The 114696-nt window shown below is 65.8% G+C and carries 107 protein-coding genes and 1 pseudogene (2 of these 108 running past the window's edge); 50 read left to right on the top strand and 58 right to left on the bottom strand.

Features of this window, described 5'->3' with window-relative positions; translation table 11 throughout:
• The 7 genes from B9Y70_RS01365 to B9Y70_RS01335 all read right to left on the bottom strand — a co-directional run.
• On the bottom strand, window positions 1-804 hold the 5' portion of the coding sequence (locus tag B9Y70_RS01365) for a PhoH family protein (RefSeq protein ID WP_085548449.1). 162 nt of this gene lie to the left of the window's left edge; only the first 804 of its 966 coding nucleotides appear in the window; it begins with the start codon at window positions 802-804; its stop codon lies off the left edge, out of view.
• Between the two features lie 43 nt (window positions 805-847).
• Window positions 848-1564, bottom strand: a complete 717-nt coding sequence (locus B9Y70_RS01360) for a 16S rRNA (uracil(1498)-N(3))-methyltransferase (protein ID WP_085548448.1) — start codon at window positions 1562-1564, stop codon at window positions 848-850.
• On the bottom strand, window positions 1561-2700 hold the full coding sequence (gene dnaJ / locus B9Y70_RS01355; RefSeq protein ID WP_085548447.1) for a molecular chaperone DnaJ: 1140 nt from the start codon (window positions 2698-2700) through the stop codon (window positions 1561-1563). Before dnaJ ends, B9Y70_RS01360 begins: the two co-directional genes overlap by 4 nt.
• A gap of 45 nt (window positions 2701-2745) precedes the next feature.
• Complete coding sequence (gene hrcA, locus B9Y70_RS01350; protein WP_085548446.1) at window positions 2746-3759, bottom strand: heat-inducible transcriptional repressor HrcA; 1014 nt, start codon at window positions 3757-3759, stop codon at window positions 2746-2748.
• A 39-nt stretch (window positions 3760-3798) separates the two neighbouring features.
• Window positions 3799-4911 (bottom strand): radical SAM family heme chaperone HemW, encoded by a 1113-nt coding sequence (hemW, locus tag B9Y70_RS01345; RefSeq protein ID WP_085548445.1) that lies wholly within the window; start codon window positions 4909-4911, stop codon window positions 3799-3801.
• Window positions 4912-4921: 10 nt separating this feature from the next.
• Window positions 4922-5566: a hypothetical protein gene (locus tag B9Y70_RS01340; RefSeq protein ID WP_085548444.1), complete on the bottom strand. Its 645-nt coding sequence runs from the start codon at window positions 5564-5566 to the stop codon at window positions 4922-4924.
• Window positions 5567-5716: 150 nt separating this feature from the next.
• Window positions 5717-7546, bottom strand: coding sequence for an AMP-dependent synthetase/ligase (locus tag B9Y70_RS01335; RefSeq protein ID WP_240309082.1), 1830 nt, complete (start codon window positions 7544-7546; stop codon window positions 5717-5719).
• A gap of 127 nt (window positions 7547-7673) precedes the next feature.
• Here B9Y70_RS01335 and malQ point away from each other — a divergent pair, with 127 nt between their 5' ends.
• Window positions 7674-9809 carry a 4-alpha-glucanotransferase gene (gene malQ, locus B9Y70_RS01330; RefSeq protein ID WP_085548805.1) on the top strand — a complete coding sequence of 712 codons (2136 nt, stop codon included), beginning with the start codon at window positions 7674-7676 and terminating at the stop codon, window positions 9807-9809.
• A 17-nt stretch (window positions 9810-9826) separates the two neighbouring features.
• Here malQ and B9Y70_RS12845 read toward each other — a convergent pair whose 3' ends face one another.
• The 3 genes from B9Y70_RS12845 to B9Y70_RS01325 are packed head-to-tail and all read right to left on the bottom strand — an operon-like array spanning window position 9827 to window position 12185.
• The gene (locus B9Y70_RS12845; RefSeq protein WP_143337460.1) at window positions 9827-9967 is read right to left on the bottom strand and encodes a hypothetical protein; all 141 of its coding nucleotides are present in this window, start codon (window positions 9965-9967) and stop codon (window positions 9827-9829) included.
• Window positions 9968-9987: 20 nt separating this feature from the next.
• On the bottom strand, window positions 9988-10161 hold the full coding sequence (locus B9Y70_RS12840) for a hypothetical protein (protein ID WP_162841643.1): 174 nt from the start codon (window positions 10159-10161) through the stop codon (window positions 9988-9990).
• Window positions 10162-10172: 11 nt separating this feature from the next.
• Entirely contained in the window at window positions 10173-12185 is a 2013-nt protein-coding gene (locus tag B9Y70_RS01325; protein ID WP_085548443.1) for a M3 family metallopeptidase, read from the bottom strand.
• Window positions 12186-12213: 28 nt separating this feature from the next.
• On the opposite strand from B9Y70_RS01325, the gene B9Y70_RS01320 reads away from it, so the two are divergent.
• Both B9Y70_RS01320 and B9Y70_RS01315 read left to right on the top strand, forming a co-directional pair.
• Window positions 12214-13509 (top strand): carboxylesterase family protein, encoded by a 1296-nt coding sequence (locus B9Y70_RS01320; protein WP_085548442.1) that lies wholly within the window; start codon window positions 12214-12216, stop codon window positions 13507-13509.
• Window positions 13509-14696: a hypothetical protein gene (locus B9Y70_RS01315; protein ID WP_143337459.1), complete on the top strand. Its 1188-nt coding sequence runs from the start codon at window positions 13509-13511 to the stop codon at window positions 14694-14696. Before B9Y70_RS01320 ends, B9Y70_RS01315 begins: the two co-directional genes overlap by 1 nt.
• Here the strand turns inward: B9Y70_RS01315 and idi are convergent.
• The 4 genes from idi to B9Y70_RS01290 form a co-directional block, all read right to left on the bottom strand.
• Window positions 14685-15239 (bottom strand): isopentenyl-diphosphate Delta-isomerase, encoded by a 555-nt coding sequence (idi, locus tag B9Y70_RS01310; RefSeq protein WP_085548440.1) that lies wholly within the window; start codon window positions 15237-15239, stop codon window positions 14685-14687. The genes B9Y70_RS01315 and idi overlap by 12 nt on opposite strands.
• A 52-nt stretch (window positions 15240-15291) precedes the next feature.
• The gene (locus B9Y70_RS12575) at window positions 15292-16761 is read right to left on the bottom strand and encodes a TrbL/VirB6 family protein (protein ID WP_159449762.1); all 1470 of its coding nucleotides are present in this window, start codon (window positions 16759-16761) and stop codon (window positions 15292-15294) included.
• A 178-nt stretch (window positions 16762-16939) separates the two neighbouring features.
• Window positions 16940-17551 (bottom strand): DUF3558 family protein, encoded by a 612-nt coding sequence (locus B9Y70_RS01295; protein ID WP_143337457.1) that lies wholly within the window; start codon window positions 17549-17551, stop codon window positions 16940-16942.
• A 112-nt stretch (window positions 17552-17663) separates the two neighbouring features.
• Window positions 17664-18182: a hypothetical protein gene (locus tag B9Y70_RS01290; protein ID WP_085548436.1), complete on the bottom strand. Its 519-nt coding sequence runs from the start codon at window positions 18180-18182 to the stop codon at window positions 17664-17666.
• 125 nt (window positions 18183-18307) lie between these two features.
• Between B9Y70_RS01290 and B9Y70_RS01285 the strand changes: the two genes are divergently transcribed.
• The 6 genes from B9Y70_RS01285 (at window position 18308) to B9Y70_RS01260 (ending at window position 26704) form a co-directional block, all read left to right on the top strand.
• On the top strand, window positions 18308-20176 hold the full coding sequence (locus B9Y70_RS01285; protein WP_085548435.1) for an ABC transporter ATP-binding protein: 1869 nt from the start codon (window positions 18308-18310) through the stop codon (window positions 20174-20176).
• A 10-nt stretch (window positions 20177-20186) separates the two neighbouring features.
• Window positions 20187-21308, top strand: a complete 1122-nt coding sequence (locus B9Y70_RS01280) for a MalY/PatB family protein (protein ID WP_085548434.1) — start codon at window positions 20187-20189, stop codon at window positions 21306-21308.
• A gap of 85 nt (window positions 21309-21393) precedes the next feature.
• Complete coding sequence (treS, locus tag B9Y70_RS01275) at window positions 21394-23172, top strand: maltose alpha-D-glucosyltransferase (RefSeq protein ID WP_085548433.1); 1779 nt, start codon at window positions 21394-21396, stop codon at window positions 23170-23172.
• 2 nt (window positions 23173-23174) lie between these two features.
• Window positions 23175-24233, top strand: a complete 1059-nt coding sequence (locus tag B9Y70_RS01270; protein WP_085548432.1) for a hypothetical protein — start codon at window positions 23175-23177, stop codon at window positions 24231-24233.
• A 68-nt stretch (window positions 24234-24301) separates the two neighbouring features.
• Window positions 24302-25606: a branched-chain amino acid transport system II carrier protein gene (brnQ, locus tag B9Y70_RS01265; RefSeq protein WP_085548431.1), complete on the top strand. Its 1305-nt coding sequence runs from the start codon at window positions 24302-24304 to the stop codon at window positions 25604-25606.
• Window positions 25607-25720: 114 nt separating this feature from the next.
• On the top strand, window positions 25721-26704 hold the full coding sequence (locus B9Y70_RS01260; protein ID WP_085548430.1) for an LLM class flavin-dependent oxidoreductase: 984 nt from the start codon (window positions 25721-25723) through the stop codon (window positions 26702-26704).
• A gap of 18 nt (window positions 26705-26722) precedes the next feature.
• Here B9Y70_RS01260 and B9Y70_RS01255 read toward each other — a convergent pair whose 3' ends face one another.
• Genes B9Y70_RS01255 through B9Y70_RS01245 form a run of 3 tightly spaced genes read right to left on the bottom strand, consistent with a single transcriptional unit; the run spans window position 26723 to window position 29943 of the window.
• Window positions 26723-28501 (bottom strand): BCCT family transporter, encoded by a 1779-nt coding sequence (locus tag B9Y70_RS01255; protein ID WP_085548429.1) that lies wholly within the window; start codon window positions 28499-28501, stop codon window positions 26723-26725.
• Window positions 28502-28520: 19 nt separating this feature from the next.
• A complete protein-coding gene (locus B9Y70_RS01250; RefSeq protein ID WP_143337456.1) occupies window positions 28521-29021 on the bottom strand; it encodes a hypothetical protein in 501 nt (166 codons plus the stop codon).
• 13 nt (window positions 29022-29034) lie between these two features.
• Window positions 29035-29943, bottom strand: a complete 909-nt coding sequence (locus B9Y70_RS01245) for an AEC family transporter (RefSeq protein WP_085548427.1) — start codon at window positions 29941-29943, stop codon at window positions 29035-29037.
• A 132-nt stretch (window positions 29944-30075) separates the two neighbouring features.
• Between B9Y70_RS01245 and B9Y70_RS01240 the strand changes: the two genes are divergently transcribed.
• Entirely contained in the window at window positions 30076-30819 is a 744-nt protein-coding gene (locus B9Y70_RS01240; protein WP_085548426.1) for a GntR family transcriptional regulator, read from the top strand.
• Here B9Y70_RS01240 and B9Y70_RS01235 read toward each other — a convergent pair.
• Window positions 30803-31540, bottom strand: coding sequence for a zinc-binding dehydrogenase (locus tag B9Y70_RS01235; RefSeq protein WP_240309081.1), 738 nt, complete (start codon window positions 31538-31540; stop codon window positions 30803-30805). The genes B9Y70_RS01240 and B9Y70_RS01235 overlap by 17 nt on opposite strands.
• Here B9Y70_RS01235 and B9Y70_RS01230 point away from each other — a divergent pair.
• The 6 genes from B9Y70_RS01230 to B9Y70_RS01205 all read left to right on the top strand — a co-directional run bounded on the left by B9Y70_RS01230 (window position 31460) and on the right by B9Y70_RS01205 (window position 37868).
• Window positions 31460-31825: a UTRA domain-containing protein gene (locus B9Y70_RS01230; protein WP_085548804.1), complete on the top strand. Its 366-nt coding sequence runs from the start codon at window positions 31460-31462 to the stop codon at window positions 31823-31825. The two genes, B9Y70_RS01235 and B9Y70_RS01230, sit on opposite strands and share 81 nt — an antisense overlap.
• A gap of 20 nt (window positions 31826-31845) precedes the next feature.
• Window positions 31846-33339, top strand: coding sequence for an ABC transporter substrate-binding protein (locus B9Y70_RS01225; protein WP_085548424.1), 1494 nt, complete (start codon window positions 31846-31848; stop codon window positions 33337-33339).
• A complete protein-coding gene (locus tag B9Y70_RS01220; RefSeq protein WP_085548423.1) occupies window positions 33336-34253 on the top strand; it encodes an ABC transporter permease in 918 nt (305 codons plus the stop codon). Before B9Y70_RS01225 ends, B9Y70_RS01220 begins: the two co-directional genes overlap by 4 nt.
• On the top strand, window positions 34250-35065 hold the full coding sequence (locus B9Y70_RS01215; protein WP_085548422.1) for an ABC transporter permease: 816 nt from the start codon (window positions 34250-34252) through the stop codon (window positions 35063-35065). The genes B9Y70_RS01220 and B9Y70_RS01215 overlap by 4 nt, the downstream gene beginning before the upstream one ends.
• A complete protein-coding gene (locus B9Y70_RS01210; protein WP_085548421.1) occupies window positions 35062-36483 on the top strand; it encodes a dipeptide ABC transporter ATP-binding protein in 1422 nt (473 codons plus the stop codon). Before B9Y70_RS01215 ends, B9Y70_RS01210 begins: the two co-directional genes overlap by 4 nt.
• A gap of 74 nt (window positions 36484-36557) precedes the next feature.
• The gene (locus B9Y70_RS01205; RefSeq protein ID WP_085548420.1) at window positions 36558-37868 is read left to right on the top strand and encodes an HNH endonuclease signature motif containing protein; all 1311 of its coding nucleotides are present in this window, start codon (window positions 36558-36560) and stop codon (window positions 37866-37868) included.
• On the opposite strand, the gene thpR is transcribed toward B9Y70_RS01205, so the two are convergent.
• From thpR to B9Y70_RS01190, 3 genes are read right to left on the bottom strand one after another with little or no spacing between them, the layout of a single operon-like run.
• Complete coding sequence (gene thpR / locus B9Y70_RS01200; RefSeq protein WP_085548419.1) at window positions 37865-38392, bottom strand: RNA 2',3'-cyclic phosphodiesterase; 528 nt, start codon at window positions 38390-38392, stop codon at window positions 37865-37867. The genes B9Y70_RS01205 and thpR overlap by 4 nt on opposite strands.
• A 3-nt stretch (window positions 38393-38395) precedes the next feature.
• Entirely contained in the window at window positions 38396-38869 is a 474-nt protein-coding gene (locus B9Y70_RS01195) for a hypothetical protein (protein ID WP_085548418.1), read from the bottom strand.
• Window positions 38870-38872: 3 nt separating this feature from the next.
• Window positions 38873-39751, bottom strand: coding sequence for an ADP-ribosylglycohydrolase family protein (locus B9Y70_RS01190; protein ID WP_085548417.1), 879 nt, complete (start codon window positions 39749-39751; stop codon window positions 38873-38875).
• A 135-nt stretch (window positions 39752-39886) separates the two neighbouring features.
• Here B9Y70_RS01190 and B9Y70_RS01185 point away from each other — a divergent pair, with 135 nt between their 5' ends.
• From B9Y70_RS01185 to rbsD, 6 genes are read left to right on the top strand one after another with little or no spacing between them, the layout of a single operon-like run.
• Window positions 39887-40888, top strand: a complete 1002-nt coding sequence (locus tag B9Y70_RS01185) for a LacI family DNA-binding transcriptional regulator (protein ID WP_085548416.1) — start codon at window positions 39887-39889, stop codon at window positions 40886-40888.
• Window positions 40881-42413, top strand: a complete 1533-nt coding sequence (locus B9Y70_RS01180) for a sugar ABC transporter ATP-binding protein (protein ID WP_085548415.1) — start codon at window positions 40881-40883, stop codon at window positions 42411-42413. The genes B9Y70_RS01185 and B9Y70_RS01180 overlap by 8 nt, the downstream gene beginning before the upstream one ends.
• Complete coding sequence (locus B9Y70_RS01175) at window positions 42410-43366, top strand: ABC transporter permease (protein WP_085548414.1); 957 nt, start codon at window positions 42410-42412, stop codon at window positions 43364-43366. The genes B9Y70_RS01180 and B9Y70_RS01175 overlap by 4 nt, the downstream gene beginning before the upstream one ends.
• A gap of 23 nt (window positions 43367-43389) precedes the next feature.
• Window positions 43390-44313 (top strand): D-ribose ABC transporter substrate-binding protein, encoded by a 924-nt coding sequence (locus B9Y70_RS01170; protein WP_085548413.1) that lies wholly within the window; start codon window positions 43390-43392, stop codon window positions 44311-44313.
• 8 nt (window positions 44314-44321) lie between these two features.
• Entirely contained in the window at window positions 44322-45230 is a 909-nt protein-coding gene (locus B9Y70_RS01165) for a ribokinase (protein WP_085548803.1), read from the top strand.
• Complete coding sequence (gene rbsD, locus B9Y70_RS01160; RefSeq protein ID WP_085548412.1) at window positions 45223-45597, top strand: D-ribose pyranase; 375 nt, start codon at window positions 45223-45225, stop codon at window positions 45595-45597. The genes B9Y70_RS01165 and rbsD overlap by 8 nt, the downstream gene beginning before the upstream one ends.
• Window positions 45598-45640: 43 nt before the next feature.
• Here rbsD and B9Y70_RS12710 read toward each other — a convergent pair whose 3' ends face one another.
• The 3 genes from B9Y70_RS12710 to B9Y70_RS01150 form a co-directional block, all read right to left on the bottom strand.
• Entirely contained in the window at window positions 45641-45784 is a 144-nt protein-coding gene (locus B9Y70_RS12710; RefSeq protein WP_159449761.1) for a hypothetical protein, read from the bottom strand.
• A 41-nt stretch (window positions 45785-45825) separates the two neighbouring features.
• Entirely contained in the window at window positions 45826-46818 is a 993-nt protein-coding gene (locus B9Y70_RS01155; protein ID WP_143337454.1) for a bile acid:sodium symporter family protein, read from the bottom strand.
• Window positions 46819-46913: 95 nt separating this feature from the next.
• A complete protein-coding gene (locus B9Y70_RS01150; RefSeq protein ID WP_085548411.1) occupies window positions 46914-48116 on the bottom strand; it encodes an alpha/beta fold hydrolase in 1203 nt (400 codons plus the stop codon).
• A 19-nt stretch (window positions 48117-48135) separates the two neighbouring features.
• Here B9Y70_RS01150 and B9Y70_RS01145 point away from each other — a divergent pair, with 19 nt between their 5' ends.
• The gene (locus tag B9Y70_RS01145; RefSeq protein ID WP_085548410.1) at window positions 48136-48879 is read left to right on the top strand and encodes an aldose epimerase family protein; all 744 of its coding nucleotides are present in this window, start codon (window positions 48136-48138) and stop codon (window positions 48877-48879) included.
• Here B9Y70_RS01145 and B9Y70_RS01140 read toward each other — a convergent pair.
• Window positions 48866-50209: a YeeE/YedE thiosulfate transporter family protein gene (locus tag B9Y70_RS01140; RefSeq protein ID WP_085548409.1), complete on the bottom strand. Its 1344-nt coding sequence runs from the start codon at window positions 50207-50209 to the stop codon at window positions 48866-48868. The two genes, B9Y70_RS01145 and B9Y70_RS01140, sit on opposite strands and share 14 nt — an antisense overlap.
• 116 nt (window positions 50210-50325) lie before the next feature.
• On the opposite strand from B9Y70_RS01140, the gene B9Y70_RS01135 reads away from it, so the two are divergent.
• A complete protein-coding gene (locus B9Y70_RS01135; protein WP_085548408.1) occupies window positions 50326-51966 on the top strand; it encodes an FUSC family protein in 1641 nt (546 codons plus the stop codon).
• Here B9Y70_RS01135 and B9Y70_RS01130 read toward each other — a convergent pair.
• Genes B9Y70_RS01130 through B9Y70_RS01120 form a run of 3 tightly spaced genes read right to left on the bottom strand, consistent with a single transcriptional unit; the run spans window position 51959 to window position 55164 of the window.
• Complete coding sequence (locus tag B9Y70_RS01130; protein WP_338025213.1) at window positions 51959-52531, bottom strand: metallophosphoesterase family protein; 573 nt, start codon at window positions 52529-52531, stop codon at window positions 51959-51961. The two genes, B9Y70_RS01135 and B9Y70_RS01130, sit on opposite strands and share 8 nt — an antisense overlap.
• The gene (locus B9Y70_RS01125; protein ID WP_085548407.1) at window positions 52528-53166 is read right to left on the bottom strand and encodes a DsbA family oxidoreductase; all 639 of its coding nucleotides are present in this window, start codon (window positions 53164-53166) and stop codon (window positions 52528-52530) included. The genes B9Y70_RS01130 and B9Y70_RS01125 overlap by 4 nt, the downstream gene beginning before the upstream one ends.
• Before the next feature lie 9 nt (window positions 53167-53175).
• Window positions 53176-55164 carry a catalase gene (locus tag B9Y70_RS01120; protein WP_085548800.1) on the bottom strand — a complete coding sequence of 663 codons (1989 nt, stop codon included), beginning with the start codon at window positions 55162-55164 and terminating at the stop codon, window positions 53176-53178.
• 224 nt (window positions 55165-55388) lie between these two features.
• Between B9Y70_RS01120 and B9Y70_RS01115 the strand changes: the two genes are divergently transcribed.
• The 6 genes from B9Y70_RS01115 to B9Y70_RS01090 all read left to right on the top strand — a co-directional run bounded on the left by B9Y70_RS01115 (window position 55389) and on the right by B9Y70_RS01090 (window position 61751).
• The gene (locus tag B9Y70_RS01115) at window positions 55389-55874 is read left to right on the top strand and encodes a pyridoxamine 5'-phosphate oxidase family protein (protein ID WP_085548406.1); all 486 of its coding nucleotides are present in this window, start codon (window positions 55389-55391) and stop codon (window positions 55872-55874) included.
• A gap of 75 nt (window positions 55875-55949) precedes the next feature.
• Window positions 55950-57803, top strand: a complete 1854-nt coding sequence (locus tag B9Y70_RS01110; RefSeq protein WP_240309080.1) for a BCCT family transporter — start codon at window positions 55950-55952, stop codon at window positions 57801-57803.
• 84 nt (window positions 57804-57887) lie between these two features.
• On the top strand, window positions 57888-58838 hold the full coding sequence (locus B9Y70_RS01105; RefSeq protein WP_085548405.1) for a hypothetical protein: 951 nt from the start codon (window positions 57888-57890) through the stop codon (window positions 58836-58838).
• Between the two features lie 31 nt (window positions 58839-58869).
• Complete coding sequence (locus tag B9Y70_RS01100; RefSeq protein WP_085548404.1) at window positions 58870-59574, top strand: YoaK family protein; 705 nt, start codon at window positions 58870-58872, stop codon at window positions 59572-59574.
• Window positions 59575-59613: 39 nt separating this feature from the next.
• Window positions 59614-60783 carry an alpha/beta hydrolase gene (locus B9Y70_RS01095; protein ID WP_085548403.1) on the top strand — a complete coding sequence of 390 codons (1170 nt, stop codon included), beginning with the start codon at window positions 59614-59616 and terminating at the stop codon, window positions 60781-60783.
• 8 nt (window positions 60784-60791) lie between these two features.
• Window positions 60792-61751: an alpha/beta hydrolase gene (locus B9Y70_RS01090; RefSeq protein ID WP_240309079.1), complete on the top strand. Its 960-nt coding sequence runs from the start codon at window positions 60792-60794 to the stop codon at window positions 61749-61751.
• A 120-nt stretch (window positions 61752-61871) separates the two neighbouring features.
• Here the strand turns inward: B9Y70_RS01090 and B9Y70_RS01085 are convergent, their stop codons facing one another.
• On the bottom strand, window positions 61872-62801 hold the full coding sequence (locus B9Y70_RS01085) for an AraC family transcriptional regulator (RefSeq protein ID WP_275886728.1): 930 nt from the start codon (window positions 62799-62801) through the stop codon (window positions 61872-61874).
• A 138-nt stretch (window positions 62802-62939) separates the two neighbouring features.
• Here B9Y70_RS01085 and B9Y70_RS01080 point away from each other — a divergent pair, with 138 nt between their 5' ends.
• Both B9Y70_RS01080 and B9Y70_RS01075 read left to right on the top strand, forming a co-directional pair.
• On the top strand, window positions 62940-63503 hold the full coding sequence (locus tag B9Y70_RS01080) for a flavin reductase family protein (RefSeq protein WP_085548400.1): 564 nt from the start codon (window positions 62940-62942) through the stop codon (window positions 63501-63503).
• A 22-nt stretch (window positions 63504-63525) separates the two neighbouring features.
• Window positions 63526-65115, top strand: coding sequence for a 4-hydroxyphenylacetate 3-hydroxylase family protein (locus B9Y70_RS01075; protein WP_085548399.1), 1590 nt, complete (start codon window positions 63526-63528; stop codon window positions 65113-65115).
• Window positions 65116-65239: 124 nt separating this feature from the next.
• Here B9Y70_RS01075 and B9Y70_RS01070 read toward each other — a convergent pair whose 3' ends face one another.
• The 3 genes from B9Y70_RS01070 to lepA form a co-directional block, all read right to left on the bottom strand.
• Window positions 65240-66031, bottom strand: a complete 792-nt coding sequence (locus B9Y70_RS01070) for a pentapeptide repeat-containing protein (protein WP_159449759.1) — start codon at window positions 66029-66031, stop codon at window positions 65240-65242.
• The gene (locus B9Y70_RS12570; RefSeq protein WP_143337451.1) at window positions 65955-66407 is read right to left on the bottom strand and encodes a hypothetical protein; all 453 of its coding nucleotides are present in this window, start codon (window positions 66405-66407) and stop codon (window positions 65955-65957) included. Before B9Y70_RS12570 ends, B9Y70_RS01070 begins: the two co-directional genes overlap by 77 nt.
• Window positions 66408-66472: 65 nt before the next feature.
• The gene (gene lepA, locus B9Y70_RS01065; RefSeq protein ID WP_085548397.1) at window positions 66473-68320 is read right to left on the bottom strand and encodes a translation elongation factor 4; all 1848 of its coding nucleotides are present in this window, start codon (window positions 68318-68320) and stop codon (window positions 66473-66475) included.
• Between the two features lie 131 nt (window positions 68321-68451).
• On the opposite strand from lepA, the gene B9Y70_RS01060 reads away from it, so the two are divergent.
• On the top strand, window positions 68452-69045 hold the full coding sequence (locus B9Y70_RS01060; RefSeq protein WP_085548396.1) for a type II toxin-antitoxin system PemK/MazF family toxin: 594 nt from the start codon (window positions 68452-68454) through the stop codon (window positions 69043-69045).
• 197 nt (window positions 69046-69242) lie between these two features.
• Window positions 69243-69506: a 30S ribosomal protein S20 gene (rpsT, locus tag B9Y70_RS01055; RefSeq protein WP_085548395.1), complete on the top strand. Its 264-nt coding sequence runs from the start codon at window positions 69243-69245 to the stop codon at window positions 69504-69506.
• A gap of 56 nt (window positions 69507-69562) precedes the next feature.
• Here the strand turns inward: rpsT and B9Y70_RS01050 are convergent, their stop codons facing one another.
• The 5 genes from B9Y70_RS01050 to B9Y70_RS01030 are packed head-to-tail and all read right to left on the bottom strand — an operon-like array spanning window position 69563 to window position 72729.
• The gene (locus tag B9Y70_RS01050) at window positions 69563-70210 is read right to left on the bottom strand and encodes a LysE family translocator (protein ID WP_085548394.1); all 648 of its coding nucleotides are present in this window, start codon (window positions 70208-70210) and stop codon (window positions 69563-69565) included.
• Entirely contained in the window at window positions 70207-70596 is a 390-nt protein-coding gene (locus tag B9Y70_RS01045; RefSeq protein WP_085548393.1) for an ankyrin repeat domain-containing protein, read from the bottom strand. Before B9Y70_RS01045 ends, B9Y70_RS01050 begins: the two co-directional genes overlap by 4 nt.
• 9 nt (window positions 70597-70605) lie before the next feature.
• The gene (holA, locus tag B9Y70_RS01040; protein ID WP_085548392.1) at window positions 70606-71550 is read right to left on the bottom strand and encodes a DNA polymerase III subunit delta; all 945 of its coding nucleotides are present in this window, start codon (window positions 71548-71550) and stop codon (window positions 70606-70608) included.
• Window positions 71547-71732 (bottom strand): hypothetical protein, encoded by a 186-nt coding sequence (locus B9Y70_RS01035; protein WP_143337449.1) that lies wholly within the window; start codon window positions 71730-71732, stop codon window positions 71547-71549. The genes holA and B9Y70_RS01035 overlap by 4 nt, the downstream gene beginning before the upstream one ends.
• A 10-nt stretch (window positions 71733-71742) precedes the next feature.
• Window positions 71743-72729 (bottom strand): ComEC/Rec2 family competence protein, encoded by a 987-nt coding sequence (locus B9Y70_RS01030; protein WP_240309078.1) that lies wholly within the window; start codon window positions 72727-72729, stop codon window positions 71743-71745.
• Window positions 72730-72781: 52 nt separating this feature from the next.
• Between B9Y70_RS01030 and B9Y70_RS01025 the strand changes: the two genes are divergently transcribed.
• From B9Y70_RS01025 to B9Y70_RS12560, 4 genes are all read left to right on the top strand, one after another.
• A complete protein-coding gene (locus B9Y70_RS01025; RefSeq protein WP_159449758.1) occupies window positions 72782-74272 on the top strand; it encodes a recombinase family protein in 1491 nt (496 codons plus the stop codon).
• Window positions 74273-74906: 634 nt separating this feature from the next.
• Window positions 74907-75215, top strand: coding sequence for a helix-turn-helix domain-containing protein (locus B9Y70_RS13195; RefSeq protein ID WP_420838418.1), 309 nt, complete (start codon window positions 74907-74909; stop codon window positions 75213-75215).
• Window positions 75212-77770 carry a hypothetical protein gene (locus tag B9Y70_RS12565; RefSeq protein WP_143337446.1) on the top strand — a complete coding sequence of 853 codons (2559 nt, stop codon included), beginning with the start codon at window positions 75212-75214 and terminating at the stop codon, window positions 77768-77770. The genes B9Y70_RS13195 and B9Y70_RS12565 overlap by 4 nt, the downstream gene beginning before the upstream one ends.
• A complete protein-coding gene (locus B9Y70_RS12560) occupies window positions 77757-78239 on the top strand; it encodes a 3'-5' exonuclease family protein (RefSeq protein WP_143337444.1) in 483 nt (160 codons plus the stop codon). Before B9Y70_RS12565 ends, B9Y70_RS12560 begins: the two co-directional genes overlap by 14 nt.
• A gap of 54 nt (window positions 78240-78293) precedes the next feature.
• Here B9Y70_RS12560 and B9Y70_RS01020 read toward each other — a convergent pair whose 3' ends face one another.
• Complete coding sequence (locus tag B9Y70_RS01020; RefSeq protein WP_085548389.1) at window positions 78294-79532, bottom strand: IS256 family transposase; 1239 nt, start codon at window positions 79530-79532, stop codon at window positions 78294-78296.
• 169 nt (window positions 79533-79701) lie between these two features.
• Here B9Y70_RS01020 and B9Y70_RS01015 point away from each other — a divergent pair, with 169 nt between their 5' ends.
• The 4 genes from B9Y70_RS01015 (at window position 79702) to B9Y70_RS12700 (ending at window position 84159) form a co-directional block, all read left to right on the top strand.
• Window positions 79702-81045 carry a DNA polymerase gene (locus tag B9Y70_RS01015; RefSeq protein ID WP_143337442.1) on the top strand — a complete coding sequence of 448 codons (1344 nt, stop codon included), beginning with the start codon at window positions 79702-79704 and terminating at the stop codon, window positions 81043-81045.
• A gap of 97 nt (window positions 81046-81142) precedes the next feature.
• Window positions 81143-81496 carry a hypothetical protein gene (locus B9Y70_RS12705; protein WP_159449757.1) on the top strand — a complete coding sequence of 118 codons (354 nt, stop codon included), beginning with the start codon at window positions 81143-81145 and terminating at the stop codon, window positions 81494-81496.
• 293 nt (window positions 81497-81789) lie between these two features.
• On the top strand, window positions 81790-82107 hold the full coding sequence (mobC, locus tag B9Y70_RS13190) for a plasmid mobilization relaxosome protein MobC (RefSeq protein WP_085548386.1): 318 nt from the start codon (window positions 81790-81792) through the stop codon (window positions 82105-82107).
• 897 nt (window positions 82108-83004) lie between these two features.
• Entirely contained in the window at window positions 83005-84159 is a 1155-nt protein-coding gene (locus B9Y70_RS12700) for a hypothetical protein (RefSeq protein WP_159449756.1), read from the top strand.
• Window positions 84160-84201: 42 nt separating this feature from the next.
• On the opposite strand, the gene B9Y70_RS00995 is transcribed toward B9Y70_RS12700, so the two are convergent.
• Window positions 84202-84723: a hypothetical protein gene (locus B9Y70_RS00995; protein WP_085548384.1), complete on the bottom strand. Its 522-nt coding sequence runs from the start codon at window positions 84721-84723 to the stop codon at window positions 84202-84204.
• A gap of 91 nt (window positions 84724-84814) precedes the next feature.
• Entirely contained in the window at window positions 84815-85834 is a 1020-nt protein-coding gene (locus tag B9Y70_RS00990) for a PDDEXK family nuclease (RefSeq protein ID WP_085548383.1), read from the bottom strand.
• Between the two features lie 192 nt (window positions 85835-86026).
• On the opposite strand from B9Y70_RS00990, the gene B9Y70_RS00985 reads away from it, so the two are divergent.
• Window positions 86027-87466: an IS1380 family transposase gene (locus tag B9Y70_RS00985; protein ID WP_275886727.1), complete on the top strand. Its 1440-nt coding sequence runs from the start codon at window positions 86027-86029 to the stop codon at window positions 87464-87466.
• Between the two features lie 638 nt (window positions 87467-88104).
• On the opposite strand, the pseudogene B9Y70_RS00980 reads toward B9Y70_RS00985, so the two are convergent.
• Window positions 88105-88501 (bottom strand): annotated as a pseudogene (locus B9Y70_RS00980) (transposase); the annotation flags it as partial.
• Window positions 88502-88576: 75 nt separating this feature from the next.
• On the opposite strand from B9Y70_RS00980, the gene B9Y70_RS00975 reads away from it, so the two are divergent.
• From B9Y70_RS00975 to B9Y70_RS00960, 4 genes are all read left to right on the top strand, one after another.
• Complete coding sequence (locus B9Y70_RS00975) at window positions 88577-89458, top strand: LysR family transcriptional regulator (RefSeq protein WP_085548382.1); 882 nt, start codon at window positions 88577-88579, stop codon at window positions 89456-89458.
• Window positions 89455-90339: a serine hydrolase gene (locus tag B9Y70_RS00970; RefSeq protein WP_085548381.1), complete on the top strand. Its 885-nt coding sequence runs from the start codon at window positions 89455-89457 to the stop codon at window positions 90337-90339. The genes B9Y70_RS00975 and B9Y70_RS00970 overlap by 4 nt, the downstream gene beginning before the upstream one ends.
• A gap of 111 nt (window positions 90340-90450) precedes the next feature.
• Window positions 90451-92223, top strand: coding sequence for a penicillin-binding transpeptidase domain-containing protein (locus B9Y70_RS00965; protein WP_085548380.1), 1773 nt, complete (start codon window positions 90451-90453; stop codon window positions 92221-92223).
• A gap of 312 nt (window positions 92224-92535) precedes the next feature.
• Window positions 92536-93987 (top strand): IS1380 family transposase, encoded by a 1452-nt coding sequence (locus tag B9Y70_RS00960; protein WP_240309077.1) that lies wholly within the window; start codon window positions 92536-92538, stop codon window positions 93985-93987.
• A 197-nt stretch (window positions 93988-94184) separates the two neighbouring features.
• Here B9Y70_RS00960 and sul1 read toward each other — a convergent pair whose 3' ends face one another.
• From sul1 to aadA1, 3 genes are all read right to left on the bottom strand, one after another.
• Entirely contained in the window at window positions 94185-95024 is an 840-nt protein-coding gene (gene sul1, locus B9Y70_RS00955) for a sulfonamide-resistant dihydropteroate synthase Sul1 (RefSeq protein WP_000259031.1), read from the bottom strand.
• Window positions 95018-95365 (bottom strand): quaternary ammonium compound efflux SMR transporter QacE delta 1, encoded by a 348-nt coding sequence (locus B9Y70_RS00950; protein ID WP_000679427.1) that lies wholly within the window; start codon window positions 95363-95365, stop codon window positions 95018-95020. Before B9Y70_RS00950 ends, sul1 begins: the two co-directional genes overlap by 7 nt.
• Window positions 95366-95528: 163 nt before the next feature.
• Entirely contained in the window at window positions 95529-96320 is a 792-nt protein-coding gene (aadA1, locus tag B9Y70_RS00945) for an ANT(3'')-Ia family aminoglycoside nucleotidyltransferase AadA1 (protein WP_001206317.1), read from the bottom strand.
• A 145-nt stretch (window positions 96321-96465) separates the two neighbouring features.
• Between aadA1 and intI1 the strand changes: the two genes are divergently transcribed.
• Window positions 96466-97479: a class 1 integron integrase IntI1 gene (gene intI1, locus B9Y70_RS00940; protein ID WP_062939554.1), complete on the top strand. Its 1014-nt coding sequence runs from the start codon at window positions 96466-96468 to the stop codon at window positions 97477-97479.
• A gap of 175 nt (window positions 97480-97654) precedes the next feature.
• Here intI1 and B9Y70_RS00930 read toward each other — a convergent pair whose 3' ends face one another.
• Window positions 97655-98419 carry an IS6-like element IS6100 family transposase gene (locus B9Y70_RS00930; RefSeq protein WP_001389365.1) on the bottom strand — a complete coding sequence of 255 codons (765 nt, stop codon included), beginning with the start codon at window positions 98417-98419 and terminating at the stop codon, window positions 97655-97657.
• A gap of 335 nt (window positions 98420-98754) precedes the next feature.
• On the bottom strand, window positions 98755-99255 hold the full coding sequence (locus B9Y70_RS00920; protein ID WP_000376623.1) for a GNAT family N-acetyltransferase: 501 nt from the start codon (window positions 99253-99255) through the stop codon (window positions 98755-98757).
• Window positions 99256-99483: 228 nt separating this feature from the next.
• Here B9Y70_RS00920 and B9Y70_RS00915 point away from each other — a divergent pair, with 228 nt between their 5' ends.
• The gene (locus B9Y70_RS00915) at window positions 99484-100923 is read left to right on the top strand and encodes an IS1380 family transposase (protein ID WP_275886727.1); all 1440 of its coding nucleotides are present in this window, start codon (window positions 99484-99486) and stop codon (window positions 100921-100923) included.
• 679 nt (window positions 100924-101602) lie between these two features.
• On the opposite strand, the gene B9Y70_RS00910 is transcribed toward B9Y70_RS00915, so the two are convergent.
• The 4 genes from B9Y70_RS00910 to B9Y70_RS00895 are packed head-to-tail and all read right to left on the bottom strand — an operon-like array spanning window position 101603 to window position 109187.
• Window positions 101603-102172 (bottom strand): recombinase family protein, encoded by a 570-nt coding sequence (locus tag B9Y70_RS00910; protein WP_085548377.1) that lies wholly within the window; start codon window positions 102170-102172, stop codon window positions 101603-101605.
• On the bottom strand, window positions 102173-105367 hold the full coding sequence (locus tag B9Y70_RS00905) for a type I restriction endonuclease subunit R (protein WP_085548376.1): 3195 nt from the start codon (window positions 105365-105367) through the stop codon (window positions 102173-102175).
• 12 nt (window positions 105368-105379) lie between these two features.
• Window positions 105380-106606 carry a restriction endonuclease subunit S gene (locus tag B9Y70_RS00900; protein WP_085548375.1) on the bottom strand — a complete coding sequence of 409 codons (1227 nt, stop codon included), beginning with the start codon at window positions 106604-106606 and terminating at the stop codon, window positions 105380-105382.
• The gene (locus tag B9Y70_RS00895) at window positions 106599-109187 is read right to left on the bottom strand and encodes a type I restriction-modification system subunit M (RefSeq protein WP_085548374.1); all 2589 of its coding nucleotides are present in this window, start codon (window positions 109185-109187) and stop codon (window positions 106599-106601) included. Before B9Y70_RS00895 ends, B9Y70_RS00900 begins: the two co-directional genes overlap by 8 nt.
• Before the next feature lie 344 nt (window positions 109188-109531).
• On the opposite strand from B9Y70_RS00895, the gene B9Y70_RS00890 reads away from it, so the two are divergent.
• Window positions 109532-109747, top strand: coding sequence for a hypothetical protein (locus tag B9Y70_RS00890; protein WP_085548373.1), 216 nt, complete (start codon window positions 109532-109534; stop codon window positions 109745-109747).
• A 356-nt stretch (window positions 109748-110103) separates the two neighbouring features.
• Here the strand turns inward: B9Y70_RS00890 and B9Y70_RS00885 are convergent, their stop codons facing one another.
• From B9Y70_RS00885 to B9Y70_RS00850, 8 genes are all read right to left on the bottom strand, one after another.
• Entirely contained in the window at window positions 110104-110346 is a 243-nt protein-coding gene (locus tag B9Y70_RS00885; protein WP_085548372.1) for a hypothetical protein, read from the bottom strand.
• 87 nt (window positions 110347-110433) lie between these two features.
• Complete coding sequence (locus B9Y70_RS00880; protein ID WP_085548371.1) at window positions 110434-111093, bottom strand: hypothetical protein; 660 nt, start codon at window positions 111091-111093, stop codon at window positions 110434-110436.
• Entirely contained in the window at window positions 111090-111716 is a 627-nt protein-coding gene (locus B9Y70_RS00875) for a ComEA family DNA-binding protein (RefSeq protein WP_085548370.1), read from the bottom strand. The genes B9Y70_RS00880 and B9Y70_RS00875 overlap by 4 nt, the downstream gene beginning before the upstream one ends.
• Before the next feature lie 79 nt (window positions 111717-111795).
• Window positions 111796-112611 carry a DegV family protein gene (locus B9Y70_RS00870; protein ID WP_085548369.1) on the bottom strand — a complete coding sequence of 272 codons (816 nt, stop codon included), beginning with the start codon at window positions 112609-112611 and terminating at the stop codon, window positions 111796-111798.
• On the bottom strand, window positions 112612-113331 hold the full coding sequence (locus tag B9Y70_RS00865; protein WP_085548368.1) for a histidine phosphatase family protein: 720 nt from the start codon (window positions 113329-113331) through the stop codon (window positions 112612-112614). It lies immediately after the preceding gene.
• A 4-nt stretch (window positions 113332-113335) separates the two neighbouring features.
• Entirely contained in the window at window positions 113336-113812 is a 477-nt protein-coding gene (gene rsfS / locus B9Y70_RS00860) for a ribosome silencing factor (RefSeq protein ID WP_085548367.1), read from the bottom strand.
• Window positions 113813-113924: 112 nt separating this feature from the next.
• Window positions 113925-114512 carry a nicotinate-nucleotide adenylyltransferase gene (gene nadD / locus B9Y70_RS00855; RefSeq protein ID WP_085548366.1) on the bottom strand — a complete coding sequence of 196 codons (588 nt, stop codon included), beginning with the start codon at window positions 114510-114512 and terminating at the stop codon, window positions 113925-113927.
• Window positions 114509-114696 carry the final stretch of a hypothetical protein gene (locus B9Y70_RS00850; protein WP_143337434.1) on the bottom strand. Its footprint extends 739 nt past the window's final position, so the window shows 188 of its 927 coding nt (coding positions 740-927); its start codon lies off the right edge, out of view — the gene reads right to left on this strand; it ends in the stop codon at window positions 114509-114511. The genes nadD and B9Y70_RS00850 overlap by 4 nt, the downstream gene beginning before the upstream one ends.

The raw sequence follows: 114696 nt of genomic DNA, 5'->3' as shown, positions 1-114696 counted from the left end.
GTCGACCTGGGTGATGTCGCCGGTGACGATCATCTTGGAGCCGAATCCCAGGCGGGTGAGGAACATCTTCATCTGCGCCGGGGTGGTGTTCTGGGCCTCGTCGAGGATGACGAAGGCGTCGTTGAGGGTGCGGCCACGCATGTAGGCCAGCGGCGCGACCTCGATGACGCCGGCGTCCATGAGCTTGGGGATCATCTCCGGGTCGAGCATGTCGCGCAGCGCGTCGTAGAGCGGGCGCAGGTAGGGGTCGATCTTGTCGCTCAGGGTGCCGGGCAGGAAACCCAGCTTCTCACCGGCCTCGACGGCGGGGCGGGTGAGGATGATGCGGGTTACCTGCTTAGACTGCAGCGCCTGGACCGCCTTGGCCACCGCCAGGTAGGTCTTGCCGGAGCCGGCGGGGCCGACTCCGAAGACGATGGTGTGCTCGTCGATCGCGTCGACGTACTCCTTCTGCCCCAGCGTCTTCGGGCGGATGGTCCGGCCGCGGCGGGAGACGATGTCGCTGGCCAGCACCTCGGTGACGGACTGCGGGGCCTCGACGGTGACGATGGACACCGCGTGCTTGACCGCGTCCGGGGAGATGACGTGCCCGCGGCGGGCGATGGACTCGAGCTCCTCGAAGACCTTCACGGCGCGGGCGACCTCGTGGTCGGGGCCGGTGACGGTGACCAGGTGGCCGCGGGCGTGGAAGTCCGCGTCGATCTGATTGTCCAGGACCCGCAGGTTCTCGTCGTTGATGCCGAGCACCGACTGGGTGTACACCGAGTCGAGCTCCACCTTCCTCGTGATGACCTGTGCTGCCACTACCTCTGCGCGCCTGCTTCCTTGTCGAATGTTAGGGGGAACTCTACCAGCGGTCCGTGAGCACGCCGATGGCCGACAGGGCCACCATCGCGGCGCTCGCCGTCCGCAGGACCTCGGGCCCGAGCTTCACGGTTGTCGCCCCGAGCCGGGCCAACTCGTCGGCGCCGATGCCGCCCTCGGGTCCGACGATGAGGACCAGCTCATCGACGTCGAGGTCGATCTCGCGCAGCGGCGTCGCCGACTCCTCGTGGAGCACCAGCGCCGTCCGCCCCGCGATGAACTCCGCCACCTGCCCGGTGGTCAGCGGCTCGTGGATCTCCGGGATGCGTGTGCGGCGGGACTGCTTCGCGGCCGCGGCGGCCGCCGCCTCCCACTTCGCCACGCCCTTCGCGGCCTTCGGCCCGGTCCACTTCGCCACGCAGCGCTCCGCCTGCCACGGCACGATGGCGTCGGCCCCGGCCTGCGTCGCCAGGTCGACGGCCAATTCCGAGCGCTCCGCCTTCGGCAGGGCCTGCACGACGGTCACCCGCGGGCGCGGCTGCTTGTCGACGCCCCATTCCTCCACCTCACCCGTCAACTCGTCCTTACCGCGCGTGGCGGTGACGGTGACGGTGGCGTGGGTGCCGTGGCCGTCGATGAGCAGGATCTGCTCGCCGGCGACGATGCGCTTGACGGACACCGCGTGGCGGCCCTCCGGGCCCGACAGGGTGACGGGGCCGCCGCCGAAGGGGCCCGGGTGGACGAAGACCGGCAGGCTCATCGGTTGCGGAACTTGCCCTTGAGACGGGAGAAGAACCCGGAGTCCTCCTCGCCCTCCCGGTTGACGGAGGCCGACTCCAAGCGGTGGTCGCGGATCTGCTCGAGGAGCTCGCGGGTGCGGTCGTCGATCTCGGTGGGCACGACCACCTGGACGTGTGCCAGGAGGTCACCACGGCCCTCGGTGCGCAGACGCGGCATGCCCTGGCCGGACAGGTGCAGCTGCTCGAGCGGCTGGGTGCCGGCCGGGATGTCGATGGTCAGCTCCTTGCCCGCCAGGTCCTCCACCGTGACCGCGGTGCCCAGGGCGGCGTCGACGGCCGGGACCTGGACGGTGAGGTGCAGATTGTCGCCCTCGCGCTGGAAAACGGGGTGCGGACGGGTGGAGATCTCCACGTAGAGGTCGCCGGCAGGACCGCCGCCGTGGCCGACCTCGCCCTGCCCGGCCATGCGGATGCGCATGCCGTTGGAGATGCCGGCGGGGACGTTGACCACGAGGTCGCGGCGCTTCTTCATGCGGCCCTGGCCGGAGCAGCGGGTGCAGGGGTCCTGGATGATCTCGCCGTAGCCGTCACATGCCGGGCACGGGCGCGAGGTCATGATGTTGCCCAGGAAGGAACGCTGGACCTCCTGCACCTCGCCCTGTCCGTGGCACTGGCCGCAGGTGACGGGTTTGGCCTGCGACTCCGAGCCGGAGCCCGCACAGTGGTCGCACACGACGGCGGTGTCGACGGTGATGTCCTTCTTCACACCGGCGAACGCCTCCTCGAGGGTGATGGCGGCGCGCAGCAGGGCGTCGTTGCCCGGCTGCACGCGGGACCGCGGGCCCCGGGAGCCGCCGGCGCCGCCGCCGAAGAAGGCCTCGAAGATGTCGCCGAAGCCGCCACCCCCGCCGAAGCCGCCCGGCATGCCGCCGTTGCCCTGCTCCATCGGGTCGCCGCCCATGTCGACCACACGTCGCTTGTCGGGGTCGGTGAGCACCTCGTGCGCCACCGACACCTCACGGAACTTCTCCGCCGCCTCCTCGGTCGAGTTGACGTCCGGGTGGTACTTGCGTGCGAGCCGGCGGTAGGCCTTCTTGATCTCCGCATCGGTCGCAGACTTGTCGACGCCCAGAATTCCGTAATAATCACGAGCCACGATGAATTGCTTTCCTTCCACGACTGATAGATAACCGAATGAATGTTACTCGCCGGCCAGAACCCGGCTGACATACCGTGCAACGGCCGAGACCTTCTGGATTGTTCCCGGGTAGTCCATGAACGTGGGCCCGACCACACCGAGCCCGCCGAGCGCGTGCCCGTCGGAACCGTAGGCGGTGGCCACCACGGAGGCGTCGCGGAGGTCCTCGTCCTCGTTCTCCTCGCCGATGAGCACGCTGACGTTGCCCAGGTCGGGGACGTTCGCCAGGAGCTTGAGCACGGTCACCTGCTCCTCCAGGGCCTCGATGACGCCGGGCAGGCCCGCGGCGCGGGTGAGGTTCGACGTGCCCGCCAGGATGAGGCGGTCCGTCGGCTGGTCCACGAGGGTCTCCACGAGGCGGGTCGCCGCCCGGGTGAGCGCGTGCCGGATCTGCGGCGGCGGGTTCTGCACCAGCTGCGCCAACGTGGTGGAGCCCTCCGCGAGGGTCTTGTCCACCAGCGCCCCGTTGAGCAGGTCGCGCAGGAGGAGCACCCCCTCGGCGTCGAGAAGCTCGTCGAGCTCGACGTTGCGCTGGTCGACGCGCCCGGTGTCGGTGATGAGCACGAGCAGCAGGCGCGTCGGGCCGAGCGCGACGACCTCGATGTGCTTGACGCGGGCCACCTTGAGGTTCGGCAGCTGGATCACCGCGGCCTGGCGGGTGAGCTGCGCGAGGAGGGTCACCGAGCGACGCAGCACGTCCTCCAGGTCAACGCCGTCCTCGAGGAAGCTGAGGATCGCGCGTCGCTCCGCCGCCGACAGCGGCTTGAGGTCGTGGATGTGGTCGACGAACTGCCGGTAGCCCTTCTCCGTGGGGATGCGCCCGGAGCTGGCGTGCTGCTGCACGATGTAGCCCTCGGATTCGAGGACCGCCATGTCGTTGCGGATCGTCGCGCTGGAGACCTGCAGCTGGTGGCGTTCCAGGAGCGACTTCGAGCCGACCGGCTCCTGGGAGGCGATGTAGTCCGCCACGATCGCGCGCAGGACCTCCTGCCGACGCCTGTCCGTCGAACTCGCCATCTGGCACTCACCTCCCTTGATTGCCAACAGTCTAACGTGTCAGCGCTCCTCCGCCACGAGGATGTCCGTGATGATGCCGTCCGCCAGCAGGCGCCCGGCGTCCGTCAGGGCGATCCGGTCCCCGACATGCTGCAGCAACCCGCCGTCGACATGCTTGTCGACGACCGCGTGTCCCCCCTCCTCGATCCAGGCGAAGGGGATGCCCTCCCGCAGGCGCAGGCCGAGCATGATCTGCTCGGTGTGGCGGTCAGCCGGGGTGAGGATCTCCTCCCCGGCGATGGGCAGCTGCCCCTCCGCGAGCATCCGCGCGTAGCGGGCCGGGTGCTTGACGTTGTGGAAACGGCGGTCGCCGAGGTGGGAGTGGGCGCCGGGGCCAGCTCCCCACCAGTCGCCGTCGCGCCAGTAGATCTCGTTGTGGCGGCACTCACCGCCCGGCCTGGCCCAGTTGGACACCTCGTACCAGTCGAAACCCTCCGCATGGAGGCGGCCGGCGATCATCTCGTAGCGGCGGGCGTAGACGTCCTCGTCCGGGGCGGGCAGCTCCCCGCGGCGGACCTTGCGGGCCATGGCGGTGCCGTCCTCGACGATGAGGGAGTAGGCGGAGACGTGGTCGACCCCGGCGGCGAGCACGGCGTCGAGGGTGTCGAGGACATCTCGGTCCGTCTCCGTCGGGGTGCCGTAGATCATGTCGAGGTTGACGTGCTCGAAGCCGGCGGCCCGGGCCTCCCGCGCCGCCTCCACCGCGCGGCCCGGGGTGTGCGTGCGGTCGAGGACGCGCAGCACCGCCGGGGAGGCGGACTGCATGCCGAGGGAGAGGCGGGTGAAACCGGCGTCGAGAAGCCCCGCGAAGAACTCGGGCGAGGTCGACTCCGGGTTGGACTCCGTGGTCACCTCGGCGCCGGGTGCCAGGCCGAAGCTGCCGCGCACCATGTCGAGGATGCGGGTGAGACCGTCGGCCCCGAGGAGGGAGGGCGTGCCGCCGCCGATGAAGACGGTGTCGGCGGGCGGGCCCTCCGCGAGCTCCAGCTCGCGGGCCAGGGAGTCGAGGTAGGCGACGGGCGCCATGTCGAGTTCACCCGGGGTGTAGGTGTTGAAGTCGCAGTAGCCGCAGCGGGTGCTGCAGAAGGGGACGTGGACGTAGACGCCGAACATTCCGACCAGGTTAGCTGGCGGCCCCGCGGCGGGCACGTTTGGCTGCGACGCGGGCGACGATGGCGTCGATACGCGCGCGCTCCGCGAGGAACTCCGGCGGGTGCGCGCCGCGCATGGAGCGGGCGTGCGCCGGGTAGGCCTGGGCGACGGTCGTCAGCCAACCGTCGACGGCGGTGGTGACATGCGTACCGACGCGGGCGTAGAGGTGCGGCAGGCTCACCGCGTCGAGATTGTGGGCGACCATGTCCGTCTGGGCCAGCACCCACTCGACGATCTCCTCCAGGTGCTCGACGACCAGCGCGGTGCGGGCGTCGATCTCCGCGAAGGTGAACAGCTCCTCGAGGGAGGCGGCGTCGAGAAGCTCGGGTTCGACCAGCTGCGAGGAGCGCGACGCCGCGGCGGAGAGCACCCCGGAGCGCAGTCCGGAGGTCAGGGCCTGACGCAGACCGAGGAGCTCGCCGATGATCCGGCGGGAGTCGCGGCGGGCGTCGGCGAGGATCTCCTCGAACTCCGCGAGGCAGTCGACGGTGAGTTCCCCGTCCCAGTCACGGATGGCCTGCAGGAGGTGTTCGATGTACTCGGCGACCTCGTCACCGATGTTGTAGATCTCCTGGGTGAGCTCGCGATGGCGCAGCTCGGCGGCGATCTTCTGCATCGTGGGCTACCCCCTGTCTGTTTCCTGAATCGAGGCTGACTCTAGGCGAGAATCGTTCACAGTCCGGGAGGACTCGCCGTGCACTGCAGTTGTCCCCCGTGAGCGCCCCTGTCCGGCGGGTGGCCGAGCCAGCGGGGGCAAATCCCCGGATCAGCGCTTGTACAGGTGGCTGATAGCGTCGGCGTAGCGCTGGGCGACGACGTTGCGCTTGACCTTCATCGTCGGGGTGAGCTCGTTCTCCTCCTCCGTGAGGTCACGGTCGAGGATGTAGAACTTCCGGATGCCCTCCGCCTGGGAGACGGTGGCGTTGACGGTGTTGACGGCGTCCTGGATCTCCGCGCGCAGGGCCGGATTAGTGGCTAGGTCCTGGACGGAGGTGTCCTCGTCGATGTTGTGATTGAGCTTCCAGCGGTTGAGCGCGTCCTCGTCGAGGGTGACCAGCAGGCCGACGAAGGGCTTGCCGTCGCCGACGACCATCGCCTGGGAGATCAGCGGGTGGGCGCGCAGAGAGTCCTCCATGGGACCGGGCGAAACGTTCTTTCCGCCGGCGGTGACGATGAGATCCTTCTTGCGGCCGGTGATGACGAGGTGACCGGACTCGAGCAGCTCGCCGAGATCACCTGTGTTGTACCACTCGCCCTCCATGGACTCGGCGGTGGCCTCGTCGTTCTTCCAGTAGCCGTCGAAGAGGATCGGGCCCTTGACCAGGATCTCACCCTCATCGTTGATGCGGACGGTGACACCACCCAGCGGGCGACCGACGGTGCCTATCTTCTGGTCCTCGAAGTCGACGGCGGCCGCGGCAGCGGTCTCGGTGAGGCCATAGCCCTCGTAGACGGGCACCCCGATACCACGGAAGAAATGCAGCAGCTCGTGACTCATGGCGGAGCCACCGGTGATGCAGTACTTCACGGAGTCGCCGATGGCGGAGCGGATCTTGGAGTAGACGAGCTTGTCGAAGACCTTGCGCTTGGCGGTCAACGCCCGGGACGGGCCCTCCGGGGTGTCGAGGGCACGGGAGTACTCGATGGCGGTCTTCTCCGCGCCGGCGAAGATACGCTCCTTCACCGGCCCACCGTCGGCGGCGTTGGCGGCGGCGGAGTTGCGCACCTTCTCGAACACGCGCGGGACGCCGAGGATGAGGTTCGGGCGGGAGCGGGCGAACTCGACGGACAGGGTGGAGAAGTCCGACCAGTGGTTCTGGGTGGCGCCACCGATGACCACGGCCAGGGACACGGCGCGGGAGAGGACGTGCGCCATAGGCAGGAAGGTGAGCACGCGGGTGCCCGGTACGGCGATGGCACCGATGGGGTGGCTGAGCACGCCGCGGACCTCGGCGAGCCAGTTGCGGTGGGTGAGCTTGCAGCCCTTGGGCTGGCCGGTGGTGCCGGAGGTGTAGACCAGCGACGCGAGGTCGTCGGTGGAGGTGTGGGCGATACGGGAGTCGATCTCCTCGGAGGGGATCTCGCGGCCCTCGAAGCGGAGGGTGGCCACGGCGGAGGAGTTGATCTCCACAACGCGCCGCAGCTGGGAGGGGGACCCCTGCAGACGCGGGGAGCCGTCCTCGGTGAGGACGAGGTGGGAAATGAGCTCGGTGTGGTCGCGGGTCTCGGAGATGGCGAGCACGGCACCGGAGTCCTCGATGATCCACTGCATCTGCGACAGGGAGGACGACGGGTAGATCGGGACGCTCACGGCACCGGCGGCCCAGATGGCGAAGTCGAACAGCGACCACTCGTAGCGGGTGGAGGAGATGAGGGCGACGCGGTCACCGGGCTGCACGCCGGAGGCCACCAGGCCCTTGGCCACCTCGTACACCTCGGAGACGAACTCAGCGGAGGTGACGTTGACCCACTCGAAGTTGGCGGGGCGGGTGAACATCACGCCGTGCGGGTAGCGGCGGGCCGTGTCCAGCATGGCAGTCAGGCAGGTTTCGCCGGGGGCGATCTCGTAGTCGGCCGGGGTGTGGAACTCCTGCACGGGGGCGTCCTCTCGCTTCGGGATACATGACGGTTTCCTCACAACGCTACCCCTGCGGGCACGCCGGATGTCGGCCACACCCCGCGACTTACAGCGGATCGGGCAGCAAGGTGGCAGTATGTCGGGTGTGACTTACCAGGACGTGCTGAGAGAACTCGCGGACGCCCACGGCGTCGCCACGCGCTACACCGCCAGTGACGGGGAGGAGATCGTCGTCACCGATGACACGCTGCTGAAGACGCTGCGTGCTCTCGGCGTCGAGCTTGCCGACGCCCCCGCGGAGGCCGACCTCGCCGCCGCCCTGGAGGCCCACCGCCTGGCGGAGGCGATCCGGCCGCTGCCGGCCAGCGTCGTCGCCGTCGCCGGGGATGCCCGCACCTTCAACGTCCACGTGCACGACGGTGCCCCGGCGGAGGTGCGCATCCTCCTCGAGGACGGTTCCGAGCGCCCGGTCCACCAGGAGGAGAACTGGAACCCGCCGGTCACCGTCGACGGCCAGGCGTGGGGCGAGGCGACCTTCCGCATCCCGGGTGACCTGCCTCTGGGCTGGCACCGCATCGAGCTGGTGTCGAACGACGCGCGCCACGAGTGTGCACTCATCATCACCCCGTCCCGCCTGTCCACGACGGACCGCTACGTCGAGAAGCCGGTGACGGGTGTCATGGCCCAGATGTACTCGGTGCGTTCCGAGAAGTCCTGGGGCCTCGGTGACTTCCACGACATGGGTCAGCTGGCGGAGGTGCTGGCGACCAAGGCCGGCGCCGACTTCCTGCTGGTCAACCCCATGCACGCGGCGGAGCCCTTCCCGCCGGCGGAGGATTCCCCCTACCTGCCGACGACCCGTCGCTTCATCAACCCGATCTACCTGCGCATCGAGGACATCCCGGAGATGGCGCAGCTCGACGAGGACACCCGCGCCGACATCCTCGAGCTCGCCGCCGAGCTGCAGGAGATGAACCGCTCCGACGACATCATCGAGCGCAACCCCGTCTACCAGGCCAAGCTCGACGTGCTCCACGAGATGCACCACCACGGCCGCACCCCGGAGCGCGAGGCCGCGTTCCGCGCCTACATCGAGCGTGAGGGCCAGGGCCTGGTCGACTTCGCCGCCTGGTGTGCCCAGCGCGAGTACGAGCAGATCCACGACCAGCGGGCCCACGGCATCGCCCCGGGCATGGACGAGGCCATCAACTTCTACATGTGGCTGCAGTTCCTGTGCGACGAGCAGCTCGCCGCCGCCCAGGCCCGCGCGAAGGCCGCAGGCATGAAGATCGGCATCATGGCTGACCTCGCCGTCGGCGTGCACCCCGGTGGCGCCGACGCCCACAACCTCGCGCCGTGGCTCGCCCCGGACGTCTCCGTCGGTGCCCCGCCGGACGGCTACAACCAGCAGGGCCAGGACTGGTCCCAGCCCCCGTGGCACCCGGGCAAGCTCGCCGAGGCGGGTTACCTGCCGTGGCGCAACCTGCTGACGACGGTGCTGCGCCACTCCGGCGGCATCCGCGTCGACCACGTCCTCGGCCTGTTCCGCCTGTTCGTCATGCCGCGCATGCAGCCGCCGACCACCGGCACCTACGTCCACTTCGACCACGAGGCACTCGTGGGCATCCTGGCGCTCGAGGCCGAGCGCGCCGGTGCCGTCGTCGTCGGCGAGGACCTGGGCACGTTCGAGGCCTGGGTGCAGGACGTCCTGGCCGACAAGGGTGTCATGGGCACGTCGATCCTGTGGTTCGAGAGTTCCCCCACCGTCGAGGGCCCGCGCCTGCAGCACGAGTACCGTCAGCTGGCGCTGAGTTCGGTGACCACGCACGATCTGCCGCCGACCGCCGGGTACCTGGCGGGCGAGCACATTGAGCTGCGTGACCGCCTGGGTCTGTTCACCCGTGACGCCGCCGACGAGGACACCGAGGATCTCGAGTGGCAGGCGGAGGTGCTCGACCGCATCCGCGAGACCGGCTGCTTCGAGGGCACCGAGCTGGCCGACACGGAGTTCGCGGGTCTGGAGCGCTCCGAGCGCGGCAGCACCCCGGAGCTCATGGAGGGTATCCACCGCTTCATCGCCGGCACCCCCTCGGCGCTGACGTGCATCTCCCTCGTCGACATGGTCGGTGACGTCCGGGCGCAGAATCAGCCCGGCACCACCAAGGACCAGTACCCCAACTGGTGCATCCCGCTGTGCGACGCTGAGGGCACCCCGGTCCTCATCGAGGATCTCGCCGGCATGGAGCTCTTCCACCGGATAGCCAGGGCCAGCGAGCGATAGCCGGCTGCCGGTCGCCTCTAGAGCAGCGAGATCAGCCAGGCGATGAGCACGATGGCCAGCAGCACCCACAGCGACTGAGTCACCCGCGACTGCGGGTACTTGCGCTTGGCCTTGGGCAGCTTCTGATCCTCTTTGCGCAGTTCCTCGGGGTTGGCCATGGTTCTCCTTCGTGTGCGTATCAGTTGTCGCCGACGGTCGCCCGCCAGGCCCGCTCCGCCGCCAGCGACACGGTGTCGACGATGCGCACCAGCGCGACCGCACCCACCGTGGCCAGCGGAACAGCGACAGCCATCACCAGAGGGATCTGCAGCCACAGCGGGGCGCTGAGCAGAAACTGGGTGACGGCGTCCATGTGGGATCAATCTACCCCAGGTCGACTCCGGCGAGTCCACGACGTCGCAGCAGCGGGGTGACGTCCTTGTCGCGTCCGCGGAGGCGTCGGAAAGCATCGTTGTAGTCCAGCGACGCGCCGCGGGAGAGGATGTGCTCGCGGAACTTCTCACCCGCGTCGCGCAGGTCCTCAGCCTGACGGAACCAGTCGAAGCCGTCGGCGTCGAGCGCCTCGGCCCACAGGTAGGAGTAGTAGCCGGCGGAGTAACCGCCGCCGAAGATGTGGTTGAAATAGGTGGAGCGGTAGCGCGGGGCGAGCTCGTCGACGACGAGGCCCGCCTCCTCGAGGGCGGCCTGCTCGAACTCGCTTATCGACGTCACCGCGGCCGCCTGCTCCGGGGTGAGCGAGTGCCACGCCAGGTCGATGATGGCGGCGGCGAGGTACTCGGAGGTGGCGAAGCCCTGCCCGAACTGGCGGGCGTCGATGACGGCGTCGAGAAGCTCCTGCGGGATGACCTCGCCGGTGTCGACGTGGCGGGCGTAATGGCGGGCGATGTCCGGGTCGAAGGCCCAGTTCTCGTTGATCTGGGAGGGGAACTCCACCCAGTCGCGGGGGACGTTGGTGCCGGCGAGCGTCGGGTAGCGCACGTCGGAGAGCAGGCCGTGGAGGGCGTGACCGAATTCGTGGAAGAGGGTGGTCACCTGGTCGATGGTGAGCAGCGGCTCGGAACCGTCGACGGGGTGGGTGATGGACATGACGTTGACCACGACGGGGCGTCGCTGCTGCAGGCCGGACTGCCCGACGAAGGAGCTCATCCATGCGCCGCCGCGCTTGGAGGGGCGCGCCCGGTAGTCGGTGAGCAGCAGGCCGAGGCCGGTGCCGTCGGCGTCGCGGACCTCCCACACGTCGACGCCCGCGGAGTACCCGTGCAGGTCCTCCCGCGCCTCGACGGTGATGCCGTAGAGCAGGTGCGCGGCGTGGAACACACCGTCGACGAGCACCTGGCGCAGCGGGAAGTACCGCGACAGCTCCTCCTCGTCGAGGGAGTAGTCGCGCTCGCGGACCTGGGACTGCCAGTAGGGCCAGTCGGCGGCGGACAGCTCGGTGTCGGCGAGTTCCCCGGCGAGTTTGCGCTCGGCGTCGGCGTTGGCGGCGGCGGCCGGGGCGAGATCGAAGAGCAGCTGGCGGGCGGCGTCGGCGGTGCCGGCGGTCTCCTCGGCGATGACGTAGTCGGCGTGGGTGTCGAAACCCAGCAGGCGGGCCCGCTCGGCGCGCAGGCGGACCTGCTCGAGGAGGTTGTCGCGGTTGGAGTCGACGCCACGGCGCTGGGAGGCCTCGTAGAGGCGGGCGCGGGCCGCGGGGTGCTCGAGGATGAGCTGGTCGGACTGGACGGTGGGCAGCTCGATGGGGATGAGCCAGCCCTCCCGGCCGGCGGCCTCGGCGGCGGCGCGGGCGGCGTCGATACGCGCCTGGCTGAGGCCGGCGAGATGGGCGGGGTCGTCGAAGAGCACGGCAAGATCGCGGGTGTCGGCGAGGAGCTGCCGGCCGAAGGACTCGGACAGGGTGCTCAGGCGCTGGTTGATCTCCGCGAGGCGCTGCTTGCCCGCGGCGTCGAGGTCCGCGCCGCGGCGGGTGAAGCGGCGGACGAGGAGGTCGTGGAGGCGGGCGGACTCGGCGTCGTCGGGGACGGGGACGTCGAGAAGCCGCTGGTAGAGGGCCTCATTCTGGTAGATCGCGTCGGAGTGCGCCGACAGCTGCGGGACGATACGGGAGATCGCGGCATCCATCTCCTCCGTCGAATCGGTGCCCTGCAGGTTGAACAGCCACGACGTGACCCGGTCGAGGGTGGCGCCGGAGGTCTCCAGGGCCTCGACCGTGTTCTCCCATGTGGGGGCGTCCCCGTTGGTGGCGATGGCGGCGATCTCGGCGCGCTGCTCCTCCAGCGCGGTGTCGATCGCCGCAACGGCGTGCTCGAGGCGGATCTCCCGGAAGTCCGGGAGTTCGTAGGGCAGAGCGGACGGGGTGAGCAACGGATTCGAGGTCATGTCCGACGAGCCTAGTACCGTTGGACGCATGACCGACCACGCGCGTGTGACCGTCACCTGCCCCGCCGGCAAGATCACCGGGGTCACTGACGGGGAGATCAACCGTTTCCACTCGATCCCCTACTCCCGCATCCCGGGCCCGTTCGAGGACGCAGAGCGGCTCACCGACCGTCGGCTGGTCGACGCCACGGTCTACCGCCCCGACACCATCGCCCTGTCCGTCGTCACCCCGTCCGATGCGCGGGAGCTGTCCGACCTGCCCGTGGTGGTCTACATCCACGGCGGCCGCTTCGAGCACGGCACCCATGGGGACCGCCGCGCCGACGGGGCCGCCAACGCCCGCGACGCCATCATCACCGTCCACATCGGCTACCGTACGAAGCTGCAGGGCTTCGCCCGTTTCCACGACGATGAGCCGGACCACTTCCGCGGCATCGACGACTGCCAGCTGGGGTTGGAGTGGGTGCAGCGCAACATCGAGTCCTTCGGCGGGGACCCCACCAACGTCACCCTCCTCGGCCAGTCCGCCGGCGCCACCGTCGCGCTGTGGCTCATGCGCCGCGACCACTACCGGGGCGCTTTTCGACGGGCGGTCGCCATGTCCCCGTGCTTCCCCCGGGAAAGCTTCGAACGTCGCAAAGGTTCGCTGCGCATGGTCCTGGGCAGGCCCGTCACCCGCGCGGAGCTGACCCGACTCGCGGAGGAGAAACCGGAGGTCCTGCGCAAGGCGTACGTCCGCTTCCGCGGCATCCACGGCCTGGACATGGCGCTCGGCCCGACGGGATTCGACGGCGCGGAACTCTCCGACATGCCGCTGCTGCTCACCAGCACCCGCGACGAACACTACGAGATGCCCGCCGGACGCAAGGTCGACGCCCGGGGCTGGGGCCGGTCGATGGTGCGCCTGCTCGCCCGGCGCATGGGCGTGCGGGGCTCCGTCGCCGACTACCTGCGCGCCGCCGAGGCGATCGACCCGGCCCGCCCCATGGGGCGCCTCATCGGTGACGCCGCCAACCGCCGCTGGGTCTCCCAGGCCGGGGACGAGGTCCCGGGCCCGGTGTGGATGGTGGAGTTCACCGCCGACCACGGTCCGGCTCTGCACTGCGCGGAGATCTCCCCCATGTTCGGGGTCACCGACGCCGGGTCCCACCCCGCCCGCGACCTGCTCGTGGACTTCGCCCACGGGATCACCCCCGACTGGCCCGACTACGATGAGCGGACAGGACGCTGGACCCGAGAGATCACACTTGACACGGCTAGCGTACGTTTGGCGGGTGATCCGCTCCGGATGGTGCGGGAAGCTTTCACGAAAGGGCCGGTGTGATGGGAGATCGGGAATCGATGACGGCGTACGGTGACGCCGTTCCCGATTTCGGCGACCTCATCCGCCTCACCTCTGGACCGATCCCCGGGGGCCACCACGTCATCTTCACCAGTGACGACCCCGAGGACGATTCGATCTACCAGTGCCTCATGGACGACGACGGCGACTTCTTGCGGTCCGGGGACCTCGCCGCCGGTGAGCTGCTGTGCGACCACCTCACCAGCGGCGACGGCATCGGTGCCGGTGTGTTCCTGGGCAGCATCCCCGAGAGCCTCTCCTACGTGCGCCACACCCGCACCGACTACCGGGTCGACCTCTATCTCGGGGCCGGCGACGGTGAGACCTACGTGCTCACCATCTACCGCCACGTGTGGCCGGGCATCCCGGTGGAGGTGGAGATGCTCCGGACCATCACCGGGCGCTTCTCCCCCGAGCTCTTGGCCCACATCGACTTCGAGCACGACGGAAAGCGCTACGTCCTCGGTTCAGTTCGCCGCCTGCCCACCGGCATGAACGCCCTCGAGTACACCAGGATGGGTATCGCCGCGCAGGTCTTCACCCACTCCCAGGGCCTCGATCTGGGGCAGACGCTGCGTTTCATCCACGATTCCTTCCTCATGGCCTTCCCCTACGAGTGGGCCCCCGCCGAGACCGTCACGGGGCGTCTGGAGGAGCGCCTCGACGCGTTCACCAACGCCACTCCCCGACTGACGGAGTACGCCCCCTGGATCCGGGACTGGTACCGCAGCATCCGGGGCGAGATGTTCATCCACCGCATCCACGGCAACGTCAACCTCCGGCAGATGTGGCTGGACGAGGACGAGCGGTGGGTCATCGGCGGCTGGGCCGGCGACGTCCGCCTCCCCATGGAGGAACGCGCCCGCCTGGGTTCCCCGCTGGAGGACCTGGCGACGCTGCAGCGCTCTCTGTTCTGGGCGTGCGAGGGCAACAAGTTGTGGTGCATCAAGGCGATGGCCGCCATTTTCGAGGGCTACGGCGATCCGATGATGACCGCCCTGTTCAGTGCCTTCGTCCTGGACCGCGCCTGCGAGGAGGCCGCGGACCACTCGTCCCGCCCCGACGGCCGCCCGGAGCTGCCATTCGAGTTCCTCGACTGGTTCCGCGACAACGCGCTGCCCACCCGGGACACCATGTCCCCGTCGCAGTTCCTCCGGTCAGCGCAGTAGCGCGTCCCGCAGTCGCCGGTCACTGAGCTCCTCGACGAGCCAGGGGCTGAACGCGAAGGGGGCGGCGTCGGCCGCTGCGATGAGGTCGCGCGGGTCCACCCAGGCCAGGGAGTCGATCTCATCCTCCCGCGGCGCGGGCTGAGCCCCCTCCCGCAGGCGGGCGACGAACACCGGGCAGAACTCATTCTCGACGATCCCGCTCGAATCCACCGCCCGGTAGCGGAACTCCGGCACCACCGCCGTGATGTCGGTGACCGCGCCCGGCGCGAATCCGAGCTCCTCGACGCTGCGGCGGGCAACGGCGTCCTCGTTGCTTTCCCCGGGGCCGGGGTGCCCGCAGTAGCTGTTGGTCCACACGCCCGGCCACGTCTTCTTCGACAGGGCGCGGCGGGTCATGAGCAGCCGTCCCTGCGCGTCGAGCAGCCAGCAGGAGAAGGCGAAGTGCAGGGGGGTGTCCGCGGTGTGGATGGTGGCCTTCGGCGCGGTACCGGTCGCCTCACCGTGCTCGTCGGCCAGGACCACCAGTTCAACGTCGTGAGTCATGCCCCCACCCTACCCAGGACCTCCTCCCTGCCCTAATGCCCGTTTATCGAGGTCAACCGCGCGCCCACGCCCCGATCACTCCCGGCACCACGGCCGGTCGCTCCCCGAGCAGCGCCGCGACGTTGGTCTCCTCCTCCACCGCCGAGGTCACCGACTTCACCTTCGACTGCTTGCCCTGCGCCTGCCCGGCCATCGGCGCACCCATCATCGGCATCATCCCGCGGGGTGCCGTTCCACCACCGCTTCTCGACGCCGCCGTGCCCACCGCCCCATTCGCCATTCCGGCGGCCGGTGCACCGCCCGGCAGGAGGGTGCCGGCCACCCCGTTCGGCAGGCCGGCGGCGGCCTGGGCTCCGCCTGACTGCCGTCCGACCCCCGGCCGGCCAGCCGCCGCAGCCGAACCCACCGGCCCGACACCGCCCGTGGCCTGCATACCACCCGGCAGCGGCGTGCGCCCCGCCCCGGCCGTGCTCGTCGGGCTCTGCCCGAGACCACCCAACGGACCGCCTGTGGCAATCGGGCCACCCATCGGCCCCGGCAGGCTGACCCCTGCGCCACCGGCACCAGCGCCGGAGGGCACCAGACCCGGGGCACCGATGCCGGGCGGGGCGGTCAGCGTGCCGGTCGACGCCGCCGTCGTGCCCACATCAGCACCACGCACCACGGAATCCAACGGTGCCCCGTTGACTCCCGCCAGATCATCGACCCCCGCCTGCACGGTGCCGAAGTCACCCGCACCCATCGCCCGCTGCAGCGAGGTCAGCGCCTCCAGCGGGGCACCCGGCGCGCGCAGCCCGGACGCGTTGTGCTTCGATCCGGTCCCCTCCACGTGCCCCATGCCCAGGGCCACCTCGCCTCCCCCGTCGGGAGCCGGGTCCATGACCATGAGGTTGCGGATCGGCGGCACACCCGTCGCCACCGCCGGCGTGTAGCTGGCGGGGAACGACATGAGGAACGACTGCTCCGCCGCAGCCCGCGCCACCGGATCCAGGATCGCGTTGATCGCCGGCATCGCCATCGCCACGGTCAGGGCACCCTGCTGCTGGACCACATTCACCCTCTCCACCGATTGCGCCATGACGGTCGAATTCGCGGCAAAGGTCTCCCCGGCCCGCGCCACCTCCGCGACCTTCCCGATCGCCGCCTCAATGACATCGCCCCGATTCCGCGAACCGAGATCCGACGCCACCGCCTGCAGCTCACCGGCGATCGAGGAGACATCCGCCGACATCCGGTGCCACATCTGGGAGGCCTGCACGAGCTCGCCGATCCGGGTCGCAGAGAAGTCCATGTTGAGCTGATTGATCGACAACGCCGGAGTCACCACCGGAGGCACGAACGTGAAACTGTCGAACCGCGGACGCGGGCGCGGCGGGAAACTCACCCCGTCCTCCCCCACCGCGCCACCTTCATCAGCGATGTCCATGCCACGAGCGACAAAGGCGTTCTGTCCCGTCAGTGCCTGATAGCTGGCCGCCAGCGCACCGCTGAGCCATTCCACCTGCTCCGCATACGACTGCATCACCGCAATCGCCGAACCTAGTCCCCCGTTGATCACGCCACCGTGATTACCGCCGAGCTGGTCCAGCCCCGACACCCCGGAAAAGCTGGCGTTGAGTGTGGCTCGAAGCGCGTCGTTCGAGGCCTGACGGGCGCGATTTCCCAGCTCTCTTAGCTGGCCAACCCCATCCAAGATGGAATCATGATCGATCAACATTTCCATTGTTCTCCCCCAAGAATTGAAGAATGGTCTCTAGCTTTTCGGTAGCTCGGCCACATAACACGGCGAGGTCTTCGACGGTCGAAGCTTCTACATGATCCACAACCACACGCCCTCGAGTTGTCGGAATCGCAGCACTGCATTCGTCAGGCTTTGAGGATCCCATGCTGTGCCAGTACATCGACGGGTAATTGGACTCGACATCAATCCGAAGCATCAACCCCTGGCCCTCAATGAGTTCCTCTGCGATCCTGTCCCCCGAGATTCCGAAGAATCCGTATGCACTGAGCTCTGTGTCCCGGTAGTAGCAGGTGATGGACCGTCCGGGATCAACGAACGGTTCTCTCTCGCTACGTTCGAACCCCGCCGCCTCCAGCACCTCGGCCGGGATTTCGGTGCACGGGTCAAACACCTGGAAGTCCCCCTCGGGGTCGAACTCACCGAGTTCGAGGGCCTGAGTTGGCGGGGTGGTGAGGGTGGTTGACGGGGCGTCGATAAGCGGCTCGGTGGTGTCGGTGGTGTCGGTGGTGTCACCGCATGCGGTGAGCAGTGCGGCCCCGAGGACGCAGGGCAGGAGTCGGCGGGCGGGCATGGAGTCCCCTCTGGTGTGGTCGAGGGTGCGGAGGGTTTCCGCACCCGACACACTTAGACTCCGAAAACGGCCGAAAGGTTCCCTCGGTGGGGAAGATTCTTTTCCGGCTCCCCTAGAAGTTGAGGTTGCCGTCCCAGATGACGTTGCCGACCTGCAGTTCGGCGTCCCACAGGTTGCCGGGGCTGACGGTGAAGGCGTAGCGCAGGTTGGTGGAGGCGCCGGGGCCCAGGGGGAGGTCCAGGCCGAGGGGGAGGACGGTGTCCTCGTTGGCGATGGGCTCGGCGTCGGTCATGCTGCCGCCGCCGGCGTTGTAGGTGAGGGTCGGCTGCGGGATGGCGTCGGGCGGGAGGGGCTCGTCGTTGAGATTGGTCACGAGCATGGTGATGACGCTGCCGCCGGTCTGGCCGGAGCGCACACCCTGGTAGGTCCATTCGACGCCCAGCCCGGGGTCCTCGGTGGATCCGCGGAGTGTCTCCGCCTCGATCGGGTCGATCATGGTCGCCTGTGCCTCCGGGGTTTCGGAGGTGGTGACCACGATGCTCTCTTCGGCTGCCTCATCGGCGTCACCGCCGCAGGCGACGAGAAGAGCGGAGGATGCGAGGATCACCAGGGCGGGGCGGAGTCGGGACACGATTGCCTGCCTTTCGTACCGGCCTAAGATGTGCGGAGTAGCTCTCAGTCTAACCAGCGGCATCATCGTGTCGCGCGAGCAACCCGGGACGCATGTTCCGTCAACAAAAATAGATTTGGAGAACGTTGAACTCTCTCGCCCGCATCATCCGCAGTGCCTCGGCGCTGTGGCCGTACTACCTCGGTGTGGTGCTCATCTCCACTGCCGCGGCGGCTCTGGCCCTGGTCTCCCCGTTCATTCTGCGGGAGGCGACGGACACGATCGTCTCGGCGGTGCACGGGGATGTCCCCGTCGCGGATGTCACCATGACGCTGTTGTGGCTGGCCGTCGCCCTGTTGGTCGCTGATCTGCTCAACACCGCCATGACGAATGTCGGCGGGTACATCGGCGACGTCATGGCCATGCGCATGCGCCAGATCCTGTCGACGCGTTACTACGCGAAGCTGCTGGCGCTGCCGCAACGGTACTTCGACAATCAGGTGACCGGCACGGTCATCGCCCGCCTGGACCGTTCGATCACGTCGATCACGCAGTTCCTGCAGTCCTTCTCCAACAGTTTCTTCCCCATGCTCATCCAGGTGGTGGCGGTGCTGGCGATCACGGCCTGGTACTACTGGCCGCTGACGATCCTGCTGGCACTGCTGTTCCCGGTGTACATGTGGCTGACGACGCTGACGTCGCGCCGCTGGCAGAAGCTGGAGGGGAAGAAGAACGAGCAGATCGACCTGGCGAACGGCCGTTTCGCGGAGGTCATCGGCCAGGTGAAGGTGGTGAAGTCCTTCGTCTCCGAGGTCCGCGAGCTCGACGACTTCGGCAGCCGCTACGGGAAGACGGTGGACATCACCCGCCCGCAGTCGCGCTGGTGGCACTCGATGGACACCGCCCGCGGGGCGGCGCTCAACCTCATCTTCTTCGGCATCTACCTGGTGCTGTTCTTCCGCACCCTGGGCGGCGAGTTCTCGCTGGGTGACATGGTCATGCTCATCCAGCTGGTGAACATGGCCAAGCAGCCGGTGCACATGATGAGCTGGATCGTCGATGCCGCGCAGCGCGCGATGGCCGGTTCCAAGGACTACTTCAAGGTGATGGAGGAGGAGTTCGAGCCGACCGCCAACGCGGAGCTCATCGCCGCCACCGAGGCCTCCGGCGTGCCGGTCCTCGACCTCACCCCGGTGCCGCCCCTGCCGGCGGCCGCCCCGGTCATGCGTTTCGACGACGTCACCTTCGCCTACACCGAGGGCGATCCGGTGATCCGCAACGTGTCCTTCGAGGCCCGCGAGGGGGAGAAGATCGCGCTCGTCGGCGAGTCCGGTGGCGGCAAGTCCACGCTGGTCAACCTGCTGCTCGGCCTGTACCGGGTGGATGAGGGTCGCCTGCAGGTGTGCGGCCGCGACGTCCGCGACCTGTCCGCCGCGGAGCTGCGCGCCAGCGTCGGTGTCGTCTTCCAGGAGGCGGCCCTGTTCTCCGGGACGGTCCGCGAGAACATCGCCTACGGCCGTCCCGGCGCCACCGAGGAGGAGATCGTCGAGGTCGCCCGCCGCGCCAACGCGCACGACTTCATCATGCGTTTCCCGGACGGCTACGACACCGTCATCGGTGAGCGCGGCCTGCGCCTGTCCGGCGGCCAGAAGCAGCGCGTCGCCGTGGCGCGCGCCATGCTCAAGGACGCGCCGATCCTGCTTCTCGACGAAGCGACGTCCGCCCTCGACACCAAGGCTGAGCGCGCCGTCCAGGCGGGTCTCGACGAACTGATGAAGGACCGCACGACGCTCATCATCGCGCACCGCCTGTCGACGATCGCGAACGTGGACACCATCGTCACCCTCCGGGAGGGCGAGGTCGACGAAATAGGTTCACCGGACGAGCTGGCCTCCTCCGGCGGCATCTACGCCGAACTCCTGCAGCTCACGGCGTCGTCCTCCGCGGCCGACCGGGCCCGCCTGAAGAAGTACGGGCTGGTCGTCGATGGCCACGAGGAGGAGGAAGAGGACTAATCTGTCTGGCATGCAGTTCCCCACCCTCGACCAGCTCAAGGACCGTCGCACCCGCAAGTGGACGGTCTACGACGATGACATCCTGCCCCTGTGGATCGCGGAGAGCGACTTCTTCACCTGCCCGCCCGTGAAGCAGGCGATCGCCGACGCCATCGACCGGGAATCCTTCGGGTACACCCCGGCGATCTCCGACCTGCCGGACGCGGTGTCGGACTTCTACGCCGAGCGCTACGGCTGGCGCCCGGACCCGGCGATGGTCGTCGCGGTGCCCGATGTGGTGCGCGGCCTGGCCCTGGCCATCGAGTACATGACCCGCCCCGACTCGGGCGTCATCGTGCCGGTGCCGGCCTACCCGCCGTTCCTCGAGCTGCCGGAGGCCACCCGCCGGAGGATGCACCACATCGACGCGTACGACGGCATCGACCTCGGCGACGTCGAGAAGCAGTTCGCGGAGGGGGCCGGATCGATCCTGCTGTGCGCCCCGAACAACCCACTGGGTTACACGCTCGACGCCCAGTTCCTGGAGCAGCTGTGCGACCTGGCCCAGCGTTACGACGCCCGCGTCCTCGTCGATGAGATCCACGCCCCGCTCGTCTACGACGGTGCCCACGTGTGCGCGGCGGGCATCAACCCCGACGTGTGCATCACCGTCACCGCCACCTCCAAGGCGTGGAACATCGCGGGACTGAAGTGCGCGCAGATGATCTTCTCCAACCCCGCCGACCTGGACACGTGGAAGAAGATGACGGGCGTGGCCAAGGACGGCACCTCCACCCTGGGCATCTGGGCGGCCATCGCCTGCTACCGCGAGGGCGGGGACTTCCTCGACGAGCAGGTCGCCTACCTCAAATCCAACCGCGACTGGCTGGTCGCGGAACTGCCGAAACGCATCCCGGGGCTGAAGGTGAGCAACCCGGAGGCGACGTACCTCATGTGGCTGGACTTCTCGGGGACGGCGATCGGTGATCACGAGCGTCCGGCGATCTGGCTGCGGGAGCATGCGAAGGTGGCGTTCAACGACGGGCTGCACTTCGGCCCCGGTGGTCTGCACCACGCGCGGCTCAACTTCGCCACGTCGCGGGAGATCCTGGAGGAGGCGGTCGCACGGATGGAGTCTGCACTCTCCCTGTGATTTCCCTACCCTGGATTGCATGACCGAAGAGCGATACGACGATCCCCCCGTCTCGACGACCGGCCCACACGGCCCCGGGCTCTCCATGGGCCCCCTGGGTGAGGGACCGGAACCGGACAAGACCCCGGCGCGCCCGAAGACCGACGCCGAGGGCTATCTCGTCGAGCCGGGGTCCGAGGAGTTCGAGACCCCGACCCCGGCTCCCGGTGACGCCCCCTGGGAGCGCCCGGAACCCGAGTGGTACAAGGAGGCCGTCTTCTACGAGGTCCTCGTCCGCGCCTTCTACGACCCGGAGGGCACCGGCTCCGGCTGCCTCCAGGGTGTGACGCAGAAGCTCGACTACCTGCAGTGGCTGGGCATCGACTGCATCTGGCTGCCGCCCTTCTACGATTCCCCGCTGCGCGACGGCGGCTACGACATCCGCAACTTCCGCGAGGTGCTGCCGGAGTTCGGCACGGTCGACGACTTCGTCGAGCTCATGGACGAGGCCCACAAGCGTGGCATCCGCGTCATCACCGACCTGGTGATGAACCACACCTCCGACCAGCACGCCTGGTTCCAGGAGTCCCGTCGTGACCCGGAGGGCCCCTACGGTGACTTCTACGTGTGGCGCGACAACGATGACGAGTACTCGGACGCCCGCATCATCTTCATCGACACCGAGGAGTCCAACTGGACGTACGATCCGGTGCGCAAGCAGTACTTCTGGCACCGTTTCTTCTCCCACCAGCCGGACCTCAACTACGACCATCCGCCGGTGCGCGCCGCGATGCTCGACGTCATGCGCTTCTGGCTGGATCTCGGTCTCGACGGCTTCCGTCTCGACGCGGTCCCCTACCTCTACGAGCGGGAGGGCACGAACTGCGAGAACCTGCCGGAGACCCACGAGTTCCTCAAGCAGGTCCGTGGCGTCATCGAGGACGAGTACCCGGGCCGCGTGCTGCTCGCCGAGGCGAATCAGCTGCCGGACGACGTCGTCGAGTACTTCGGTGAGCCGGAGATCGGCGACGAGTGCCACATGGCCTTCCACTTCCCGGTCATGCCGCGCATCTTCATGGGTGTGCACCAGCAGTCCCGCACCCCGATCTCGGAGATCCTGGCGGACACCCCGCCGATCCCGAAGACCGCCCAGTGGGGCATCTTCCTGCGTAACCACGACGAGCTCACCCTCGAGATGGTCACCGACGAGGAACGCGCCTACATGTACAAGCACTTCGCGCGTGAGCCGCGGATGCGCGCTAACGTGGGCATCCGCCGTCGCCTCGCTCCCCTGCTGGGCGGCGACCGCAACAAGCTCGAGCTGGTCCACGGCCTGCTGCTGTCCCTGCCGGGTTCGCCGGTGCTCTACTACGGCGACGAGATCGGCATGGGCGACAACATCTGGCTCTACGACCGCGACGGCGTGCGCACCCCGATGCAGTGGTCGAACGACCGCAACGGCGGTTTCTCCAAGGCCGACCCGGAGCGTCTCTACCTGCCGGCGATCCAGAACGACCAGTACGGCTACCAGACGGTCAACGTCGAGAACGCCATGAAGCGCGACAACTCCCTGCTGCACTGGGTGCGCAGCCAGATCAAGGTGCGCCAGCAGTACAAGGCGTTCGGTCTGGGCACGTACCGGGAGGTCGACTCGGAGAACGAGGCCGTGCTCACCTACCTGCGTGAGCACAAGGACGAGACGATCCTGTGCGTCAACAACCTCTCCGACCGCCCGCAGGCCGTGTCGCTGGATCTGTCGGAGTTCTCCGGCGTCGTCCCGCGTGAGCTCTCCGGTGGCGAGTCCTTCCCGCCGATCAGGCACTACCCGTGGGTGGTGACCCTGGCGCCGCACGCGTACTTCTGGTTCGACATCTCCAAGGAGTGATCATGGATCTGACACGCATGCTTGCCGACGCCCGCTTCTACGGCGCCAAGTCCGAGCCCGTCGATGCGGTTGACATCGTCTCCGAGACCCCGGCGGGCGATGCCCGCCTGCTCATCCTGCGGGTCAACGGTCGACACCTCTACCAGGTGCTCGTCGACGCCGACGGCCACGACATCCTCCACGATTCACCGGAGCTCTACCTCGCGGCGCGTCACCTGCCGCAGGGGGAGGCGAAGGCCATCGACGGTGAGCAGTCGAACACCTCGCTCATCGTCGACGACCGGATGGTCAAGGTCTTCCGCCACCTCGAGCCGGGCCTCAACCCGGACGTCGAGCTGCTGTCGCGGATCGCCGACTGCCCCAACATCGCCCCGGTGCGGGACTGGGTGTCGGAGACCATCGACGGTGAGGAGCACACCCTGGCGATGGTGCAGGACTTCGTGCCCGACGCCGACGACGGCTGGCGCTACGCCCTGGGCTTCGCCTCCCACGCCGCACCCTTCGGCCCGGAGGCCTCGCTGCTCGGCGAGGCGACCCGGTGCGTCCATGAGGCGTTGGCGGGGGCGTTCCCGGTCGGCGTCGATAAGCCGTCCTTCCTGCGCTCCCTCGATGAGCTGGTGGGCCGGGCCGCGGTGCTGGAGGAGTTCGCGGACCGTGCCCGGGCCTTCTACGAGGGGCTCGGCGACGAGGTGGACGTGCAGCGCGTCCACGGTGACCTGCACCTGGGTCAGGTGCTGCGCACCCCGGACACCTACATCCTCATCGACTTCGAGGGGGAGCCCGCCCGGCCGCTGGCCGAGCGCCGCCGCCCGGATTCGCCGCTGCGCGATGTGGCCGGCATTCTCCGATCCCTCGACTACGCGGCGCACGTCGCGGGCGCGGGGCCCGAGTGGGCGGAGGCCGCCGGGGACGCCTTCCTCGAGGGGTACGGCGTGGAGCGCTCCCTGCTTCTCGACGCCTACGTCCTCGACAAGGCCCTCTACGAGGTCGTCTACGAATCGGACAACCGGCCCGACTGGGTCGACATCCCGCTGGCGGCGGTGCGGCGGATCCTGGGCTAGTTTCTGCGGGGGCACGTCGGGGTAGTACGTTGGGTTGAGATATCACCAATACCCATCAGGATGTGCCCATGCGATCCCGCACCAGTCTGGGCGTGACCCTGCTCGTCACCGCCTTCATGCTCTTCTCGATGTTCTTCGGGGCGGGCAACCTCATCTTCCCGCCGATGCTCGGCGTCGAGGCCGGCACCAACTTCACGCCGGCCATGCTCGGATTCCTCGGCACCGGCGTGCTGCTGCCGGTGCTCGGCATCATCGCCATCGCCATCTCCGGTGACAACCTCCGGGACCTGGCGTTCCGGGGTGGCCGGATCTTCGGCCTCGTCTTCCCGGTGGTCGCCTACCTGGCCATCGGTGCCTTCTACGCTCTGCCGCGCACCGGTGCCGTCGCCTACGAGACGGCCCTGCAGCCCATCACGGGCTGGGACTCGGTCCTCGCGTCCGCGGCGTTCAACGCGGTGTTCTTCGGCGTGGGCCTGCTGCTGGCGTGGAACCCCGGGTCCATCGTGAAGAACCTGGGCAAGTTCCTCACCCCGGCTCTGCTCGCCCTGCTGGCCGTCCTCGTCGTCATCGCCGTGACCACGTTCGACGGCTCACCGGGTGCCCCGGCGGAGAAGTACGCCACCGCTCCCCTGGCCACCGGCCTGCTCGAGGGTTACCTCACCATGGACTCCATCGCATCCCTGGCGTTCGGCATCATCGTCATCTCCGCGCTGAAGAGCTCCGGCGTCCCCACCGGTGCCCCGCTGGTGCGCGGCACGATCCTCGCCGGTCTCGGCGCGGGCCTGCTGCTGGGTGTCATCTACGTCTCGCTGGGCGTCATCGGCCAGATCATCCCCGACCCGTCCCTCTACGACAACGGTGCGGGCCTGCTGTCCGACGCCGCGAACCTCGCCATGGGCTCCACCGGCCAGGTCATCTTCGGGCTCATCGTCCTGCTGGCCTGCCTCACCACCGCGGTGGGCCTCATCGCCGCGACCAGTGAGTTCTTCCACGTCCTCGTGCCGCGCATCTCCTACCGCGCGTGGGCGATCGGCTTCACCCTGCTCTCCTTCGCCCTGGCGACCATGGGCCTGGACACCGTCCTGTCCGTCGCCGCCCCCGTCATCGGCTTTATCTACCCCCCGGCCATCGCCCTCATCGCGGTGACCCTCCTGCAGCCGCTGCTGCACCACCGCATCACGATGCGCTGGATCTTCCGCCTCCCCATCTGGACCGCCGTCATCTGGTCCGCACTGGTCACCCTCGGCGTCGACCCGCTCGTCGCCTGGTCCCCGCTGCACGACCTCAGTCTCGGCTGGGTCCTGCCCACCGTCATCGCGCTGGTCATTGGAGCGCTCATCGACTCCCGGCAGAAAGCCCTGCAACCGGCGTAGCTCCGGGCCTCAGTGGTCCTCGCGCGCTGGTGAAAAAGGCCGCCGCCCAGTTTGAGGTGGTTGCCGCAACGGCAGGAGACGATCCGTCGGCCCCCCGATCGGTAGTCTGGTGGCATGTCCACTCCCCTTTCGCTCATTGATTTCTGCCATATCTACCCCGGTGAAACCGCCCGTCACTCCATGCGACGTTCGGTGGAGATGGCCCGACGCGCGGAGGAGCTCGGCTACCACCGCATCTGGTACGCGGAGCACCACAACATGCCGCACATCGCGTCGTCGGCCCCCGCGGTGGTCATCGCCCATGTCGGTGCACACACCGAGTCCATCCGCCTCGGCTCCGGCGGCGTCATGCTGCCCAACCACTCCCCCTACGTTGTGGCGGAGCAGTTCGGCACCCTCGCTGAGCTCTACCCCGACCGCATCGACCTCGGACTGGGGCGCGCACCGGGCACGGACATGAACACCCTGGGGCGTGCGCTGCGTCGTAACGCGAACGCCGCCGAGCACTTCCCCCAGGACGTCATGGAGCTGGAGGGCTACCTCGCCGGCCGGTCGCGGATTCCCGGGGTGGACGCCATCCCCGGCGCCGGTACCAACGTGCCGCTCTACATCCTCGGGTCCTCCCTCTACGGTGCAACGCTCGCCGCGCAGCTGGGTCTGCCCTACTCCTTCGCGTCCCACTTCGCGCCCACCCACCTGGAGCACGCGGTGTCGACGTACCGGGAGAACTTCCAGCCCTCGGAGAAGTACTCGGAGCCCTATGTCATCGCGGCGGTCAACGTCGTCGCCTCCGATTCCGCGGCCGACGCCGCCCGCCAGCTGGAGGGCGTCTACCGCCAGCGGGTGAAGTCGATGGCCGGCCGCGGCCGCCCGCTCACCGACGACCAGCTCGACCAGATCATCGAGTCCCACCAGGGCCGCCAGATCATCGACATGCTCCGCTACACGGCCGTCGGCACCGGCGACCAGGTCCGCGACTACCTGGAGGGTTTCCGGGAGACCGCGCAGGCCGACGAGCTCATGATCTCGCTGCAGGGCACCTCCGAGGCGGAGACGACCCGCGGCATGGAGATCCTCGCCGAGGCCTGGGGACTCTAGGTGTACTTTGCCGCCTCCCTAGTCGACGGGGCGGGGCCGCGTCTGTTCGATGATGCGGAAGTTCTCCTCCATTTCGGCGGCCTCGTCGGTGATGAGGTCGCCCCCGATGACGACGTTGCCCGGGATGACGATGTTGCCCTCCTCGTCGTGCTCGAGGACCGGGACGGGCAGGGGGTTGCCCTCGGCGTCGAAGCCCGGGGAGGGGCGGGCCTCGCTGGCGAGGAGCTTCTCGGCGGTGTCGGTCTTCTCCCACTGGCGGGTGCGCAGCTGCTTCGGCGCGGCGGAGTCGTCGAGCATGCCCTTGAACAGGGAGTACATCATGATCATCTGGATGACGAAGAACGGCAGCGCCACGATGATGACCACCTCCTGCAGGGTGGCGATGCCCGTCTCCGGGGAGATGAGCAGCAGGGATCCGGTGACCGCCCCGATGGACAGGGCCCAGCCGACGCGGTACCAGGTGGGGGTCTTCTCCTCCTCACCCGTGGCGAACATGTCGACGACCAGTGCCGCGGAGTCGATGGAGGTGACGAAGAACAGGACGATGACCACCATCGCCAGCACGGCCGTCACGGCGGTGAGGGGGTAGGCCTCGAGCAGGCCGAAGAGCGCGAAGGGAACGTTGCCCTCCTCGACGACGGGCCCGGTGAGGTAGCCGGGGTTGTCCAGCTCGACCTCGATGCCCGCGCGGCCGAAGATGGCGAACCAGATGGTGACGAACAGCGTCGGCAGCAGGAGGACGCCGCCGATGAACTCGCGCACCGTGCGCCCGCGGGAGATGCGCGCGATGAACATGCCCACGTAGGGCGACCAGCAGATGGACCACGCCCAGTAGAACACGGTCCACGTGCCCTGCCAGCCGGGGTTGTGGCTGAAGGAGTCGACCCAGAACATGAGCTCCGGCATGGTCGAGGCGTAGATGCCGAAGGACTCGACGATGAACTTCAGCAGCGTCAGCGTCGGCCCGGTGACGAGGATGAAGAGCATGAGCAGCACGGCGAGGCCAATGTTGAGGTTGGAGAGGATCTTGATGCCGCGGTCGAGGCCGGAGGCCACGGAGATGCAGGCGACGAGTGTGATGAAGGCGATGATGGCCATCTCCACCCAGCTCACCAGCGGCACGCCCCACAGCATGTTCATGCCCGCGTTGATCTGCAGGACGCCGAGTCCGACGGACACCGCGATGCCGAAGATGGTGCCGATGATCGCCACGATGTCGATGATCTTGCCGGGCCAGTCGTAGATGCGGCCGCCGAGCAGCGGGGCGAACACGCTGGACAGGCGCGGTGGAAGTTTGCGCTTGTAGATGAAGTAGCCCAGCGCCAGGCCGGGCAGGGTCATGATGACCCACATGTGGATGCCGAAGTGGTAGTAGGTGAAGGCGAAGGCCTGGTGGATGGCGGCGTCGCTCATGCGTTCCGCGTTGGCCATGGGCACGTTCCAGGCGTGGTTGATGGCCTCGGCCACGCCCCAGAACATGAGGGTCGCGCCCATACCGCCGGCGAAGAGCATGGCGAACCACACGGGCAGCGGGTACTCGGCGTCGGCTTCGTCGTCACCAAGTTTCACCCGTCCGAAGCGGGAGACGAACACGACGATGAGGAAGATGAACACCATCGACACGCCGCCGATGTAGAACCAGCCGAGGTTGGCCATGAGTCCGTCGGCAACGTCCGCGAACGCCACCTGGGCCGTCTCCCCGAGGGCGATCGTGCCGATGACGAAGACCACGATGAAGCCGACGGCACCGAGGAGCACGAACGGATCTGATTCGAGCCGGAATTTTCTGGATGTCATGCATCCATAATGTCAGGCCTCATATGGTTCCGAGCCTATCGACGCCCACTCCGCTCACCCTCCGCAGCAGAAGGTCGACGAGCTCGTACGGCAGGTAGTTGGCGCCGACGGGGAAGGCCACCGTGTACGGGGCGACGGCTCGGGAGGGCCCGCGCTCGGGCACGTGCGCGGGCAGGAGCACCAGGTGCGGCACCCCGCCCCGGGTGTAGAGCTGCAGGTGGGCGAGCCGGTCGACGGGAAACCGGATGCCGGTGTCGGGGAGGGTGACGTGGTCGTCGATAAGCAGGACGGGGCGGGAGCGCCGCCACAGGCGCAGGACCAGCATGATTCCCGCGGCCCCGAGGCCGAGGGCGGGGGCGGCGGCCGCGAGGAGGAAGAGTTCCGGCCACCGTGAGGCCCGGGCGGCGACGAGCAACCCCAGCAGCAGCGGAACGAGGACCACGAGGAACAGCACGAACACGACGACCACCCGGCTGGTCGCCAGGTGCCGGGCGGAGGTCCGCAGTCGGAGGGTGTCCATGATGTGGGAGATGCTACCCAAGCAGCACGGTCACGAGGACGAGCACGGGCAGCGACACGAGGGTGGACACCACCCCGACATCCCGGGCCAGGATCTCGTTGGTGCGGAAACGGAGGGCGTAGGTGAGGACATTCTGGGCGGTCGGCAGCGCGCCGAGTACCACCAGCGCGAACAGGGCCGGGCCCGTCAGACCGAAGACGTAGTGGGCCAGCAGGCCGGAGACCAGCGGCTGGAGAAGATTCTTCAGGGCCACCGCCAGGAGGACATCCCCGCGCAGCAGCACCCGTGAACCCACGAGCGACATACCGAACACCAGCAGCGCGACAGGGACGGAGGCACCGGCGAGCAGCGACACCGGTTCGCTGAGCGCCGCGGGCACCGGGATCCGCAGGAAGCCGATGAGCAGTCCCGCCAGGGCGGCGAGCAGCATGGGGTTGCGGAAGGCCACGGCGATGTTGCGCGCCAGGGTCGACCGCCGGGAGTGGTGCAGCATGTCCAGGGTGGTGAGCGTGACCGGCGCGTAGAACGCGACCTGGAAGAGGATGACGGGGATAACCACGGCGGCGTCGTCAAGAATGTAGACCGCGAGCGGGATACCGAGGTTGCCGGCGTTGGCGTACGAGGACGCCAGCATGCCGATGAGACTGTCGGGTGCGCTCCTCCCCCGCAGGCGGAAGAGGAGGAAACCGATCAGGCCCGCGATGAGGGCGGAGCCGGCGACGACGGCGAAGTTCTCCGAGACGATCGTCCGGGGGTCGGTGCGCAGGAGGATGTCGAAGAGCAGGGCGGGTGTGGCCACAAGATAGACGAGGTTGGCCAGCGCGCGGCGGGCCCCGGGGCCGAGGGCGTCGGTGCGTCCCAGCAGGTAACCGACGGCGATCACCGCCACCACGACACCGAAACCGGCGAGTACCTCCATCACAAGGGTTTACCCTAACGCACACCCAGTGATTGCGATCTCCTCGTTATCCGCTAGTGTCAGTCCATATCCCGCTTTAGTTGCATCGGAAATGTATTGACTTTTCCACACCATACCAATGGAGATCCCGACACCATGGCGTCGCAGCGCGACCAGAAGATCGCCGCCCACATCCGTGAGGCGATCAACAACGGACAGCTCCAGACCGGCGACGAGCTGCCCTCGGAGGCGGAACTCTGCGAACAGTTCGGCTCATCACGCGGCCCGGTCCGGCAGGCCATGATGCTGCTGCGCACCGAGGGCATGATCTCCACCGGCCGCGGCCGCCGCTCCACCGTGCTCGCCCGCTCCGCCAGCGGCTCCTTCGACTCCTCCGTGTCCATCACCGCCTGGCTCGAATCCCACGGACTCATACCCGGCCAGCAGACCCTGCTGCTCGCCCGCCAGCCCGCCGACGAGGAGATCGCCGACCACCTGCGGATCGACCCGGGTGCCCACGTCATCACGCTGCGCCGCCTGCGCACCGCCGACGATGAGCCGATCGCCATCGAGACCATCTACTTCCCCGTGGAGATCGGCCGCCACATCCTCGACCTCGACACCGACACCGAATCGGTCTACCGGCACCTGGTGGAGCGCGACATCGTCGTCGACAACCTCGCCCGCTGCATCTCCGCCACCGTCGCCCGGGAGGAGCAGGCCGAACTCCTCGGCGTCGGAGTCGGGGAGCCGCTGCTGCGCGTCCGCATGGCCGCCTCCGACCAGTACGGCCGGATCATCTCCTTCGCCGACCACTGCTTCCCCGCGGAGAACCTCACCCTCAGCCTCAACACCGTGCGCGGCACCCCCTCGCCGGCGTGCTTCAGCCTACTGTTGTGATGACGACGCGGGCGGCCGGTGAGGCTGTCGCGAAAACCTCGGGGAGTCGGTCGAGGGGGACGGGCCCGTCGCCCTCGGAGTCGAGGAACGCGACCGCCTCCTCGAGGTGCCGCGGCTCGTAGTTGTGCACACCCGTCACCGTCCGCCACCCCCGGACCAGCCACTCCGGGTCAACCTGCACGTCGCCGACCGGCGCCACCGTCCCCGCCAGCACAGCCCGACCTCCGATGTCCAGCGACGCGAGGCATTCGCCGACCGCCGACGCTGCACCCGAGAACTCCAGGGAGACGTCCACGAGGTGCCCGCCACCGGGCCCACTGACCACATCGGCGAGATCCGCCACCAGGGCACGACTGCGCGGATCCGGGTCCGAGGCGATGATCCGCCTGGCACCCCCCCCCGCCCGGGCCGCCACCACCGCGATCATGCCGAGCATGCCCACACCGGTGACGAGGACGGAACGCCCGCACAGGTCGCCCGCCTGCTCCAACGCCGCCATGACGGTGGCCACCGCACACCCCGCGGTCGAGGCGACGGCGTCGGGGATCCGCCCGGGAACCTCCTCCACCGCCTGACCGGCGAGCAGGTGGATGTGCGTGGCATAGGTACCCGACAGGGGCCACGCGCTGTCCACCGCCTCATGCCCCGTCTTGCGGACCTGAACACACTTGGCGGTGAGCCCCCGGCGACACATCGGGCACTCACCGCAGGACGCGGTCACAGAGAACACCACCCGCTGCCCGGGGGCGATCCCCTCCCGGCGGCTCTCCACGACAACATCGACACCGCCACCCGCACCATCGACTCGATCGGCGCCACCGCAGAGGACGCGGAGCTCCTGCGGGTCCCCGAGGGAACCCCCCTCCTCCGGGTCCGGCGCCGGGCCTTCACGACCGACGGCACGCCGATTGAGTCGTCAGATGACCGCTACCTGCACACCGAGGCGAGTTTCACCCTCAACTCCACCCGGAATTCCCCCTCCGGGTTGTCGATGATCAGCGGCTGAGATCGACTAACGTCGCAGACATGACAGTTCGTCGTGTGCTCGCCACGTGGGCGGTCCTGGCCGGACTCGTGACCACGGCCTGCTCCGCCGGCTCCACGGCCACGGAGGTCGGCCGCGTCGCCGGGCAGGAGTCGCTGGTGCTCGGCACCACGGGTGTGCCCGCCTCGCTCGACTTCACCACGACCGGTGGAGCCGCCATCCCGCAGGCCCTCATGGCCAACATCTACGAGGGTCTCGTGCGTATCGACGACGCCGGCGAGGTCACCCCCCTCCTCGCCACCTCGTGGGACGTGTCCGAGGACGCCACCGAGTACACCTTCCACCTGCGTCAGGGCGTCACCTTCTCCGACGGCACGCCCTTCACTGCCGACACCGCGAAGTTCTCCATCGAGTACGTGCAGGAATCGTGGACCAACGGACTGAAGTCGCAGATGGACGTCGTCACCGGGGTGGAGGTGCTCGACGATCACACCCTGCGCGTCACCCTCGAGCGCCCCTCGCACCACTGGCTGTGGTCGATGGGCACGTTGACGGGGGCGATGATGTCGCCGTCGGGCGTCGACACGCTCGCGACCCGCCCCGTGGGCACCGGACCGTACACGCTGGGCCGTTTCGCGGTGGGCGAGTCGATCACGTTCGCCCGGCGGGACGACTACTGGGGCGAGCCCGCGAAGCAGAACGCCGCGATCCGCTACTTCTCCGACGCCACCTCCGCCGTCAACGCCCTGCGCTCCGGTGACATCGACCTCGTGTGGGCGATGCAGGCCCCGGAGCTCCTGGACACCCTGCCGGAGGACTACTCCGTCGAGGTGGGCACCACCAACGGTGAGGTGCTCATCTCCATGAACAATCAGCGCGCCCCCTTCGACGATCCGACCGTCCGGCAGGCCGTCCTCCACGCCGTCGACCGCGCGGCCGTCAACCAGGTCGTGTGGGAGGGACTGGCCACCGACACCGGCGGCGCCCCCGTCCCTCCGACCGACCCGTGGTTCACCGGCGAGGACCACGCCCCGTTCGATCCCGACCGGGCCCGCGAGCTTCTCGACGGCCGCGCACCCGAGATCACCATCTCCCTGCCCTCCCTCCCCTACGCCCAGAACATCTCGGAGCTGCTCTACTCGCAGCTGCGCGACGTCGGGTTCCGGGTCCGCCTGGAGACCGTCGAGTTCCCGGCCGTGTGGCTGGCGGAGGTGATGACGGCGAAGAACTACGACATGTCGATCATCGCCCACGTCGAGGCCCGCGACATCCCCGCACTGTTCGGCAACCCCGGCTACTACCTCGGTTACGACAATGAGCAGGTCCGCGCCGATCTCCTCGCCGCTGACACGGCCGTCACCGTCGAGGAGCAGGTCGACCACATGGAGTCGGCGGTGTCCGCCATCATGTCCGACGCCGGGGCGCTCACCGTCTTCAACCTGCCCAATATTGTCGTCACCGCGCCGGGGGTGAGCGGCGTCGCCCCGACCGTGGTCACCGACGCCCTCGCCCTGGCCGGAATGGAGAAGCGATGATCGCGCGCGTGCTCCTCAGGTTCGTCCTGTCCCTGTTCCTGGCGTCGGTGGTGATCTTCCTCCTGCTGCGCCTCATTCCCGGCGACCCGGCGCGCGTCGCCCTCGGCGTCACCGCCACCGACGAGGCCGTGGAGGCCCTGGCGAGGCAGCTGGGTACCGACCGGCCGCTCGTCGTCCAGTACCTCGACTGGGTGGGTGGCCTGCTCACGGGTGACTTCGGGATGTCGCTGGCTTCGCGGCAGGACATCACCCCGCTCATCATCGACCGGGCCCAGGTATCCCTCATCCTCTGCGGCCTGGCGATGGTGCTCTCCCTGCTCATCGCCCTGCCACTGGGTATGTGGACCGCCAACCGCGTCCTGCCGACGCTGGCCCAGATCGGCATCGCCATCCCCTCCTTCCTCACCGGTATCCTGCTGGTCACCGTGTTCTCGGTGCACCTCGGGTGGGTGCCGGCCAACGGGTGGATTCCCCCGGGCACGGACTTCCTCGGCTTCCTGCAGCGCATCATCCTGCCGGTCATCGCGCTGACGCTGGTGCAGGCGGCGATCCTCACCCGCTATGTCCGTTCCGCGGTCCTCGAGGTGCTGGACCGGGAGTTCATACGGACGGCGCGGAGCACGGGGGCGTCGATAAGCGAGGCGTTGTGGAGGCACGGGCTCCGCAACGCCGCTCTGCCAGTGCTCACGGTGGCGGGCCTGCAGCTGACGAGTCTCATCGTCGGCGCGGTGGTCATCGAGCGCGTCTTCCTCATCCCGGGACTGGGTTCGATGCTGCTGGACTCGGTGGCGCGGCGTGACCTGACGGCGGTGCAGACGATCGTCATGCTGCTCGTGGTGTTCACGCTGACGGTCAACCTCATCGTCGACGTGACCTACCGCCTCATCGACCCGCGGATCAGGAGGAGCACATGAGAAGGCTGCCTGTCTCCGGGTGGATCGGGGCGGTCATCGTCGCCGTCACGGTGCTGTTCGCTCTGGTCTCCCTGGTGTGGACCCCCTACGACCCCGTCCACGCGATGCCCGCCGACCGCCTGCTCGGTTCCTCGGCGGAGCACCTCATGGGCACCGACCGCTACGGCCGCGACGTGTTCTCCCGCATCATGGCGGGGGCCCAGATCACTCTCTTCGTCGGGTTGGTCGCGGTGGGCATCTCCGCGCTGTTCGGTGTGCCGCTCGGTATCGCGGCGGGCATGCGGCGCGGGTGGGCGGAGGCGTTCATCATGCGCGGCATGGACCTCATGCTGGCGTTCCCGGCGCTGCTGCTGGCGATCGTCGCGGGGGCCGCATTCGGGGCGTCGACGCTCACGGCAATGGTGGCGATCGGCATCGCGGGCATCCCCGGTTTCGCCCGCGTCGCCCGCGCCGGCACGCTGCAGATCATGACGCAGGACTTCATCGCCTCCGCCCGCGTCTCCCGGGTACCCGAGCTGGTCATCGCGGGGCGGCACGTGCTGCCGAACATCGCCGGAGTCATCATCGTGCAGGCGTCGGTGGCGTTCGCGCTGGCGATCCTCGCGGAGGCGGCGCTGAGCTTCCTCGGTCTGGGCACCTCCCCGCCCGACCCGTCGTGGGGACGCATGCTGCAGTCGGCGCAGGCCTCGCTGGGTTCCGCCCCACAGCTGGCGCTGTGGCCGGGTCTGGCTATCGCGCTCACCGTGCTGGGGTTCAACCTCCTCGGCGACGGCCTGCGTGACGTCCTCGATCCCTCCAGGAGCCGACGATGACCATCCTCTCCGTGACTGATCTCCGCGTCGGGGACGGGCTTCTCGACGGCATCTCCCTCACCGTCGGCCGCGGCGAGCGCGTCGGGCTCATCGGTGAATCCGGCTCCGGTAAGTCTCTCACCGCCCTGTCGATCATGGGTCTGCTGCCGCGCGGCCTCACCGCCACCGGCTCCGTGGTCCTCGAGGGGCAGGAGCTCATCGGCCTGAGCGACCGCCGCATGCGCCCCCTGCGCGGCAAGGTGGTCTCCATGGTGTTCCAGGAGCCGATGACGGCGCTGGACCCGCTGATGACCGTCGGTAAGCAGGTCGCCGAGGCCGCCGACCGCGACGACGTCACCGACCTCTTCGAGCGCGTCTCCCTCGACCCGGCCCGCATGAACGCCTACCCGCACGAGCTGTCCGGTGGGCAGCGTCAGCGCGTGCTTATCGCGATGGCCATCGCGCAGGATCCCGACCTGCTCATCTGCGACGAGCCCACCACCGCCCTCGACGTCACCGTCCAGGATCAGGTCCTCGATCTGCTCGACCACCTCGTCGATGAGCTCGGTGTCTCGCTGCTGTTCATCACCCACGACCTCGGGGTGATCAACCGGATGTGCCGCCGTGTCCTCGTCATGTCGGAGGGGGCGATCGTCGAGTCCGGCACGACGGAGCAGGTCCTGCGCGCCCCCGAACATCCCTACACGCAGCGCCTCGTCGCGGCCTCCCTACCCGGTGAGCCGGCGGAGATCCGCGCGGTCGGGGCCCCCGTGATCACCCTGGAGAACGTCACCCGCCGGTACGGCACGACGACGGCCCTCGACGACGTGTCCCTGGTGGTCCGCCGTGGCGAACGCCTCGGTGTCGTCGGCGGTTCCGGTTCCGGCAAGACGACGCTGCTCCGCCAGGTCGCGGGTCTCGACCTCCCCGACCAGGGTCACGTGCTTGTCGACGCCGGCGTCCAGGTCGTCTTCCAGGATCCCCGCTCCTCCCTCAATCCCCGCCTGCGGGTCGGCCGTTCCGTCGCCGAGGGAGGTGGCGACCGCGCCCGTGTCCTCGAGGTGTTGTCCGAGGTCGGGCTGCCCGCCGATGCCGTTGAACGCTACCCGCACCAGTTCTCCGGCGGGCAGCGCCAGCGCATCTCCATCGCCCGCGCTGTCGCCGGCAAGCCCGAGATCCTGCTTGCCGACGAGCCCGTCTCCGCCCTCGACGCCTCCGTCCGGGCCCAGGTCCTCGAGCTTCTCGACGAGCTGGTCGACGAGTACGGCCTCACCCTGCTATTCATCTCGCACGATCTCTCCGTGGTCCGCGAGGTGTGTTCGACGGTGGCGGTGATGTACCAGGGGCGCATCGTGGAGCACGGTCCCACCGAGGAGATCTGGGCGAATCCCCGGCACGAGTACACGAAATCCCTGCTGGCGGCCATTCCTCGAATCTGACCCTTGCGGAGTTCGATCATCTGTTCTATGGTGGAGTCGAACATACAGACGAGGGGGTGTGAATGTTGACGACGATGACACTGGATCCGGCCGTGGCCGAGGCGATCAAGTCGGGGGTCGAGCGGGAGGTGTTCGACCTCCTGCACCCCTCGGCGTACTACTCCGTCTCCAGCCGCCACGACAAGGCTGCGGTGCGCGGCACCCGCGCCCGGCGCGAGGACTACGAGATGTGGCAGGAGGAACTGCCCGACGATGACGCCGACTACCGTCTCGCCCTCGCCCGCCTGCGCAGGTCCACCGGGCGCGGTGACACCTTCATCACGTCCGCCATCTTCGCCCACCGCCGCATCCGGCAGCTCCCCCGGCTCAAGGCGGTCCAGGAGCGCCACTTCCACCTGGACATGACCCGGCTCAAGACGATCGACTCGGTCCTCGACAAGATCGACGCCGGCAACGCGGAGCACATGGCCGTCGTCGACGAGGAGCTCGCCACCTTCCTCACCCCGACCCGCGCGAACCAGAACCTGCCCACCCCGGGGCAGATCAGCAAGAAGCTCAACGCCATCATCCAGACCTTCGACACCTCCGTCTCGGAGAACGGCGACCCCCTGCCGGATCCGAAGGACAACTTCTCCGTCGGCTACGACGCGGACCGTTCCTACCTCACCCTCGAGACCGACGCCGTGACCGGCATGGAGATCGAGGAACGCGTACGCAAGTACGCCGTCGCCCACAACATCGGGCAGCCCGAGGCCCTGGCCGCTCTCGTCCGCGGGGAGGGCACGACGAACGTCACCCTCAACATCTACCGCGCGCACGACATCCCGGACGCCCCCGGCTGGATGTCCGGCGTGGGGTACCTCAACCCCACCGTCACCGACGAGTTGGTCGCCCGCGCCTCGAAGTTCCAGGACATGGACGAGCTGTACGACAGGGCGGTCGACGGATACGCCACCCCGGATGACATCCGCGCCGTGGTCATCGGGTTCGACGGCGTGTGCACCGAGGCAGGCTGTGACACCCCGGCCCACCGCGCCCAGATGGAGCACCGGATCAACCACGACGAGGGCGGACCGACCACCGCGGCGAATCTGGCCGCCTTCTGCTCCACCCACCACAACGTGAAGACGGATGGGCGGGTCATCTATCTCATCGACCCGTTCACCAGGGAGAAGTATCTCCTCTACGAGGACGGGACGTGGGTGGTGTCCGAACCCCGCGGCCCCCTGTCCCTCAAGGAGCGTCGCTGGCTGCAGACGGTGGCCCAGCGGAAGCAGAACCGCGAGGAACGCACCCGGGAGAACTCCCAGGACAGACGGGATTTCGAACGGCGGGCCGGGTTGTTCACCCCACCCCCACCGGACGACGATCCCCCACCCTTCTAACCCAGCCTCACCCGTTCCAGCACCTCGTACCGGGGCCCACCCGAGCGCCCTTCGCCGAGCGTCGATTCCACGAGCGCCAGTTCCTCGCACAGGAATTCCGGCCCGTCGTAGACCAGCAGTGCATGCACGAGGTCGCCGACGAGCCAGCGTTCCTGTGTCCGCGCGATGGTCAGGTGGGGCTTCTGCGGCGCGTCGGATTCCTCGATGAGGGTGTCCGCCATGAGGGCACGCAGCGGGCGGACGTCCCCGCCGACGCCCATCCACAGGGTGCGGTGCCCGAAGGAGCCGGCCCCGTGGATCCGGAGGGACAGCGGGCCCGAGGCAGCCGCCGCCTGGGCAAGGTGCGCGAGCAGGTCGGAGTGGTCGTTGGGCATCTGCCCGTAGAAGGCGAGGGTGATGTGCCAGTTGTCCGGGTCGGTCCACCGCAGGTCGCGGGGGTTGGCCTCCCGGATGGGACGGAGGGCGTGGACGAGGTGTTCACGTGCCTCGCGGGAGATGAGCAGGGCGGAGAAGAGTCGTTTCATGTGTCAGCGGGAGACGTCGAAACTCCCTGTCGTGTCGAAGTGGAGGTGGACGGTGTCGCCGACGGAGGCACCGAGGTCCCGGAGGAAGCGGGCGATGGAGCCGAGGCGGATCTCGGTGTCGTCCATCATGAGGGCCTGGGGGCCGAGGCGGGTGTCCAGCGAGCGGTGGCCCTGGCGGTGGACCTGCACGAGGGAGCCGATGGCGAGGGGGACGGGGACGGCGGCGTCGGCAAGCAGCTCCTCGGTGACGGTCACGGGCAGGGACCAGGAGGCGACGAGGGTGGGTTCGCGCTGCGGGAACCAGGTGCCCGGGCTGGGGACGTCGGCCATGCGGACGTGGCCGTCGACGATCTGGAAGTCGCCGGAGGCGGCGACGGTGCGCACGGCGGCACGGTCGTAGGGGGCGGAGTCGAGCATGGGTTGCAGTTCGGTGCGGCCGGCGTGGATCTCGGCGGCGATCCATTCAGGGATGAGCATGAGCTAGACGCTACCGGCGTTGACCTTGAGCAGCATGTCGACGAGTTCCTCGGCGTCGTTCGGGTGGTACTCGGCGGGGCGGTTGCGGATGGGGCGGCAGGTGTCGATGGCGTCGCGCCAGCGCTGCGGGATCCCCGACACTCCGTGGACGCCGCCGAGGAAGGCTCCGACGATGGCGGCGTTGGTGTCGGTGTCGCCGCCGCGGCCGATGGTGCGGACGAGTGCCTCCTCGAAACTGTCACCTCGGGAGGCCTCGTGGACGGTGAGGGTGAAGGCGTGGCGGACCCACCCCTCCTGGGTGACGGTGTCGCCGGGCTCGTCGTCGGCCAGGCCCTCGCAGCCGTAGTTGCGGAAGAGCTCCATCGGGTCGGCACCGTCGCGGATCACGCCGGCGAGTACCCCGGTCCACACGGCGTTGACGTCGAGGCAGTAGGAGTTGGGGTGGGTGAGTGCGGCGTCGGTGCGCGCGAGCGACGCGGCCGTGGCGGGGTCGGAGTGATAGGCGATCGCCACCGGGGAGATGCGCATGAGCGCGCCGTTCGCCTGGGAGTTCTCGTTGAACTGGCCGCGCAGCGCCCCGCTGATGGTGGCGCCGATGTCGAAGGGGTGGGAGTCGTACCAGCGTCGGTAGGAGGCGAGGACGTCGGCGCGGTCGTAGCCGCCGTTGCGCACCAGTGAGCGGGCGAGGGCGAGGGCCATCTCGGAGTCGTCGGTGGGCTGACCGGCGGCGATGTTGTGGGTGCCGCCGTCGGCCATCTCGCGGACGCCGTCGGGGTAGGCGGCGGCGATCTCGCCGGGGCGCCGGAATTCGACGAGCGCGCCGAGGTTGTCGCCGATGAGTTGTCCGTACCAGGCGCCGAGGGCGCGATCGCGAATGGTCATGGCAGCAAGTGTACGTGCGCCCCGGCACAACTGAAATCAACCTGTGACCTGGACCACTTGACGGTGCCGCGGCCCTCACATTAGCCTCATGGGAAACGGGAATGCAAACGATTGCACCGAGGAAGGAGACCCCCGATGGCACGCGCCACGCTGAAGGATGTCGCCGCGGCCGCGGGGGTCTCCGTGTCCACCGCCTCCCGCGCCCTCGCCGACAACCCCGCCATCGCCCCGGCCACCCGGGACCGCGTCCGCGCCTGCGCCGCCGACCTCGACTACCAACCGAACGCCCAGGCCCGGGCCCTGCGTAGCTCCCGCACCAGCATCATCGGACTGACCGTGCCCAGCCTGGTCAACCCCTTCTTCGCCACGATGGCCCACGTCATCCAGCAGGAGGCCTCCCGCCACGGCCTGTCCACCATCATCTCGTCGACGGCGGAGGATCCGGCCCAGCTCGCCACCTCCCTGGGCACCCTCGCCTCGCAGCAGGTGGACGGCATCCTCGCGGTCCCCTACAACGGCTCCGACGACGCCTTCACCCGCCTCCCCATGCCCGTCGTCCTCGTCGACCGCGAGCTTCCCGACGCCGGCCTGCCCACCATCGCCTCCGACCCCCGCCCGGGAATCGACGCCGCCGTCGCCCACCTCCTGGAGCGCGGTCACCACCACATCGGCTACCTCTCCGGGCCCATGACCACGTCCACCGGCGTGGGCCGACTCGCGGCCTTTGAGGAGGCGTGCGGGAGGCACGGCGTCGATAAGCGGGAGATCCACCACGGCGGATTCGACCGCGCCGAGGGGCATCAGGGCACCCTCGACCTCCTCGACCGCGGGGTGGAGGCGATCATCGCGGGCGACTCCATGATGTCGGTCGGTGCTCTGGAGGCGTGCCATGCGCGGCAGGTCGCCATCGGCCGTGACCTCGCGCTCATCGGCTTCGACGACAACTCCACCATGCGCCTGCAGGCCTCCCCCGTCACGGTCATCGACCAGAACGTCGCCGACCTGGGAACCCGGGCGCTGCACCTGCTCATCGACCTCATGTCGGGGACGTCGCCGCCGCCCGCGCCGACGACCCCCACCACCCTCATCATCCGTCCATCCAGCGATTTCACCCGAAGGAGGCACCATCGTGACTGAAGCGCTGCTGACACTGGAGAAGGTCTCCAAGTCCTTCGGCCCCGTCAACGTCATCGACCAGGTCAGCGTCTCCGTGTACCCGGGCAAGGTCACGGCCCTGCTCGGGGAGAACGGCGCGGGCAAGTCCACGCTGATCAAGATGATGTCGGGCGTCTACCAGCCCGACTCCGGCACGATCATCGTCGACGGACAGCCCACGACCCTGCCCACCACGAAGGCGGCCGAGGCCCTCGGCATCGCCACCATCCACCAGGAACTCAACCTGGTGCCCACCATGTCCGTCGCCGAGAACGTCATGCTCGGTCGCACCCCCGAGAAGTTCGGCCTGGTCAACTACCGGGAGCTGCGTCGCCGCGCGCAGGCCGCGCTCGACATCATCGGCGTCAACGTCGACCTGGACACCCCGGTCGGGGAACTCGGCATCGCACGGCAGCAGCTCGTGGAGATCGCCAAGGCGCTGTCCATGGACGCCCGCATGCTCATCCTCGACGAGCCCACCGCGGCCCTCACCGGCCACGAGATCGACCAGCTGTTCAGCGTCGTCGACGACCTCAAGGCCAAGGGGGTGGGCATGGTCTTCATCTCCCACCACCTCGACGAGATCGCACGCATCGCCGACACCGTCTCGGTCCTGCGCGACGGCGAGTTCGTCGCTGAGGTCCCCGCCGACACCCCCGAGGAGGAACTCGTCCGCCTCATGGTCGGCCGCGACATCGACGACCAGTTTCCCCGCGTGGTCCCCGAGGTCGGGGACGTGCTTCTCGACGTCGACTCCCTCACCGCCGCCGGCCGCTTCCAGGATGTCTCTTTCCAGGTCCGCGCCGGTGAGGTCGTCGGTGTCGCCGGGCTGGTCGGCGCCGGTCGCACCGAGGTGGTGCGCGCCATCGCGGGTGCCGACCCCATCGACTCCGGCACCGTCCGCATCGAGGGGAAGGACCTGCGGCACAACGACATCGCCGAGGCCATCCGCCGCGGCGTCGGCCACGTGCCCGAGGACCGCAAGGCCCAGGGCCTGGTGCTCGGGGCCAGCGTCGAGGAGAACCTCGGCCTGGCCACCCTCCGCTCCACCGCGAAGTTCGGCCTCGCCGACCGCAGCGGGCAGAAGCGCCGCTCCGCGGAGGTCGCCGAGAAACTGCGCATCCGGATGGCGGGCCTCGACCAGGAGATCCGCAACCTCTCCGGCGGCAACCAGCAGAAGGCCGTCTTCGGCCGCTGGGTCCTCGCCGGCTCCCGGGTGCTGCTTCTCGACGAGCCCACCCGCGGCGTCGACGTCGGCGCCAAGGTGGAGATTTACAACATCATCAATGAACTCACCGCCGCGGGCGGCGCCGTCCTCATGGTCTCCAGCGAGTTGCCGGAGGTGCTCGGGATGTCGGACCGCGTGCTCGTCATGTCGGGAGGTCGACTCGCCGGAGAACTCCCCAACACCGCCACCCAGGACGAGGTGATGGCGCTCGCGGTCTCCCAGATCGACGACGCCCTCACCTCTGAAACCCTCGATCACCTCGACAAGGAGAACCGATGACCACCACCACTTCCTCCGGGCAGAAGGTGCTCAACTGGGTGATGAACAACGGCGCCCTGGTGGGACTCGTCGTCCTGTGCGTCGCCCTGTTCATCGCCACCCCGCACTTCCTCACCGTCAACAACTTCCTCAACATCGGCATCCAGGCCGCGACCGTGGCCATCCTGGCGTTCGGCATGACCTTCGTCATCGTCACGGCCGGCATCGACCTGTCGGTCGGCGCGGTCGCCGCACTCGGCGCGATGGTCTCCGCCTGGTTCTGGGTCGACGCCGGGCTGCCCGGCTGGCTCACGCTCATCGCGGGCCTGCTCACGGGCCTGCTCGCCGGTGCCATCAGCGGCATCGCCACGGCGTACGGAAAGTTGCCGGCGTTCATCGCCACCCTGGCGATGATGTCCATCGCCCGCGGCGCCACCCTGGTCATCTCGCAGGGCTCCCCCATGGCCACCGCCCCGACCGTCAACTGGCTGGGCCGCACGGTGGGAGGCATCCCGATCCCGATCGTCATGATGGTCATCGCCGGTTTCGTGTGCTGGTTCATCCTCTCCCGCACGGTGCTGGGCCGGTCGATGTACGCCATCGGCGGCAACGTGGAGGCGGCCCGCCTCTCCGGTCTGCCGGTGAAGAAGATCCTCGTCACCGTCTACGCCCTGTCGGGCCTGTTCGCCGGCCTCGCCGGCCTGGTCATGGCCGGTCGTCTCTCCTCGGCGCAGCCGCAGGCCGGCGTCGGTTATGAGCTGGACGCCATCGCGGCCGTCGTCATCGGCGGTGCCTCCCTGGCGGGCGGTACCGGTAAGGCGACCGGCACGCTCATCGGCGCCATCCTGCTGGCCGTCATCCGTAACGGCCTCAACCTCCTCAACGTCTCCTCCTTCTGGCAGCAGATCGTCATCGGCCTCGTCATCGCCCTGGCCGTCGGCTTCGACGTGCTGCGCAAGAAGACCACCACCTAGCAACCCTCCCCGAAAGGAACATCATGTCCATCGCACGCAAGTCCCTCGCCATCGTCGCCTCCGTCTCCCTCGCCATGGGGCTGGCCGCCTGTAACCGTGACTCCGCCGGCGACGGCTCCGTCACCCTGGCGCTGTCGACGCAGACCAACCCGTTCTTCGTGCAGCTGCGCGACGGCGCGCAGGCGAAGGCCGACGAGCTGGGTATCACCCTCAACATCCAGGACGCCTCCGACGACGCCTCCACCCAGATCAACCAGCTCAACAACGCGGCCAGCTCGGGCGCGGACGTCGTCATCGTCAACCCGACGGATTCCGACGCCGTCGTCCCCGCCGTCGAGGCCCTCAACAACGCGGACATCCCGGTCATCGCCGTCGACCGCTCCTCCAACGGCGGCGAGGTCGCGTCCTTCATCGCCTCCGACAACGTCGCCGGCGGTCGGCAGGCGGCGGACGCCCTGGCCGCGGCCATCGGCGAGGAGGGCGACGTCATCGTCCTGCAGGGTATCGCCGGCTCCTCCGCCTCCCGCGACCGCGGGCAGGGCTTCAACGAGGGCATCGCCGCATACCCGAACATCAACGTCGTGGCCACCCAGACCGCCGGTTTCGACCGCACCCGCGGCCTCGACGTCGCGTCCAACCTGCTGCAGGCCCACCCGAACGTCAAGGCGATCTTCGCGGAGAACGACGAGATGGCCCTCGGCGCCCTCGAGGCCCTCGGGGCCCGCGCCGGTGAGGACGTCATGGTCGTCGGCTTCGACGGCACCGACGACGGTCTGGCCGCGGTGCAGGACGGCCGCTTGGTCGCCACCATCGCGCAGCAGCCGGGCGAGCTCGGTGCGCAGGCCGTGGAGCAGGCGAAGAAGATCCTCGACGACCAGACCCCGGACGAGGAGGTCCCGGTCGACGTCGTCACCGTCACCCGCGAGAACGTCGGTGACTTCGAGTGACGGATCCCATCGAGGTAGCCGTCGTCGGCTCCGTCAACGCCGACCTCAGCGTCCGCGTCCCCCGCCACCCGCTGCCCGGGGAGACCCTCCTCGGGTCGGGTGGGGTGGTGACGGCCGGCGGCAAGGGCGCCAACCAGGCGGTCGCCGCCGCGCTGCAGGGCGCGTCGGTGGCGATGGTCGGCGCGGTCGGCGACGACCCCTACGCCGCCCCCGCCACGGAGATCCTGCGGTCCTCCGGCGTGGATCTCTCGGCGGTGGCCACGGTCCCCGGCACCACCGGCCTGGCCGTCATCACCGTCGACGCGGGCGGGGAGAACACCATCGTCGTCGTCCCCGGCGCCAATGCGCTTGTCGACGCCGCCTTCGTCGAGGAACGCGCCCCCCTCATCGAGTCCGCGCAGATCGTCCTCCTGCAGGGCGAGATCCCGGCGGACGGGTTCGCCGCCGCCGTCGGCCTGGCCACGGGGCGCGTCGTGGTGAACCTGGCCCCGGTGATCGAGGTCGACGTCGACAAGCTCCTGCAGGCCGACCCCCTGCTGGCCAACGAACATGAGGCCGGGCTCGTCCTCGACATGCTCGGGGCGGGCATCGCGTCCGAGGATCCGGAGGACCTCGTGGCCGCGCTTCTCGACGCCGGGTTCCCCTCCGTCGTCCTCACCCTCGGCGCCCGCGGCGCGATGGTGGGCGTCGGCAACGAGCGCACCCCGATCCCGACGCCGCGCGTGACCCCCGTGGACACCGTCGGCGCCGGGGACGCCTTCGCCGGGGCCCTCGTGGCGCGGCTCGTCGCCGGGGACCACCTCATCGCCGCCGCCGAGCACGCCGCCCGGGTCGGGGCGTTCGCCACCCTCGGCGAGGGCGCGCAGACCTCCTACCCCGCGGCGTCGGACGTCCTCCCGGAGGTGGGCGATGCGTAGGTCAGGGATCCTCCACGCCGAGCTGGCGGGCCGGATCAACCGGTTGGGGCACACGGACACGATCGTCATCGCCGACTGCGGGCTGCCCGTCCCCGCCGGGGTGCCGGTGGTCGACCTGGCGCTGGTGTCCGGCATCCCGCGTTTCGCGGAGGTGCTCGACGCCTACCTCGCCGAGGTCGTCGTCGAGGGCGTGACGCTCGCGGCGGAGACCCCGGGCGAGGTCCGCTCCCTCCTGCCGGACGTGCCCCGGACCGAGGTCCCCCACGAGGAGCTGAAGAAGCAGGTGGCCGGGGCGGCCTTCGTCATCCGCACCGGCGAGACCACCCCCTACGCGAACGTCATCCTCCACAGTGGGGTGCCGTTCTAAAAGCGCCAAAAGGGACCGCACCCGGTCCTTGGCTGTCAGGCCACTATCCCCCGTACACCTGGGTGAGGATACCCGGGTGGAGGACTCGTTCCTCGGAGACCTCGAAGACCCCGAGTTCCGTGGCGAGTCGATCGAATTCGGTGACCTCTGTCGTGGACAGGGTCACATGCTCACGGTTGCTATGCATACGCACCTCCGGTCGACCTGTTACGCCATACTCTAGCCCGTCTAGGAGACGGACACCTTATCTTCAACAACCGGGGCGGTTTTTTGTTCCTCGGCCAGCGGGAAGCGGCGGGCGACGGAGGCGTAGACCGCGCCGGTGATGTTGTGCAGGACGGCGGCGACGGCACCCGGCAGGGCGGCCTCGGGGCTGAAGAACTTGGCGGACATGCCGGACGCCAGGCCGGCGGACTGGGTACCCACCTCGACGGCCATGGTGCGGTTGTTGGTCTCGGGCAGGCGGAAGACCTTGCCGGTGAGGTAGCCGAGGATGTAGCCGAAGACGTTGTGCAGCAGGACGGCGACGAAGACGATCATGCCGACGGCGGCGAGCCGCTCGGTGTTGTTCGCCACGGTCGGGAAGACGACGCCACCGATGCCGAGGATGGAGATCCACGGCAGCACCGGGGAGATGAGGCCGATCCACTTGTCCAGGAAGTAGCGCAGGACGAGGCCGCCGATGACGGGCAGGAGGACGGTTTGGACGAGGGTGAGGGCCATGCCGGCACCGTCGACCTCGGTGCGCTGGTTGGCCAGGGCCAGCATGAGCATGGGGGTGACGATCGGCGAGAGCAGCGTCGAGACGGAGGTCATCGCGACGGACAGGGCGACGTCGCCCTTGGCCAGGAAGGTTATGACGTTCGACGAGGTGCCGCCGGGCACGGAGCCGAGCATGAGCAGGCCGACGGCCAGCGCCTCGTTGAGGCCCAGCATCCGGGCGACGGCGATGGCGGCGAGGGGCATGATGACGAACTGCGCGACGACGCCGAGCAGGATGGCCCACGGGCGGCGGGCGATCTCCTGGAAGTCGGGGATCGTCAGCGTCAGGCCCATGCCGAACATGATGATCATGAGGAAGTACGTGATGTACTCCGACCACGGCTGGAACGGCGCCGGGAAGAAGAAGGCGATCGCGGTGCCGACGAGGATGAACAGGGGGAAGGCGGTCACCGCGATGGCGGCGGAACGGTCCTCACGGGACCGGAACACGGCAGACATGGGTCCTCCGGAAAGTGGTGGTGACTACCTCGTGCCAACGGCTGGTGGGTCCCGTGTCCGAGGAGTGGGTGCGCGGTGAGGACACTATAAGACTCTTATGAGCGCACCATTTCCATGAGGTGGCGCAGAATGCGGGCACCGTCGACGCGCAGCCCGTTGTGCTGGTAGCCGGCGGTCTCCCACACGCGCAGGTCCCGGAAATGCGCGGCGGTGTCGAGGGAGAGCTCACGGGGCACGAAGATGTCGTCGCGGTAGACGGCCGCCGCGCACACCGCCGACGCCTCCCCCAGGGCGGCGACGTCGTACTGCGACTCCCACTCGCGCGCCGCCAGCTCCTCTGCGACCGGGCGGAAGGCGCGCAGGGCGGGGTCCTCCTCGAACTGCCACGGGAAGATGTGCTCGCCGGTGAGCAGGACGTCGAACTCCTCGCGGACGCGGTGCGCCGCCCAGGCGGGGGTGCCGGCGTAGATCGTCTCGTGGATGACGGCGTAGAGCGGGGCGGCCTCGAAGGACAGGCGCGTGGACAGGTCGGCGAGGGCGTCGCCGTGGAGTCGTTTCTCGCCGCGGATGTGGTGGAAGGGGGCGTCGAGAAGCAGGGCGAGGTTCTCGAAGCCCGCCCCGCGCCCGAGTTCGATGCCGATGGTGCGGAAACGGCGCGACGACAACCGCTCGCCGGTGGGCAGGCGCTCGTCGGAGTTGTCGAGGTGGTGGCAGATCTCGCGGATGCGATCCTCCGCGAAGGGCACCGCGTCGAGGAAGTGCTGCTGGCGGGCGGCGAGCTTGGCGTAGGTGGCGCGGTAGGTGTCCTCCGCCGACACCAGGCCGGGCAGCCCGCCGGTGAGGTAGGCGTAGCGGATCGCATCGGGGTGGGTGGAGAGGTAGGTGGTGATGCAGAATCCGCCGAAGGACTGGCCGAGCACGTCCCACCGGCCGAGACCGAGGGCGGCGCGGAAGGCCTCGGCGTCGGCGACGATGTCGCGGGCGCGGAGGTGGGAGAGGTGGGTGGCGTCGAGAAGCGCGGGGTCGGCGTGCCGGTCGAGGCGGGTGGAACGACCCGTGCCGCGCTGGTCGAGGAGGAACACGCGGTGATGCCGGAGCGCCTCGCGCAGCCACCCGTCGAGGGGGACGCGCGCGGGGTAGCCGGGGCCGCCCTGGAGGAAGAGCAGCGGGGGCCGGGAGTCGTCGGTGGACAGCTCGCGGCAGAACACCTCGATGTCCTCGCCGGGGTACCAGGAGGTGGTGAGGGTGTGGTCGCGGACCGTGAGGTCGCCGTAAATATTCTCGCGGGTGGTGAGCATTGCACCTACTTTAGAGGGTATGGACGATCTCCTGACCGCCGGCCGGATGCGCATGAGCCCCGCCGGCGCCCACGTGACCAGCACCGACACCGACCACGGGGAGCTGTTCTACCTCTCCTCCACCACGGGTTCCCCGATCCGCGGCGGCATCCCCGTCATCGCCCCCGCCTTCGCCGAGCTTCTCGACGGCGAGCCCCGCCACGGCTGGGCCCGCACCGCCGACTGGCGCGTGACGACGGACGGCATGGGTTTCAACGCGCAGCTCGTCAACGACGGCCTCCACCTCACCCTCAGCGTCAAGGAACGGGCCGACGGCATGCGCATCGAGCTGCACATGCGCAACGAATCCCCCGACACCCGCCGCGTGCAGATGGGCTTCCACCCCTACTTCCTCGTCGACGACGTCCGCGAGGTACGGGTCGAGGGCCTCGCCGGGGTGTCCTTCACCGACCGTTTCACCGACCGGGAATCGGTGCAGGAGGGGACGCTGCTTATCGACGCCCCCGTCGACCGCATCTTCCGGGAGGCGCGGCAGGTGCGCATCGTCGACAAGCAGCGGGTGATCACGGTGACCCCGGACGGGGCCGACGCCACCGTGGTGTGGAATCCGGGCGAGGCCGACATGAAGGATGTCGGCCCCGGGGAATGGTCGCGGTTCCTGTGCGTCGAACCCGCGATCCTCGGGGAGGATCTCGACGGAGTCGACCTGGCGCGGGACGAGCAGCTGCGTCTGGCGATGACCGTGACGGTCAGCCCTTCCTGACCGTCAGCTGCCAGCTGGCGTCACCGGTGGCGTGGAAATCGGTGACCTCGTGGCCGTTGTTCGCGGCCCACTGCGGGATGGTCTCGGTGCCCTGGGTGCAGTCGAAGTCGATGACCAGTTCCTCGCCGGACTCCAGGGTGTCGAGCACGTCCTTCGTCTCGATGAGCGGGAAGGGGCACACGGCACCCATCTGGTCGAGGGCGTAGCGGCCCTCGCCGAGCGGGCGGGCCTTCTTCACGCGCGGGGCGGTCTGCAGGGCGACGGCACCGGTGGCGACCTGGAAGGGCAGGACGCGGTCCTCGGCGGAGGAGGGGGCCGCCTCGGCAACGGGGGTGGGGGTGGCGGCCGGCTTGAGCCAGATCCTGGCGCCGGCGCCGACGCCGAGCGCGATGAACAGCAGGGCGATCCAGCCCTGGTAGCTGAACAGGGCGGTCTGAACCATGCCGTTGCCGACGGTGCAGCCACCGGCCAGCGCGGCGCCGACGCCCATCATGCAGCCGCCGACGACGGCGCGGGTGGCGGTGGTGGCGTCCGGGACGCGGAGGCGGAACTCGCCGGTGGCCCGGGCGGCGGCGAAGGCACCGATGAACAGGCCGAGGACGAGCATGACGCCCCAGTCGAGGCGCTCGACGTCGCCGGTGGTGATGAAGGTGGCGATGTTGGCGGACGGGGTGGTGATGCCCAGGCCGGAGTTGCGGCCGGCGGCGGCGGACAGCGGCCACGCGATGACGCCGATGAGTCCGACGAGGGCACCCGCGGTGTAGAGGTGCAGGGGGCGCTTCCAGAACGGGACGTCGAGGCGGACGGCCTTCTTCTCGGTGGCCAGGTAGTGGCGCGCGGCGAGCGCGGTGCCGATGGCCAGCGGGATGGCGAAGAACCAGGCGGAGACGCCGAAGCTGGCGGGCAGCGTGGTCAGGGACGTCTCCCAGCTGCTCAGCCCGCCGTTGAGCCAGGTGAGCGCGCCGGTGTTCATGGCTGCGGCGGACAGAGCGTAGAAGACGAGGGCGAGCCACGAGCCGATGAGGCCCTCCGCCGAGCGGAACCACGTTCCGGAGGCGCAGCCACCGGCGAGGATGATGCCCAGGCCGAAGATGAAGCCGCCGACGATGACGGCGACCGGGGCGAAGTTACCGTAGCTCGGGGTGATGACGCCGAGGCTGGTGAGCGCGGCGATGCCCAGGGCGTGGACGGAGATGACGATGAACAGTGCCACCGTGGTGCGCCACGTCTTCTGCAGGAAGATGTCGCGGAGCATGCCCGTGACACAGAACCGCCCGCGCTGCATGACGATGCCGAGGACCGCTCCCACGGCCAGACCGGTGAGGATCATGGATGACGCCTTTCGTGTGATGATTTTGCTAGACAGGAAGGTACATCATTGCGAACCAGCCTGTCTAGGTTTGGAGACCGATCGGTTCATTCGGCCCAGGGACTATCCTGATTCCCATGATGGAGACACCCCCGCCCCGGCCCAGCGCCTGGCAGTTGTTCACTGCCTTCCACTCCCCCGGGCGGCGCTGGCCCGGCGCGCTGCGCGCCGGGCTGGCCATGGGACTGCCGGGCACGGTGGCGATCCTCCTCGGCTTCGAGGCTGAGCTGCTGCTCATCGCCGCGGGCTCCTTCACCGTCATCCACGGCGAGGGCTACGCCTACCGCGCCCGCTGGAAGGTACTGCTCACCGCAGGGGCGCTGTTCATCACCGGCGCGGTGGCGGGCGCCTTCGTGGGCACGGTCGTGTGGGGGCAGATCGAGGCGGGGGCCACCCGGTGGTGGCTGCTGCTCACCGTCGCGTTCGCCACCGCCATCGCCGGGGTGGGCATCTACGTGGCCAACGCCCTGCGCCTGCCGCCGCCGGGGCCGTGGTTCATCCTGCTGGTCACCGGCGCCTCCACCATGACCCACCGCCTCGACCTCAACCCCGTGGAGGTCGGGGCGTGGGCCGGCGTCGGCGTGCTCAGCTCCGTCCTCGTCGGCATGGCCCCGGCGCTGCTCAACCCGCGCGGCCCGGAGGAGGACGCGGTGCGGGTCCTCGAGGCGGCGGTGGCGGACAGTGACGGGAGCGTCGAGAAGCTCCACCAGGCGCAGACCGCCGTCACCCACGCCTGGTTCACGCTGGCCGACGCCCGCGCCATCCACGCCGGACGCATCGTCGACGCCTCCGGCCTGGCGGAACGCACCCTCGCCGCGCAGGCGACGCTGGTCGGCACCGGCAGCCGGGCGGTCGACGAGATCTCCGACAACCGCAACTACCTCGACGTGGACCGGGTGAAGGTGCCGCACACGCGGCCGTCAATAAGCTACCGCCTCTACCGCTCCATCCACCCCGACAGCCACGCCATGATGACGGCCACCCGCGTCATGCTCGCCTGCCTCGGCGCCGGCGTGACGAGCATCGCGCTCGGGTTCAACCGCCCCGACTGGGCCATCGTGTCGACGCTGCTCATCCTGCAGTGGGGGCCCGACAAGGTGCCCGGCACCATCCGCGGCGTCCACCGCTTCCTCGGGTCCGTGCTCGGCGTCGGGCTGTTCGGGGTGCTGTATCTTCTCGACGTCCACGCCTGGACCCTCATGCTCGCCCTGTCGGTGTGCCTGTTCTTCTCGGAGATCTTCGTCACCCGCAACTACGCCCTGGCCGTTATCTTCACCACCCCGGTGGCGCTCATGCTCGGCGGCGCACTGCAGGAACCGGTCGGGGTGACCGTGTACGAACGCGTCATCGAGATCGCCTTCTCCGTCATCTTCGCCCTCGCCCTCCTGTGGCTCTACCGCTCCGACGCCGAACCCGCCCACCATCTGCGCCTGCAGCTGCGCTGCCGCCGGGCGATGGAGTCCCTTCTCGGCGCCCTGCTCACCTCCGCCCCGGACGAGGCCCTCGAGCAGCGCCGCGACCTGCAGTACGAGCTGCTCAGCGAACGCCGCGCCGCCCAGTCGCTGTCGCGCAACAACCCGGACGTCGCCACGCAGCGCTGGGAGGAGCACCTCCACCTGCAGCGCACCGGCTACGCCCTCCTCGACTACTGCGAGGCCCACGGTGACACCCGCCTGCCCTTCGGCGACATCCAGTCCGTCGCGGAGCGGATCAGCTGAACAGCACCGCCTGCACGTCCACCTGCCGGACCGGGCGCATGTCCCACGCGTCCTGGCCGACGTCGACCAGCCCCGCACCCGTATCCGGGTGTGCGGAGTGCAGGTGCCCGTGGACGATGTACTCGGCGTGCAACCGCACCTCGTCGTGCCGCGAGGGCATACCCGGATGATCCATCCCCGGGCGCGGGAAATGGTTGAGGTAGACGGTCCGCCCCTCCCACTTGAGCTTCTGGTACGCCTGCACCGAGTGGAAGACGTCGAGGAACATCCGCTGCGTCTTGTGCGAGGAACGGTGGATGGGGTGGCAGGAGTCGTGGTTGCCCGGCGTCAGGTGCATCTCCAGGTGCGCGCCGTGGACGCGCAGCAGCTGCAGCGCACGGCGTTCCTCCTCGGAGGAACCGCGCGAGAGATCACCGAGGATCCACAGGCGGTCGCCCTTCGGCAGGTCACGGATCCCGGCGAGCACCGCCTCATCATGCTTCTCGACGTCGTCGAAGCCCCGCAGCCGGGCCACGAAATGGTGCCCCAGGTGCAGGTCGGAGGTGAGCCAGACGTCCACGGTCACTTACCCGCCGCGACCTGCTCCAGCGCCTGGCGGAACACCTCGACCGGCTGGGCACCGGAGACCGCCAGGCGGCCGTCGAAGACGAAGAACGGCACGCCCTGCACGCCGATCTGACGGGCCAGGGCGATGTCCTCGGCGACCTCACGGGCGTAGGCCGTCTCGTCGGCGAGCACCGAGTCGACGTCCTGCGCGGCGAGCCCGACCTCGGCGGCCAGCTCGCGCAGCTGGGCGTGGTCGGCGATGTTCTTCCCCTCCGTGAAGTAGGCGCGCTTGACCAGTTCATCCCACTCGATACCCTTGTCGTCCTCGCGGGCGAGCACCCCGAGGCGGTGGGCGTCCATGGTGTTGACCATGTGGGAATCGCGCCAGTTGAACTCCAGCCCGACCTCCGCGGCGCGGGCGGCCAGGCCGTCGTTCATGGCGACGACCTGGGCCTCACTCATCCCCTTGATGCGGGTGAGGTAATCCAGCGCGTTGCCCGTCGACTCCTTCGGGGCCTCCGGGTCGAGCTGGAAACTCCGCCACACGACCTCGACATCATCCCGGCCGGCGAAGGACTCCAGCGCCAGGTTGAGGTGTCTCTCCCCCACCGTGCAGAAGGGGCAGATGTAGTCGGACCAGATGTCGATTCTCATGCCCCCACGTTAGCGATCCCACACGCGGTGCGCCTCGAGCAGCGGGGTGAGCTTCTCGACGGCCTCCCCGAGCCCGGTGAGCTCGACGACGCCCGGCGCGCCGGTGTCGACGTGCACCGGGTCCAACCCGGCGAGCAGCGCGATGGCCTTCTGGTGGCGGAACGCCTCTGCCAGCAGCACGGCCACCTCGGGGCGGTCGGCGATGTCCGCCACGACGACGGCGTCGAACTCGATGGAGCGGGCGGTGTCGTAGGTGCGGGACACCCCGTCGCCACCGTGCTCGGCGACGACGAGCGGCACCATCCCGGCTGCGGCGATGTCGGCGGCGAGGGCGGTGACCTGCTCCTGCGGGGTGTCAGCCGTGGTGAGGATGCCGATCTGGCGGCCGTCGACCGGCCAGGTGCGGCCGATCTGAGACAGCGCCGGCGACGGGGTGACGTCGGCCAGCTTCGCCTTGTCCGGGGCGGGCAGGCCGAGATTCTTCGCGACGGTCGCGGCCAGGCCCGTGTCGATGTGCGCCAGGTTGTCGACCTGGCGGATCTTGATGTTCTTCTCGTAGCACTTGCCCAGCTCGAAGGAGTAGGCGGCGGCGACGTGCTCCTGCTCGGTCTCCGTGAGGGAGAGGTAGAACAGGCGGGCCTGGGAGAAGTGGTCGTCGAAGCTGGCGGACTGCTCCCGGGTGACGGTGGACTCGGGCAGGGCGACGGGGACGTCGATACGCGCGCCCTCGGTGGTGGGCTGCGGGTTGCCGCCGTCGAGGGAGTTGGGGTGGTACGGGGCGACGCCCACGTGCGCACCGACCTGGTGCATGCCGTCGCGGAACATGTCGTTGACCGGGGCCTGCGGGCGGTTGACCGGCAGCTGGTTGAAGTTGGGTCCGCCCAGGCGGGAGATCTGGGTGTCGATGTAGGAGAACAGGCGGCCCTGCAGCAGCGGGTCGGCGGTGACGTCGATGCCCGGGGGCAGGTGCGCCGGGTGGAAGGCGACCTGCTCGGTCTGCTCGAAGTAGTTCGTGGGGTTGGCAGCCAGGGTCATCGTGCCGATGATCGTCACGGGGGCCAGCTCCTCGGGGACGAGCTTGGTGGGGTCGAGGAGGTCGATTCCCTCGAAGGTTTCCTCCGGGGTGTCCGGGAAGACCTGGACCCCGAGGTCCCACTGCGGCAGGGCGCCGGACTCGATGGCGTCGGCCAGGTCGCGGCGGTGGAAGTCGGGGTCGACGCCGCCGGTGATCTGCGCCTCCTCCCAGATCTGGGAGTGGACACCGAGGCGCGGCTTCCAGTGGAACTTCACCAGGGTGGTCTCGCCGGCGTCGTTGCTCAGGCGGAAGGTGTGGACACCGAAGCCCTCCATCATGCGGTAGGAGCGCGGGATGCCGCGGTCGGACATGTTCCAGATGGTGTGGTGCTGCGCCTCGGTGTGCAGGGAGACGAAGTCCCAGAAGGTGTCGTGGGCGCTCTGCGCCTGCGGGATCTCGCGGTCCGGGTGCGGCTTGCCGGCGTGGATGATGTCGGGGAACTTGATGCCGTCCTGGATGAAGAAGACCGGTATGTTGTTGCCCACCAGGTCCCACGTGCCCTCGTCGGTGTAGAACTTCGTGGCGAAACCGCGGGTGTCGCGGACGGTGTCGGCGGAGCCGCGGGAGCCGAGGACCGTCGAGAAGCGGACGAAGACCGGGGTCTCCTTGCCGTCGGCGAACACACCGGCGGAGCAGATGTCGGCGGCGGCACCGTTGGCGCGGAAGATGCCGTGCGCGCCGGCGCCGCGGGCGTGGACGACGCGCTCCGGGATGCGCTCGTGGTCGAAGTGGGTGATCTTCTCGCGCAGGTGGTGGTCCTGCAGGAGCACCGGGCCGCGGGCACCCGCCTTGAGCGAGCGGTCCGTCTCGGGCACGCGGGTGCCGGTGGAGGTGGTGAGGTACTCGCCCTGCTGGGCGCGGGGGTCGGTGTCGGCGCCGGGGTGGAAGGGGCAGCCGGAGGCGGTCACCCGGGCGGTGGCCATCTGGTCGTTCTTGGGCGGCAGCGGCGGGGCGGGGGTGGTGGGTTCGTCGACGGGTGCGGGCTGCGGGCCGGGGACGCCGGGAGGCTGGGGCTGGTTGTGCTGGGACACGTGTCTTCCTTTCTCAGGGGGTGGTGCGCGCCACAGTACTCCTTTAAATCAGTTCCGTCTTATGTGAGTGGAGAAACGTACAGTGGCGACCACACATCAACAGGAAGGAATACATCATGACCGACAACACCACCCGCGAGGACATCGTCAAGGAGATGCGCGACGAGCGTTTCGTCATGCTCACCTCGAAGTCCGACACCGGCCGCCTCCACTCCCACCCGATGACCCCGCTCGAGGTCACCGGCACCGCGGACGCCTACTTCTTCATCAAGCTCGACACCGGTCACGCCGACAATCTCCGCCACGACCCGAACGTCAACCTGGCCTTCACCGACAGCTCGACGTGGCTGTCCGTGTCCGGCAAGGCCACCTTCCTCGAGGGCGAGGAGAAGACCCGCAAGGTCGCCGACCTGTGGACCGACGCGGCCGAGGCCTACTACTCCGGCCCCTCCGATCCGCAGCTCGGCGTCGTACGCGTGACCACCGAGACCGCGCAGCTGTGGAACCAGAAGGGCGGCGCGATCGGTGCACTCGTGGACTTCGCCAAGATGAAGATGACCGGCGACAAGCCGGCCGGCGAGTCCGACACACTCAGCCTGTAGAGACATGCGGGGACCACAATAAGTGGTCCCTACTGCCGAACAGCCTGGAAACGGGCCGCGGAAAGGTGCGCGACCGTGCCACCCCAGCCCGAATACCCCCACGACCTGCACCCCGGCCTCGTCCGGGGCATCGACGTCGACGATCAGCGCAACCGCTTCGACCTCGACCGGATCGTCTTCACCGTCACCGCCGTGGCCGTGGTGTCCTTCATCGCTTGGGGCGTCCTCGCCCCGGGGTCGGTGTCGAACGCCTCGGCCACGGCTTTCGACTGGGCCATCGTCAACGCCGGATGGCTGCTCAACATCACCATGGCCCTCGGCCTGGTGGTCATGCTCTACATCGGATTCTCCCGCCTGGGGCGCATCCGCCTGGGCACCGACGACGCCGAGCCCGAGTACAGCCGTTTCTCCTGGGTGGCCACGATGTTCGGCGCGGGCATCGGCGTGGGCATCTTCTTCTACGGCCCCTCCGAGCCGCTCGCCTACTTCGTCTCCCCGCCGCCGCACACCGTGGAGGCGGGCACCGCGGCTGCGGTCCACCAGGCCGTCGCCCAGGCGCACTTCCACTGGGGACTCACCCCGTGGGCCATGTACGCGCTGGTCGGCGGCGCGATCGCGTACTCCTCGTACCGCCGCGGCCGCGTGCCCCTCATCTCCTCGGTGTTCAAGCCACTGTTCGGTTCGCGCAGCACCGACGGTATCGTCGGCAAGATCATCGACATGATGGCCATCATCGCCACCCTCTTCGGCACGGCCGCCACCCTGGGACTCTCCGCGGTGCAGATCGGCCAGGGCGTCGAGATCGTCTCCGGCGCGGGGCCGCTGGCCAACAACGCGCTGCTCATCATCGGCATCCTGTCGGTGGGCTTCATCCTCTCCGCCGTGTCGGGCGTGGCCCGCGGCATCCGCTGGCTGTCCAACATCAACATCTCCCTCACCCTCGGGCTCGTGGCCTTCGTCTTCCTGCTCGGGCCGACGCTGTTCCTGTTCAACCTCGTCCCCTCCGGCGTCGCCGTGTACCTCGACGAGTTCCTGCCGATGGTCTCCAAGTCCCTGTCCTGGGGCGAGGAGACGGTGGAGTTCCAGGGCTGGTGGACCGCGTTCTACTGGGCGTGGTGGATCGCGTGGACCCCGTTCGTCGGCATGTTCATCGCCAAGATCTCCCGCGGCCGCACGCTGCGCGAGTTCGTGCTGGTCACCATGCTGGCTCCGACCGCCATCCTCATCCTGGCGTTCACCATCTTCGGCGGTACCACCGTGCGCCTCAGCCAGGAGGGGGTCGCCGGCTTCGACGGCAACGCCTCCCCGCAGCAGGTGCTCTTCGACATGTTCGCGCAGCTGCCGCTGGCGCAGATCACCCCGTTCCTGCTCATGGCCGTGCTGGCGATCTTCTTCATCACCTCCGCGGACTCCGCCTCCGTGGTCATGGGCACGATGTCCTCGCGCGGTAACCCCTCCCCGAGCAAGCTCGTCGTCGTGTTCTGGGGCCTGTGCATGATGGGCATCGCGGTGGTCATGCTGCTCGCCGGCGGCGAGACCACCCTCACCGCGCTGCAGAACCTCACCATCCTCATCGCGCTGCCGTTCTCCGTGGTGCTGCTGGCGATGATGGTCGCCTTCGTCCGGGACCTGCGCACCGACCCGGCGGCGATCCGCCGGACCTACGCCCGCACGGCCGTCGAGAATGCGGTGGTCCGCGGCCTGGAGGAGCACGGCGACGATTTCGAGCTCACCGTCGCCCCCTCCCCCGACGGCCGCGGCGCGGGCGCGGACTTCGACTCGACCTCCGAGAAGGTCACCGAGTGGTACCAGCGCACCGACGAGGACGGCAACGCCGTCGACTACGACTACGAGACCGGTGAGTGGGCCGACGGGTGGACGGAGTCGACCGGCGGCGGGCCCGACTCCACCAACAACACAAAGCGGTAACGTCCCCTTCGCTTATCTTCACTTCCTCACTCGTGCGGCCTAACATGTGATGCAGGTAACACAATGCGAGAGGAGTGAGCAGTCGTGGATCTCAAACAGAGAGCGCGTACGGAACAGTTCACCGTCGAACTCGTCCGCGCCATGCCCCACCTGACCGTCAGCCAGGCGGTGTCCGCCGCCATGCAGCTGTCGGAGTCCATGGAACTACCCCGTTTCGAGGACTTCGGGTCCCTGGTCACCCTGGTCAACGGCCTCCAGCTGCGCCCCGCCTTCGAGTGGGAGCTCTTCGGGTACGAACCCGTCGACGATGCCCTGCCCATCCGGCTGGAGGTCCCCCACGAGCCCGGCCGCAACCAGCGGATCCATTTCGAGGACCACTACCTGTCCACCCACACCCGGCGCGTGCATCCCCCGGGGGTGCACCTGCCGGACTACCGCGATTCGGTCGGCGGGTGGCGAAAGCGGCTCGGGTACGTCACCCGGCCCTCCCTGGAGTACACGGCGTTCACCTCGGCGGCGGCGAACCGGAAGATCCCCATGCGACGCGTCGAGATGCTGGGCAACCTGTGGAAGATCGGCGCCGTGGCCACGTGGGAGAATGACCGCGACGGCGAGACGTCGTGGTGCCACGTCGGACGTCATCCCCTGCCGGGCGAGTCCCCGCACCCGGAGATAACGGAGCACGACGCCTGGTACCACCTGCGGATTCACCCGGAGATCGGGCGTGATGTCATCGTCGAGATCGCCCGCTGCCTGGCGGAGATCCACCTGGGGTACGTCGAGAAGCTGTGGGACGCCCCGCCACCGGAGGGCGCGCAGCGCGGGCCCGAGTCGGAGGCCGCCGCCTACATCGCGCTGGAGCGCCTGTGGATCCCGCAGCGCAGCCGCCGCACCGACTGGTATCGCCGCTACACCGCGGGGGAGCCGATGCCGGTCGAGTTCCGCTGGAACGCCGTCTTCCGCGTCGCGGAGCAGATCGAGGATCTGCTGCGTGGAGACACCGCCCCCGTCACCGCCTATGCTGGAGGTTCGTAAGTACAGACATAGCCACACATAAGGAGCGGTGTTGCAGCGATACACCGCCGGTGAGCAGAATCTGGCGGTGAGCTTCGCGTTCATCGCCGGATTCGTCGACTCCATCGGCTTCATCTTCCTCGGCGGCGTCTTCCTGTCCTTCATGTCGGGCAACACCACGCGCATCGCCACCGCCGCCGTCGACGGCAACCCGGATCTCGCCTGGCTGGCCGGTTCGGCGGTCATCTTCTTCCTCCTCGGCGTCATGGAGGGCGCGCTCGTCCGCCGCCTGGCGAAACGCCGCGTGCGCCCGGACCAGGTCCGCGAGGTCGTCATGATCAACATGTGCGTCCTGTTCACCGTCGCCGCGTTGCTCGTGCTTGTCGACGCCCCCCGCGCCGCCATCATCGTCGCCTCCCTCGGTATCGGTTCCATGAACTCGATCTTCGAGCGCGAGGGCGAGGTGTCCATCCCGCTGACGTACATGACGGGCACGCTGGTGAAGATGGGGCAACGCTTCGTCGACGCCTTCTTCGGCGGCTCCCATGCGGCGTGGCTCGGGCACCTGAAGATGTGGGCGGGACTGACTGCCGGCGCCTTCACGGGCGCGGTCGTCTACCGCTGGCTGGGCATCAACGCGCTCTACGTCGTGGCGCTGCTCACCTGGGCGGTCACCGTCGTGTCGCTGCTGTGGCGCATGTGGGGACGCCGCCACGCCGTCGGTTCCGTGGTGAAGGTCACCGTCGACCCGTTCTGACTAGAGGAATGTATTCACCCGCGTGTATCTTTTCCTCCCATGCGTAACCTCACCCGCCTCCTCCTGGCCGGCGCTACCTCCCTGGCCCTCCTCCCGGCCCCCGCCCTCGCCCAGGATATCGAGATCCCCGCCGGTTCCGACGCCACCCTGCGCGATCTGGTCATCAGCTCCAACGCCAACCCGACCTCCTCCGGCTCCTCCCTCGACGGGCTCCTCAGCTCCCTGTCGCTCGTGGGCTCCTCGGAACTGCCGCTCGGCGGCCCGCTGCTGTCCAGCGACGACCGCTACCCGATGCCGTACGGCGAGGAGTACGACGTCGCGCGGATCGTCGATAAGCGTGTCGAGCGTGTCGACGAGCGCGTCGAGCGCTGGTTCGTCAAGTCCCCCTCGATGGGTCGCGTCATCGAGGTGCAGATCAAGAAGTCCGCGACCGGTGCGGCGGCCCCGTTCATCTACATGCTCGACGGCATCGGCGGCTCCACCCCGAACTCCGGCTGGATCAACCACGGTGCGGCGGAGCGCGTCTTCGGCAACGAGGAGGCCACCCTCATCATGCCGACCCACGCCGCCGCCTCCCTGTACTCCGACTGGATCGAGGACGACCCGGCACTGGGCCGTAACAAGTGGGAGACCTTCATCACGAAGGAGCTGCACCCGCTGCTCGTCGCCGAGACCGAGCTCAACCACAACGGGAAGAGCGCCATCGGTGGCCTGTCCATGGGTGCCATCGGCGCCGTGCACATCGCCAACACCAACCCGGAGATCTTCGACGCCACCTTCGGCATCTCCGGCTGCTACTCCCCCAACGACAATGTGGGCCGCCAGATGGTCAACCTCGTCGTCGGTTCCCGCGGCGGCGACGTCGAGAACATGTGGGGCCCCTACGGCTCCGCCGAGTGGGACCGCCACGACACGGCCGCCGACCCGGAGGGCCTGCGCGACATGGCCGTCTACCTGTCCGCGGCCGACGGTTCCTTCACCGAGGAGGATGCCGCCTCCTACGATGACGAGCCCTTCTTCAACATGTCCGCCGGTTCCGTCCTCGAGCGCGGTGTGCTCTCCTGCACCGAGAAGCTCGACCGGGCCATGCGGGATGCGGGCATGACGCACCAGGCCGTGGACTACAAGGGGCCGGGCGTGCACAACTGGGCGAACTACAACGAGCAGCTGCAGCCGGCCTGGGACGCGATCAAGAGTTCCCTGTACTGACACCCCTGTTGCCGGACCAGTGGCGCGAGTTCGATGACGACTATCCGCTGCCGACCGACGACTCGATCACCGACGTGAAACTCGTCGAGATCCAGGACGAAAGCCAGCGCCTCGAGCGCTGGGTCGTCTCCTCCCCCTCCATGAAGCGCAACGTCGAGGTGCAGATCTGGCACGCCGCCGACGGCTCGGTTAAGTCCCCGATGCTCTACATGCTCGACGGTGTCGATGCCCCGCGCGGCAACGGCTGGCTGAGCGTCGGCGCCGCCCGCGAGGTGTTCGCCGACGAGAACGTCACCCTCGTCCTGCCGACCCAGGCCCGGGCCTCCAACTACTCTGACTGGGTCAACGAGGACCCGACCCTCGGTCTGCACATGTGGGAGACCTTCCTCACCGAGGAACTGCCTCGGGTTCTCGAGGGCCCGGACAGCAGCATCAACTTCAATGGCCAGCGTGGCATCGGCGGCCTGTCCATGGGCGCCAACGGTGCCGTCCACATCGCCAACACGAACCCGGACATGTTCGACGGTGTCTTCGGTATCTCCGGCTGCTACTCCCCCATGAGCCCGGTCGGTCGCCAGATGGCCAGCTTTGTCGTCACCTCCCGCGGTGGCGTGCTGGAGAACATGTGGGGCCCCTACGGTTCCGAGGAGTGGATCCGCCACGACGCCGCCCTCGACCCGTCCGGCCTCGCCGACCAGGCGGTGTACCTCTCCGCCGCCGACGGCACCTTCACCGAGGAGGAGCAGGCCTTCTACGACAATTACGAGATCACCTCCCTCGCCGTCGGCGGCCTCCTGGAGCGCGGCGTGCTCTCCTGCACCCGGGAGCTCGACGACGCCATGCAGGCCGCCGGCATGGACCACCACGAGGCGCACTACAAGGAGGGTGGCGCCCACAACTGGATCCAGTTCAACCAGGAGCTCCAGCCCGCGTGGGACCACATCAAGCCCGCGCTGACCCGACCCTAGAGGCCCCTCGTGCCGGCCGCCGGCCACGAGAATTCGCACCGGATGGAATCACCGCATGCAGCACCAGCTCACCCCCAAAGCACCGCGGCGAGGATGTCATCGGCGGCACTTCAGCCAGGCCTACTCCGGCAACTCCCGGAGCGTCTCGCTCGGGGTCTGCCCGAAGCGGCGCCGATAAGCCGAGGAAAAACGCCCCAGATGGGAAACTCCCCAGGTCAGGGCGATGTCGGTGACGGTGACGCCGGTGCGGGGATCCGCGGCGACCAACTCATCGTGGATGACCGACAAACGGATGCCGCGCAGATACTCGACCGGCCCGACGCCATACTCCTCCCGGAAATCCCCCTGCAGCGTGCGCACACTGCAGCCGGCGACCTGCGCGATCTCCCCCACCGTCCACGGGCGGGCGGGATCGGATTCGAGGGCGTCGACGGCCCGTCGTAACCGCGCCGGGGTGGCGCGCGGCCCGGTGGGCCCGTGCTCACCGAGGACCAGCGCCAGACCGGAGGCGAGCGCCGCGGCGAGGTTGCGTCGGAACAGCGGGTTGCCCGCCAGGTGTCCCTCCCCGGCGATGACGCTCTGGCAGATGTCCTGCCACTCACGCCCCGCCCCGCTGTTCAGGTCGATGACCGTCGGTGTGCTGGCGGTGGTCACCCCCGCCAGTTCCAGCTGATTGCGCAGGTAGTCTGCGCCCATCCGGACACCGAGCATGGTGACCTCCGCGCCCCACTGGGGGAAGGAGACCGGGGTGTCGGGCGGGCACACCACCGCCTGACCGGTCGCCGCCTGCCCCGGGCCGCGGGTGCTGCGGACACCCAACCGACCGCGGAGAGGGATGTTCACCGCGAAGGCGTCGGGGTGTTCGGTCTCCACGGTCACTGCCGCGCCCCAGTTGAGCCGGACCAGGGACACCTCGCCGAGTTCCCGGCAGATCAGACCGCATTCCCGCAGCAGCACCTGGGACTCCATCCGCACGGTGTGCGGAAAATAGTGCTCCTCCGTCACTCGGGACAGTTCCCGAAATGACCGCGGCCTGGTGTCGCAGTACATCAGTTTCCCTCTTTCACCTGCATCAATTCGTATAGCGGACAATCGTGCGCTCAGTGGATGTCCACTGTGAGAGAGATTTCCTACCCTCTTGAATGTGACACCGATCATAACCACAGTGAACACAGAAAGGACACCCCCATGAGTGATTCAGTTTCCGAGGGCAGGAAACTCCGCAACGTCTTCGGGCAGTTCGCCAGCGGTGTCACCGTGGTCACCACCACCTCCGCGGACGGCACCCCGCACGGAGCCACGGTCACCGCCTTCACGTCCATCTCCCTGGAACCACGCCTGTGCCAGGTGACACTCACCCGCACCTCCAAGGCGTGCGCCATCCTCGCGGACAACACCTTCGCAGTGAACATCCTCGCCTCCAGCCAGGACGACATCGCCCTCCACTTCGCCGGACGCCCCCGCGAGGAACCCATCCGGTGGGGTGACCACGACGTCGCCCCGTCGCTGTGCGGCAACCTCGCCACCCTGTGGTGCCGGCCGTGGGCCCAGTTCGACGGCGGCGACCACATCATCTTCCTCGGCGAGATCGTCGACGCCGAGATCGCCGAGGACCGCGACCCCCTGCTCTTCTTCCGCTCCACCTTCCACGACATCGGTCCCACCTCCCACGACGGCCTGTGGAACCACAGCGGCGACGACCCCCTCACCGGCTGGTTCGGCGCCACCGCCGAACTGCGACCCATCAACTGACAAATCCCAGGAGACACCACCCATGAGCACCTTCGACGGCACCGCCAACCCGGCCGCCGACCACCCGTCCAACCAGAAGCAGAACTACGCCTCCCGCCCCATGACCGGCGACGAGTACATCGAGTCCCTCCGCGACGGCCGCGAGGTCTGGCTCCACGGCGACCGCGTCAAGGACGTCACCACCCACCCGGCGTTCCGCAACTCCATCCGCATGGTCGCCCGACTCTACGACGCGATGCACGAGGGCGAGCACGTCGACAAGCTCACCGTCCCCACGGACACCGGCAACGGCGGCGTCACCATGCCATTCTTCAAGGCCCCCACCACCACCGACGACCTCCTCCGGGAGCGCGACGCCATCGCCACGTGGGCGAAGCTCACCTACGGCTGGATGGGCCGCAGCCCCGACTACAAGGCCTCCTTCCTCGGCACCCTCCACGCCAACCGCGAGCTCTACGAGCCCTTCGGCGACAACGCGGAGCGCTGGTACCGCGAGTCCCAGGAGAAGGTCCTCTACTGGAACCACGCCATCATCAACCCGCCCGTCGACCGCCAGCTCCCGCCGGACGAGGTCGGCGACGTGTACATGAAGGTGGAGAAGGAGACCGACGCCGGCCTCATCGTCTCCGGAGCGAAGGTCGTCGCCACCGGCTCCGCCATCACGAACTACAACTTCATCGCCCACTACGGGCTGCCCATCAAGAAGAAGCAGTTCGCCCTCATCTGCACCGTCCCCATGGACGCCCCCGGCATCAAGCTCATCTCCCGCGCCTCCTACGCGCAGAACGCCGCCGTCACCGGTACCCCCTTCGACTACCCGCTGTCGAGCCGCATGGACGAGAACGACGCCATCTTCATCTTCGACAAGGTGCTCGTCCCCTGGGAGAACGTCTTCATGTACGGCGACGTCGAGAAGATCAACGCCTTCTTCCCCCAGTCCGGCTTCCTCCCCCGCTTCACCTTCCAGGGCTGCACCCGCCTGGCCGTCAAGCTCGACTTCATCGCCGGCCTGCTCATGAAGGCCCTCGACGCCACCGGCTCCGGCGGTTTCCGCGGCGTGGAGACCCGCGTCGGCGAGGTCCTCGGCTGGCGCAACCTCTTCTGGTCACTCACTGAATCCATGGCCCGGGATCCCGAGGAGTGGAAGAACGGCACCCTCCTGCCCAAGCTCGAGTACGGCCTGACCTACCGCATGTTCATGATCCAGGGCTACCCGCGCATCAAGGAGATCATCGAGCAGGACGTCGCCTCCGGCCTCATCTACCTGCCCAGCTCCTCCGTCGACTTCCAGACCCCCGAGATCCGCCCCTACCTGGACAAGTACGTCCGCGGCTCCGACGGCATCACCGCCGTCGACCGCGTCAAGGTGATGAAGGCTCTGTGGGACTCCATCGGCTCCGAGTTCGGCGGCCGCCACGAGCTCTACGAGCGCAACTACTCCGGCAACCACGAGAACGTCAAGCGTGAGCTGCTGCTCGCCGCCAACAACCGCGGCTCGGCCGCCGAGATGCGCGGCTTCGCCGAGCAGTTCATGTCCGAGTACGACCTCGATGGCTGGACCGTCCCCGACATGATCTCCGGAGCGGACGTCTACGCCTACGGGAAGAAGTAGAAAGACGCTTGTCGACGCCCCCGAGCTGCGGGGCGTCGACAAGCATCGTGTCAGTCGCTGTCCGTCATTGCGGGGCAGCGATAAGCACGCAAAGAGGACCCAAGCAAGAGCAAGTTCTTCTCACTCAAAGGCGACGAAGCATGCCCCTAGACCATTCAAACTTCAGCCGTTCTCGTCCAAACCCATCAACTTTTCCTTCAGTCGCCACCTCGCCGTCCATCCAAATTGTCTGTTGGTTCACGCGCACCTTCTTCCCCCAGCATCCTTGATCAAACATGGCGCGCGTCAAGTCGGCGCCCGAGAAGTCGACGCCATTGATATTGGCCTCAACAATGAGGGCTGCAGATAGGTTAGCAAAGACAAATTGGGAACCTGACAAATCTACAAGCTCCCTATTGGGATCCACAGGCTCACTAATGGTCCACGCACGCGGGTGACTCACTATCGCCCCAGCCAAATTCGAACCCGAGAAATCGACGCCGGGAGTAAAATAGGTAAGATCCGCTCCCACCAGGTGAAGATCTCGGAAAGAGAAATCCGGAAAGTTAGTTAAGATGGCTAAATTGACGTCTCTTAGAGAAGCAGTAACAGGGATACCCCCCGAAGGTTCTTTGTCTGCCTGACCAGAAAACGCTCCGGAGAACTTTTCAGCCGACCAGAAGCTATTCACTTGGAAGATTAGTTCCGGATCCGATGAAGAATGTACCCCTCGGCACAGGCCACCCAAAATAGCTCGGATGATCCCAACCGACTCCCAGACTTCCTGATTCTTTCCGTCAGCCAGTGCAAGCAAATCTAGGTCGACAAGTTCAAGCTTTTTGATATTGACATTAACGATCTCAATTAAGATATTGATAATGTTCTGCGCTTCGGAAGTAGCGTTGGGTGGAGACAGAGTATCCCAGTCGTTCAACACGGAAAAGAAAGTGCTCACCCCCCCCAAGCACTCTCACGTGATTCTCGGACGATACGCTGATGAGCGCGGATTCAAACTTGGCACTCAATCGCCTGATGGCTTCGTTTTCCTGCTCGGATTCATGCTTGATACGTTCGAGTTTAAGCTGGTCGGCAAGTCTTGCAACCTGAGCCATTACGCCAGAATAGGCGAGCGCAGCGGCGGTCAGAGCAAGTACACCCGTCAAAACTGTTCCGTAGGGAACTGCAGCGTAGTGCCAGAATTGGGAGGCATCAAAAACCTTTACTGAAACCACCCACACTAGCGCGCCCAACACCGTCGCTACAACCAACGGCAATGGGAGCCACCAATAACTCTTAATCGATCTCTTCTGCACGTCGCGCTCCCATGTCCGCCAAAGCCGCCCGCAACAATTAGCAACGGGCATCAACAGACTAGCGCCTACTCGCCGTCGGTCGACAGTGCCGCGACGAAGGCCTCCTGCGGCACGGAGACGGAACCGATGTTCTTCATGCGCTTCTTACCGGCCTTCTGCTTCTCCAGGAGCTTGCGCTTACGGGAGATGTCACCGCCGTAGCACTTGGCCAGGACGTCCTTGCGCAGGGCACGGATGTTCTCACGCGCGATGACCTTGGAGCCGATGGCGGCCTGGACGGGCACCTCGAACTGCTGGCGCGGGATGAGCTCCTTGAGCTTCACCGTCATCTTGTTGCCGTACCACTGGGCGTTGTCCTTGTGGACGATCGCCGAGAAGGCGTCGACCGGCTCACCCTGCAGGAGGATGTCCACCTTGACCAGGTCCGCGGCCTGCTCGCCGGCCTCCTCGTAGTTGAGGGAGGCATACCCCTTGGTGCGGGACTTGAGCATGTCGAAGAAGTCGAAGATGATCTCACCCAGCGGCATGAGGTAGCGCAGCTCGACGCGGTCCTCCGACAGGTAGTCCATGTTCTTCATCTCGCCGCGCTTGGACTGGCACAGCTCCATGGTGGAACCGACGAACTCGCTCGGCACGATGATGGTGACGTTGACGATCGGCTCGTAGACCTCCTGCAGCTTGCCGCCCGGCCAGTCCGAGGGGTTGTGCACGTGGTGCTCGGTGCCGTCCTCGGCGATGACGCGGTAGTCCACCGACGGGGACGTGGAGATGAGGTCGAGGTCGAACTCGCGCTCCAGGCGGTCGCGGGTGATCTCCATGTGCAGCAGGCCGAGGAAGCCGCAGCGGAAACCGAAGCCCAGGGCCACGGAGGTCTCCGGCTCCCACGTCAGGGAGGCGTCGTTGAGCTGCAGCTTCTCCAGGGCCTCGCGCAGCGCCGGAAAATCGGCCTGGGAGATGGGGAACAGACCGGAGTAGACCATCGGCTTGGGCTCGGCGTAGCCCTGCAGCGGCTCCTCGGCGCCCTTCTCCGCCCAGGTGACGGTGTCACCGACCTTCGACTGGCGCACGTCCTTCACGCCGGTGATGAGGTAACCGACCTCGCCCGGGCCCAGGCCCGCGCACTTCTTCGGCGTGGGCGAGACGATGCCGATCTCCAGCAGCTCGTGGTTCGCGCCGGTGGACATCATCTTGAGGCGCTGACGCGGGGTGAGCTTGCCGTCCATCATGCGGATGTAGGTGACCACGCCGCGGTAGGTGTCGTAGACCGAGTCGAAGATCATGGCGCGCGCGGGGGCGTCCGCGCCGTGCTCCGAGGTCGGGGCCGGGATGAGCTCCGCCACCTTGTCCAGCAGCTCCGGCACACCCTGGCCCGTCTTGCCGGACACGCGCAGCACGTCCTCCGGCTCGCAGCCGATGATGTTGGCGACCTCGAGGGAGTACTTCTCCGGGTCCGCCGCCGGCAGGTCGATCTTGTTGAGGACCGGGATGATCTCCAGGTCCTTGTCCATCGCCATGTAGAGGTTGGCCAGGGTCTGGGCCTCGATGCCCTGCGCCGCGTCAACCAGCAGGATCGCACCCTCACACGCCTCCAGCGCGCGGGAGACCTCGTAGGTGAAGTCGACGTGGCCCGGGGTGTCGATCATCTGCATGACGATCTCCTGGCCCGCGAACTCACCCGACTGCGGAACCCACGGCAGACGCACGTTCTGCGCCTTGATGGTGATGCCACGCTCGCGCTCGATGTCCATGTTGTCGAGATACTGGTCACGCATGTCGCGCGCCTCGACGACGTTGGAGAGCTGCAGGATGCGGTCAGCCAGCGTCGACTTACCGTGGTCGATGTGGGCGATGATGCAGAAGTTACGGATCCGGGCCGGATCGGTGAACGTCTGCTCCGCGAAGTTCTTCGGCATGTGTGGTGGAGGTTCCCTTCTGGTATGACTCCCCCACTCTACCCAACGTGCACCCAATACTTAAGTGACCTGGATTCCCTCCGCCGGACGGCATTACACTGGGACGACATAAGAACCAGCAGGGAGGAACCATGGGCACCAACGGCAACGGTCGCGGAGTACACCATCCCGCCGTACCCGGCACCACCCGCCCCTCGTTCCTCGACCGCGTCCGGCAGGCCTTCATCGGGCCGACCGCCTCCCCGCTCGACTCCGGGCTCTCCCGCATCAACGAACGCCTCGGCCTGCAGACGGACTTCCGCCCCGAAGCCGTCCGCGCCGCCGCCTCCGCCATCCGCGTCGAGGCCACCGAGCGCATGAGCCGCAACATCTACTACGCCCCCGACATGGACGGCCAGGCCGAGCCCGGCGAGGTCGTGTGGATCTGGGCCCCCTCCGACGGCCCCGACATGCCGCCCCGCGAACGCGCCATGCTCGTCATCGGCCGCGACCGCCACACCATCCTCGGCCTGCTCATCTCCCCCAACCCCCGCCACGAGGGAGCCGAGGCGTGGCTCGACATCGGCGCCGGCGAGTGGGACGCCTCCGGCCGCCAGTGCTGGATCCGCCTCGACCGCGTGCTCGAGGTGTCCGAGCAGGGCGTGCGCCGCCAGGGCGCGCTGTTCCCGCAACGGCGTTTCGAGCGCATCGCCAACCGCCTGCGCACCACCTACCGCTGGGGATAGGGTTTTGGGTTCTGCGGGGGTCGGCTGGTAGTATTCCGCCTGTTATTCACTTCCGGGCGCGCCGGTCGGGACGGGCAGGACCTTGGGTCCGTTCTTCGAACACCGACGCCGAGTGATCGCTGCAGGTCAGCGGCTCACGGGACATGTCCGCTGGTGGGTTACCGACACCATTTCTCACGAGACCAAGAGGTATCTTCATGGCAAACATCAAGTCCCAGATGAAGCGCAACATCACCAACGAGAAGGCGCGCGTCCGCAACCAGGCTGTCCGCTCCGCCGTCCGCACCGAGATCCGCAAGTTCCGCGAGACCATCGAGGCCGGCGACAAGGCTGCTGCCGAGGCTCAGCTGCGCACCGCTTCCCGCGCTCTGGACAAGGCTGTGACCAAGGGCGTGTTCCACCGCAACAACGCCGCCAACAAGAAGTCCTCCATGGCCCTGGCCTTCAACAAGCTCGGCTAAAGGAACTTCCCAAGCACTGAACCCGGTCCTCGGACCGGGTTTTTTGCTTGTCGACGCTACGCCTGCAGGTCCTCGACACCGTTGAACACGAGCACGAGGCCGGCGACGATGAAGAAGATGCCGGAGACGACGTCGATCATCGGCCCGGCGCGCAGCAGCTTGCGGCGCATCGTCGGGGTGGACACGAGCAGCGCCATACCCAGCTGCAGGACCACAGAGGAGACCGACAGCATCGCCACGACGCCGATCGCCAGGCCCACCGACGGCGACGCCGGCAGCAGCGGGGCGATGAGCGCGGAGAGGAACAGGACGATCTTCGGGTTGGACAGGTTCGTCGTCAGCCCGTGGGCGAAGGCGTGACGCAGCCTGCCGAGCCGGGCGGCGGCCTCCTCGAGGTCGGCGGGCGGGTTCTTCCGCTCGCTCAGGCCCCCGGACAGCATGCCGTAGCCCATCCACACGAGCCAGGCACCACCGATGAGCTGCAGGAAACCGAGCACCGCCGGGAACGCGTTGAGCAGCGCAGCGAAGCCGAGGACCGTGAGGGTGCACCAGAACAGCACCCCGACCTGGATTCCCAGGACGGTGGCCACCGCGTGCCGACGCGAGCGGATCGCCGTGCGGGTGATCAGCAGGATGTCAGGCCCGGGGGACGCGGCCCCGGCGATGTTGAGGACGAACAGCGCAGCCCACTGCGCGAGGCTCACTTTTCGACGCCGAGGCGCACCAGTGCATCATGCATCTGGAAGAGCTTGGCGGTCTCCACGGCCGAGGGGGCACCGGCGTGCGGGTCCGCGCCGGCGGCGACAAGCACATCGACGACCTCGTCGTACTTCTTGAACACGGCACCGGCCAGCGGGGTCTGGCCGCGGTCGTTCTGCTTGTCGACGTCAGCGCCGCGCTCCACCAGCGCCTGCACGATGGTCGTGTGGCCGGCGTAGGCGGCGAGCATGAGGAGGGTGTTGCCGTCCTGGTTGGCCAGGTCGGGGCTGACCCCGTTGTCGAAGTACTCGATGAGGGCCTCGTCACCGTTGCGGGCCATGTCGAACAGTCGCGTGGCGAGCTCGCGCACGTCGTCAGGAATCTCGGTCATGTACTGACTCTAACCCGCCAACTCCGACACGCGCCGCACGGCGTGCTCGATGGCGAACTCCGGGTCGCCGCCCTGGCCCTTGACCTCGGCGTCGAGCTCCGCCATGAGGATGACCGCCCGGGAGACGTTGTCCCCTGTCCAGCGGCGGGCCACCTTGGCGGTCTTCTCCGCGATCCACGGGGACATGCCCACCTGGCCGGCGAGGGCGTTGTAGTTGGTCGTGCGGGTGGAGTACAGCCGCGCGATACCCGCGACCTTCATGCTGAGCGCGGTGGCCAGGGCGACGGGGTGCATACCGAGCTGCAGTGCCCGGCGGCAGCTCGCGACCGCGCGGGCGGTCTGCCCGTTGACCGCGAGGTCGGCGATGTCGAAGCCGGACACCTCCGCCACACCCTCGTAGTAGGAACGGACGGTCTCGACGGTCACCTCCCCGTCCGTGTCCGCGACCAGCTGGGACACGGCGGACGCGAGCTCGCGCAGGTCGGACCCCACGCCTTCGAGCAGGGCGTGGATGACGTCCGGGGTGGGGCGCACACCGTGGCTCCGGAACTCGTTGGTCACCCACCCCGTGCGGTCCTTCGGCTTGAGGGGGTTCGCCTCGTGGACCTGGGCGAGCTTCCGGTACTTCGCCACCATCGACTTCTGTCGGCCGCCGCCGGTGTGGTGGATGATGATCGTGATGCCCGGCGCGACGTCCCTGCACGTCGCCAGCAGCAGCTCGTTGGGTTCCTTGCCGGCCACCTCCGTGTGGGTGATGATCACGGCCCGGTCCTCGCCGAACAGGGACGGCGAGGTGGCGTCGATGAGCTCGGGACCGCTGACCTCGTTGGCGCGCATGACGGTGAGCTCGAGGTCCGGGGCGTCGGCACGCAGCTCGTCGAGGATGGCGCGGCGGATGCGCTCACCGATGAAGTCCTCCTCGCCGAGGATGAGGTGCACGGGGGCTAGGGTCATGCTGTTCTCCTGAGGGTCCGGGCAGAATGCTGTGCCGCCCAGGAACCGAGGGCGATCATGTACACCTTCAGGGCGACTTCCCACCAGGGTGGATCCCCGGCGACAAGCGACACGAGGCTGTGGACGACAACCACGGTACCGGCGATGAACATGCTCACCTGGAACCACCGCGATTTCTCCATGCCCACCACTCTAGAACCTCCCGTCGCGGGCATGTTGGGTGCCGTCCGGGTGGAGGGTCACCTCGCCGTCGCGGTCCGGGAAGAGCACGGGGACGCCGTCGCGGGTGACGGTGGGTCGCTGAGCGGGGCTGCCGGCGGGATCACGGACGATGATGACCTGGGTGCCGGGTGGGGCGCTGTCGACCTCCTCGAGCTTCTCGACGACGTGCACCTGCAGGGTGTCGAGCGGGATCTCCGGGGGCGGGCGGGTGACGTCCGCGGCGTAGATCCACCAGGCCAGCAGGACGGCGACCGTCTTGACCGGGTGACCCGCGACGATGCCGGCAATGATCCACCCGTAGGCGATGAGCACCCACACCGGCTCGGCCTGCACGGTGGAAACCGGCAGGCCCGCGCACCACGTAGCCACGGTGTGGATCCACCACGTGCAGGGTTCCAGCAGCGTGAGGGGTAGCCAGGCCAGCGGTCCGGGGAGCAGGGAGAGCCCGGCGGCGATGAGTCCGAGCACCGTGACGGGCGCGACGGCGGGGGCGACGAGGACATTCGCCAGGACGGACACCACCGAGACCTCGCCAGCCATGAGGGCGATGATGGGCAGGGTGACGATGTCCGCGCTGACCGCCACCGCCAACGCCCGGGCGACGATCTCCGGTAGGCGGGTGCGGGCGAGGGGACGGAACAGCAGCGGGTGCAGGGCGATGATCCCGGCCGTGGCGGCCACGGACAGGGCGAAGCCGTAGGAGACGGCCAGGTCGGAGTCCCACAGGATGAGACCGATGACCGCCAGGCACAGGCCGTGGATCGGCTCCAGGCGCGTGGATCCGAGCACCGCGAGCAGGCCCACGAGCCCGGTTACCGAGGCCCGGAGGACGCTCGGCTCCGTGCCGACCAGTCCGACGAAGCCGAGCAGGGCCCCGACCGCCGCCGCCACCTGTGCGCGGGGCCCGAGGGTGAGTAGACGGCACGTGATGACGGCGAAGGACGTCACGATGGCCACGTTCGCCCCGCTGATTGTTTGGAGCTTAGGTGTCACAGCTATCCTAGCAGGTATGAACGTGCTCATCTACGCCCGAGTCTCCCACGATAAGTCGGCTCAAGGACGCTCCGTGGCGGAACAGATCCACGAAACGACTCAATGGGCGGAACGCGAGAATTGGACAGTCGCTGAGATTGTCCAAGAAACCGGTTCCGCCTCCCGATACGCCCGCAAAGCCAGACATGCTTGGGATGAGGTCATGGACGCGATCAAGGAGCGGCGGGTCGATGCTGTCCTAACTTGGGAGGCATCGCGGGCCACCCGAGACCTGGCCGTCTACGGCCAGCTGCGTGAGGCATGCGCGGCGCACGGTGTCAGGTGGGGTTACAGCGGCACCCTCTACGACCTGCGGGATAGGTCGGATCGATTCCGGACGGGCCTGGATATGCTCATGGCTGAGGACGAGGCAGCACGAACATCAGAGCGCGTGCAGAGATCGATGCGAGCCATGGCCGATCGAGGCCAACCACACGGGAAACTCCTGTACGGATATACCCGTACCTACGGCCCCAATCGAGAGTTGATCAGCATCGACCCTCACCCGGAGCAAGCTCCGATCGTGCAGGAGATCTACCAGAGGACGCTGGCCGGGGACTCCCTCTACGCCATCGCACAAAGCCTCAACAAGAGGGGCATTCCCACCCGTCGACCAGTGCGAAATCCACGTCGTGAAGGCCAGGGATGGATCACGCAATCAATCAAGCAGGTACTAAAGAATCCCGCTTACGCGGGCCTGCGCGTTCACCAGGGCGAGGTGGTCGGACCCGCTGCCTGGGACGGGCTGATCAATCACGAGGACTGGGAAAAGGTACAAACAATATTTCTTGATCCCAAACGTAAGACCAGGACTGGAGACACCACTGCCCGGCATCTCCTATCGGGAATCGCCACCTGCGGAGTATGTGGGTCTGCCATGCTCACCAACAAGCAATACGCCGGCCGGAACAAGGACAAAAACGGCAACCTCATCCCCACCAAAGACCGGGATACCTACCTCACCTACCTGTGTAAAGGCCCCAACGGGACGTCCGGATTCCACGTATCCATGAAGGAGGAGCACCTGGATCTCCTGGTGACTGAGGCAATCCTGGCCAGACTGGAGCGCCCGGATTTTCTTCCCGCACTCGGCGAGGGGGACCGGGTCCGAGAAGAAGAGCGGGAAGCCCTTCTTGCAGAGATCGCCGAGCTTCAGGCATGGCTCGAAAAAGTGCGCGAGCGCGCGCTAGATGAGCGAGATCTAGACCTCCTCTTCGACCAGGAACGCCGGGTCAAGCCGAAAATCTCTGAACTCCAAGAAAGGGCAAAGGAGCTCACCAGCCTGGATCCAGTGGTAAAGGAACTTGCGGAAGCCGAAAACATCCGAGTGCACTGGGAAGCGCTAAGCCTGGAGGACCAGCGACGGGTAATAAGGATGCTAGTAGTACCTGTGGTAGGCAGAGCCACTCCAGGTACACGAGGGCGCAAAGGCCCTCGTCCCGATCGAGTGCGACTCCACTGGCGATAATAAGGGCTGACAGTAGATCCAGCGGGAGACTGCACGGGGGGATCGAAACTCTGCTGGGGGGACTTCCGCACATCTAGAGAAGCCCCCCCCCTGGCCAGCACCTGCGCGGACCTGCGCAAACGTTGACCGCGGAGGGACTGGGGGGATTGGGGGGATCGGAGAGCGCACCCCCGGCCTATAGATAGGAGCAGGCACTTCCCTGCCCTAGAGGTAGCAAAAAGATGGAGCTCCCCGTCGTGGGAGGTCTCCAAATACATCCCCCCAATCCCCCCAATCCCCCCAGGGCCCTCACTTCCCCTGGTAGAGAGCTTCTCAGGGCGGGGGGATAGCTATTTAGGCCCCCCCACGGGCCCACGATCCCCCCGTGTCACATTCCCTAGCATTCGTTGCAGATTGACAGGGTAGACAGTAAACTAGGCAGCGGCTTAAGCAATGGTAACGGCCAGTGTTGATGACACCTGCTACGGCAGTGTCACTTCCCGAGCGGTAGCGTCACCGAAGACGCACGTTTCACAGCTCCCGTCGCATGCGACGTAGATAGCGGGTTTGGACTGCGCTGTGAGGCGATCGCCTCGTCAAGAACTCTACGCATAGACTCTTTTTGTCATGCGAGGATCTTGCGAGGCATTTTTTCATGTCCCATTCGCCCCTGATAACTTCGCGGGTACCCCTCTCCGAGGCTTCCACCATTCACCGTGTCTCCGTCGACACGCTACGTAGGCATGTACGCACTGGCCGCCTACCTGCCACTAAGGAAGGCCCCCGCCGCGCTTACATGGTCGACCTCGACGATGTAGCACATTTACTTAGTGACAAGCGTCGTGCTTACACTCCCGAACAGGTACGTGCCTGGGCCAAGGAAGTGGCAGCCACTGCCCCGCCCGTCTCACCGACACTTGCAGCTGAAATAGTCTCGATTCTGCGAGGCGGTGCACCGGCATGACCAAAAAAATAACCCTCGACGCGGGCAACGTCGAGGGCACTGCAGAGGGCAACTCCACCCACGATGGTACCGCATCAGTTTCGGACTTTTCTACCCTGATCTCTGAGCATGCCCTCGAGCTGATGGCTAGCGCTATCTCTCCCAGTGCAGCCGCTACCGCCGGCGTGTACTCCGCGCTGCGCGTCTCGGATCTGCCAGCGGGTGCGGAGTGGATCGCTGATCGCGGGGGCCTGCCAGCGATCGTTTTTCCTATGCAGGAAATTGACGGTACCAAGACCTGGCAGGTCAAGCCGCGGCCCGGAGTCATCAAGGCCAAAGACGGCCGACCACTCAAATACATCGGTCCGAAAAAGGGGGTCGGATCTCCCCCACAGCTCCCCATTGTGCGATACGGAAGTGGTGATGTCTGGATCGTAGAGGGCTGCAAGCAGTGCCTTGCTGCGCTGACATACGCTCCTGACGATGTGATGATCTTACGCATCACTGGTATCGAGGGGTGGCGCGTAAACGGGGCGCCCACGCCCCACCTTCGCCGAGTAGTAGCTGGACGCCGGGTAGTGATTTTTCCCGATGCGGACGCTGCTTCCAATATCCGCGTATATGACGGAGCCGCTGCCTTAGGAGAGGCAGCCTTGGCAGCGGGGGCCACCAGCACATCCTTCGTCCACATCCCCGGCACCAGCAACCAGGGTCTTGACGACGTGCTCGCGTCGATTCCGAGTCCAGAGGAGCGACGAACAGAGCTTGCCAAGTGGGTGCAGGAGGCATCCGCAGTCCCTGCAGCACTCTCTAAAGAAGCCCTCGCGAAGATGCGGAAGCGACAGCGCACGAAAGATGCAGTTCGTATGCTCGCCTCTAGTGCTGATAGCGAACGACTCGACGTTGTTGTCGATGGTGACTGGCATAACGTTTCTCAGGGCCTGGCTAGGGCCCTGGTTGAGAAACAGGGTGGCCGAGAGGTCTTTCTGCGTGGCGATCTCCCCGTGGAGGCGTATAAATCCGACGAGGGTTTGATGCTGCGCGCCCTTGACCGGGACGGCCTACATCGACGGGTTCTGTCGGCTGTACGTCCACTGGTCCTCGACAGAGAGGGCAACCCGAAGATCGCCAGTGGCATTCACCGGGACCTACTTGGGCTCGTGCGTGGGCACGCTACCGCCGACCTGCCACGCATCGACCGTATTTCCACTGCGCCTGTTGTACGGGCAGACGGCACGGTGGTTACCGAGACGGGCTTCGATCCTAAAACCCGGACTTTGGTCAGCCTGAGCGCCGATATTCATGGTCTCCGTGTACCTGACCACCCCACGGACGATGAAGTGATCGCAGCTGCGTCGCTTATCCGAGATCAGCTTTTCGAATTGGACGGAACCGACGGTTTTGATGGATGGGTCTTCGCCTCTGAGAGTGACAGAACGCATGCAGTCGCGCTGCTACTAACCGCCCTTATTCGGTCCTCCGTACCGACAGTGCCGCTGGCCCTCCTCGATGGAGTCCAACGAGGAGTCGGCAAAGGCTACCTTGTCCAAGTTGTGCATGAGGTCGTTTATGGTGGTCCGGCAGCCATGACCGCCATGCCGGCGAAGGATGAAGAAGTGGAGAAGCGTATCACGTCGGATTTAATGGCTGGCAACTCCCTGGTAGTTCTAGACGAAGTTATGAACAAGGGGGAAAGTCGCCTCGGAAGCGCGGCTTTGACCGCTGCGCTTACTGCACCTATGTGGAGTGGCCGTGTCCTGGGGCGGTCAGAAATGGTACGGCTTACTCAACGCGCCGTGTGGGTAGCTACAGGGAACAACTGCACAGTTCCTGGAGATATGGCTCGACGTGTTTTCACCGTCCGACTTTCCTCCGACCGCCCTGACCTCGACGAACGGGATAATTTCCGGTATTCGCTTCAGTGGGTACGCAACCAGCGTCGGCAGCTTCTCTCAGCAGCACTGACTATGATCCGGGCTTGGTATGACAGGGGCCAACCTGAAGCACCGCAGAGTTTCGGATTTGTCGGCTTCGAAGACTGGCAAAGGATCGTCGGGGGCGTCCTCCACCTGGGCGGATTCCCAGACTTTCTGGGCACTGTTCTTAAGGTACGCCGGGAAGCGGACTCTGAGGTAGTCGATAATGCGGAGCATTTAGCGTGGGTGGCCAAAACAACTGCAGGACAGCGAGGTCGCTTCACAGCGAAGGAGATCCTCCTGGCACGCACGGCCGATCCAGACGGCCCTGCCCCCTACGGCAAGAGCTGGGATGACCTTGATGCCCGCAGTCTGGGACGAGTCTGGCACCAGCTAAAGGGTCGCTGGTTCGACGGAATCCGAATCGTCGCAGACGGCAAAGCGCACGGTAATGCGCGCGCCTGGCGAGTAGAGACGCTCGCCTCGATATCACAAACCCCGCTGTCCACCACCGCACCTGCCCCTCCAGCAGCCCCCGCAGCTCCGGAAATCATGCGGGTCAAGAACCCCCACACCGGTGTGGTGACAGATCACCTGCGGGTGATGCCTGAAATTGATGGCCCTTCCATTACCCAGTTAGGAGGAGATGACGATGGGTAGCGGTGTTCTTTATTTTGACCTGGAGACTGCGAATGCCGATCAGCTGCACACGTACGGTCCGGGATTTATTCGATTGGCAGCGTGGGCGTGGAACGACGGACCTATCACGGTGACTGACGACATCGGCAAGCTCTTGACCCAGTTGGAGCAGGCGCGATTCATCGTGGGACACAATATTTTGGGCTTCGACTTACCTGCTTTGGAGCGCTACCACGCCCTGGACGTTGAATCACTGGTGGCAGCCAACAAAGTACTGGACACCCTACTTGCAGCACGCCAGTGCGACCCCCCGAGAGCGGGTGGTGTGGACGGCGGACGTTATTCCCTGGGTTCATTAGGCGCTCGCCTGGTGGGTAAAAGCAAGCTGGAGGATGCCGATGACACGCTCCTGAAGAGTCTGGCAGAAGAATACGGTGGCTACGATGCCATCGGTCAAGTCCACGGAAGTGGTGTTTCTGCCTTTCGATAAAAGAGAAGCTCTGGTGGTGTCAGGGACCATCACGAGCTCGATGCTGACGCGGGCTCATGCAACCTCCTGAGTGGATTCCCTGGCGTCGATGACGTTGGCGTTCATCATGGTCTTCGTCTGTTCCAGGGCCGTCAGCGACATGTAGCGCTTCTGCTGGATCCAATCATCGTGCTGCTCAGCCAACACGGCACCGACGAGGCGGATCACGGCGTCGCGGTCGGGGAAGATCCCGACGACGTCGGTGCGCCGGCGGATCTCCCGGTTGAGCCTTTCGGTCGGGTTGTTCGACCACACCTTCGTCCACACCGCCTTCGGGGCGTGGGTGAAAGCCAGCAGCTCGTCGAGGGACTCCTCGAGGTAGTCCGCGACATGCGGGAACTTCTGCTCACAGAAGCCCACCACCTCCCGTGCCTGATCCCACACAGCCTGGGCGTCAGGTTGCTGGAAGATCGTCTGGAACATCGCCGACAATGTCGGCCACTGGGTCTTGGGCACCAGCCCGGAGAGGTTCTTAGCGAAGTGCGTGCGGCACCGTTGCCACGAGGAGTTCGGCAGAACGTCGCCGATGGCGTGCTGGATTCCCAGGTGCGCGTCGCTGGTGACCAGGTACACCTGGTCCAGGCCCCGGGCCTTGAGATCGCGGAAGAAACCGGTCCAGGAGGCGACCGACTCCGAGGTGGCGACCTGCATACCGAGTAGTTCCCGGTAGCCTTCGGCGTTGACTCCGGTGGCCAGCAGAACGGAGGTCTTGACCACGCGCCCGCCTTCACGGACCTTCATCGTCAATGCGTCGCAGGAAACATACAGATACGGGCCGGAATCCAACGGGCGGGTCCGGAAGTCCTCCACCATTTGATCAAGATCCTTGGCCATCTCTGAGACCTGGGACTTCGACAGGTTGTTGATCCCCAGGCTGGCGACCAGGTCGTTCATCCTGCGGGTGGAGACGCCTTTGAGGTAGCAGGTGGCGATCACGGTGGTCAGGGCACGTTCGGCCCGGGTGCGTCGTTCCAGCAGCCAGTCCGGGAAGAAGGACCCAGTCCGCAGCTTCGGCACGGCGACATCGACGGTGCCGACCCGGGTGTCGAGGTCTCGGTGGCGGTAGCCGTTGCGGACGTTGGTGCGGGACTCGGATGTGGTGGCGTATTCGGCACCGCAGATCTGGTCGGCCTGGGTGGACAGGATCTGGTTGATGAAGTTCTGCAGCATCTGTCTCATCAGGTCCGGAGAGGCTTGAGACAGCAGGTCGTCGAGATAGGTGGTGGGGTCGATAGAATGGGGGCCAGCGGCCATCGTGGTGTCCCTTTCGAGGAGATGTAGGAGTTGATTCGAAAGGTACTGCGGTGGTCGCCTCGTGCATTCATGAGGTCGTCACCGGCAGTTACAGATACACCACGCTAAAGGACGCAACCATGCCATCCCCACCAACGATGACCGTTACCGCGCTTACGCAGCCCAAGACGTGGAATTAACGCGCCAGATTGCCGCAAAATTGCGCATTGATGGCTATGCCCGTCGAGAGCACACCGTGATGTGGCGTGTCGGCCAGATCGAGAGAAGTGGCCTCCGAGTTGATATCGATGCTGCAGAGCAGAGGATCGAGGCCCAGCGACGACTCCTGGATCGCGACTTCCAGAGACTTCGTGACATCGCGGGCGTGCCGCTACGAGGCAAGGCTCCTCACCTACAGGCGGCTGGCAAGGCCGCCATCGCAGCAACTTTCCAACGCCTTGGTGTCGACCCTCCTCGCACAAAAAAGGGGGCTCTAGCCCTGAATCAGGAGGCATTGAGTCAACTTGTGGAACATCATCCCGGCAACACGGGTGTGAACGAGCTGGTGGATGTATTGCAGAAGGTGGGACGCCAGCGGACATTTGCAGAAACGGTACTCAAGCATGTCTCTCACGATCGTGTACATCCTGCCATCCGGGCAGACCAGGCTACCGGACGCATCAGTGTCACGAAACCGGGTCTGACAACGATGGGCAAGCGAGAGCGCCAGCTTGTACTGGAGCGTGCGCTCATTCTTCCCGACACGGACGACGAGGTGCTTATAGCTGCTGACCTCTCCCAGATTGATGCTCGAGCGATGGCGGTGCTTTCGGGTGATCCGGGGTACATCCGAGCATTCGCTGAAGGAGAGGATTACCACTCGGCGATGGCGGAAGCTCTCTTTGGCGCTCACGAATGGGACCGCGCGGGCCATCACCCACGCCGTTCCGAAGCCAAGGTCGTCGTCCACGCTACGACATACGGCATGGGGGCTCTGGGCCTCTCCAAGGCAGCCGGGATTGATGAAAACGAAGCGAAACGGTTGCTGGGACGCTTAGACATGCAGTTCCCAGCACTCGCGTCATACAAGCGGGTTATCAGAGAAGAAGCTGGAAGAAAGCAGGTCTTACGCACTCCGCACGGACGGACAGTGCGTATTGAACCGGGCCGGGAATGGACTCAGGCTCCGGCAGCTATGGGCCAGGGCACAGCTCGGGATCTGATGATGGACGGCATCCTGAGGCTTCCGAATTGGTTAGCATCCCGTCTGCGATTGATCGTGCATGACGAGGTAGTACTCAGCGTCCCGCGCGATCGGATAGATGAGGCCAGCACTGCACTACTGGATGCTCTCCAGTTCGATTTTTCGGTCTCTTCGGGTTCGACGGTGCCGGTTCGAGCTGGGCTGTCTGCACCAGGCCGTGACTGGGCAGACTGCTATCGCGATGAAGTGCCGTGGCCGGAAACGGCTTGGGAGCATCGGCAGCAAGACTCCTGTGACGACCCCGAATGCACGTGGCACGAGGAGCTGTGATAGCCATGTTCACTTTCCGTACTCGGGCACCGCCCTGCAAGATTTCGACCGCACTCAAAAACCGTAATTACCTAGCGACATCAGAAGAGAGAAAACAGTGGCATCTATCGAGTCAATCCAGAAGCAAATTGCTGAGCTTGAAGCCAAACTCCAGAAGACACGCGAGCGGGCGCAGGAACGCCTGGGACGGGAATTTCTTGACCGCGTCGAGAAGCGCTGTCGCGCACTCGATGTCGAACTTCCGATCGTGGATCTGTGGAAGCTCATCCGCGATCCAGGCGTCGTCGATGATGACCTCATCGACCAGATCATCCACGCCTGCCTCCAGGTGGAGGCCGATGAACCTGCCGCAGTTGCCCCGTCTGATGAGGAACGAAATCTAGACGCTGCGGCCCCCACCCGCAGGGTGGGGGAATCGGTTAACGAGGGGCAAATCAGTGCGCAGCAGTGATTGTCACGAGTTGCGGCGTCAGCCGCCGGCGGAGGGGATCCAAGGGGAGGGCGCAGCCACTCCCCTGGCAAGCATGGGAACCAAAGGAAAAAGGCGCCCCAGCGCCTTTTGTCCGACGTTCCCTTTGCTTGCCCCCACCGACACTCCTCCTCCCAGTGCAGCACCGGAAGTGTCGGTCTCGGTGACGAAGGCACTGACCCCACCAGCAATGCGAAGCGAGCGGGGTGAGGTCAGTGGCTGAGTTACCGAGCTCTCGGAAGCGCAGCTTCCGACTGCGAGCCGAAGTCGATGCGATGCTGGACGAAGTGCAGTCTCGCTTCCTTCTTCGGTCTCGCACTGAGGCGGCTGAGGCGTGCATCGAGATCGCGCATGCGGCTCTCGATGGTCGTCGAGCAGAGCCTGCCGTGGAGTCGAGTGGGAGCAGTGCTGTAGCGATTGATCTAGCCCCGCTGGTGCGGGAGATCAACCGCATCGGAGTCAACATTAACCAGACTGCGCGGCGACTCCATACCGATCAGGTCGCTGGCCCCAAGGCCCTGCAGTCCCAGATGAAAGACCTCGACGAACTACTCGAGATTCTTAAGGCAGCACTGGCGGAGGTGTCCTCATGAGTGTGGTGGTCACCTCACGGGTAAAACGCACTGCCGGTGGCCGCGGCGGGGCTCGAGGCTGGATGGCCTACGTTATGGGTCACGACGCTGAGCGCAGTGCCGCCTACCTGTCCGATCTGGGCGATCCGGCCACCACGGTGGCAGCGATCGAAGCGCTGATTCACCCCACGAAAAGGAGTACGGAAGCAGTCAGCGTGGTGCATTCCTTCTCTGCGTCCGAGCTTGACTCGTCGAACCCGGACGATGTCCAGGCGGCCGTGGATGTGACGTACGAGATGCTGCGGCGAGCCAGCCCGACAGAGCCCGTCGTCGTGGTTGCGCATACAGATTCTAAAGGCGGTTTTCTCCACGTCCATGGGTTGGTGGTTAACCACAACCTGGTGACCGGGAAAGCCAATTCCAATGCGTTGATGCATTGGCAGATCCGTGCCGTCAACGACGAATTAATGGAAGAGGTCGGACTCGAGGTCGTTCAACGTCGTGAACTCGCCCACGACCGCTCCCACGCGCTTGCCCGCCACCGCAGAGAACCCGTCCCCACCGAAGACCAAGCCGCAGCGCTGGAGATCAGCGAGCTGGATACCAAGACCTGGCGGTCATGGATGGCCACACGTCTTGATGAGCTGGTCTGGGACGACCGCGTCACTGACATCGAGACCCTTACCGACGTCGCAGCGGAGATAGGGATCTCCATCCGCCAGCAGGCCGCAACGAAGCGCTCGGGTGGGCTGCCCACCCTGACCTACGCCCTGGTCGATGACGCCGGTGAGGTGCGTCGTGACGGACGCCGGCGACTGGCGGCACCCCAATCGAAGATCGGGGATGCCTACACCTACCTGGGATTGACCGAGACGCTGGCTATGGCCACGGAAGAAAAAGAAAAGGAAAGAAAACTCCATGAGCAGTCGAGCCATGAGGCGCAGGCCGCAGCAGAAGCAGAGCAGCGAGCTATCGACGACGCCCTCGGTGGCCTCCACGTCGCCGCCGTCCGAGCAGAACCCGCCCACACCCCCGTCATCGAGCAGCCCGGAGCCGAACCCCGAGCTGGCGCAGCTACGCCAGATTGCGACGGTCCTCGGCGATCTGGTCCCCGCCGTCAACCAGATGAGCTCGAACCAGGAGTCGCTGAGCCAGCGATTGAGGACACTGGAGGAGACGGTGAGCTCGAGGCTGCCGTCGCCGCCGCCCAGCGACGACTCCGAGAGCTCCATCTCCGAGTTCGTGAGCGCGACGACGCTGCTGACACTCGTAGAGCAGTCCCAGGAGCAGTCCCAGCTGCTCAGCCAGCAGATGAGCGAAATGATCGTTGGCGTAAGGAACCAGAACTCGGCCGTGAAATCCGCCCTGGATCTGCTCGGGAGGCATCAGCAGGTGACGCTGCCCGACGGAACCCAGATGTCCAGCGACGACTTCAAGAACATGAAGAACGGCCAAGCCGTCGTCGCCGAAACTCGGAGGCTGATCTCGAGTTCGGATAAGCTCATTTCCACGCTCGAAGCGGCTGGGACGCCCAGGATCACGGTGGATACCCGTCAGCTGGCTCAGCAGGCCACCCGCGACCTGGACAAGCGGCTTTCTCACGCTGTAGGGCAGTCGGTGAGCGGAGCCACGCAGCAGCTCCAGCAGGCATCAGCCGATACAGTCGCCCAGATCAACACGGCAGCCTCCAAGGCCGCGACGACGGTAGCCAAGCGCCTGGCGCAGGCCTCTCAGCACCTGGACCAGGTCAACAAGGCCGCGGACAGGACCGAGAGGCGGGTGAAGAATATCGTGGCGTGGATGCCGTGGTCCAACCTCGGGCGTGTTCTCGCGGCGCTAATCCCGTTTGTGCTGGCACTTCTTGTCATCTCAGGGGTGGTTCACACGGTCGTGGTGGATGTTCTGGGGCTGCCGATCCTGAGCGTATGGCTGTGGTCCCAAATGGTGGCGGCACCGACCTGGTGGGCCACGCTCCTGTGGGCAACAGCAGGCCTCAGCTCTGTCGCCGGGTTGCTGTGGGCCTCGTATGCGGTCGGCCATTGGCTGTACGACCGCTATCAGGGCTGGAGGTAGAGACTCACCCCTTGTGGCCGGCGATTTACCGTGTCGCCGGTTTCAGCGGCGGGGTCCGACGGGATGGTGCATGCGGACTTGTCTCGTCAGACTCATAATCGTGCGGAGTTCGTCGTCAATCCATTGGGAACGAAGGAATTCAGGCTCGCGGCCGTCCTCACTAGCAAGTTTCACCTTTCCGAGGCGTTCGCTGATCTGGTCAAGGAGCTGTTCGCTAGAAAGCTCATGCCTAGCTACAGCCTCTTCGATGGTTTCTTGATCCGCGACGATGGCGTAAACCCATTCTAAGTTTCCATTTGAGAAGTGCCTCGGCATGGGGATGGTCTGGACAAGTTCGTGGAAAATGGCCTCGATGTCGTACCCCTCCAGCACCGCGTCAACTGGCCCAAACGCTGCCAAAAATTGTCGAATGGCGGAGAACACACTCGCGCGGGTACGGAAAAGTTGCGGCTCCCCGGGCTTACGGTAGAAGAAGGCGCCGTCGCCTTCCTCTCGGAACACCCTAAATACATATCCGGCGTCCACCTCTAGCAGCGGCGTCTTTAAATCTTCATACTCTGTCATTTTCCTAGTCCCATTTACTTCTTCTTTCGCAGGCGCCTTCAAACATCCGCTACTCACCCAAAGAATCTGCCCCGCCGATCAATGCTACGACTCACACAACTTCACTTGATCCGTTTCCGTCAGATGCTTCCCGGCCTGCCACGACCGCCAGGTGCTCCCCTTCAAAGAAGAACGCCTCAGTCGCCGCAAAGTTCGCTTCCGGTGCCCCCGCCCGCTCAAAAAGCTCGTTTCGCAGAGCCGTCGGCCCCCATCGCTTATCCGGCTCCACACCCCAACGCAGAGGCTCCCGAAGATGCGGATCCCACGTGAACTCCCGGCGGTTCGGATCTTCATCTAACCACGCCTGCACGGTAGCCACACTTTCCTTGTTCACCCTGGTCGAAGGATCAAAGTCGATCCGGGATCCTGCCGGGATCAGATTCTTCTCTGCAATTCTGATCACTGCAGGCGCTTGTCGCGAACGCTGTTCCTTCGCCACAGACACCCGGGGGGATTGCGCACGCAACCGAATACGCTCCATGTCCTCCACGGGGAAGATGCGGTTGAAACTAACCACCACATCGGGCCCGTTATTTCCCGACGAAACGTCGAATAGTCCGTACTGGTGACATTCCACCGTCACATCTGGAGAAACTTCACTCAACCACTGAACCGTCGTTAGCACCGGTGCGGGAAATCCCGGGGCGACCAGAATGATCCTGGGCAAGGCGAAGACCAGCTCCTCCTTACCCTCGTCCTCGGCCTCCACGAAGTTCTCCAATTTCTCTTTGGCTTGGGCGTCAGTCATCTCTTCTGCTGGCTGGAAACGTTTGTTGTACCAGGCAGCATGAGCCTGAGCGAGGACCTCGAGCGTAAAACTTGCCACCAACGCAGCGTAAGTGAGCGCCTGCAGATGAACTGTCTTGTCTTTGCCCCGCTTGAGTTCAATGACGACCAGCTCGCCTGAGGCCGACAAGCCGAGAATGTCGAGGCGCTCCAGCGACGGCCCAACTTCCGAGGCCCAATTGTCGAATTGAGTGGTGACGATCATCATCGTCGGGTCGATAACCTCGGGGTGTTTAATGATCCACTCTTCCAAGTGGGAGGTTTCACCAAATTTCTGTTCTTCCATGCTCGTTCTTCCGCATAGTGCTGAGGATGTGCCTTGGGCTCGGAGAAGTTTCACCATGCCTCCACACTAGCCCGGGTTTTTCACGGGAAGTAGCCGGACACCGGCTGAAGAAATGAAGAAAGTGACCCTTGACCAGGTAAATTGGTAGTTGCTTAGACTCCAGACACCCAGGTCGAAAAGATCACCCTCAGGGTGAATACTACCAGCTTCCATATCGGCACCCCCGCACCTTCCCAACTGTGTTCGAACGCCGGACTCATGCTACTGGCCACCACCGCTGATCAGGTCGGGGTGGCCGCTGCGATCGACACTGAACTCGGGGACCGGCAGAACCCGAACCTGGTCCACACCACCGGCCACACCATGACCACTCTCGCCCTGGCACTTGCCCTCGGTGGGGACGACGCAAATGACGTGGACCTCCTGGATCCGCTGGTGGCCACCGGCCTGATCGACCAGGTGCCCTCAGACTCCACGGTGCATCGCCGCCACGCAGAACTCGCCGGCCTGGGTTCTGACGGCACCACGGCGATCCTGGCGGGGATGAAATCGGCCCGTCGAGCCGCCTGGGCCGCCTGCGGCACCCGCAACCCCGCAGCCCGGGCCACCACCGACAATCCACTGGTCATCGACCTGGACGCCACCGAAATCCTCTCCCACTCCGACAAAGAGCATGCCACCCCGACGTGGAAGAAACACTTCGGATTCCACCCCCTGGCAGCGATCATCGACCACGGCGACGGGCTGACCGGGGAACCCGCAGCCGTGCTCCTGCGCCCCGGCAACGCCGGATCCAACACCGCCGCCGACCACATCACCGTGCTGGACCAGGCGGTGAGTGCTCTGCCCGAGCACGCCGACGGACACGAGTGGGACACACGCCTGCAGGTGCGTACCGATGCCGCCGGTGGTTCCCAATCCTTTCTCAACCACCTCAACGACCAGGGCCTGGCCTATTCCATCGGGTTCCCGGTGACCTGGCAGATCGGGGAGATCGCCTCGACCCTGGGGGACCCCGTCAAGCAGGGCATCATCCGCCCCGACGGCACCGTCACCGACCCGGGTGACGGCTACGTTGCCGATATCACCTCCCGGATGCGGTCCTGGGCCGGGGAACCCCTGGGCCCCGACCTGGACAACTACCCCGACGATACGCGGATCATCATCCGGGTGGAACACCCCGCGTCCGGGGCGCAGCTTCGCATCACGGATGTCGATGGCCGCCGGGTTCAGGCCTTTGTCACCAACCGCCCCGGCCATGCCAACCGGCTCGACGTCCTGCACCGCGGCAGGGGCAGGTGCGAGCAACGGATCCGGGACCTGAAAGACTGCGGGTTGGGGAAACTCCCGCACGAGAGTTTCCGGATGAATCAGACGTGGTGTCATGTGGCGGTCCTGGCAATGAGCCTCGTCACCTGGGCGGGGTTGGTCACCGCTGCCGGCAGTACCGCGGCACAGCAACGGCGGTCGCGGTGGTGGGTATGGGAACCGAAGACGCTGCGGGCGAGGATGTTGTCGATCGCCGCGATCGTGGTGCGTCACGCAAGGCGGGTCATCCTGCGCTTCGATCAGGCTGCGCCCCACCGGGAGTTACTGGAGCATGGGCTGGCCAGGATCAGACGGATCGTCTGATCCTGGCCCCATCCAGCCGCACGCTTTCGTCACTGCAGTCCTGAAGTTCCCCTACGATCTCATACCGGACCCTGGTTTCCCGGCCCAGTACCCGCCGGGACTCCGCCGACCCTGCAGTCGGTCACCCCCGTGCTGAGGACTGGAGACAGGACCCGTGAAAAATCCGGGCTAGGGGTCTCTACACTGAGGGACGCCTCGATGCCGACTACTTTCTCGGCAGTGCAGGACCGATTCGTGAGTTACTCCGTGCTGGAATCGGGCACACCCTCGTGGACATCCGCAGCCTTGGTAGTGCATATGCGCCAAGCAGGTTTAAGCGAACTTACGCGGTTGATGGAGAAGACTTCGTGCCGTACCTCCGGCCTTACGACGTCTTTGAATATCTCCCACCTGAGGCAGACCGACTCTCAGTCACGCGCACCGCGAGGCTTGAGGATTACCTGATCCAAGAAGGCGACATCCTCCAGACCTGCTCTGGTCGGAATTTGGGCCCGGTAACCATCGCGGACTCTTATCTGACCCAATCCGCGCTCTCGCACGACATGATTAGAATTCGGGTAGAGGATCTATCGGACCGGTACTATCTTCTGGCCTTTCTACGTAGTCGCGCTGGACAGCATTTACTGGCTCTTCACGATTTAGAGTGCGTTGATCCGGGTGTGCAGCTGGCCGGAGTGGATCAGGGATCCGCAAGATGTAGTGGTTGAGGTTCCGGAAACCCAGGGCGATGCCGCGTAGGTGCTCGAGCCGGCCGTTGATCGCCTCGACCGGGCCGTTGGACGCCCCGATGTCGAAGTAGGCGAGCACATCTTCCCGCCGACGCCACAGGGTTCTCCCGAGTTGAGCCAGCTCCTCCAGACCTTTCGGCAAGCCTGTGCGCAGGGTGTTGATGATCCGGTCCATCAACTTCTTGCCCTCCGAGTTCTTCGGATGCCCGTACGCCTGGATCACGTCCTGTGAGAGCATCCACGTCACCTCCAGGGCCACGTAGTCGTCATCGGTGGCCCACAGCATGTCCAGTCGCTGTTTCTGCCGCTGGACCTGACCCCTGGGGGTGTCCCCCGTACCTCGCTCAGCTCGGCAGAGTCCCCGCCACTAGACTCGGGGCACATGACAACTCGACCGGATTCCCTCCGGCATTGGGAGTACTTCGTCGCCGTGGCCGAGGAGGGCAGCGTCACCGGTGCCGCGGAGCGGCTGGGGCTGACCCAGTCCCCCGTGTCCCAGGGGCTGAAACGTCTGGAGTCGAATCTCGGCCTCGACCTGATCCGCCGCTCCGCCACCGGTGCCACCCTCACCGAGGCGGGCCGGTCCCTGCTCCCGCAGGCCCGGATTCTGGTCCGGGACGCCACGGAACTGCAGAGCATGGCCCACGCCATCGCCGACGCCGGGGCCGAGGTCCGCGTGGGGCTGGCCCCCTCGGTGCCGCCGGGCATCGCCTTCGACCTCACCTCCGCGTTGCGGGACGTCGGCCGGGTCAGTGTGCACACGGCCGAGGTGTCGCAGCTGGTCACCCGGGTGGGCGAGGGCCGTCTGGACTGTGCCGTCATCGAGGACCCGGCGCCGACGGGTGAGTTGTCTCGCGGGCAGCTGCACGAGGTTCCCCGGCTGCTCGCCGGGCCCGCCGAAAAGCCCGCGACCTGGGCGGCGTTGCGGGGACACACCCTGCTGGACAACACCGCCGCCGTCAGCCCGGCGGCCGCCGGACGCCTGGCCGACGCCTTCTTCACCATCGGCTTGCACCCGGAGACCGAGCTGTGGCCGGACCGGACGGTCCTGGCCGCGCGGCTCGGTGCCGGAGGCGCGATGGTGCTGCTCACCCCCGATCAACTCGGGGGCCTGCCCGCGTTCCCGATGCCGGCGGCCTTCCACCTGCGGCTGCGGTGTGTGGTGCCGCCGCAACGGGGCGTTGCCGTCGGAAAGCGGGATCTGCGCGACGTCGTGGACCGTGCCCTGCGGCGCTCCCTCGGGCGTCTGGGGGAGACCGGATGACCAGGAGCCTGCGGGCCCGGATCGGCACCGAATTGGTCGCCGCGGGCTGTGACGGTTGGTGCTGGGCGCACCCGGTCGGCGAGGAGGCGGCCGGCGTCGGGGTCGGCGCCGACAGTCAGACCAGCATCTCGTCGATGTACAAGGTCCACCTCCTGGCCGCCTTCTGCCTGGCCGTGGACCGCGGGCTGCTGAATCCGCTCGACGCGGTGACGCTCAGCGCGGATGACGGCCCGGTCGGGACCCCGGGAGTGGGGCTGTTCGCCGACCCCGTGACGATGAGCCTGCGGGATCTGGTGCGTCAAATGGTGGTGCTCTCCGACAGCATCGCCGCCCGGGTGCTGCAGCGGCGTCTCCCGCCGGGCCTGGTCGGGGAGGTCGTCTCCCTGGCGAATCTCGAGGACACCACGATCGTCGCCCCGGGCACCACCGAGTCCGAACTCCCGGCCCTGCCCGAGGACGGCTCCGCGGCCAGCGAGGCGATCCGGCTGCTGGCCTCCTACCCCCGGGTCCGCCAGGATCCGGCCGCCTACCGCTCGGTGAGCACCCCACGCCAGCTGTGCCGCCTGCTGGACTGGATCTGGACGGGCCCGGATCTCACCGGGGTCTCCCGTGCCTTCACCCGGACCGTGCTCGGGCAGCAGGTGTGGGGCCACCGGATCCCCTCCGGCTTCCCCGCCGGGGGCGTGCGCTTCCACGGCAAGACCGGGACGATCGGCCCCGTGCGCGGCGAGGTTTCCGTGGTGGCCGTCGACGAGGAGGCACCCATCGTCGTCGCCGTGATCACCCGTTCAGCCCGCAGCGGCCCGAACCTCGCGGCCGCGGACGCCGCGATCGGCCGCATCGCCCGGTTACTCGTCGATGAACTGCGCATGTCGCGCTGAGATTCCCCACCGGAGAACACCCCGCCGAGCAGGCGGTATTCGTCTCCCGACTGGCCGGAAGTCGTGCGGGAACGTGGTCGCGGTGAGCCCGTGGGCCTAATCTCATCCGGCATGACCACCCGCACCACTGTCCGTGTCTCCGCCCTGCTCGCCGCTACGGCGCTCGCGCTCTCCTCCTGCACCGTGCCCTGGTTCCGGGACGCGGTGGACGAGTTCGTCGCCGCCTTCAACGCCGGTGACGACGCCGGTGCCGCCACACTCAGCGACGATCCCGCCCGGGCCGCAGCCGACCTGGAGCAGCTGCGCGCGGGCATCGGCGGGACCAGCGTGGAACTGGACGCCGGCGGCGAGGAGGACGGCGCCACCGAGATCACCGCCACCTGGACCGTCCCGAATGGCGATGAGTCCACCACCACCGGGACGATCACCCTCTCCGAACAGGACAGCGACCTCATCACCTGGGACAAGCGGATCTTCTCCACGGAGCTGAACGGGGACAGCCGCTTCCTCTACTCCGACGACAAGACCTTCACTCTGCCGGTGACCGACCGCAACGGCACCGACATCCTGTCCTGGACACCTGTCACCGTCGTCTCCGCGGGCCCGGAGCTGATCCCGCGGGCCGGGGAGATCGCCGCCGCCGTCCGCCCGGTCGTGCCGACCTCCACCGCCGAATCCGTCACCGCCCAGATCGAGTCCGGGGACGGCTCCCCGGTGGGGCTGTTCACCCTCCGAGAGCGGGACTTCGCCGTGATGGGGGACGCCCTGCGGGCGATCGAGGGACTGGACCTGCGGGAGGAGGGCCGCATGCTCGGCCCCACCCGGGACACCGCCTCCCCGGTGGACGGCGGCCTGCGCGACTACTGGTCGGAGAAGATCACGGCCGACGCCGGCTGGACCCTCCAGGCCACCTCCCCCACCGGCACGACCATCCTGGGGCAGGTGGAACCGGCGGAGAGCGAGCCCGTGCGCACCACGATGGACCTCGGGGTGCAGACGGCCGCGAAGCGGGCCCTGGAGCCGATCGAGCAGCCCGCGGCGATCGTCGCCCTCAGCGCCTCCACCGGCGGGGTCATCGCCGTCGCGCAGAACGACGCCGCCGACGCCCTCGGCCCCGTCTCGCTGAGCGGGCTGTACCCGCCCGGCTCCACCTTCAAGACGGTGACCACCGCCGCCGCCCTCGAACGCGGCACCGTGGTACCCGACTCCACCGTCGCCTGCCCCGCCACCGCGGAGATCGACGGCCGCGTCATCCCCAACGACGGCAACTTTGCCCTCGGGGACGTCTCCATGACGCAGGCCTTCGCCCAGTCCTGCAACACCACCCAGGGTTTCATCTCCCAGGATCTGGAGCCGGACGACATGAGGAACACGGCGGCGCGCCTCGGGCTGGGCGTGGACTTCACCGCGCCCGGCATGACCACGGTGACCGGCTCCGTCCCCGTCACCGAGCCCGGCGCGGCCCGGGTGGAGGCCGCCATCGGCCAGGGCGAGGTCCTCTCCTCCCCCTTCGGGCTGGCCGTCATGGAGGCCTCCCTGGGCAACAACGGCCGGATGGTGCTGCCGACCCTGATCCAGGGTGAGGAGACCACCGCCGACCAGGACCCCGAGCCGCTCGACCCGGCGACAGTGCGGGCCCTGCGCGCGATGATGGCGGAGACGGTGGACTCCGGGACCGCCGCCAGCCTGAGCGACATCGACGGTCTCGGCGGCAAGACCGGGACCGCGGAGGTCGGGGGCAACCGGCCCGCCCACGGCTGGTTCGCCGGCATCAAGGGTGACCTGGCGTTCTGCACCTTCGTCGCCGGGGCGGAGTCCTCGGGACCGGCGGTGGCGGCCACGGGCCGTTTCCTGCGCGATGACGCGATGTCGGAGTGGCGCTGAGCGAACCCCATCACCCGGGCCGACGCTCACGTCGATCCCCCAAAAGTAGTATTAGTGCAGGTCAGCCCCATTCAGGGGGGCGGAAGAGGACGTTCCGGACAAAAGTCCGCGATACCTCGGGTGGTCACGTCAACTTCTGGGTTGAAAATGAGGGGTCGTTCACTGTCGGTCAACATATTCGAGAAGGTAACCCGGTGTTTTCACGGGAAGCGGGCTGACACGTGGTGAAGATACAAGGAAAGTGACCCTTGACCAGGTAAATTAGTAGTTTCTCACACCGCTAATTGCCTGCTCGAAAGGATCACCTTCAGGGTGAAGACTACCAGCTTCTGCGTCGGTACCCCCGCTCCTGCTCAACTGTGCTCGAATGCCGGGCTCATGTTATTGGCCAGCACCGCCGATGCCGTCGGGGTGGCCGACGCGATTGACGCCGGCCTGGCCGAGTGGCAGAATCCGAACCTGCTGCACACCACCGGGAACACCATGACCTCGCTGGCCCTGGCACTGGCCTTGGGCGGGGATGATGCCAATGACGTCGACCTGCTGGGGCCATTGGTCGCGACCGGGTTGGTCGACCAGGTCCCGTCGGACTCTACAGTGCACCGCCGCCACAAAGAGCTCGCCGACCACGACGACGAAGACGATCGCGCCGGCACGACGGCGGTCCTGGCCGGCATGAAAACAGCCCGCCAGGCAGCGTGGGCCGCCTGCGGTGCCCAGAATCCTGCCGCCGCGGCCAGCGCCGATGCTCCGCTGGTTCTGGATCTGGACGCCACGGAAATCCTGTCCCACTCGGACAAAGAGAAAGCGGCCCCGACGTGGAAGAAGCACTACGGGTTCCACCCGCTGGCTGCGATCATCGACCACGGCGACGGGCTGACCGGTGAACCCGCAGCCGTCCTGCTGCGCCCAGGCAACGCCGGCTCGAACACGGCCTCCGACCACCAGGACGTCCTCGACCAGGCCTTGGCCGCGATCCCCAACCACGTCGATGGTCAGGAGTGGGGGAAGCGGATGCTGATACGCACGGATGCCGCCGGCGGATCCCAGGCCTTTCTGGGCCACCTCGATCACCAGGGCCTGGCGTATTCGGTGGGGTTGCCGGTGACCTGGCAAATCGGTGAGATCGCCTCCACGCTCGGCGAGGACATCAAACAAGGCATCATCCGCGCGGGCGGTACGGTCAGCGACACCACGGACGCGTACGTCGCGGACATCACCTCCCGGATGCACTCCTGGGCCGGGGAGCCACTGGGCATCAACCTCGACAAATACCCCACAGATATGCGGATTATCATCCGGGTCGAGCACCCCGCCCGGGGCGCGCAGCTACGCATCACCGATGTAGATGGTCGGCGTGTGCAGGCCTTTGTCACCAACTGTCCCGGGCACGCGAACCGACTCGACGCGCTCCACCGGGCCCGGGGCAGGTGTGAGCAACGCATCCGGGATCTGAAGGACTGCGGGCTGGGGAAACTGCCGCATGAGGCGTTCGGGATGAACCAGGCGTGGATCCACGCCGCGGTCCTGGCGATGAACCTGATCACCTGGTGCGGACTGATCATCGCCGCAGACAGTGCTGCCGCCGATCGGCGCCGCTCGCGGTGGTGGGTGTGGGAACCAAAGACCCTACGAGCCCGCATGCTATCGATCGCAGCGATCGTGGTTCGTCACGCCAGGCGCACCATCCTCCGGTTCGACAACGCCGCGGCCCACCGCGAGGTGCTCGAGCACGGACTCTCCCGACTCAGATCCATCGCCTGACTCTCGGTACAACCGCCGCACGCTTGCAGTCTTCGCAGTCCCTACCCGCATTTCGAGCCCAGGACATGGAACCTGGTTTCCCCGGCACCAGCACCCGCCGGAATCCCAGCGACCCCGACCTCAGCCACCCCCACCAAGCCGGCCACTCAAAAAGCCCGGTGAAAGAAAGGGGCTAGCGGGCGGCCGGAAGGTGAATGCTAGGCATGATCTAACCCTCGGTCTCTGGCGTCGCGACTGCGAAATTTCGCGAGGGTTTCCGAGAAGGTGATTGCGCTTCGCAGATCTCCAGGCGCGTGGGTGCGGACGTAGTCAGCGCCATTGCCGATCGCGTGAAGTTCCGCCGCAAGGCTCGCTGGACCCAGATCCTTTACAGGAAGGCCAACGGTGGCGCCCAAGAAGGATTTCCGCGACACCGAGACCAATAGCGGAAGCCCCAACGCCGACTTCAGCTTTTGAAGGTTCGACAGCACGTGCAGCGATGTTTCCGGTGCGGGGCTCAAGAAAAATCCCATCCCCGGATCGAGGATGAGCCGGTCGGCAGCGACCCCGCTCCGTCGCAAGGCGGAAACCCGCGCCTCGAAGAACCGCACAATCTCGTCGAGCGCGTCTTCGGGTCGAAGGTGACCGGTGCGGGTGGCGATGCCATCCCGCTGCGCTGAGTGCATAACCACCAGCCTGCAGTCCGCCTCAGCAATATCGGGATAGAGCGCAGGGTCAGGAAATCCTTGGATATCGTTCAGGTAGCCCACGCCGCGCTTGAGCGCATAGCGCTGGGTTTCCGGTTGGAAGCTGTCGATTGAAACACGGTGCATCTGATCGGACAGGGCGTCTAAGAGCGGCGCAATACGTCTGATCTCATCGGCCGGCGATACAGGCCTCGCGTCCGGATGGCTGGCGGCCGGTCCGACATCCACGACGTCTGATCCGACTCGCAGCATTTCGATCGCCGCGGTGACAGCGCCGGCGGGGTCTAGCCGCCGGCTCTCATCGAAGAAGGAGTCCTCGGTGAGATTCAGAATGCCGAACACCGTCACCATGGCGTCGGCCTCCGCAGCGACTTCCACGATGGGGATCGGGCGAGCAAAAAGGCAGCAATTATGAGCCCCATACCTACAAAGCCCCACGCATCAAGCTTTTGCCCATGAAGCAACCAGGCAATGGCTGTAATTATGACGACGCCGAGTCCCGACCAGACTGCATAAGCAACACCGACAGGGATGGATTTCAGAACCAGAGAAAGAAAATAAAATGCGATGCCATAACCGATTATGACAACGGCGGAAGGGGCAAGCTTAGTAAAGCCCTCGCTAGATTTTAATGCGGATGTTGCGATTACTTCGCCAACTATTGCGATAACAAGAAAAAGCCAGCCTTTCATGATATATCTCCCAATTTGTGTAGGGCTTATTATGCACGCTTAAAAATAATAAAAGCAGACTTGACCTGATAGTTTGGCTGTGAGCAATTATGTGCTTAGTGCATCTAACGCTTGAGTTAAGCCGCGCCGCGAAGCGGCGTCGGCTTGAACGAATTGTTAGACATTATTTGCCGACTACCTTGGTGATCTCGCCTTTCACGTAGTGAACAAATTCTTCCAACTGATCTGCGCGCGAGGCCAAGCGATCTTCTTCTTGTCCAAGATAAGCCTGTCTAGCTTCAAGTATGACGGGCTGATACTGGGCCGGCAGGCGCTCCATTGCCCAGTCGGCAGCGACATCCTTCGGCGCGATTCTGCCGGTTACTGCGCTGTACCAAATGCGGGACAACGTAAGCACTACATTTCGCTCATCGCCAGCCCAGTCGGGCGGCGAGTTCCATAGCGTTAAGGTTTCATTTAGCGCCTCAAATAGATCCTGTTCAGGAACCGGATCAAAGAGTTCCTCCGCCGCTGGACCTACCAAGGCAACGCTATGTTCTCTTGCTTTTGTCAGCAAGATAGCCAGATCAATGTCGATCGTGGCTGGCTCGAAGATACCTGCAAGAATGTCATTGCGCTGCCATTCTCCAAATTGCAGTTCGCGCTTAGCTGGATAACGCCACGGAATGATGTCGTCGTGCACAACAATGGTGACTTCTACAGCGCGGAGAATCTCGCTCTCTCCAGGGGAAGCCGAAGTTTCCAAAAGGTCGTTGATCAAAGCTCGCCGCGTTGTTTCATCAAGCCTTACGGTCACCGTAACCAGCAAATCAATATCACTGTGTGGCTTCAGGCCGCCATCCACTGCGGAGCCGTACAAATGTACGGCCAGCAACGTCGGTTCGAGATGGCGCTCGATGACGCCAACTACCTCTGATAGTTGAGTCGATACTTCGGCGATCACCGCTTCCCTCATGATGTTTAACTTTGTTTTAGGGCGACTGCCCTGCTGCGTAACATCGTTGCTGCTCCATAACATCAAACATCGACCCACGGCGTAACGCGCTTGCTGCTTGGATGCCCGAGGCATAGACTGTACAAAAAAACAGTCATAACAAGCCATGAAAACCGCCACTGCGCCGTTACCACCGCTGCGTTCGGTCAAGGTTCTGGACCAGTTGCGTGAGCGCATACGCTACTTGCATTACAGTTTACAAACCGAACAGGCTTATGTCCACTGGGTTCGTGCCTTCATCCGTTTCCACGGTGTGCGTCACCCGGCAACCTTGGGCAGCAGCGAAGTCGAGGCATTTCTGTCCTGGCTGGCGAACGAGCGCAAGGTTTCGGTCTCCACGCATCGTCAGGCATTGGCGGCCTTGCTGTTCTTCTACGGCAAGGTGCTGTGCACGGATCTGCCCTGGCTTCAGGAGATCGGAAGACCTCGGCCGTCGCGGCGCTTGCCGGTGGTGCTGACCCCGGATGAAGTGGTTCGCATCCTCGGTTTTCTGGAAGGCGAGCATCGTTTGTTCGCCCAGCTTCTGTATGGAACGGGCATGCGGATCAGTGAGGGTTTGCAACTGCGGGTCAAGGATCTGGATTTCGATCACGGCACGATCATCGTGCGGGAGGGCAAGGGCTCCAAGGATCGGGCCTTGATGTTACCCGAGAGCTTGGCACCCAGCCTGCGCGAGCAGCTGTCGCGTGCACGGGCATGGTGGCTGAAGGACCAGGCCGAGGGCCGCAGCGGCGTTGCGCTTCCCGACGCCCTTGAGCGGAAGTATCCGCGCGCCGGGCATTCCTGGCCGTGGTTCTGGGTTTTTGCGCAGCACACGCATTCGACCGATCCACGGAGCGGTGTCGTGCGTCGCCATCACATGTATGACCAGACCTTTCAGCGCGCCTTCAAACGTGCCGTAGAACAAGCAGGCATCACGAAGCCCGCCACACCGCACACCCTCCGCCACTCGTTCGCGACGGCCTTGCTCCGCAGCGGTTACGACATTCGAACCGTGCAGGATCTGCTCGGCCATTCCGACGTCTCTACGACGATGATTTACACGCATGTGCTGAAAGTTGGCGGTGCCGGAGTGCGCTCACCGCTTGATGCGCTGCCGCCCCTCACTAGTGAGAGGTAGGGCAGCGCAAGTCAATCCTGGCGGATTCACTACCCCTGCGCGAAGGCCATCGGTGCCGCATCGAACGGCCGGTTGCGGAAAGTCCTCCCTGCGTCCGCTGATGGCCGGCAGCAGCCCGTCGGGCTCTGTTGCAAAGATTGGCGGCAGTCAGAGGTAGGCTGTCGCTCTGCGCCGATCAGGCGGCTGCTGCGAAATGGTGGTTGAGCATGCCCATGGCCTCCGTCAGCGCCGAGGGCCCAATGCCAAAAGCTCTCTCCACAAGGCGCACCTCGCCCCTGATGCCGGGCTGCAGGCACCAGGGGCGAGCCTGTCCTTTGCGCAGGGCTCGCATGACTTCGAATCCCTTGATCGTGGCATAGGCCGTGGGGATCGATTTGAAACCGCGCACCGGCTTGATCAGTATCTTGAGCTTTCCGTGATCGGCCTCGATCACGTTATTGAGATACTTCACCTGCCGGTGGGCCGTCTCCCGGTCCAGCTTTCCTTCGCGCTTCAATTCGGTGATCGCTGCACCATAGCTCGGCGCTTTGTCGGTATTGAGCGTGGCAGGCTTTTCCCAGTGCTTCAGGCCTCGCAGGGCCTTGCCCAGGAACCGCTTCGCTGCCTTGGCGCTGCGGGTCGGCGACAGGTAGAAATCGATCGTGTCGCCCCGCTTGTCGACTGCCCGGTACAGGTAGGTCCACTTGCCCCGCACCTTGACGTAGGTTTCATCCAGGCGCCAGCTCGGATCAAAGCCACGCCGCCAGAACCAGCGCAGCCGCTTCTCCATCTCCGGGGCGTAGCACTGGACCCAGCGATAGATCGTCGTATGGTCGACCGAAATGCCGCGTTCCGCCAGCATTTCCTCAAGGTCGCGATAGCTGATCGGATAGCGACAATACCAGCGCACCGCCCACAGGATCACATCACCCTGGAAATGGCGCCACTTGAAATCCGTCATCGTTCCGTCCGTCCAATCTCCGCCAAGCATGCTCAAGCTTCACGATTTTTGCAACAGAGCCTTCACACGCACGAAAGGCGGCGAAGCTCCGCCGTTAATCCGTCCGCCGGAGATCTCGCCCAGGCAGGCTGAAGGCCGAGCAAGCCTGACAGGCCCGAAAAGCCCGGCACGGGCGTCGGCGGCGATGACGGCGGCGGCATTATCCAGGGTTGATGATGGAAGTGGAGGATATCGACAACCTCTCGCGCAACCAAGACATCGCGGTCGGACTGCAAGTGATCTTGAAGCCACGGGCCCGTCCCACCCCGACATGGACCTCGATGCCCGAACGGACGTTAGATTTCGAGTTCTAGGCGTTCTGCGATGAAGGTTGGATCCCAGCCGGGATTGAAAGTGTCGACGTGGGTGAATCCGAGCCGCTCGTATAGGCCACGCAGGTTCGGGTGGCAGTCGAGCCGCAGCTTGGCGCACCCCTGCGTTCGCGCGGCATGGCGGCAAGCCTCGATCAGCGCGGAGCTGACACCCCGGCCCGCATGTGTCCGTCGCACCGCGAGCTTGTGCAGATATGCGGCCTCCCCCTTGAGGGCGTCGGGCCAGAACTCGGGATCCTCGGCCGACAAGGTGCAACAGCCGACGATGCCGTCGCTGCAACTCGCGACTAGGAGCTCGGATCTCAGGACGAAGGTCTCCGCGAATGTCCGGTCGATCCGCGCGACGTCCCAGGCGGGCGTTCCCTTGGCGGACATCCACGCCGCAGCGTCGTGCATCAGCCGCACAACCTCGTCGATATCACCCGAGCAGGCGACCCGAACGTTCGGAGGCTCCTCGCTGTCCATTCGCTCCCCTGGCGCGGTATGAACCGCCGCCTCATAGTGCAGTTTGATCCTGACGAGCCCAGCATGTCTGCGCCCACCTTCGCGGAACCTGACCAGGGTCCGCTAGCCCGGGTTTTTCACTGGAAGTAGCGGGACACCGGCTGAAGAAATGAAGAAAGTGACCCTTGACCAGGTAAATTGGTAGTTGCTTAGACTCCAGACACCCAGGTCGAAAGGATCACCTTCAGGGTGAATACTACCAGCTTCCATATCGGCACCCCCGCACCTTCCCAACTGTGTTCGAACGCCGGACTCATGCTACTGGCCACCACCGCTGATCAGGTCGGGGTGGCCGCTGCGATCGACACTGAACTCGGGGACCGGCAGAACCCGAACCTGGTCCACACCACCGGCCACACCATGACCACTCTCGCCCTGGCACTTGCCCTCGGTGGGGACGACGCAAATGACGTGGACCTCCTGGATCCGCTGGTGGCCACCGGCCTGATCGACCAGGTGCCCTCAGACTCCACGGTGCATCGCCGCCACGCAGAACTCGCCGGCCTGGGTTCTGACGGCACCACGGCGATCCTGGCGGGGATGAAATCGGCCCGTCGAGCCGCCTGGGCCGCCTGCGGCACCCGCAACCCCGCAGCCCGGGCCACCACCGACAATCCACTGGTCATCGACCTGGACGCCACCGAAATCCTCTCCCACTCCGACAAAGAGCATGCCACCCCGACGTGGAAGAAACACTTCGGATTCCACCCCCTGGCAGCGATCATCGACCACGGCGACGGGCTGACCGGGGAACCCGCAGCCGTGCTCCTGCGCCCCGGCAACGCCGGATCCAACACCGCCGCCGACCACATCACCGTGCTGGACCAGGCGGTGAGTGCTCTGCCCGAGCACGCCGACGGACACGAGTGGGACACACGCCTGCAGGTGCGTACCGATGCCGCCGGTGGTTCCCAATCCTTTCTCAACCACCTCAACGACCAGGGCCTGGCCTATTCCATCGGGTTCCCGGTGACCTGGCAGATCGGGGAGATCGCCTCGACCCTGGGGGACCCCGTCAAGCAGGGCATCATCCGCCCCGACGGCACCGTCACCGACCCGGGTGACGGCTACGTTGCCGATATCACCTCCCGGATGCGGTCCTGGGCCGGGGAACCCCTGGGCCCCGACCTGGACAACTACCCCGACGATACGCGGATCATCATCCGGGTGGAACACCCCGCGTCCGGGGCGCAGCTTCGCATCACGGATGTCGATGGCCGCCGGGTTCAGGCCTTTGTCACCAACCGCCCCGGCCATGCCAACCGGCTCGACGTCCTGCACCGCGGCAGGGGCAGGTGCGAGCAACGGATCCGGGACCTGAAAGACTGCGGGTTGGGGAAACTCCCGCACGAGAGTTTCCGGATGAATCAGACGTGGTGTCATGTGGCGGTCCTGGCAATGAGCCTCGTCACCTGGGCGGGGTTGGTCACCGCTGCCGGCAGTACCGCGGCACAGCAACGGCGGTCGCGGTGGTGGGTATGGGAACCGAAGACGCTGCGGGCGAGGATGTTGTCGATCGCCGCGATCGTGGTGCGTCACGCAAGGCGGGTCATCCTGCGCTTCGATCAGGCTGCGCCCCACCGGGAGTTACTGGAGCATGGGCTGGCCAGGATCAGACGGATCGTCTGATCCTGGCCCCATCCAGCCGCACGCTTTCGTCACTGCAGTCCTGAAGTTCCCCTACGATCTCATACCGGACCCTGGTTTCCCGGCCCAGTACCCGCCGGGACTCCGCCGACCCTGCAGTCGGTCACCCCCGTGCTGAGGACTGGAGACAAGACCCGTGAAAAATCCGGGCTAATTGTAATGACCTACTCACGTGAGAAATCCGGTAGGCCCGCTTCTCTAACAACAGAAGGTCAGTCACCATCATCAGCTCTCAGGCGTCCACAGGAGTTATTTCATGTCTGTCTCGCGTACCCACCGACGCCTGAAGATCGGCCCCCCGCCGGTTCGGGCTGATAGGTCTTGAGCTTCGTCGAGGCTTGCGCAGTCTTCAGAAAAGGTACCGCACAATCGGTCGTAGACAATCCAGTCAATATAGCCGTCTAGGTTCGGGTCGTCACGATGATGCTGTGTCATGAGGACAACGTTATCTGCCTAGCGCCCCGTAATCGCTGATCCTCAGCCCACCCCAATGGGCAGTGTTGGGGAGGTTCATCTGGTAGAAGAATTCCCACGATTTTCTGGACAGTTAGAGGGCCCGTTGGTAAATGCACGGCAGGTTCGGGCGGGGTGCGCGGAAATCACGGCAATGGATAGTTCGGGATACCGCTGGGAGGGGTGGCTGCTGCGCCATGAAACGCGATTACTCTGCGTCCACTCGTTTGATGGCACGATAGATCGTTTGACGCGAGACCTCGAAGCTGCGGGCAACTGCGGCGATAGATTCCCCACCAGCTACCAGTGTCTTCACCTGTCTCGCCTGTTCGTCCGAAATCTTAGGCTTAGGTCCAGCGACACGACCCTGCGCCCTGGCGTGGGCGACACCTTCACGGGTGCGCTGGACAAGCAGGTCGCGCTCCCATTCGGCAAGACTGGCCATCACGTTGACGACCACTTTGTCGGCTGGTCGGGACGTGTCCAACGCAGGCTCCAGGACACGTACATTGATGCCTCGGTCTGCGAGGTCACTGATGGTAGTGACCGTCTCCACGAGGTTTCGGCCAAGGCGGTCGAGGCGGGTCACGACCAGAGTGTCATCAGGACGCATATAGTTCAGCGCAGCATCGAGGCCGGGACGCTGCCACTTCGTGCCACTGATCGTGTCAGTGTAGAGGTGGTTCGGATCACAGCCAGCGTCGATCAGAGCCTCTCGCTGGATCTCAAGCGACTGACCTTGGCGAGCGGTGCTCACGCGTGCGTATCCGATAAGCATCTAGGTCACGTCCACGGTTTCCGCATCGATGCTGGTCTCATCCACTCGCAAGTTCTCGGGCAGGTGGTCGTTCAGGATGAAATCTCGGAGAAGCAAATCCAGCTTTCTCCTGACCACAAAGCGTGAGACCTTTTCCCCGTGGAGCTGGCTGAAGTACGCCTCGGCACGTGTGAGGTCAGTAGCTGCCTTGAGATTGTCGAACCTGCCGTACTCATTAAGCGTGCCTGAGGAAACATGCGCATCGAGGATCTCCCGTAACAAGCGGGCGTTGACCCCAAGTCCATCCTGTAGTCGGGCAATCTGCTTATCGCGCTCAGTTAAACGGTATTCGTTGATGTAGTCATGGACGGTCTTGCCCTGCTGCAGCTCCACTTCTCCAGCCTGCACGTCATGCAGCCAACGGTTTGCGAACTTTTGGTCTTCACGGTCGAGACGCGCGAAGCTGCTGTGAAGTTCCTCCAGCAGGCTTGCCAGCGTCTCGGCCGGCACATCGTCGTGGAGTCCCCGGAGATACTTCTCGAACTTGCTGTTGAGGTAGTCTGCGTCGATACGGTCGGTGTCGATATGTGTGATGTGCACATCGATGTCAAATGGCACCTCATCCCCGCCACCGGATGGCGTTGGATCATCATCCCCGTCGCTGAGTTCCTTATAACGCGTGATAAGTGTGAGGTATGTGTCCTCATCTAAAACCACAGTGATGAGGCCGTCGTCGAAGTAGTAGGTATCCTCGCCCCAGGTGAAGCCCTGAATCTGCGCTGCTTGAAGCTCGTGGTAGAGCTCGCTGAAAACCTTGGCGAACTCGCCCCGGTCGGCCTCGTCGCTCGGCAAAGTTGAAAAGTCAGGATGCGCTGGAGTTGTGTCTGTGGAGGGCACAGTAAACAGCTCAGTGATCTTCTCGAAGCACTCGTTGATAGCACGCAGGTGCTCATCAAGGCTCTCCACGAACAAACCGAAGGGTTTGTCACCTACGTAAAGCTCCACGGCACGCTCGATGTTGGCGTTCATGGTGTGCGGCTTGCGGTAATAGCGAATCGAACCAAAGGGCTTTTCGGGGCCGAAGATACGATTGGTGCGCGAAAACGCCTGAATGATGCTCTCGTACTCGATGACTTTGTCCAGGTAGAGAGTATTCAACCACTTAGAGTCGAAGCCGGTGAGCATTTGGTCAACCACGATCAACAAGTCGATCTGTTTGTCGGGCGTGAAGTCGCGCGTGTCGTAGGGCTTCTTGTGAGCTAGACGCGCTGAGACATCCTTCTTGAACTCGGCATGTGTCGGCATAGTGAAATGCTGGTTGTACTGCGCGTTGTAGTCTTCCAGGATCTCCAGGAGACCATCTTCCTTCACAAGCTGCTGCTCACCGGTGTTGTCGATGTGAGGGTCGAAGAGTGCTGTGACCTTGAGCTGCGGGTATTTATTCTTGAAGATCCGGTAGTACTGAATGGCTTCTGGGATCGATGCCGTGGCCAAAATGGCATGGAAGGCACTGTTCCGGCTCAGCTGTACCCAATGCTCGACAATGTCTTTGGCCACTGCTTCGTGGTGGTCGTCGCCCCGGTACTGAGCTGTGGGCAGGTAGTCTTCAATACCCCTGGTGCGCTTACCCGCACCGTCGTACACAGAGGCCATCGGCACCTGGCCCTTATCCATGAATTTCGTGTACACCCTGGCCTTGGCGGGGTCAGACAGAGCCTCCACCTCGTCGGTGGCGTGGGCCTCGTGAAGTGCGACGTAGGTACGCAAGTCATGTGCTGAGTACGTCTCGACCATCTCAGGGTCGAAGCCCAGGACGTTGCCGTCACGAATGCCGTCGGCAATGGAGTAACGGTGCAGTTCATCGCCGAAGAGCGTGGTTGTCGTGGAGTGCTTCTTCTGGTTCTCAGCGTGGATCGGTGTCCCGGTAAAGCCGAAGAACAGTGCGCTGGGCAGGGTCTTCTTTACAGTGGCGAGCATATCGCCGAAGGTGGAGCGGTGCGCTTCGTCGACGATGAAGACCACACGTTTGTTGCGGATCGTGTCAAGAGCAGCGAGCTTCGTGGCCTCGTCGTTGATGCGGCACATCTTCTGCAACGATGTGACAATCAGCGTCGTGTAGTCATCGCTGAGCAGTGTGGCGAGGTTGTCGGCGCTGGAGGTGTCTTCTACAGAGATCGAGTCGCCACCATAGCTGCGGTAGTTGGACAGTGACTGTGTGCCCAGTTCGATGCGGTCGAGCAGGAAGACCACCTTGTCGGCATTCTTGGAATCTGCAATAAGCTGTGCAGTCTTAAAACTCGTGATGGTCTTGCCTGAGCCAGTGGTGTGCCAGATGTGGCCGCCGCGTTGGTTACCGCTCTCCCAGTCATGTGCTTCGACACGGTCGGCAATCTGTGCGACTGCGTAATACTGGTAGGAGCGCATGACCAGGAGGTTTCCGGAGGCGCGGTCAGCCACGGTGTAGAAGCCAATGAGTTGGTGCGCCATGGGAATGGACAGCAGCATTTTCGCTACCTTGTCCCAATCATTGACGGGTTCGTTGTTGAAGTCAGCCCAGTGGAAAAAGAAGTCCGGGTTGAAGCGATCAGCAGCACCGGGGTTGGCGAAGTACACCGTCTCCGTGGGTGTCATACCCAGGAAGATCTGGACGAGCGAATAGATACCTCGGTAGACGCCCTCATGGGCGTATTTGGTGATCTGATGACAGGCTTGAGACACAGGCACACCGCTGCGCTTGAGTTCGATGTGGAACATGGGCATACCGTTAATGAGCAGCATCAGGTCGCCACGCCGCGACGGCAGCAGGTCGGACTTGGTGGCGGCGTACTGCGGTTGCCGCGCGATCTGATACCGCGACTGACCACCGGAAATCTCCAGCCGGTCGTAGATCTTGAGGCTGACCTCCTTGCCGAGGTTGTGAGCCTGCGGTGCGTCACGGGTAATACCCACGGTGCGACCGTTGATGAACTCATTAAGTGCCAGTGGCGTGCGCAGCTCAGTGATCTGCTCGATGATCTGCGCCATTTCGCCGTTTGTGAGTGGCACGTCACCGAGGCGGTCGCGGTTCCGGTTGTTGTCGAAGAGGATCTTCGCCCAGTTGTCGATGAGCTCCTGCTCGGTGGGGTGGTTGAGGATGTCCTTGTCCCATCCATGACGGGTGAGCAGATCAACGAGAGCATCCTCGAACTGGGCTTCGTTAGGGAAAGTGGTAGTCATGGCCTGGTGTCCCTACACGAACATCTTCTGCAAGAGGGCAGATTTAGTGTGCTTGAGCTTCTCGATGAGCTGAGTCTCAGCGTTGATCAGGGTATTGAGTTTGGTGAATACCGCCCCGATGGCTTGTTGTTCTTCAAGAGTGGGTGGTAGTGCAATCTGCACAGCAGATAACTGGCTGCGGCTCACCCGCTGTCGTGTACCACCAGCCATAAGCGTGTTGATGTGGTTAAAGTAGCCAGGAGTGCTTAGATAAGTCACCACGAAGCTAGGGTCATGATCAGCCGTGACTCGGACGATAGCGCAATCCACAGCAGTAATCATGCGATAAGGCATTTTGGGGACAATACATGCTCGTCCGGCAGGGTCTGGAAGTCGGGAAATCAGAATGTCTCCAGGCAAAACTTCTTCGCAATGAAGACGGTCGAAAGTCTCCGACGAGATCCACCGCATATTGTCAGGCTTCGGTTCGAATCTCCCAACTCCGACATTACCAGTCTGAAGAAGTCGAACACCCTCAGTGCTTTGATCCTTTGACTCGATCCAATCACCATCAGTCAAGAGAGCGGTGGTTTGACTCAGAGGTGCAGATTCCCACGCCCCCTCAAAACCATCGAGACGAAGATCAGGCTCAGTTTGGCCGTCCTGTGGGAACATGCGTTGCATGAGTGCGGTCTTGGTGCGTTGCAACACACGGTGCTTGTCTGTGTGCTGGTCGATGACTGCATCAAGGTTAGTGAACAGCTCTGAAAGCGCGTGCTGTTCTCTCTTAGAGGGGTACTTAAGCTCCAGCTCTAGAAACTCCGGGAAACTGATGCTCTTGCCATCGCGGATACCATAAGTAACGAATTTCAGAAGGTAAATAAATCTTGGAGATGCGAAGCAAAAGCGCCAGAAAACATCATCCTGTTCCTCCTCATGTCGAGAGCGAAATACATGATAGGCGGGCGATGTAATACCGTCGTAGTAGGAGTGAGCAAAGCCACCTTGGAACGAACGTAAATGGACGACGAAGTCACCGATCTGAACACGCTTGTAACCAACTTCGTTATCCCGGTCATGATGAATTTTGTAGCCCATCATGCTGCGAGGAATCATACCCTTGTTTTGGGTGGCGGATAATACCGGAAGTTGCGGGTATCCACGGTCATCGATAGCAATAAAAATATTGCCGGCTTTGTCCTTAGTCCACTCCCCCTCGAAACCATCGAGACGTAGCTTGGGCACGTTGCAGTTACTCATGGCTGCCACCTCCCAACAGACCCTGCAAAGTAGCCACAGCCTGCATGTCAGTGTCAGAGCCGACAAGTCCGCCGAGAAGTCCGCTAAGCTCAGACTCCATCTGCTCAATCTCCACAGCAATGTCAGTCAGTGCTACAGCGTACTTATCGTGCAGCGCCTGGACGCGACGGTCCAGTTCACGCAGCGCATGAGCTGGCATGTCTGCTAGATCGCTCGTGAGAGCAGTGACCCACTTGGCAGTGAGCACCTGCTCGACCTGTGCGTCAGTCAACCCGTGGATCGTAGCTATTGTGTCGTCTTCGAGCTGCTGTTCTGCTTTCTTGAGCTGCCCCTTGACCTTGGTTTGTTGAGCAAGCAACCTCTTGGCTTCAATGAGGGCAGCCTCAGAGCTGCCTTCAGGCCACTGCGTATCGTCGGGGAGTTCCTTGACCGCCTTATTGACCTCCGTCTTCTTGAAGGCGTCCTGCTTGTCGTTCAGTTCCTTGCCCAGCTCGGTTTTGTTTTCTTCCGTCAGGCCCTCGATCAGCTGAGAAAGCTCACCAGCCACGGAGTCGACATCGCGGGTTAGTGCTGCAACCTCATGCTCAAGCTCAGGCAAGAACAACTGTTGTACTAAGGCAAACGGAGCGACACGGCCCTCCCAGCCCGTCTGGATATAGACCTTCTTCTTATCCTTGGTCTTCCATTCCATTACGGGGTCGACAACACGCACAGCATCACGCCCCTCGGTCTGGATGATGTCGAGGTCATTAGCAATGGTCGTCCAGTGGTCGTTCAGGATCTGGTAACCCCCGTAGACATCAACCAACGGTACAGGGGCAAGGCGGGCAAAAAGGTCAGACTTCAGCTGGTCTTCTGTGGTGTTGATAGGCACAGTCTCGGCACCATGCACCAACAGTCCAGTCAGTTTCTCAGGCAGGTCGGCCAACACCGCGTGGGTCTGCTCTTCCAGTGCTACAGAGGAAGCGTGGCCCGTGATAACAGTCTTGAGGTCTGTGTCGCGTAGCTGTGCATAACCGTTGTCCTGCTCATCAAAGAGCGCTTCACGCAGGCCCGGTAGCGCCTCCCAGTACTCAGAAAGTTCATCAATCTCGGACACCGGAATACCGCCGTGCATCGTGGCGTACAGATCCACCGGCTCTGGCGGCAGAGTCGCAGAGACGTAGCGGGGGATATTAAGGTTGAAGTCGTTGTCCCGGATCTCATCACGGGTGACCACGCGCGCGAAATGCTCGACATCGACACGATTATGGACAGTATCAACAATGCGCTGAATGTCACGAGCACGTAAGTGGTTATGCTTACCCTGCTTCACGAAGCCTTGGGAGGCGTCGATGAACAGCACGTCATCACGGTCGCGCTTTTGCTTCAACACCAGGATGGTGGTCGCAATACCCGTTCCGTAGAAGATATTGGCAGGCAGGCCAATGATGGTGTCGACGTGGTTGAACTCAACCAGCTTCTGCCTGATCTCAGCCTCAGAACCACCACGGAACAGCACGCCATGAGGCAACACGATGGTGAGGATGCCGTCTGGCTTGACGTGGAACAACTCATGCAGTAGGAACGCATAATCCGCCTTGGTTTTGGGTGCCAGGCCGAACCGTGCGAAGCGGGGGTCTGACTCATTGCCCTCTGGTTCCCAGTTTTGGGAGTATGGCGGATTCGAGACCACTGCATCAACGTAGAGCGGCTGGTAGGTCTGGACAGGGTCGCGCTCGTCAAACATCGGCCAGTCGTGCGCCAGACTGTCGCCACAGCGGGTGACGATATTGTCAGCCTTGATACCACGCATGACAAGGTTCATACGGGTCAAGTTGTAGGTGTTCTCCTTCAGCTCCTGAGCGAAGTACTTAATCCGGTCGGGATCACCCATGTGCTTGGCGACAGCCTGGCCAATGTTGAGCAGCAGCGAGCCGGAACCAGACGTCGGGTCGTAGATCTGGATCTCAGAGCGCCCCGCAAGATGGTCGGCGATGATGTGGCTCATCACCAACGAGACCTCATGCGGGGTGTAGAACTCGCCGGCCTTCTTGCCGGCGTTCGCGGCGAACTTCTCGATCAGATACTCGTAGATGTAGCCCAACACGTCATAGCCCTGTTTGCCATCGGTGGGGATATCGTTGATCAGCTCCAGGACCTTCTTAATGGCCTTGGTCTGCTCGGTAGCGTTGCTACCCAGCTTGGATAGACCCGTCTGTAGCGTGTCGAAGATGCCATCGAACACAGGTTTGCGCTCCGGCAGGATCAAACGCTCAAAGGCAGCCAATCCGTCACGTACATTAGCGACGTTGAAGTCGTTGCCCTTTTTCAGCCATGTGGAGTAGAGGTTCTCGTAGGCCATAAAATAGCCGAGGTTATAGCGTACGTAAGCAACAGTCTCTTGGTCATCCTCTGTGAGCACCTCAGGCAAATCCTCAGGCTCAGCGTCGGCGCTCAGCAGAAGCTGCTCCACCTGATCCGAGAGGAACTTATAGAAAATGAAGCCGAGAATGTAGTCCTTGTACTCGTTGGCTTCGATCTTGGAGCGCATCACATTGGCGGATTCCCAGATGCGGTTAGCTAGCTGCTGCTTGTCCATATGGGTCTTTCTTGGTCATAATCGGTCGATCTCGGACACGGTGCGACCAGGGGTCAGTGAAACCCTGGAATGCACAGTTCAGGTGTCCGAGATCCCTGTCCATCGCAACTAGCGTACCACAATTGTGATATTAGGGATTACGGACACTTTTGTTCGCAACCGAGGACGCAAGCGGTGGCCTGACCCGCCCCCACTTGGGCTAAATGTCGCTAAAACGAGGCTCACACGCTGAAAATTCATCCCACAGAAGGCAAAGTGGAATCACGGAGGTAAGGTAGAATATGTTCTGCTTGTGCTTCAATCAGAATCAACAAACAGCCGAATTCAGATGGAGGGAATAAGCCGTGCCTTTCAAAGTTGAGCTGCAGTACTCAGATGGCAGCTCTGATATTGAAGATGATGTTTTCGAGACAGAAGAAGCAGCATACGACTATGGACTTTACTTGTTGGGCTGCCACGAACTGGGTGCTGAGATTCTCCACGAGTCTAATCCCGGGGACTATCCGGCCCCAGATGATGTTGACGAACTAGAATTCAGGGTAATCAAGGTCGACGACTAAGGTGCGGACTTAGCGTTTCTCACTTCCTAGTGGTGGGGCATCTCGTGGAAGGTTACCTTCCGACCTGGGAGTTTGCGTCTTAATCAAAGCACCCAAAAATACCTTCCACCCGGCTAGCGGCACTCCAGGGTGCCTCTGTAGTCGTGAGCAGTATTCCCACAGGCGCACACCCGTGGGCCGGAGCTGCTAGAACAGGGAAACTTCACGATTTCTAGAAACTACAGCAGGACCGAGCGTAAACGTTTTGGCTCCGGTATCTGCCTTTCGTAGCTTAGGAAATGTCCGGTCTTAGTTAAACGCCGTACCGTATTAAGTACCGACATGGTTCCGAAACGAAGGCATCAACCTACTGCGAGCTAGATCAGACCGAGCATACGAAGACCCGCCTGCTCGGCCTCCAGTGTCTCTGAAGCGATTTCCCCCACCAGATCCCCTAGTGCCTGCTGCTGGTCAGCATCCAGGGCCTCCAGGTCCGCTGTCAGCGCCTGTACGATCCGCACCAGCGCAGCCTCGCTGCCAGAAAGCGTGCCATCCTCCGGGTCCCACTTGAGTGCCGGCGCCAGGAGCGGGTTGTCGTTAATGCGTTGGCGAACGTCCATGATTAGTACCTTTCGAGAAGTCAGTCTGCTGGCAGGGTGCGCTTCGGGGTGGTGTTGTCCCGCCAACTTAGTTAGCGTTACAGCAGTTCAGAGGACTCTGAGCCCTGTCTTTGAGACACCTTTGCTATCAACATTCACCCCGGACACCGCCGACAGGTGCGACAGCCCGGTGTCGATGTAGAGCTGCTTCTCCGCCTCCGACTGCGCGCCGACATCACCGAGCACCATGCCGGGGATGAGCCCGCGGGAGGACTCCCCCACGGTCGCGTCGACAGCCGCCCGCAGAGCGCCACGGACGGTGGCGGCCACGCGGCTCATGCCCTGCGGATCGCGCAGCACCGTGAGGTCGCCGTTGCCCACGAGCCCGCCCACCCCGGCCCGCCCGCTCCCGGACCATCCGGCCTCCACGAGCACCCGCGCCCCGGTGGGTGGGGCGTCCCCGGTGAAGACGGTGAGCGGGGTGGGGTGTCCGGGCAGCGCCACGCGCACATGCCCGGTGCCGGACGCGACCACGCGCCCGACCGCCTCCTCGGGTGCCGACCACCCGGCGGCGAGTCGACGCCGCCACCACACGAGGAACGCGGCCCCCGTTCCCAGCACCCCGGTGAGCACCGCCTGGCCTGGTTGCCGGAACCACAGCAGCGCCAGCGGGACGAGAAGGAGCGGGACGACGGGGACGTCAAGAAGCAGGGCCAGCGTCACCGCCCACACGACGAGGGCCCCGGGGACGAGGCGCAGTTCGCTCACAGGGTGACCTGGTCCCGCAGCCCCTCCAGTTTCGCGGGGCCGATCCCCTTGACCTGCAGCAGGTCCTCCACCGCCCCGAAGCCGCCGGCACTCTCCCGGTGGGCGACGATGGCGGCGGCCGTCGCCGGGCCGATGCCGGGCAGGGCGGTGAGCTCGGACGCGGAGGCGGAGTTGAGGGAGATGCCGGAGCCGGTGGCGTCTCCAGGATGGGACTCCCCCACCACGGGAACCACCAGTTGTTGGCCGTCCGTGAGTTTCTGGGCGAGGTTGAGGGCGAGCAGGTCGGCGTCGGGCAGCGGTTCCGTGGCCAGCAGGGCGTCGTGCACGCGGGAGCCGGGAGCGAGGGTGAGCAACCCGGGTTCGGTCACCGCCCCCACGACCGAGACCACCAGGTCGGCGGCGGGCGCTTCCGAGGTGCCCACCGCGGGCAGCTCCACGGCCACGGGCTCCGGCGACCGTGACTGCAGAGCCAGTACCCCGGCGACGAGAACGACGACGGTGAGCGCCGCCAGAACGGCGTGCCGGACGGTGACCTGAAGGCGAGGGGTGGGGTAGGCGACGTCGAGAAGCGACTCCTCCCCGGTCGGCCGGGTGAGGTCCTTGAGACGATCCAGCGGGCTCATGGACCCCACGCTAGAACCCGGCCCACCGCCGGGAAAGGGCACCGCCGCCAGCCTGTGGACAACGTCGGTGAAATGTCACCTAACTGGGGACAACATCCTCCGGATGCGACATGAACACCGCGGACACACCCACGGCCCCGACCCCGGTGTGCACCGCCAGGGTGGCCTCCATCGGCAGGGACATGAGGCTGGAGCCTGCGGGCAGCACCTCGTCGAGCATGCCCTCGAGGTGCGCGGCGGAGTCGGCGGCGTCGTTGTGCTGGATGGCGACGAAGACGGGTCGACCGTCGGCACGCTCGATGACGAGCTCCACGAGGCGGGTGAACGCCTTCTCCTGCGTGCGGGTCTTGCCCACCAGCTCCAGCCTGCCCCCGGCGATCGACATGATCGGCTTGGTGGCCAGCAGCGTCGCCGACAGGGCGGTACCGGTGGAGATGCGCCCGGACCTCCGGATGTCCTCGATGCCGTGCAGGTAGACCCAGGTGGCGGACCGACCCAACGTATCGACGGCGATGTCGTGGCACGTCTGCAGGTCAGCGCCCTCGGAGGCGAGTTTCGCGGCCGTCATCGCCGCCGCCCCGACGGCCATGCCGACGGAACCGGTCTCGATGACCCGCACCTGCTCCTCCGGGAAGATCGCCGCCGCCTGCACGGCCGCCGACCACGTGGAGGACAGCTCCTTCGCCAGGTGGAGGGCCAGCACGCCCTCATCGCCACCGCGCTCCAGCTGGCGGGCGTACGCCGCGACCAGCTCCAGGGAGGACAGGCCGGCCGTCGAGGCGCCGTCCCCCTCGCCGTCGGCCATGACGTGCAGGTCGACGACGGTGATCCCGAGCTCCTCGACGACGTCGGCGGGCAGCCCCGCGGACGAGTCGGTGACGATACGTACCGGCATCTATCCCATGTTCCATCCGTCGAGGTACCACTGGGCGTCGGCGACGGTCTCCCGGGTGAACACCGGGGCCCCCGTCTGGGTGCCGCCGTTGCCGGACTCGACACCGTGCGAGACGTCGTCCAGGGCGTCGCGGCTACCCGGCTGATACCGGGGGCGTGCCGTGAGCTCGGAGCGGCGGGTGTTCTTCAGACCCGACAACATCGGGTACATGCCCACCTCGAGGTCGAGGAGGCTGGAGGTCACCGCCGAGATCGTGCCGCCGTGGGCGACGATGAGCACGGCGTGACCGTCCCACTCGCCGTAGTCACGCATGAGCTCGTCAATGACGGGACGGGCGCGGCCGGCCACCTGCACGCGGGACTCGCCACCCGGCGGGGCCCACGTCGCGTCGTGACGCCACGCCGCGCGCGCACCCGGCAGCTCCTCATCCACCTCGGCGGAGGTGCGGGACTGCCACTCCCCCAGGTGCGTCTCACGCAGCCGCTCATCCCGCTCCACCTCGAGACCGAGCTGCTCGGCGATGATCCTCGCGGTGTCGAAGGCGCGGGACAGATCGGAGGAGATGATGCGGGTGATCGGTTCGTCGACCAGCGCCTGTCCGGCGCGCGCCGCCTGCTCCCGACCCAGATCCGACAGGTGGGTGTCCAGCTGTCCCTGCATACGACGGGTGGCGTTGTAGTCGGTCTGACCGTGGCGGATCAGAATCAGGCGGCGTGTCATGAGGTCAGTACTCCTCGTCGATGTCGCCCGGCGCCTCGGCGGCGAGCGGAATGTCGTCGATGGACTCCACGGAGCGGGTGTCCACGTCATCCTCGGTCCAGGACCCCGGGCGCTCCGGCGGCTCCAGACCCTCCACCTCGATGAGCGGGCAGTCGCGGTAGAGACGGTCCAGGCCGTAGAACTCGCGCTCCGCGTCACGCTGGACGTGGACCACCAGCCCGCCGTAGTCGAGCAGCACCCAGCGGTTCTCGCGGTTGCCCTCGCGGCGCTTCGGCTCGACGCCCGCCTTGGTGAGCTCATCCTCGACCTCTTCGACGATGGCGCCGACCTGGCGCTCGTTGTCCGCCGAGGCCACGACGAAGACATCGGTGATGGCCATGACGTCGGACACGTCGAAGACCGCGATGTTACGTGCCAGCTTCTCATCGGCGGCGAGAGCCGCGATGGTGGCCAGGCGGCGGGATTCGTCAGAAACAGTCACAGAGATCCTTCACAGAGTTGACGTTGATTCACGTTGATGCACAAAATCAGATATAAGTTTCCCACGGAGCGGGCACTTTTCCTAGTTTACGCACAGCAACGCCCGCCGGGCGTCAGTACAGATCATTCTTCGCGATGTACTGCACCACCCCGTCCGGCACCAGGTACCACACCGGGCGCCCCTCCGAGGCGCGCTGCCGGACGTCCGTGGAGGAGATCGCCATCGCCGGGACGTCGATGAGGTGGACCCGCTCCTGGTGCGCCTCCGGCAGCATCTCCTCCGTGAGCTCGTACCCGGGGCGCGTGACGCCGACGAACTCCGCCAGGTCGAACATCTTGTCCCAGTCCCGCCACGTGAGGATGGACTGCAGGGCGTCGGCACCCGTGATGAAGAACAGCTCGGCCCCCGGGTACTGCGCCCGCAGATCAGTGAGCGTATCGACGGTGTACGTGTCACCGCCGCGGTCGATGTCCACGCGGGAGACATGGAACCGCGGGTTCGACGCGGTGGCGATGACCGTCATGAGATAGCGGTCCTCCGCCGGGGAGACCTTCTTGTCGGCCTTCTGCCACGGCTGACCGGTGGGCACGAACACCACGCGGTCCAGTGCGAACCGGTCCGCCACCTCACTGGCGGCGACGAGGTGTCCGTGGTGGATCGGGTCGAAGGTGCCACCCATGACACCGATGCGCTCTATCATGGACGGGAAGTATATCCGGTGATCCAGCCCGCGAAGGTGTCTGAGACCTGTGCGTCGTACTCGGAGGCGCCGTTCTCCTCGATCTCGAGGAAGTAGTTGGCGTGGACACCGCCCTTGGTGGTCAGGGACCCCCCGATCGCGCTGGAGGTGACGTCACAGACGAAGTCGTCGGCCGCGCAGTAGT

Source organism: Corynebacterium pollutisoli, from assembly GCF_900177745.1.
Taxonomy (GTDB): domain Bacteria; phylum Actinomycetota; class Actinomycetes; order Mycobacteriales; family Mycobacteriaceae; genus Corynebacterium; species Corynebacterium pollutisoli.
The sequence above is the reverse complement of the archived record's forward strand: the minus strand, read 5'-3'. Positions and strand labels throughout refer to the sequence as shown.

Coding starts and splice junctions, on each gene's coding strand:
- B9Y70_RS01360 (WP_085548448.1), bottom strand. CDS start 1,564: ATGAGCCTGCCGGTCTTCGTCCACCCGGGCCCCTTCGGCGGCGGCCCC.
- hrcA (WP_085548446.1), bottom strand. CDS start 3,759: ATGGCGAGTTCGACGGACAGGCGTCGGCAGGAGGTCCTGCGCGCGATC.
- hemW (WP_085548445.1), bottom strand. CDS start 4,911: ATGTTCGGCGTCTACGTCCACGTCCCCTTCTGCAGCACCCGCTGCGGC.
- B9Y70_RS01340 (WP_085548444.1), bottom strand. CDS start 5,566: ATGCAGAAGATCGCCGCCGAGCTGCGCCATCGCGAGCTCACCCAGGAG.
- B9Y70_RS12845 (WP_143337460.1), bottom strand. CDS start 9,967: ATGGCCAACCCCGAGGAACTGCGCAAAGAGGATCAGAAGCTGCCCAAG.
- B9Y70_RS12840 (WP_162841643.1), bottom strand. CDS start 10,161: ATGGACGCCGTCACCCAGTTTCTGCTCAGCGCCCCGCTGTGGCTGCAG.
- B9Y70_RS01325 (WP_085548443.1), bottom strand. CDS start 12,185: ATGACCTCGAATCCGTTGCTCACCCCGTCCGCTCTGCCCTACGAACTC.
- B9Y70_RS01320 (WP_085548442.1), top strand. CDS start 12,214: ATGACCGACCACGCGCGTGTGACCGTCACCTGCCCCGCCGGCAAGATC.
- B9Y70_RS01315 (WP_143337459.1), top strand. CDS start 13,509: ATGGGAGATCGGGAATCGATGACGGCGTACGGTGACGCCGTTCCCGAT.
- idi (WP_085548440.1), bottom strand. CDS start 15,239: ATGACTCACGACGTTGAACTGGTGGTCCTGGCCGACGAGCACGGTGAG.
- B9Y70_RS12575 (WP_159449762.1), bottom strand. CDS start 16,761: ATGCAGTCGTATGCGGAGCAGGTGGAATGGCTCAGCGGTGCGCTGGCG.
- B9Y70_RS01295 (WP_143337457.1), bottom strand. CDS start 17,551: ATGCCCGCCCGCCGACTCCTGCCCTGCGTCCTCGGGGCCGCACTGCTC.
- B9Y70_RS01280 (WP_085548434.1), top strand. CDS start 20,187: ATGCAGTTCCCCACCCTCGACCAGCTCAAGGACCGTCGCACCCGCAAG.
- treS (WP_085548433.1), top strand. CDS start 21,394: ATGGGCCCCCTGGGTGAGGGACCGGAACCGGACAAGACCCCGGCGCGC.
- B9Y70_RS01270 (WP_085548432.1), top strand. CDS start 23,175: ATGGATCTGACACGCATGCTTGCCGACGCCCGCTTCTACGGCGCCAAG.
- brnQ (WP_085548431.1), top strand. CDS start 24,302: ATGCGATCCCGCACCAGTCTGGGCGTGACCCTGCTCGTCACCGCCTTC.
- B9Y70_RS01260 (WP_085548430.1), top strand. CDS start 25,721: ATGTCCACTCCCCTTTCGCTCATTGATTTCTGCCATATCTACCCCGGT.
- B9Y70_RS01255 (WP_085548429.1), bottom strand. CDS start 28,501: ATGACATCCAGAAAATTCCGGCTCGAATCAGATCCGTTCGTGCTCCTC.
- B9Y70_RS01250 (WP_143337456.1), bottom strand. CDS start 29,021: ATGGACACCCTCCGACTGCGGACCTCCGCCCGGCACCTGGCGACCAGC.
- B9Y70_RS01240 (WP_085548426.1), top strand. CDS start 30,076: ATGGCGTCGCAGCGCGACCAGAAGATCGCCGCCCACATCCGTGAGGCG.
- B9Y70_RS01230 (WP_085548804.1), top strand. CDS start 31,460: ATGCCCCGTCTTGCGGACCTGAACACACTTGGCGGTGAGCCCCCGGCG.
- B9Y70_RS01225 (WP_085548424.1), top strand. CDS start 31,846: ATGACAGTTCGTCGTGTGCTCGCCACGTGGGCGGTCCTGGCCGGACTC.
- B9Y70_RS01220 (WP_085548423.1), top strand. CDS start 33,336: ATGATCGCGCGCGTGCTCCTCAGGTTCGTCCTGTCCCTGTTCCTGGCG.
- B9Y70_RS01215 (WP_085548422.1), top strand. CDS start 34,250: ATGAGAAGGCTGCCTGTCTCCGGGTGGATCGGGGCGGTCATCGTCGCC.
- B9Y70_RS01210 (WP_085548421.1), top strand. CDS start 35,062: ATGACCATCCTCTCCGTGACTGATCTCCGCGTCGGGGACGGGCTTCTC.
- B9Y70_RS01205 (WP_085548420.1), top strand. CDS start 36,558: ATGACACTGGATCCGGCCGTGGCCGAGGCGATCAAGTCGGGGGTCGAG.
- thpR (WP_085548419.1), bottom strand. CDS start 38,392: ATGAAACGACTCTTCTCCGCCCTGCTCATCTCCCGCGAGGCACGTGAA.
- B9Y70_RS01195 (WP_085548418.1), bottom strand. CDS start 38,869: ATGCTCATCCCTGAATGGATCGCCGCCGAGATCCACGCCGGCCGCACC.
- B9Y70_RS01190 (WP_085548417.1), bottom strand. CDS start 39,751: ATGACCATTCGCGATCGCGCCCTCGGCGCCTGGTACGGACAACTCATC.
- B9Y70_RS01185 (WP_085548416.1), top strand. CDS start 39,887: ATGGCACGCGCCACGCTGAAGGATGTCGCCGCGGCCGCGGGGGTCTCC.
- B9Y70_RS01175 (WP_085548414.1), top strand. CDS start 42,410: ATGACCACCACCACTTCCTCCGGGCAGAAGGTGCTCAACTGGGTGATG.
- B9Y70_RS01170 (WP_085548413.1), top strand. CDS start 43,390: ATGTCCATCGCACGCAAGTCCCTCGCCATCGTCGCCTCCGTCTCCCTC.
- rbsD (WP_085548412.1), top strand. CDS start 45,223: ATGCGTAGGTCAGGGATCCTCCACGCCGAGCTGGCGGGCCGGATCAAC.
- B9Y70_RS12710 (WP_159449761.1), bottom strand. CDS start 45,784: ATGCATAGCAACCGTGAGCATGTGACCCTGTCCACGACAGAGGTCACC.
- B9Y70_RS01155 (WP_143337454.1), bottom strand. CDS start 46,818: ATGTCTGCCGTGTTCCGGTCCCGTGAGGACCGTTCCGCCGCCATCGCG.
- B9Y70_RS01150 (WP_085548411.1), bottom strand. CDS start 48,116: ATGCTCACCACCCGCGAGAATATTTACGGCGACCTCACGGTCCGCGAC.
- B9Y70_RS01145 (WP_085548410.1), top strand. CDS start 48,136: ATGGACGATCTCCTGACCGCCGGCCGGATGCGCATGAGCCCCGCCGGC.
- B9Y70_RS01140 (WP_085548409.1), bottom strand. CDS start 50,209: ATGATCCTCACCGGTCTGGCCGTGGGAGCGGTCCTCGGCATCGTCATG.
- B9Y70_RS01135 (WP_085548408.1), top strand. CDS start 50,326: ATGATGGAGACACCCCCGCCCCGGCCCAGCGCCTGGCAGTTGTTCACT.
- B9Y70_RS01125 (WP_085548407.1), bottom strand. CDS start 53,166: ATGAGAATCGACATCTGGTCCGACTACATCTGCCCCTTCTGCACGGTG.
- B9Y70_RS01120 (WP_085548800.1), bottom strand. CDS start 55,164: ATGGCCACCGCCCGGGTGACCGCCTCCGGCTGCCCCTTCCACCCCGGC.
- B9Y70_RS01115 (WP_085548406.1), top strand. CDS start 55,389: ATGACCGACAACACCACCCGCGAGGACATCGTCAAGGAGATGCGCGAC.
- B9Y70_RS01095 (WP_085548403.1), top strand. CDS start 59,614: ATGCGTAACCTCACCCGCCTCCTCCTGGCCGGCGCTACCTCCCTGGCC.
- B9Y70_RS01085 (WP_275886728.1), bottom strand. CDS start 62,801: ATGTACTGCGACACCAGGCCGCGGTCATTTCGGGAACTGTCCCGAGTG.
- B9Y70_RS01080 (WP_085548400.1), top strand. CDS start 62,940: ATGAGTGATTCAGTTTCCGAGGGCAGGAAACTCCGCAACGTCTTCGGG.
- B9Y70_RS01075 (WP_085548399.1), top strand. CDS start 63,526: ATGAGCACCTTCGACGGCACCGCCAACCCGGCCGCCGACCACCCGTCC.
- lepA (WP_085548397.1), bottom strand. CDS start 68,320: ATGCCGAAGAACTTCGCGGAGCAGACGTTCACCGATCCGGCCCGGATC.
- B9Y70_RS01060 (WP_085548396.1), top strand. CDS start 68,452: ATGGGCACCAACGGCAACGGTCGCGGAGTACACCATCCCGCCGTACCC.
- rpsT (WP_085548395.1), top strand. CDS start 69,243: ATGGCAAACATCAAGTCCCAGATGAAGCGCAACATCACCAACGAGAAG.
- B9Y70_RS01045 (WP_085548393.1), bottom strand. CDS start 70,596: ATGACCGAGATTCCTGACGACGTGCGCGAGCTCGCCACGCGACTGTTC.
- holA (WP_085548392.1), bottom strand. CDS start 71,550: ATGACCCTAGCCCCCGTGCACCTCATCCTCGGCGAGGAGGACTTCATC.
- B9Y70_RS01035 (WP_143337449.1), bottom strand. CDS start 71,732: ATGGAGAAATCGCGGTGGTTCCAGGTGAGCATGTTCATCGCCGGTACC.
- B9Y70_RS01025 (WP_159449758.1), top strand. CDS start 72,782: ATGAACGTGCTCATCTACGCCCGAGTCTCCCACGATAAGTCGGCTCAA.
- B9Y70_RS13195 (WP_420838418.1), top strand. CDS start 74,907: ATGTCCCATTCGCCCCTGATAACTTCGCGGGTACCCCTCTCCGAGGCT.
- B9Y70_RS12565 (WP_143337446.1), top strand. CDS start 75,212: ATGACCAAAAAAATAACCCTCGACGCGGGCAACGTCGAGGGCACTGCA.
- B9Y70_RS12560 (WP_143337444.1), top strand. CDS start 77,757: ATGACGATGGGTAGCGGTGTTCTTTATTTTGACCTGGAGACTGCGAAT.
- B9Y70_RS01020 (WP_085548389.1), bottom strand. CDS start 79,532: ATGGCCGCTGGCCCCCATTCTATCGACCCCACCACCTATCTCGACGAC.
- mobC (WP_085548386.1), top strand. CDS start 81,790: ATGCTGGACGAAGTGCAGTCTCGCTTCCTTCTTCGGTCTCGCACTGAG.
- B9Y70_RS12700 (WP_159449756.1), top strand. CDS start 83,005: ATGAGCAGTCGAGCCATGAGGCGCAGGCCGCAGCAGAAGCAGAGCAGC.
- B9Y70_RS00995 (WP_085548384.1), bottom strand. CDS start 84,723: ATGACAGAGTATGAAGATTTAAAGACGCCGCTGCTAGAGGTGGACGCC.
- B9Y70_RS00990 (WP_085548383.1), bottom strand. CDS start 85,834: ATGGAAGAACAGAAATTTGGTGAAACCTCCCACTTGGAAGAGTGGATC.
- B9Y70_RS00975 (WP_085548382.1), top strand. CDS start 88,577: ATGACAACTCGACCGGATTCCCTCCGGCATTGGGAGTACTTCGTCGCC.
- B9Y70_RS00970 (WP_085548381.1), top strand. CDS start 89,455: ATGACCAGGAGCCTGCGGGCCCGGATCGGCACCGAATTGGTCGCCGCG.
- B9Y70_RS00965 (WP_085548380.1), top strand. CDS start 90,451: ATGACCACCCGCACCACTGTCCGTGTCTCCGCCCTGCTCGCCGCTACG.
- sul1 (WP_000259031.1), bottom strand. CDS start 95,024: ATGGTGACGGTGTTCGGCATTCTGAATCTCACCGAGGACTCCTTCTTC.
- B9Y70_RS00950 (WP_000679427.1), bottom strand. CDS start 95,365: ATGAAAGGCTGGCTTTTTCTTGTTATCGCAATAGTTGGCGAAGTAATC.
- aadA1 (WP_001206317.1), bottom strand. CDS start 96,320: ATGAGGGAAGCGGTGATCGCCGAAGTATCGACTCAACTATCAGAGGTA.
- intI1 (WP_062939554.1), top strand. CDS start 96,466: ATGAAAACCGCCACTGCGCCGTTACCACCGCTGCGTTCGGTCAAGGTT.
- B9Y70_RS00930 (WP_001389365.1), bottom strand. CDS start 98,419: ATGACGGATTTCAAGTGGCGCCATTTCCAGGGTGATGTGATCCTGTGG.
- B9Y70_RS00920 (WP_000376623.1), bottom strand. CDS start 99,255: ATGGACAGCGAGGAGCCTCCGAACGTTCGGGTCGCCTGCTCGGGTGAT.
- B9Y70_RS00910 (WP_085548377.1), bottom strand. CDS start 102,172: ATGCTTATCGGATACGCACGCGTGAGCACCGCTCGCCAAGGTCAGTCG.
- B9Y70_RS00905 (WP_085548376.1), bottom strand. CDS start 105,367: ATGACTACCACTTTCCCTAACGAAGCCCAGTTCGAGGATGCTCTCGTT.
- B9Y70_RS00900 (WP_085548375.1), bottom strand. CDS start 106,606: ATGAGTAACTGCAACGTGCCCAAGCTACGTCTCGATGGTTTCGAGGGG.
- B9Y70_RS00895 (WP_085548374.1), bottom strand. CDS start 109,187: ATGGACAAGCAGCAGCTAGCTAACCGCATCTGGGAATCCGCCAATGTG.
- B9Y70_RS00885 (WP_085548372.1), bottom strand. CDS start 110,346: ATGGACGTTCGCCAACGCATTAACGACAACCCGCTCCTGGCGCCGGCA.
- B9Y70_RS00875 (WP_085548370.1), bottom strand. CDS start 111,716: ATGAGCCCGCTGGATCGTCTCAAGGACCTCACCCGGCCGACCGGGGAG.
- B9Y70_RS00870 (WP_085548369.1), bottom strand. CDS start 112,611: ATGCCGGTACGTATCGTCACCGACTCGTCCGCGGGGCTGCCCGCCGAC.
- B9Y70_RS00865 (WP_085548368.1), bottom strand. CDS start 113,331: ATGACACGCCGCCTGATTCTGATCCGCCACGGTCAGACCGACTACAAC.
- nadD (WP_085548366.1), bottom strand. CDS start 114,512: ATGATAGAGCGCATCGGTGTCATGGGTGGCACCTTCGACCCGATCCAC.